General features: G+C 58.4%; 89 protein-coding genes, 1 tRNA gene and 10 pseudogenes (2 of these 100 only partly in view). 57 read left to right on the top strand and 43 right to left on the bottom strand.

Features of this window, described 5'->3' with window-relative positions; genetic code table 11:
- The 3 genes from ACA064_RS09705 to ACA064_RS09695 all read left to right on the top strand — a co-directional run.
- A protein-coding gene (locus tag ACA064_RS09705) for a dihydrodipicolinate synthase family protein (RefSeq protein ID WP_237881750.1) crosses the window boundary here: on the top strand, window positions 1-742 show its 3' portion. 176 nt of this gene lie to the left of the window's left edge; 742 of the gene's 918 nt are visible here — the last part of the coding sequence; its start codon lies off the left edge, out of view; its stop codon occupies window positions 740-742.
- A 72-nt stretch (window positions 743-814) separates the two neighbouring features.
- Complete coding sequence (locus ACA064_RS09700; protein ID WP_497673152.1) at window positions 815-2,236, top strand: MFS transporter; 1,422 nt, start codon at window positions 815-817, stop codon at window positions 2,234-2,236.
- 150 nt (window positions 2,237-2,386) lie between these two features.
- Window positions 2,387-3,967, top strand: a complete 1,581-nt coding sequence (locus ACA064_RS09695; RefSeq protein ID WP_497673151.1) for an aldehyde dehydrogenase (NADP(+)) — start codon at window positions 2,387-2,389, stop codon at window positions 3,965-3,967.
- Between the two features lie 205 nt (window positions 3,968-4,172).
- On the opposite strand, the gene ACA064_RS09690 is transcribed toward ACA064_RS09695, so the two are convergent.
- A complete protein-coding gene (locus ACA064_RS09690; RefSeq protein WP_497673150.1) occupies window positions 4,173-5,183 on the bottom strand; it encodes an Ldh family oxidoreductase in 1,011 nt (336 codons plus the stop codon).
- A 195-nt stretch (window positions 5,184-5,378) separates the two neighbouring features.
- Between ACA064_RS09690 and ACA064_RS09685 the strand changes: the two genes are divergently transcribed.
- From ACA064_RS09685 to ACA064_RS09675, 3 genes are all read left to right on the top strand, one after another.
- Complete coding sequence (locus ACA064_RS09685) at window positions 5,379-5,867, top strand: hypothetical protein (protein WP_497673149.1); 489 nt, start codon at window positions 5,379-5,381, stop codon at window positions 5,865-5,867.
- Window positions 5,868-6,279: 412 nt separating this feature from the next.
- Window positions 6,280-6,927, top strand: coding sequence for a hypothetical protein (locus tag ACA064_RS09680; protein WP_497673148.1), 648 nt, complete (start codon window positions 6,280-6,282; stop codon window positions 6,925-6,927).
- 414 nt (window positions 6,928-7,341) lie between these two features.
- Window positions 7,342-7,623, top strand: coding sequence for a hypothetical protein (locus ACA064_RS09675; protein WP_497673147.1), 282 nt, complete (start codon window positions 7,342-7,344; stop codon window positions 7,621-7,623).
- 403 nt (window positions 7,624-8,026) lie between these two features.
- On the opposite strand, the gene ACA064_RS09670 is transcribed toward ACA064_RS09675, so the two are convergent.
- Together ACA064_RS09670 and ACA064_RS09665 are read right to left on the bottom strand one after the other, a co-directional pair.
- Window positions 8,027-8,347, bottom strand: coding sequence for a helix-turn-helix domain-containing protein (locus ACA064_RS09670; protein WP_497673146.1), 321 nt, complete (start codon window positions 8,345-8,347; stop codon window positions 8,027-8,029).
- Window positions 8,348-8,460: 113 nt separating this feature from the next.
- Window positions 8,461-9,246, bottom strand: coding sequence for a FadR/GntR family transcriptional regulator (locus ACA064_RS09665; protein WP_497673145.1), 786 nt, complete (start codon window positions 9,244-9,246; stop codon window positions 8,461-8,463).
- 161 nt (window positions 9,247-9,407) lie between these two features.
- On the opposite strand from ACA064_RS09665, the gene ACA064_RS09660 reads away from it, so the two are divergent.
- The 9 genes and pseudogenes from ACA064_RS09660 (at window position 9,408) to ACA064_RS09620 (ending at window position 19,410) form a co-directional block, all read left to right on the top strand.
- A complete protein-coding gene (locus tag ACA064_RS09660) occupies window positions 9,408-10,718 on the top strand; it encodes an MFS transporter (RefSeq protein ID WP_497673144.1) in 1,311 nt (436 codons plus the stop codon).
- Between the two features lie 15 nt (window positions 10,719-10,733).
- Window positions 10,734-11,708 carry a D-erythronate dehydrogenase gene (gene denD, locus ACA064_RS09655; protein WP_497673143.1) on the top strand — a complete coding sequence of 325 codons (975 nt, stop codon included), beginning with the start codon at window positions 10,734-10,736 and terminating at the stop codon, window positions 11,706-11,708.
- 20 nt (window positions 11,709-11,728) lie between these two features.
- Entirely contained in the window at window positions 11,729-13,021 is a 1,293-nt protein-coding gene (otnK, locus tag ACA064_RS09650; RefSeq protein ID WP_497673142.1) for a 3-oxo-tetronate kinase, read from the top strand.
- Window positions 13,018-13,656: a 3-oxo-tetronate 4-phosphate decarboxylase gene (gene otnC, locus ACA064_RS09645; protein WP_497673141.1), complete on the top strand. Its 639-nt coding sequence runs from the start codon at window positions 13,018-13,020 to the stop codon at window positions 13,654-13,656. Before otnK ends, otnC begins: the two co-directional genes overlap by 4 nt.
- Before the next feature lie 54 nt (window positions 13,657-13,710).
- Entirely contained in the window at window positions 13,711-14,502 is a 792-nt protein-coding gene (gene otnI / locus ACA064_RS09640) for a 2-oxo-tetronate isomerase (RefSeq protein ID WP_497673140.1), read from the top strand.
- A gap of 163 nt (window positions 14,503-14,665) precedes the next feature.
- Window positions 14,666-15,199 (top strand): sigma-70 family RNA polymerase sigma factor, encoded by a 534-nt coding sequence (locus tag ACA064_RS09635; RefSeq protein WP_497673139.1) that lies wholly within the window; start codon window positions 14,666-14,668, stop codon window positions 15,197-15,199.
- Window positions 15,192-15,728, top strand: a complete 537-nt coding sequence (locus ACA064_RS09630) for a DUF4880 domain-containing protein (protein ID WP_497673138.1) — start codon at window positions 15,192-15,194, stop codon at window positions 15,726-15,728. The genes ACA064_RS09635 and ACA064_RS09630 overlap by 8 nt, the downstream gene beginning before the upstream one ends.
- Before the next feature lie 92 nt (window positions 15,729-15,820).
- Window positions 15,821-18,187, top strand: a pseudogene (locus ACA064_RS09625) (TonB-dependent receptor).
- A gap of 278 nt (window positions 18,188-18,465) precedes the next feature.
- Complete coding sequence (locus tag ACA064_RS09620; RefSeq protein WP_497673137.1) at window positions 18,466-19,410, top strand: alpha/beta hydrolase; 945 nt, start codon at window positions 18,466-18,468, stop codon at window positions 19,408-19,410.
- A gap of 10 nt (window positions 19,411-19,420) precedes the next feature.
- Here ACA064_RS09620 and ACA064_RS09615 read toward each other — a convergent pair whose 3' ends face one another.
- Complete coding sequence (locus ACA064_RS09615) at window positions 19,421-21,232, bottom strand: ABC transporter ATP-binding protein (protein WP_497673136.1); 1,812 nt, start codon at window positions 21,230-21,232, stop codon at window positions 19,421-19,423.
- A 247-nt stretch (window positions 21,233-21,479) separates the two neighbouring features.
- On the opposite strand from ACA064_RS09615, the gene ACA064_RS09610 reads away from it, so the two are divergent.
- The 3 genes from ACA064_RS09610 (at window position 21,480) to ACA064_RS09600 (ending at window position 23,290) form a co-directional block, all read left to right on the top strand.
- Complete coding sequence (locus tag ACA064_RS09610) at window positions 21,480-21,893, top strand: VOC family protein (protein ID WP_497673135.1); 414 nt, start codon at window positions 21,480-21,482, stop codon at window positions 21,891-21,893.
- Between the two features lie 200 nt (window positions 21,894-22,093).
- Window positions 22,094-22,486: a hypothetical protein gene (locus tag ACA064_RS09605; RefSeq protein ID WP_497673134.1), complete on the top strand. Its 393-nt coding sequence runs from the start codon at window positions 22,094-22,096 to the stop codon at window positions 22,484-22,486.
- Window positions 22,487-22,528: 42 nt separating this feature from the next.
- Entirely contained in the window at window positions 22,529-23,290 is a 762-nt protein-coding gene (locus tag ACA064_RS09600) for a bestrophin-like domain (protein ID WP_497673133.1), read from the top strand.
- Between the two features lie 136 nt (window positions 23,291-23,426).
- On the opposite strand, the gene ACA064_RS09595 is transcribed toward ACA064_RS09600, so the two are convergent.
- The 3 genes from ACA064_RS09595 to ACA064_RS09585 form a co-directional block, all read right to left on the bottom strand.
- Entirely contained in the window at window positions 23,427-23,621 is a 195-nt protein-coding gene (locus ACA064_RS09595) for a hypothetical protein (protein ID WP_497674207.1), read from the bottom strand.
- 672 nt (window positions 23,622-24,293) lie between these two features.
- Complete coding sequence (locus ACA064_RS09590) at window positions 24,294-24,503, bottom strand: hypothetical protein (protein WP_497673132.1); 210 nt, start codon at window positions 24,501-24,503, stop codon at window positions 24,294-24,296.
- Between the two features lie 120 nt (window positions 24,504-24,623).
- The gene (locus tag ACA064_RS09585; RefSeq protein ID WP_497673131.1) at window positions 24,624-24,809 is read right to left on the bottom strand and encodes a hypothetical protein; all 186 of its coding nucleotides are present in this window, start codon (window positions 24,807-24,809) and stop codon (window positions 24,624-24,626) included.
- 532 nt (window positions 24,810-25,341) lie between these two features.
- Between ACA064_RS09585 and ACA064_RS09580 the strand changes: the two are divergent.
- Window positions 25,342-25,496 (top strand): annotated as a pseudogene (locus ACA064_RS09580) (ATP-binding cassette domain-containing protein); the annotation flags it as partial.
- A gap of 42 nt (window positions 25,497-25,538) precedes the next feature.
- Here ACA064_RS09580 and ACA064_RS09575 read toward each other — a convergent pair.
- Entirely contained in the window at window positions 25,539-26,483 is a 945-nt protein-coding gene (locus tag ACA064_RS09575; RefSeq protein ID WP_497673130.1) for a LysR family transcriptional regulator, read from the bottom strand.
- Between the two features lie 116 nt (window positions 26,484-26,599).
- Between ACA064_RS09575 and ACA064_RS09570 the strand changes: the two are divergent.
- Both ACA064_RS09570 and ACA064_RS09565 read left to right on the top strand, forming a co-directional pair.
- Window positions 26,600-27,081: pseudogene (locus ACA064_RS09570) on the top strand (nuclear transport factor 2 family protein).
- Between the two features lie 48 nt (window positions 27,082-27,129).
- Complete coding sequence (locus ACA064_RS09565) at window positions 27,130-28,245, top strand: alkene reductase (protein ID WP_497673129.1); 1,116 nt, start codon at window positions 27,130-27,132, stop codon at window positions 28,243-28,245.
- An 83-nt stretch (window positions 28,246-28,328) separates the two neighbouring features.
- Here the strand turns inward: ACA064_RS09565 and ACA064_RS09560 are convergent.
- A pseudogene (locus ACA064_RS09560) lies at window positions 28,329-29,506 on the bottom strand (aldo/keto reductase).
- Between the two features lie 132 nt (window positions 29,507-29,638).
- On the opposite strand from ACA064_RS09560, the gene ACA064_RS09555 reads away from it, so the two are divergent.
- Window positions 29,639-30,532: a LysR family transcriptional regulator gene (locus ACA064_RS09555; RefSeq protein WP_497673128.1), complete on the top strand. Its 894-nt coding sequence runs from the start codon at window positions 29,639-29,641 to the stop codon at window positions 30,530-30,532.
- Window positions 30,533-31,138: 606 nt separating this feature from the next.
- Here the strand turns inward: ACA064_RS09555 and ACA064_RS09550 are convergent.
- Window positions 31,139-32,002 (bottom strand): annotated as a pseudogene (locus ACA064_RS09550) (cache domain-containing protein); the annotation flags it as partial.
- Window positions 32,003-32,258: 256 nt separating this feature from the next.
- Here ACA064_RS09550 and ACA064_RS09545 point away from each other — a divergent pair.
- The gene (locus ACA064_RS09545; protein WP_497673127.1) at window positions 32,259-32,432 is read left to right on the top strand and encodes a DUF1214 domain-containing protein; all 174 of its coding nucleotides are present in this window, start codon (window positions 32,259-32,261) and stop codon (window positions 32,430-32,432) included.
- On the opposite strand, the gene ACA064_RS09540 is transcribed toward ACA064_RS09545, so the two are convergent.
- The 6 genes and pseudogenes from ACA064_RS09540 to ACA064_RS09515 form a co-directional block, all read right to left on the bottom strand.
- The gene (locus ACA064_RS09540; protein ID WP_497673126.1) at window positions 32,429-33,379 is read right to left on the bottom strand and encodes a diguanylate cyclase; all 951 of its coding nucleotides are present in this window, start codon (window positions 33,377-33,379) and stop codon (window positions 32,429-32,431) included. The genes ACA064_RS09545 and ACA064_RS09540 overlap by 4 nt on opposite strands.
- Complete coding sequence (locus ACA064_RS09535; RefSeq protein WP_497673125.1) at window positions 33,379-37,929, bottom strand: PAS domain-containing hybrid sensor histidine kinase/response regulator; 4,551 nt, start codon at window positions 37,927-37,929, stop codon at window positions 33,379-33,381. The genes ACA064_RS09540 and ACA064_RS09535 overlap by 1 nt, the downstream gene beginning before the upstream one ends.
- Window positions 37,930-37,998: 69 nt before the next feature.
- The gene (locus ACA064_RS09530) at window positions 37,999-39,708 is read right to left on the bottom strand and encodes a two-component system response regulator (protein WP_497673124.1); all 1,710 of its coding nucleotides are present in this window, start codon (window positions 39,706-39,708) and stop codon (window positions 37,999-38,001) included.
- Window positions 39,709-39,803: 95 nt separating this feature from the next.
- Window positions 39,804-40,928 (bottom strand): HDOD domain-containing protein, encoded by a 1,125-nt coding sequence (locus ACA064_RS09525; RefSeq protein WP_497673123.1) that lies wholly within the window; start codon window positions 40,926-40,928, stop codon window positions 39,804-39,806.
- 489 nt (window positions 40,929-41,417) lie between these two features.
- Window positions 41,418-41,573 (bottom strand): annotated as a pseudogene (locus tag ACA064_RS09520) (LysR family transcriptional regulator); the annotation flags it as partial.
- Between the two features lie 162 nt (window positions 41,574-41,735).
- Complete coding sequence (locus tag ACA064_RS09515) at window positions 41,736-42,011, bottom strand: DUF2798 domain-containing protein (protein ID WP_497673122.1); 276 nt, start codon at window positions 42,009-42,011, stop codon at window positions 41,736-41,738.
- A gap of 131 nt (window positions 42,012-42,142) precedes the next feature.
- Here ACA064_RS09515 and ACA064_RS09510 point away from each other — a divergent pair, with 131 nt between their 5' ends.
- Together ACA064_RS09510 and ACA064_RS09505 are read left to right on the top strand one after the other, a co-directional pair.
- Window positions 42,143-43,108 carry a LysR family transcriptional regulator gene (locus tag ACA064_RS09510; RefSeq protein WP_497673121.1) on the top strand — a complete coding sequence of 322 codons (966 nt, stop codon included), beginning with the start codon at window positions 42,143-42,145 and terminating at the stop codon, window positions 43,106-43,108.
- A pseudogene (locus tag ACA064_RS09505) lies at window positions 43,080-43,348 on the top strand (transposase); the annotation flags it as partial. The gene ACA064_RS09510 and the pseudogene ACA064_RS09505, both read left to right, overlap by 29 nt.
- 335 nt (window positions 43,349-43,683) lie before the next feature.
- On the opposite strand, the gene ACA064_RS09500 reads toward ACA064_RS09505, so the two are convergent.
- From ACA064_RS09500 to ACA064_RS09480, 5 genes are all read right to left on the bottom strand, one after another.
- Complete coding sequence (locus tag ACA064_RS09500) at window positions 43,684-44,133, bottom strand: potassium channel family protein (protein WP_497673120.1); 450 nt, start codon at window positions 44,131-44,133, stop codon at window positions 43,684-43,686.
- A 281-nt stretch (window positions 44,134-44,414) separates the two neighbouring features.
- A complete protein-coding gene (locus tag ACA064_RS09495; RefSeq protein ID WP_497674206.1) occupies window positions 44,415-46,865 on the bottom strand; it encodes an efflux RND transporter permease subunit in 2,451 nt (816 codons plus the stop codon).
- 27 nt (window positions 46,866-46,892) lie between these two features.
- The gene (locus tag ACA064_RS09490; RefSeq protein ID WP_497673119.1) at window positions 46,893-47,969 is read right to left on the bottom strand and encodes a WD40/YVTN/BNR-like repeat-containing protein; all 1,077 of its coding nucleotides are present in this window, start codon (window positions 47,967-47,969) and stop codon (window positions 46,893-46,895) included.
- Between the two features lie 47 nt (window positions 47,970-48,016).
- Window positions 48,017-49,381 (bottom strand): DUF1329 domain-containing protein, encoded by a 1,365-nt coding sequence (locus ACA064_RS09485; RefSeq protein WP_497673118.1) that lies wholly within the window; start codon window positions 49,379-49,381, stop codon window positions 48,017-48,019.
- A 32-nt stretch (window positions 49,382-49,413) separates the two neighbouring features.
- On the bottom strand, window positions 49,414-51,243 hold the full coding sequence (locus ACA064_RS09480; protein WP_497673117.1) for a DUF1302 domain-containing protein: 1,830 nt from the start codon (window positions 51,241-51,243) through the stop codon (window positions 49,414-49,416).
- A gap of 315 nt (window positions 51,244-51,558) precedes the next feature.
- Between ACA064_RS09480 and ACA064_RS09475 the strand changes: the two genes are divergently transcribed.
- Complete coding sequence (locus ACA064_RS09475) at window positions 51,559-53,553, top strand: alkyl/aryl-sulfatase (protein WP_497673116.1); 1,995 nt, start codon at window positions 51,559-51,561, stop codon at window positions 53,551-53,553.
- A 42-nt stretch (window positions 53,554-53,595) separates the two neighbouring features.
- On the opposite strand, the gene ACA064_RS09470 is transcribed toward ACA064_RS09475, so the two are convergent.
- Window positions 53,596-54,648 carry an AraC family transcriptional regulator gene (locus ACA064_RS09470; protein WP_497673115.1) on the bottom strand — a complete coding sequence of 351 codons (1,053 nt, stop codon included), beginning with the start codon at window positions 54,646-54,648 and terminating at the stop codon, window positions 53,596-53,598.
- A gap of 210 nt (window positions 54,649-54,858) precedes the next feature.
- On the opposite strand from ACA064_RS09470, the gene ACA064_RS09465 reads away from it, so the two are divergent.
- From ACA064_RS09465 to ACA064_RS09455, 3 genes are read left to right on the top strand one after another with little or no spacing between them, the layout of a single operon-like run.
- Complete coding sequence (locus ACA064_RS09465) at window positions 54,859-56,520, top strand: GMC family oxidoreductase (RefSeq protein ID WP_497673114.1); 1,662 nt, start codon at window positions 54,859-54,861, stop codon at window positions 56,518-56,520.
- Window positions 56,489-56,848, top strand: coding sequence for a hypothetical protein (locus tag ACA064_RS09460; protein WP_497673113.1), 360 nt, complete (start codon window positions 56,489-56,491; stop codon window positions 56,846-56,848). The genes ACA064_RS09465 and ACA064_RS09460 overlap by 32 nt, the downstream gene beginning before the upstream one ends.
- Window positions 56,849-56,907: 59 nt before the next feature.
- Complete coding sequence (locus ACA064_RS09455; protein ID WP_497673112.1) at window positions 56,908-58,017, top strand: CaiB/BaiF CoA transferase family protein; 1,110 nt, start codon at window positions 56,908-56,910, stop codon at window positions 58,015-58,017.
- A 112-nt stretch (window positions 58,018-58,129) separates the two neighbouring features.
- Here the strand turns inward: ACA064_RS09455 and ACA064_RS09450 are convergent, their stop codons facing one another.
- From ACA064_RS09450 to ACA064_RS09440, 3 genes are all read right to left on the bottom strand, one after another.
- Window positions 58,130-58,681: a DUF2889 domain-containing protein gene (locus ACA064_RS09450; protein ID WP_497673111.1), complete on the bottom strand. Its 552-nt coding sequence runs from the start codon at window positions 58,679-58,681 to the stop codon at window positions 58,130-58,132.
- On the bottom strand, window positions 58,678-60,456 hold the full coding sequence (locus ACA064_RS09445; protein WP_497673110.1) for an arylsulfatase: 1,779 nt from the start codon (window positions 60,454-60,456) through the stop codon (window positions 58,678-58,680). The genes ACA064_RS09450 and ACA064_RS09445 overlap by 4 nt, the downstream gene beginning before the upstream one ends.
- A 129-nt stretch (window positions 60,457-60,585) precedes the next feature.
- Entirely contained in the window at window positions 60,586-62,028 is a 1,443-nt protein-coding gene (locus tag ACA064_RS09440; protein WP_497673109.1) for a coniferyl aldehyde dehydrogenase, read from the bottom strand.
- 240 nt (window positions 62,029-62,268) lie between these two features.
- Between ACA064_RS09440 and ACA064_RS09435 the strand changes: the two genes are divergently transcribed.
- From ACA064_RS09435 to ACA064_RS09395, 9 genes are all read left to right on the top strand, one after another.
- Window positions 62,269-63,054 carry an enoyl-CoA hydratase/isomerase family protein gene (locus tag ACA064_RS09435; protein ID WP_497673108.1) on the top strand — a complete coding sequence of 262 codons (786 nt, stop codon included), beginning with the start codon at window positions 62,269-62,271 and terminating at the stop codon, window positions 63,052-63,054.
- A 33-nt stretch (window positions 63,055-63,087) separates the two neighbouring features.
- Window positions 63,088-64,335, top strand: a complete 1,248-nt coding sequence (locus ACA064_RS09430; protein WP_497673107.1) for a thiolase family protein — start codon at window positions 63,088-63,090, stop codon at window positions 64,333-64,335.
- An 11-nt stretch (window positions 64,336-64,346) separates the two neighbouring features.
- Window positions 64,347-65,504 carry an acyl-CoA dehydrogenase family protein gene (locus ACA064_RS09425; RefSeq protein WP_497673106.1) on the top strand — a complete coding sequence of 386 codons (1,158 nt, stop codon included), beginning with the start codon at window positions 64,347-64,349 and terminating at the stop codon, window positions 65,502-65,504.
- 72 nt (window positions 65,505-65,576) lie between these two features.
- Window positions 65,577-66,353 carry an SDR family NAD(P)-dependent oxidoreductase gene (locus tag ACA064_RS09420; RefSeq protein WP_497673105.1) on the top strand — a complete coding sequence of 259 codons (777 nt, stop codon included), beginning with the start codon at window positions 65,577-65,579 and terminating at the stop codon, window positions 66,351-66,353.
- Between the two features lie 39 nt (window positions 66,354-66,392).
- On the top strand, window positions 66,393-67,979 hold the full coding sequence (locus ACA064_RS09415; protein WP_497673104.1) for a class I adenylate-forming enzyme family protein: 1,587 nt from the start codon (window positions 66,393-66,395) through the stop codon (window positions 67,977-67,979).
- Window positions 67,980-68,309: 330 nt separating this feature from the next.
- Complete coding sequence (locus tag ACA064_RS09410) at window positions 68,310-69,926, top strand: arylsulfatase (RefSeq protein ID WP_497673103.1); 1,617 nt, start codon at window positions 68,310-68,312, stop codon at window positions 69,924-69,926.
- Window positions 69,927-69,995: 69 nt separating this feature from the next.
- On the top strand, window positions 69,996-71,264 hold the full coding sequence (locus ACA064_RS09405; RefSeq protein WP_497673102.1) for an OmpP1/FadL family transporter: 1,269 nt from the start codon (window positions 69,996-69,998) through the stop codon (window positions 71,262-71,264).
- A 49-nt stretch (window positions 71,265-71,313) separates the two neighbouring features.
- A complete protein-coding gene (locus ACA064_RS09400; RefSeq protein WP_497673101.1) occupies window positions 71,314-71,988 on the top strand; it encodes a DUF3313 domain-containing protein in 675 nt (224 codons plus the stop codon).
- A gap of 227 nt (window positions 71,989-72,215) precedes the next feature.
- Window positions 72,216-72,506 carry a hypothetical protein gene (locus tag ACA064_RS09395; RefSeq protein ID WP_497673100.1) on the top strand — a complete coding sequence of 97 codons (291 nt, stop codon included), beginning with the start codon at window positions 72,216-72,218 and terminating at the stop codon, window positions 72,504-72,506.
- Window positions 72,507-72,636: 130 nt separating this feature from the next.
- On the opposite strand, the gene ACA064_RS09390 is transcribed toward ACA064_RS09395, so the two are convergent.
- Together ACA064_RS09390 and ACA064_RS09385 are read right to left on the bottom strand one after the other, a co-directional pair.
- Window positions 72,637-74,259: a DUF1254 domain-containing protein gene (locus tag ACA064_RS09390; RefSeq protein ID WP_497673099.1), complete on the bottom strand. Its 1,623-nt coding sequence runs from the start codon at window positions 74,257-74,259 to the stop codon at window positions 72,637-72,639.
- A gap of 110 nt (window positions 74,260-74,369) precedes the next feature.
- A complete protein-coding gene (locus tag ACA064_RS09385; protein WP_497673098.1) occupies window positions 74,370-76,856 on the bottom strand; it encodes an arylsulfatase in 2,487 nt (828 codons plus the stop codon).
- Window positions 76,857-77,041: 185 nt separating this feature from the next.
- Between ACA064_RS09385 and ACA064_RS09380 the strand changes: the two genes are divergently transcribed.
- Both ACA064_RS09380 and ACA064_RS09375 read left to right on the top strand, forming a co-directional pair.
- Window positions 77,042-78,157: a formylglycine-generating enzyme family protein gene (locus ACA064_RS09380; RefSeq protein ID WP_497673097.1), complete on the top strand. Its 1,116-nt coding sequence runs from the start codon at window positions 77,042-77,044 to the stop codon at window positions 78,155-78,157.
- A gap of 610 nt (window positions 78,158-78,767) precedes the next feature.
- Complete coding sequence (locus ACA064_RS09375) at window positions 78,768-79,523, top strand: bestrophin-like domain (protein WP_497673096.1); 756 nt, start codon at window positions 78,768-78,770, stop codon at window positions 79,521-79,523.
- A 362-nt stretch (window positions 79,524-79,885) separates the two neighbouring features.
- Here the strand turns inward: ACA064_RS09375 and ACA064_RS09370 are convergent.
- The 5 genes from ACA064_RS09370 to ACA064_RS09350 all read right to left on the bottom strand — a co-directional run bounded on the left by ACA064_RS09370 (window position 79,886) and on the right by ACA064_RS09350 (window position 82,699).
- Window positions 79,886-79,954 (bottom strand) — tRNA-Ser (locus tag ACA064_RS09370).
- A 780-nt stretch (window positions 79,955-80,734) separates the two neighbouring features.
- Window positions 80,735-80,953 (bottom strand): hypothetical protein, encoded by a 219-nt coding sequence (locus ACA064_RS09365; protein WP_497673095.1) that lies wholly within the window; start codon window positions 80,951-80,953, stop codon window positions 80,735-80,737.
- A 300-nt stretch (window positions 80,954-81,253) separates the two neighbouring features.
- Entirely contained in the window at window positions 81,254-81,844 is a 591-nt protein-coding gene (locus ACA064_RS09360) for a cyclodeaminase/cyclohydrolase family protein (protein WP_497668903.1), read from the bottom strand.
- Between the two features lie 252 nt (window positions 81,845-82,096).
- Complete coding sequence (locus ACA064_RS09355; RefSeq protein WP_253551918.1) at window positions 82,097-82,261, bottom strand: general stress protein; 165 nt, start codon at window positions 82,259-82,261, stop codon at window positions 82,097-82,099.
- Window positions 82,262-82,498: 237 nt separating this feature from the next.
- Window positions 82,499-82,699, bottom strand: a complete 201-nt coding sequence (locus ACA064_RS09350) for a hypothetical protein (RefSeq protein WP_497673094.1) — start codon at window positions 82,697-82,699, stop codon at window positions 82,499-82,501.
- Window positions 82,700-83,076: 377 nt separating this feature from the next.
- On the opposite strand from ACA064_RS09350, the gene ACA064_RS09345 reads away from it, so the two are divergent.
- Window positions 83,077-84,051 carry a ribonuclease Z gene (locus tag ACA064_RS09345; RefSeq protein ID WP_497673093.1) on the top strand — a complete coding sequence of 325 codons (975 nt, stop codon included), beginning with the start codon at window positions 83,077-83,079 and terminating at the stop codon, window positions 84,049-84,051.
- 285 nt (window positions 84,052-84,336) lie between these two features.
- On the opposite strand, the gene ACA064_RS09340 is transcribed toward ACA064_RS09345, so the two are convergent.
- On the bottom strand, window positions 84,337-85,314 hold the full coding sequence (locus tag ACA064_RS09340; protein WP_497669155.1) for an IS5 family transposase: 978 nt from the start codon (window positions 85,312-85,314) through the stop codon (window positions 84,337-84,339).
- 112 nt (window positions 85,315-85,426) lie between these two features.
- Complete coding sequence (locus tag ACA064_RS09335) at window positions 85,427-85,645, bottom strand: hypothetical protein (protein ID WP_497673092.1); 219 nt, start codon at window positions 85,643-85,645, stop codon at window positions 85,427-85,429.
- A 1,037-nt stretch (window positions 85,646-86,682) separates the two neighbouring features.
- On the opposite strand from ACA064_RS09335, the gene ACA064_RS09330 reads away from it, so the two are divergent.
- The 3 genes from ACA064_RS09330 to ACA064_RS09320 all read left to right on the top strand — a co-directional run bounded on the left by ACA064_RS09330 (window position 86,683) and on the right by ACA064_RS09320 (window position 87,816).
- The gene (locus tag ACA064_RS09330; RefSeq protein ID WP_497673091.1) at window positions 86,683-86,949 is read left to right on the top strand and encodes a hypothetical protein; all 267 of its coding nucleotides are present in this window, start codon (window positions 86,683-86,685) and stop codon (window positions 86,947-86,949) included.
- Window positions 86,950-87,295: 346 nt separating this feature from the next.
- Window positions 87,296-87,595: a hypothetical protein gene (locus tag ACA064_RS09325; protein WP_497673090.1), complete on the top strand. Its 300-nt coding sequence runs from the start codon at window positions 87,296-87,298 to the stop codon at window positions 87,593-87,595.
- Between the two features lie 29 nt (window positions 87,596-87,624).
- Entirely contained in the window at window positions 87,625-87,816 is a 192-nt protein-coding gene (locus ACA064_RS09320; RefSeq protein WP_497673089.1) for a hypothetical protein, read from the top strand.
- Window positions 87,817-87,905: 89 nt separating this feature from the next.
- Here ACA064_RS09320 and ACA064_RS09315 read toward each other — a convergent pair.
- Together ACA064_RS09315 and ACA064_RS09310 are read right to left on the bottom strand one after the other, a co-directional pair.
- Window positions 87,906-88,136: pseudogene (locus tag ACA064_RS09315) on the bottom strand (phosphate-starvation-inducible PsiE family protein); the annotation flags it as partial.
- Window positions 88,133-89,295 (bottom strand): IS3 family transposase gene (locus tag ACA064_RS09310; RefSeq protein WP_497669507.1). Its coding sequence is split into 2 segments (ribosomal slippage): window positions 88,133-89,040 and window positions 89,040-89,295, totalling 1,164 coding nucleotides; the frame shifts between segments, so codons are not numbered across the junction. The gene ACA064_RS09310 and the pseudogene ACA064_RS09315, both read right to left, overlap by 4 nt.
- Before the next feature lie 625 nt (window positions 89,296-89,920).
- Between ACA064_RS09310 and ACA064_RS09305 the strand changes: the two are divergent.
- Both ACA064_RS09305 and ACA064_RS09300 read left to right on the top strand, forming a co-directional pair.
- Window positions 89,921-91,393: pseudogene (locus ACA064_RS09305) on the top strand (tyrosine-type recombinase/integrase).
- 462 nt (window positions 91,394-91,855) lie between these two features.
- Complete coding sequence (locus tag ACA064_RS09300) at window positions 91,856-92,989, top strand: saccharopine dehydrogenase family protein (protein ID WP_497673088.1); 1,134 nt, start codon at window positions 91,856-91,858, stop codon at window positions 92,987-92,989.
- Between the two features lie 115 nt (window positions 92,990-93,104).
- Here ACA064_RS09300 and ACA064_RS09295 read toward each other — a convergent pair whose 3' ends face one another.
- Both ACA064_RS09295 and ACA064_RS09290 read right to left on the bottom strand, forming a co-directional pair.
- Complete coding sequence (locus ACA064_RS09295) at window positions 93,105-95,774, bottom strand: winged helix-turn-helix domain-containing protein (protein WP_497673087.1); 2,670 nt, start codon at window positions 95,772-95,774, stop codon at window positions 93,105-93,107.
- Between the two features lie 177 nt (window positions 95,775-95,951).
- The gene (locus ACA064_RS09290) at window positions 95,952-96,710 is read right to left on the bottom strand and encodes an SDR family NAD(P)-dependent oxidoreductase (RefSeq protein ID WP_497673086.1); all 759 of its coding nucleotides are present in this window, start codon (window positions 96,708-96,710) and stop codon (window positions 95,952-95,954) included.
- Window positions 96,711-96,939: 229 nt separating this feature from the next.
- Here ACA064_RS09290 and ACA064_RS09285 point away from each other — a divergent pair, with 229 nt between their 5' ends.
- From ACA064_RS09285 to ACA064_RS09275, 3 genes are all read left to right on the top strand, one after another.
- Entirely contained in the window at window positions 96,940-98,127 is a 1,188-nt protein-coding gene (locus ACA064_RS09285; RefSeq protein WP_497673085.1) for a thiolase C-terminal domain-containing protein, read from the top strand.
- A gap of 47 nt (window positions 98,128-98,174) precedes the next feature.
- Window positions 98,175-98,429, top strand: coding sequence for a hypothetical protein (locus ACA064_RS09280; RefSeq protein WP_497673084.1), 255 nt, complete (start codon window positions 98,175-98,177; stop codon window positions 98,427-98,429).
- 133 nt (window positions 98,430-98,562) lie between these two features.
- Window positions 98,563-99,369, top strand: a complete 807-nt coding sequence (locus ACA064_RS09275) for an MBL fold metallo-hydrolase (protein WP_497674205.1) — start codon at window positions 98,563-98,565, stop codon at window positions 99,367-99,369.
- 21 nt (window positions 99,370-99,390) lie between these two features.
- Here ACA064_RS09275 and ACA064_RS09270 read toward each other — a convergent pair whose 3' ends face one another.
- Window positions 99,391-100,455 carry an AraC family transcriptional regulator gene (locus ACA064_RS09270; protein ID WP_497673083.1) on the bottom strand — a complete coding sequence of 355 codons (1,065 nt, stop codon included), beginning with the start codon at window positions 100,453-100,455 and terminating at the stop codon, window positions 99,391-99,393.
- A 186-nt stretch (window positions 100,456-100,641) separates the two neighbouring features.
- Between ACA064_RS09270 and ACA064_RS09265 the strand changes: the two genes are divergently transcribed.
- From ACA064_RS09265 to ACA064_RS09230, 8 genes are all read left to right on the top strand, one after another.
- Window positions 100,642-101,658 carry an AraC family transcriptional regulator gene (locus tag ACA064_RS09265; RefSeq protein ID WP_497673082.1) on the top strand — a complete coding sequence of 339 codons (1,017 nt, stop codon included), beginning with the start codon at window positions 100,642-100,644 and terminating at the stop codon, window positions 101,656-101,658.
- A 198-nt stretch (window positions 101,659-101,856) separates the two neighbouring features.
- A complete protein-coding gene (locus ACA064_RS09260) occupies window positions 101,857-103,305 on the top strand; it encodes a DUF1254 domain-containing protein (protein ID WP_497673081.1) in 1,449 nt (482 codons plus the stop codon).
- Window positions 103,306-103,340: 35 nt separating this feature from the next.
- Complete coding sequence (locus tag ACA064_RS09255) at window positions 103,341-104,834, top strand: DUF1254 domain-containing protein (RefSeq protein ID WP_497673080.1); 1,494 nt, start codon at window positions 103,341-103,343, stop codon at window positions 104,832-104,834.
- A gap of 41 nt (window positions 104,835-104,875) precedes the next feature.
- Window positions 104,876-105,271: a hypothetical protein gene (locus tag ACA064_RS09250; RefSeq protein ID WP_497673079.1), complete on the top strand. Its 396-nt coding sequence runs from the start codon at window positions 104,876-104,878 to the stop codon at window positions 105,269-105,271.
- 175 nt (window positions 105,272-105,446) lie between these two features.
- Window positions 105,447-106,721: an acyl-CoA dehydrogenase family protein gene (locus ACA064_RS09245; protein WP_497673078.1), complete on the top strand. Its 1,275-nt coding sequence runs from the start codon at window positions 105,447-105,449 to the stop codon at window positions 106,719-106,721.
- Window positions 106,722-106,834: 113 nt separating this feature from the next.
- Window positions 106,835-108,403 (top strand): AMP-binding protein, encoded by a 1,569-nt coding sequence (locus ACA064_RS09240; protein WP_497673077.1) that lies wholly within the window; start codon window positions 106,835-106,837, stop codon window positions 108,401-108,403.
- Between the two features lie 57 nt (window positions 108,404-108,460).
- The gene (locus ACA064_RS09235; protein ID WP_497673076.1) at window positions 108,461-109,300 is read left to right on the top strand and encodes an SDR family NAD(P)-dependent oxidoreductase; all 840 of its coding nucleotides are present in this window, start codon (window positions 108,461-108,463) and stop codon (window positions 109,298-109,300) included.
- A 42-nt stretch (window positions 109,301-109,342) separates the two neighbouring features.
- Complete coding sequence (locus ACA064_RS09230; protein WP_497673075.1) at window positions 109,343-110,791, top strand: arylsulfatase; 1,449 nt, start codon at window positions 109,343-109,345, stop codon at window positions 110,789-110,791.
- Here the strand turns inward: ACA064_RS09230 and ACA064_RS09225 are convergent.
- From ACA064_RS09225 to ACA064_RS09210, 4 genes and pseudogenes are all read right to left on the bottom strand, one after another.
- On the bottom strand, window positions 110,766-112,442 hold the full coding sequence (locus ACA064_RS09225) for a 3-(methylthio)propionyl-CoA ligase (protein ID WP_497673074.1): 1,677 nt from the start codon (window positions 112,440-112,442) through the stop codon (window positions 110,766-110,768). The two genes, ACA064_RS09230 and ACA064_RS09225, sit on opposite strands and share 26 nt — an antisense overlap.
- Before the next feature lie 56 nt (window positions 112,443-112,498).
- The gene (locus ACA064_RS09220; RefSeq protein WP_497673073.1) at window positions 112,499-113,467 is read right to left on the bottom strand and encodes a WD40/YVTN/BNR-like repeat-containing protein; all 969 of its coding nucleotides are present in this window, start codon (window positions 113,465-113,467) and stop codon (window positions 112,499-112,501) included.
- 14 nt (window positions 113,468-113,481) lie between these two features.
- Window positions 113,482-115,329 (bottom strand): efflux RND transporter permease subunit, encoded by a 1,848-nt coding sequence (locus tag ACA064_RS09215; protein WP_497673072.1) that lies wholly within the window; start codon window positions 115,327-115,329, stop codon window positions 113,482-113,484.
- Between the two features lie 4 nt (window positions 115,330-115,333).
- Window positions 115,334-115,343: pseudogene (locus ACA064_RS09210) on the bottom strand (MFS transporter) (its annotated part continues 350 nt past the right edge of the window); the annotation flags it as partial.

Here is a 115,343-nt window from a genome sequence, read left to right as displayed (position 1 = left end):
AGAAAAAATCGCCGTGACCGAAGTCGCGGTAGACGCCTCCCGCGGCCGGGTGCCGGTGATCTGCGGTGTGGCCGAGTTCACCAGCGTGCAAGCGGCCAAGGTCGCCAACGCGGTGCGCAGGGTCGGCGTCGACGGAGTCATGCTGATGCCGGCGCTGGTCTACGGTTCCAAGCCGTTCGAGACCGCCGAGCACTACCGCTACGTGGCGAAGAACGCCGACGTACCGCTGATGGTTTACAACAACCCGCCGATCTACAAAAACGACGTCACCCCGGACATCCTGATTTCCCTGGCCGACTGCGACAACGTGGTGTGCTTCAAGGATTCCTCTGGCGACACCCGGCGCTTTATCGACGTACGCAATGAAGTCGGCGATCGTTTCGTGCTGTTCGCAGGTTTGGACGACGTGGTGCTGGAGAGCATCGCGGTGGGTGCCGAAGGCTGGGTCTCGGGCATGTCCAACGTGTTCCCGAAAGAAGGCGAAACCATCTTCCGCCTGGCCAAGGCCGGTCGCTTCGCCGAAGCCATGCCGATCTACGAATGGCTGATGCCAATCCTGCACCTCGACGCGCGCGCCGACCTGGTGCAGTGCATCAAGCTGTGTGAAGCCATCGCCGGTCGCGGCAGCGCCCTGACCCGTCCGCCACGCCTGGCCCTGCCGGAAGCCGATCGGGTCTTCGTCGAGCAGATCATGGCCAAGGCCCTGGCTAATCGTCCGGAGTTGCCGGACGTCGGTCTCTGAGTGATTGCCGGGCCGGCCCTTGCAGCCCCGGCCCGGCTTACCTGTCTTTGCGCCCCTACAGGAAACGCCAGCATGTCCACTCCTCAACACACCTCCAGCGCAACCACCCCTTCGGGACTGAAACGGGTCGTGGCCGCCGCCATGGCCGGCACCGTCGCCGAATGGTATGAATTCTTCCTCTACGGCACCGCCTCGGCACTGGTCTTCGGCCGACTGTTCTTTCGCCAGACCGACAGCCCGATCGACGGCATCATCGCCGCCTTCGCCCTGTATGCCGTCGGCTTTCTCGCTCGCCCGCTGGGTGGCCTGGTCTTCGGTCACTACGGTGACAAATTCGGCCGCAAGCGCCTGCTGCAACTGAGCCTGGTGGTGGTCGGCATTACCACCTTCCTGATGGGCTGCCTGCCCGGTTTCGACAGTATCGGCTACGCCGCGCCGGTGTTACTGGTGCTGCTGCGACTGATCCAGGGCTTTGCCTTCGGCGGCGAATGGGGCGGCGCGATTCTGCTGGTGTCCGAACACTGCCCGGACAATCGCCGGGGCTTCTGGGCCAGTTGGCCGCAAGCCGGTGTCCCGGCCGGCAACCTGGTGGCCACCGTCGCCCTGCTGCTGTTGTCGTCGAATCTGTCGGAGGAGCAATTCCTCGCCTGGGGCTGGCGCGTAGCGTTCTGGTTCTCGGCGGTGGTGGTGCTGATTGGCTACTGGATTCGCACCAGCGTCGATGACGCGCCAATCTTCAAGGAAGCCCAGGCTCGTCAGGCGCAGACCAAGCAACAACAGCTGGGGGTGGTCGAAGTACTGCGTCATCACTGGCGCGCAGTGCTGGTGGGTATCGGTGCGCGCTTTGCCGAAAACATCCTCTACTACACAGTAGTGACGTTCTCGATTACTTATCTGAAACTGGTGGTGCACAAGGACACCTCAGAGATTCTGTTTCTGATGTTCGGCGCGCATCTGCTGCACTTTTTCATGATCCCGCTGATGGGCTATCTGTCCGACCTGGTCGGGCGCAAACCGGTGTACCTGACCGGCGCGATACTTACCGCCTTCTGGGGCTTCATCGGCTTCCCGATGATGGACACCGGCAACAACTGGCTGATCATCGCGGCGATCACCCTGGGCCTGGCCATCGAGTCGATGACCTACGCACCCTATTCGGCGCTGATGGCCGAAATGTTCCCGACCCACGTGCGCTACACCGCACTGTCCCTGTGCTACCAGGTAGCGCCGATCTTCGCCGGCTCTCTCGCGCCACTGATCGCCATCACCCTGCTCAACAAGTACCACAGCTCGACACCGATCGCCTGGTACCTGGTCGGCGCCTCGCTGATCTCCATCGTCGCCGTCGGCCTGACCCGAGAAACCCGTGGCAAGTCGTTGCATCAGGTGGACGCCGAATCCGCCGCGCGCATCGCTGCCCTGGACAACGCCGAACCAGCCACCTGTGGTGAGGGGGCTTGTCGGAACGCCGCATCGCCCCGTTCGACCGCGTAGCGGTCGCAAACCCAACGAACGCGGAGTGCCTGACGCAACCCGATTGCTGGTTTTGGGGCCGCTTCGCGACCCAACGGGGGCAAGCCCCCTCGCCACAGGTTTTGTGTTCGGCACGCCTTTCTCTTTGCCCTTTTTCGACCGGAGTATTTCATGCCCCAAATCATCGGCCACCATTACATCGGCGGTGCGCGCAGCGCCGCCGGCAGCATCACCCTGCAAAGCCATGACGCCAGCAGCGGCGAAGCGCTGCCTTACTCGTTCATGCAAGCCACCGGTAAAGAAGTGGACGCCGCCGCCCAAGCCGCCGCTACCGCCTACCCGGCCTTTCGCAACCTGCCGGCAACCCGCCGCGCAGAATTTCTCGAGGCCATCGCCGCGCAACTGGATGCCCTGGACGATGAATTCATCGCCCTGGTAACCCGCGAAACCGCACTGCCGACCGGGCGTATCCAGGGCGAGCGCGGTCGTACCAGCGGTCAGATGCGCCTGTTCGCCCAGGTCCTGCGTCGCGGCGACTTTTACGGCGCGCGCATCGACCGGGCATTGCCCGAACGTCAGCCGCTGCCACGGGTCGATCTGCGCCAGTACCGGATCGGCGTCGGCCCGGTCGCGGTGTTTGGCGCGAGTAATTTCCCACTGGCGTTCTCCACCGCCGGTGGCGATACCGCTGCCGCCCTGGCCGCCGGTTGCCCAGTGGTATTCAAGGCCCACAGCGGGCATATGGCGACCGCCGAGCAGGTGGCCGACGCGATCATTCGCGCCGCCGAGCAAACCGGCATGCCCAAGGGTGTGTTCAACATGATCTACGGTGCCGGAGTCGGCGAAGCGCTGGTGAAGCATCCGGCGATCCAGGCGGTCGGCTTTACCGGCTCGCTAAAGGGCGGTCGCGCGCTCTGCGACATGGCCGCCGCACGGCCACAGCCGATTCCGGTGTTTGCCGAAATGAGCAGTATCAACCCGGTGCTGGTATTGCCCGAAGCCCTGCGGCTGCGTGGCGAGAAAATCGCCCGCGAATTCGCCGCCTCAGTGGTGCTCGGCTGTGGCCAGTTCTGCACCAACCCGGGACTGGTGATCGGCATTCGCTCCCCCGAGTTCAGCGCATTCATTGAACATCTCGGCGCGCTGATGGCCGAACAGCCGGGGCAAACCATGCTCAACGCCGGCACACTCGACAGCTACGGCAAGGGCGTGCAGGCGTTGCACGCGCATCCGCGAGTCAGCCACCTGGCCGGTCGCGAACAACAGGGCAAGCAGGCCCAGCCGCAGCTGTTCAAGGCCGACGTCAGCCTGCTGCTCAATGGCGACCCGCTGCTGCAGGAAGAAGTCTTCGGTCCGACCACGGTGCTGGTGGAAGTGGCCGACAAGGCCGAACTGCAACGGGCGCTGCAGAGCCTGCACGGTCAACTCACCGCCACGCTGATCGCCGAAGCCGCAGACCTGCAAACCCATGACGAACTGCTGCCGCTGCTGGAACAGAAGGTCGGTCGGGTGCTGTTCAACGGCTACCCGACCGGCGTCGAAGTCTGCGATGCCATGGTACATGGCGGCCCCTACCCGGCCACCTCCGATGCCCGTGGCACCTCGGTCGGCAGCCTGGCCATCGAGCGCTTCCTGCGCCCGGTGTGCTACCAGAACTGCCCGGACGCGTTGCTGCCCGACGCGTTGAAAGATGCCAACCCGCTGGGCATCAACCGCCTGGTCGATGGCAACAGCCACCGCGAACCGCTGTAAAAAAGAGCGCCACTGGCGCCCAATGCCAGTCAGTTAAAGCGCGAAACCTGTGGGAGCGGGCTTGCTCGCGAAAGCGGTGCGTCAGGCGACATCAATGTTTACTGTGCCGCCGTCTTCGCGAGCAAGCCCGCTCCCACACTTGATCTGTGTACATCCGCAAGAGATAGGCCGGCTGCCAAAGCCGCCTTCGCGAGCAAGCTCGCTCCTACAAGGCCAGCAGCGCCTTCAGGTCGTTGTACAAGGCCTCGGGAATCTGCACACCCTCCACCAGACTGCGCGCTCGTGCCTCATACCGTCGTTGCGACGGCAGTCGTGCGCCCTGTCCTTGAATGCTCTCGAACAAGACTTCGGCACGGGCCAGATGCTGCTCGCTGGCCTCGCCGAGAAAGCGCCGCGGATCAAGAGCGATGATCAACTCGCCATGGTACGGCGACGACTTGCTGCCCGCGTCGTAGGCCAGCGATTCGGCACTGGTCAAGTCACCGATCAACGGCCCGGCAATCAACTCCACCATCGCCGCCAGCGCCGAACCCTTGTGCCCACCGAACGTCAGCATCGCGCCGGAATCAAGCACCACGTTCGCATCAGTGCTCGGCTGCCCTTCAGCGTCCACTCCCCAGCCCTCGGGGATCGCTTTGCCGGCACGCCGGTGCAACTCGATATCGCCACGGGCAATCGCACTGGTGGCAAAGTCGAACACAAACGGATCCTTAGCCGAACGCGGCCAGCCAAAGGCGATGGGATTGGTCCCGAACACCGGCTGACTACCTCCCGCAGGCGCGACCCAGGCATGGCTGGGATTACAGGCCAGCGCCACCAGACCGGCAGCGGTCAGCTGCTCGATCTCCACCCACAGTGCGGAAAAATGCACACAGCGATTGATCGCCAAGGCAGCAATACCGTTGGCCCGGGTTTTCTCCACCAGCAACGGCAGACCCGCCTGGAACGCCAACTGGGAGAAACCACCGGCGGCATCGACTCGCGCGATCGACGGTGCCTGGTCGATCACCCGCGGCTCGGCATCGGCCGAAACCTTACCGGCCCTGAGAGAATTTACACAGCCCAGAATCCGGTATAAACCATGGGAGGCACAGCCATCGCGCTCGCCAGCGATCACCGTAGCGGCCACCGCCTGAGCATGAGCAGCATTAAAACCGTTGTGCAGCAGGATCGATTCGGCCAGCGCACGGGCTTCGATCAGGGTCAGTCGGATCATAATCAACTCCTTGGACAGACCGTCCAGACTGGCCCATTCCAGGACTCGCGGCTTGATCGCTTTAACCCGTGGTCATGACGATCTCGGCATAGCCTCAAGCCTTGCGCGAAGCTGACCCTGAATCCTGTTCAGCACACACCGGGATGGAGTACCTTGGAGGCTACGATCAAACTCACGTGACGATAGGAAATCGAAATGAGTAAGGCAGAAGAACTCGCCGCGAAGCTGAAACAACGGCAGGAAAGCAGTGCCGACTCAACGGTATCTGCCGACAACGCGATTGAGCATTGGCCTGGCCAGGTCTACGAAATGTATCACCAGCTCGAAGCGTGGCTAGAGCCACTGTCTGAAGCGGGATTGCACATCCGGCGAATAGCGACGCGAGTCTTCGAGAGCCATTCTTCAGGTTCGACCTACAACTATGCCATCGACCAGCTGCTGATCGAGGGCAACGATAAAAGCATTACCCTCGACCCGATAGCGCGCTTCACTGACGTTGGTCTGGGTCGTGTCGACATCCACTTGCAAGGCAAAGATCTGTATCTCCTGCGCACGGGCGTCGAGCAGGGTGATCCGCATTGGGAGATTCACACCGTTCCACAGTCTGGACATCCCAAGGTGGATCCGCTGGTGCTTGATGAGGACAGTCTGCTCTCGCTGATACAGGAAGGGCTGGAACTGTAGAGAAATAGCCTTCCCCACAGTACGGCAGACGCCGAGCCTGATGGGGATCGCCCCAAAACAGCGCACTGCAGCTCGGCAATTCCCGTGACTGGTGCGTTGATCGCCTTTTCTGCCTTCGCAGCCTGCGTAGTAAAAATCAGCGTGAGTCCGGAAGAAAAAAACATAAACCTGAGAATCATCTGGCCAGCCCCCCACTCATCATGGCGATCGAATGCAGTCGGCCTTTTCACTGCATGACGACACGCCTGCTTACCGCCGACGGCGAAGACTGGCAAACAACTTGCTTAAGCCTGATCAGGCTTGAGCCATCAACGATGATGGTTTCGCAAATATCACGGGCAACGGCGTCCGCTCCCCTTCGCATTGCGTCGGGTGGGCGTACGCCGTTTTTGCTCACCGTAGGGAGCCCCCCATGAACCCACAATTCGTCACAGCATTCGATGGCGGTCAACCCCGCCGAACCCCGTTGCCACGGGGTGACTCTAGCCTGCGACAGGCGCTCTTGCTGGGCCTCGACCTGCTGCAAGGCCTGCAGCAGCATCGCGGACTCGGCGGACAGACCACTCCTGAGGCTCGGCAGCGCTGCAAGGCGCTGGGTAACTCGCTCGATAAACACTGGAGGGACTGGCCGTGCTCCCTGCAACGCCAGGCCTGGCAGGCATTACGCCGCGATCCTGCGGATTTCGATGGTCATTGCCAGTCGATACAAGACTTGCTCGGCACCCTCCAACACCTCGAATTGCATCGCTGTGCGCTCAGTCTGCAGCCCCCGGTCATCGCCGAGCGTTGCCGGGAACTGGAAGACCTGGGGCGACTGCGCGGTCTGTCGGTGCGCGCCGCCGCCCATCGGAGTTGCCCAATGGACATGCGTATTCAATTGCAGTACCTGCACGAACGCTTGAGCGAGCATGCCCCCCGCTCGCTGCTCGATGCTCTGGAACGGCTGCAACAAGGGCTGATCGGCCCGCCGGTAGTATCGATTACCGCAGCGCAGTGCTACGCCCTTCTCACTCCGCTGCTCGATGAACGCCTCGACGCTATTCGTCGGGATCTGCGCTGAGGATTATCTCTACCCACTTCGCAACGGTGCGCAGGAGAGCTGTTTTAGTTCACCTCGCACCTCAGCCGCCGGCAAGGTGTGATGCCCGGGAACAAACAGGACCTGAACCTCACCCGTCATCATTCACGTCGATAATCACCATCTCCGCTAATTTCTTCCTCTTCATAAACGTGCGCGTAACAATCCAATGCAAGCCAACGCAAGCCAACGCACTTTACGACTCGAGGGGAAAAATCATGCTCATCCACATCCTGACTTGCTTAGCCCTGACAGCGGTAACCCTGTCGTTGTTCTCACGCTTCGTACTGCATATTGGCGACTTAATCAGCGAATCGCCGCGAGTCGAGACGGCACAAACAACCAGCGACTCTCTCGCGTGAGAGACGCCACCTGAAACGCAGCGGAGCTACCACCGTGAACTATCAAGTCAGCCTGGCCGTGAGCTTCCCGAGGTTTGGTAAAAACTACTACTCGCAGCACGTGGTCTCTCGCAAAGATGTGGCGCTCATCTTCGATAAGCATTTCGACTCGTTTTTGATGCCTGCGGCCACCCACCACTTCAATAACGAAATCATTGGTTTCAACGACCAATTTCGATTCCTGAGCGAGGTTCTGACCTCTCACCTCCTGGACATCGAAGCCACTCAGCCAGCCCAATATTCACACCAGGCCGCCCAGAGATACGGAGTCCGTTAACGGATTCTGATACACACACGAAAAAGCCCGCACAAGGCGGGCTCGGAATTTCGTGTAGGTGGCCGGTGCTGGTCTCCGGCTTACAAGGTTTATCAGGACTCTGACAGAAGAGTTTTGAGTTCTTCTGCTTCACACGGCGTAAGGGTTGGATCTCATCGAGGAGATCTTGCTAACCGTGTACCCTTCGGGACGTAACCCCACGTCTCCTTGCTATCCTCTTGCGCATCAGTCTGCGTCTTCGCCTACAACTTCAGAATAGCAAAAAGCACGGCGCGTGAGCGGGCATTTTTAGAACGATTTTATTTAGGGGGAAGAACAGAAGGACGGAAAAACTCTATCGCCAGCCGAACATTTCCGATGATCTTCGAGTGCCGCCTATAAGAGGATGGCACCTGGCTTTTGATCAGCATTCAGACAGAGAAGTCGCGAGCTGCGAGAGCGCGTTCTGATCCACTCCGTCCAGAGTGCGGTAGTGCCTGATGATGACTGTCTCCTCATCAGACAGCGTCTCGGCTGTCAGAGCGGTTCGCTCACCGGTGAGTACGTAAAGCACGTCTACGCCCTTGAGCCGAATGGCCATCAGATAATCCGATTTCGGTAACCGCTCACCATTCTCATAACGTCCTTGAGCATTCGCCGCGACTCCACCAAATGCACCGAAGTCGTGCTGAGAGAGCCCCAGTGCCTTGCGCGCCTCTTTCAGGCGCTCGCCGAACCGGTTCATGTGGAATACCTCAATGGGAGTGCTTAATACCACCATACGCCCATATCTAGCCCGGCGACGTATTCGTTTGCATGTACTGTCGAGTCTGTACACGCAAAATCTGGTGATCGACGCTACGACGTCCTCGCCCCCGGGTTCTGCCAAAACGAGGGATCGGCACTCTTGAGCCGCTCAACAGCATTATTGATGTGATTGAGCGCCGCATGACGCGCGCCCTCAGGGTCGCGTGCAGCGATGGCCGCGTAGACAGCGAAGTGCTCGACCCGCACCGTCTTGGCCAGATCCCTGCGGCGCTCCTCGTTGGAGCGCGTGATGCGGATCGCCTCTTTGATGAATTGGGCAATAAATTCGTGCAGTGACGGGTACAGCGGATTGCCCGTAGCTTTGGAAATGGAGTGATGAAACGCCAGATCTTCCTCAACGCCATCATGACCCGCCTGCTCCGCGGCATCGATCGCCTTCAGCGCTTGGTGGATGGCATCCAGCTGCTCGGGCGTACGCCGCTGCGCCGCCAGTGCAGCAGCCTCCCCTTCGATACCCCGGCGTAACTCGGTAACCCGCAATACCGCCTCGATCGACCCGCAGACATCCAGATCGATAGTGAACGCCTTGATATGCGCGCCTTCGCTGACCACGGTACCGCTGCCTTGGCGGACCTCCACCAGACCGGCTGACTTCAGGCGCGAGATCGCCTCGCGAATTACCGTTCTGCTGACCCCGAAACGCTCCGCGAGCACGGGTTCCGTGGGCAGGCGAGCTCCCGGCAGCGCTTCGCCGTTGGCGATATAGGCCTTGAGGGCTGCAGTCACCTGATCGGACAGCGTGCCCTTGGCGGAATCCTTCAGAACAGCCAGTGCATCGGCTGAACAGGAAGATTTATCAGGAGTGGGCATAGGCATCTCTGGGCTCAAATCGGTGAACGGTACTGCATTTTAGACCCGCCGTCCTCTTTGGCTTCCGGCCCTTGAATTCGTATGACGTATTATGATAAAAAACGGCACTTCATGTAATCCGATAAAAACGAAGTCACCCACTACAAAAATAAGGATGGGGGAAACACATGACTGAATCAGTGATTCAAACCGGTGCCATCGTGCCCGCTGATCGCTTCGAGGACTTGGCGTATCGCAAAGTCGCGTGGCGTATCCTGCCGCTGTTGTTGCTGTGCTACCTCGTCGCCTATCTGGATCGGGTGAACGTTGGTTTCGCCAAATTGCAGATGTCCGACGATCTGCAATTTTCCGAAGCCGTCTATGGTCTTGGCGCAGGGATTTTCTTCATTGCGTACTTCCTGGTGGAGATTCCCAGCAACCTGATCCTGCATCGCGTCGGAGCGCGGTTGTGGATCGCGCGTATCATGATCAGTTGGGGAATCATCTCCTCCGCCATGGCACTGGTTAACACGCCCATGTCCTTCTACATCATGCGCTTCCTGCTCGGGCTCGCCGAGGCCGGGTTCTACCCGGGTGTCATCCTTTATCTGTCTTACTGGTTCCCGACCCATCGCCGCGGCAAGATGTATGCCCTGTTCGCCACGGCAGTGCCGCTGTCCGGACTGATTGGCGCGCCCTTATCCGGCTGGATCATGAGCGCCTTTGACGGTGACCATGGGTTTGCCGGCTGGCAATGGCTGTTTTTTCTCGAAGGGCTGCCCTCGATCGCCGTCGGGATTCTGGTGATTTTCTGCCTCAGCGACCGGATCTCCAAGGCCGGCTGGCTCACCAGCGAAGAGAAAACCCTGCTGCAGACCCGCATCGACGCCGAAACCGCGGGCCATCAAAAACACAGCCTGAAAGAGGTGTTCCTTCAGCCGCGCATCTGGCTGCTGACAGCCATCTATTTCTGCATGATCGCCGGCTTCTACACCGTGGGCTTCTGGTTGCCGACGCTTATCCGCCAGGCCGGAGTCAGCGACGTATTGCAGGTCGGAATGCTCACCGCCATCCCTTATGCCGCAGCGGCGCTGACCATGATCCTGGTTTCGCGCAGCGCTGATCGGCTCCGCGAGCGTCGCTGGCACCTGGCGCTGACCGCAGTGCTCGGCGGTATCGGCCTGTTCATCTCTGCTACCTGGAGTGACAACTTCACTATTTCCATGATCGGCCTGACCCTTGGTTCCATGGGGGCCATGAGCACCCTGCCACTGTTCTGGAGCCTGCCGACCGCCTTCCTCGGAGGCACCGCAGCGGCAGCCGGTATTGCCCTGATCAACTCCTGGGGCAACCTGGCGGGCTTCGTCTCTCCGTACTTGATGGGCTTCCTCAAAGACGCGACCCACAGCACCACGATCGGCATGTATGTGATGGCAAGCGCGCTGTTCCTGGGCGCCCTGCTGGTCTTCAGAATTCCCGGAAAACTCGTCAATCACTGACGTTTGGAGTAACTCATGAAAATTCTCGTGACCGGCGCAGCCGGCTTCCTTGGCCGCCGCCTGATCGAAGCCCTGCTACTGCGTGGCTCGCTCACCGACCGCGCTGGCCAGACCCAACCCATTACTCAAATCGTCGCCTTCGATAGGGTAGCGCTCGAGGGGATCGATGATCCTCGGGTAAAGGTGGTGTGTGGCGATATCGCTGACCCTGAAGTGCTGGACAGCCTGATCGATGCAACCACTGACAGCATTTTCCATTTGGCTGCGGTGGTTTCCAGCCAGGCGGAAGGCGACTTCGAACTGGGCATGCGGATCAATTTCACCGCGACCCAGAATCTGCTCGAACGTATTCGCCTGCTCGGCACCTGCCCGAAATGGGTGATGACCAGCTCTGTCGCCGTGTTCGGCGGGCAATTGCCGGAACGCGTCAGGGATGATCACGTCTGGGCGCCGCAGAGTTCCTATGGCACGCAAAAAGCCATGAACGACCTGCTGCTCGCCGACTACAGCCGGCGAGCATTCGTCGATGGCCGCAGCCTGCGCATGCCGACCATTGTGGTGCGCCCGGGTAAACCAAACCTGGCCGCTTCCAGCTTTGCCAGCGGCATCATCCGCGAACCGCTCAACGGCCAGGACAGCGTGTGTCCGGTGCCCCTGGATACCCGGCTGTGGCTGATGTCGCCCGCGCTCGCCATTCAAAACCTGATCCATGGTCATGAGCTCTCAAGCGAGCAATTGACCCAGGGCCGCGTGATCAACATGCCTGGGCTGTCCATTACCGTCGAACGGATGATCGACGCACTGCGTCAGACCGCGGGCGAAGAGGTTGCCGGACGGATTCGCATGGAGCGCAATCCTGCGATCGAACGCATCGTCGGTTCGTGGCCAGGAGCCTTTTGCGCCACCTACTCCCGGGATCTGGGGTTCACAGCGGATGAGAATTTCAACGATGTGATCAAGCAGTTCATGAATGAGTATCTGCCCGGATAAACCAGATTAAGGAGCTCAACATGTCGACTGCCCCTACCCGCCCCTTGCTGGGCTGCATCGCTGACGATTTCACCGGTGCCACTGATCTTGCCAACATGCTGGTGCGCGGCGGCATGCGCACCGTACAAAGCATCGGCATACCCGGTGCCGATGTCGCCGATCAACTCGACGCCGACGCTATCGTCATCGCCCTGAAGTCTCGGACTGTGCCGGCCGCCGATGCCGTCAAGGAAGCGCTCGAAGCGTTGCGCTGGCTGCGTGAGCGTGGCTGCGAACAGATTTTCTTCAAATACTGCTCGACCTTCGACTCTACCGCTGCCGGCAATATCGGTCAGGTAAGCGAAGCCCTGCTTGGCGCGCTGGACAGTGATTTCACCCTCGCGTGTCCCGCCTTCCCGGAAAACGGTCGCACGGTCTTTCGCGGGCATTTGTTCGTACAGGACCAGTTACTCAGCGAGTCAGGCATGCAGCATCACCCGCTGACACCGATGACTGACGCCAATCTGGTTCGCGTGCTGCAATCGCAGACCCGGGGCAACGTCGGCCTGCTGCGCTATGACACTGTTTCCAAGGGCGTCGAGAGCATTCGAACCCGCATAGCGCAGCTTCGCGCCGACGGTATTCGCATGGCGGTCGCCGATGCCTTGTCCGATGCCGATCTTTATGTGTTGGGCGAAGCCTGCGCCGATCTTGCGCTGCTGACAGGTGGCTCGGGGCTGGCGCTGGGCTTGCCGGATAACTTTCGTCGTGCCGGTAAATTACGTGACCTGGACGCCGCTCAAGTGCCAACGGTCGAAGGCGGCGAAGTGGTTCTCGCCGGCAGCGCTTCGCAAGCCACCAATGGGCAAGTAGCGGCCTGGCTGCAGGCAGGTCGTCCGGCCTTTCGTGTCGACCCGCTGGCATTGGCTGCGGGAGAACCGGTCATCGAGGAAGCGCTGGCCTTCGCCCGTGACAGCGCAGAAACGGTGCTGATCTACGCCACCAGCACCCCGGATGAGGTCAAGGCCGTACAACGTGAGTTAGGTACCGAACGCGCGGGGAATATGGTCGAGCAGGCCATGGGCAGGATCGCCAGCGGGCTGCACAAGACAGGTGTTCGTCGCTTTGTGGTCGCTGGCGGGGAAACCTCGGGGGCCGTGGTTCAGGCACTGAATATCCAGCTATTGCAGATCGGTGCGCAAATTGACCCCGGCGTGCCCGCTTGCGTCAGTACGCCCGGGGAACCGCTGGCCCTGGCGCTGAAGTCCGGCAACTTCGGTGGCCCTGATTTCTTCGCCAAGGCGCTCAATCAACTGGCAGGAGTTCAAGCATGAGCAACGAAAACGCCTTGCGTGAAGAGATTTGTGAGGTCGGCGGTCTTTTGTATGACCGTGGTTACACGGTGGGCAGCGCCGGCAACATCAGCGCCCGGCTGGATGACGGTTGGCTGATCACACCCACGGACGCCTGCCTGGGCCGTCTCGACCCGGCCTCGATTTCCAGGGTTAATCTGGCAGGCGAATGGGTCAGCGGAGACAAGCCATCAAAAACCCTGGCCTTGCACCGTCAGGTCTATGATCGCAACCCCGCTGTCGGAGGCGTGGTGCACACCCACTCGACTCATCTCGTGGCGTTGACGTTGGCCGGGGTCTGGCACCAGGATGACATCCTGCCACCGCTGACCCCCTATCAAGTGATGAAAGTCGGGCACATCCCGTTAATCCCCTATGAACGTCCCGGTTCACCTAAGGTGGCCGAGCGTGTTGCGCAACTGGCCAACAGCGTGCGTGGTGTAATGCTGGAGCGGCTGGGTCCGGTGGTGTGGGAAAGCTCGGTATCCAGGGCGAGCTATGCCCTGGAAGAACTTGAAGAAACGGCTCGCCTCTGGCTGATGAGCAATCCCAAACCGACCCCGCTCGACCGAGCGGCACTGGATGAGTTGCACGAGGTTTTTGGTGTGCAGTGGTAGTTCTCCAAGTGCTGCCTTGGCCGTTCATTTGATGTTTTGATTTCAGGAGTCTCCATGCCTCGTTTCGCTGCCAACCTCAGCATGCTCTACCCGGAACACGACTTTCTTGACCGTTTCGCCGCGGCCGCCGCCGATGGTTTTCAGGCGGTGGAATACATGTTCCCCTATGACTACAGCGCGCAACAACTGAAACAGCGGCTCGACGACAATGGGCTGGTCCAGGCCCTGTTCAACGCTCCGCCCGGCAATATGACGGCAGGCGAAAAAGGCACCGTGTCCTTGCCTGGCCGTGAATCAGAGTTTCGTGCCGGTTTCGACCAGGCGCTGGAATACGCCGCAGTACTGGGCAATGACCGCATTCACGTCATGGCCGGACTGCTGGCGTGCGAAGCAGACCGTGCCAGACACCATGGGACCTACCTGGAAAACCTCAGCCACGCGGCGAAAGAAGCGGCCAAGCTTGGCATCACCGTTTTGCTGGAGCCGATCAATACCCGCGACATTCCGGGCTTTTTCCTCAACCACCAACATCAGGCCCAGGCCATCTGCAAAGAAATCGGCAAGGCCAATCTCAAGGTCCAGTTCGACATCTACCATTGTCAGATCGTAGAAGGTGACGTGGCGACAAAGCTGCGTCGGGATTTCGACGGTATCGGTCATATTCAGATCGCCGGTGTGCCGGATCGCAACGAACCGGACATGAGCAATGAGTTGAATTATCCCTACCTGTTCGAGCTGATCGATCAATTGGGTTACAGCGGCTGGGTGGGTTGCGAGTACCGACCGCGCGGCAACACCTCCGAGGGTTTGAAATGGTTGCGCGATTGGCAGGGCCGGTCGATCTAGGGCGAGTCATTGCAAAACTGGTTGCTGTTTGCGCTTACACCCACGAGGAGAACTGAGCAGAAACTTCAAGATCATCAGGTCTTGAACGTCGCGCTGCAACATGACAGCATTCGCAACTGCAACAGTTTCCCATTTGCGAATTATCTTCGTTCGAGGTTTTGTGGTGTCGGGCCAGTCCGCTTCTTTCCTCTCCGAGCTCTACCGTGGGCATCATGGCTGGCTGTTCGGCTGGCTGCGCAAGAAACTCGGTTGCCCTGAAAATGCCGCCGATCTGACCCATGACACCTTCGTCAAACTGCTGGGCCTGGACAGCGTGCCGACGCTGCAAGAGCCACGGGCCTATCTGCTGGTGGCGGCCAATCGGTTGTTGATCAACCAGTATCATCGCCGCCGGGTCGAGGAAGAAACCCTGCGCAGCATGGTCGTGCTGCTCGATCAACAGAACCAGCAAGGCCCGGAACAGATCATTGCCGTGCGTCAGTTGCTCGGCAAGGTCCTGCAGTTGTTGCTCGAAGAACTGGACGAGAAACCGCGCAAGGCTTTTCTGCTGGCGCGGGTCGATGGCTGTTCCTACGCCGAAATCGCCAGGCAACTTCAGGTATCCGAAAGCAGCGTCAAGCAGTACCTGGCCAAGTCGCTTGCGCACTGCCATGCGCGTTTGTTCGAAGTCTCGCCCGAGGGCTTGAACGATGACTGACGGCCACACTCAGGAGCAGATCCGCGAGCAGGCTGCGCTTTGGCTGGTGCGTCTGGACGAGGGGCCCTCGCCTGAAGAGCTGGCCGAATTTACCGCCTGGCACAATGCCGATGTACGCCATGCGCGAGTATTCGAACAACTCCAGCAGCTCTGGCAATCCCTGTCGCCGCAACCGAAAACCAGGTCCCGTCGCACCCGGATGATTGGCGCGGCCCTGGTGTTGCCGGCGGCGATCGCCCTCGGCCAGTTTCTACCGGTGCAGAACTGGCTGGCCGTCGCTCCTGAATCGGTCGCTTCGACGCGCGGTCAGCTGATCTTTCACGACCGGCCTCTGCCCGAAGTACTTGCCGAAATTGAACAGCATCGCCGGGGGCTGATCTGGGGCTCGGATGCGCGGTTGCAGGCCCTGCGCTTCACCGGCGTGCTGCCCCGGCAAGACAGCAACGCCGCCCTGGCCTTGTTGCAGGCTGCCTTGCCGATTCGCATCGAAACCTACAGCACGTATCTGGTGCGGGTGCGGCCGCGCTGAGGGTTGACGAAAAAAAATCTTCAACACGACTGCCCGATTTCGTTTCAGCCCGGTCATTGGAGTTAATACAGTCGATTCCATGGGCAACACCAATGACCAACCAGACCTTTTCACTACTGTTTCGCCTGAGCGCCCTGGCCCTCGCCTTGAGCTGCGCCGCACCGGCCTTTGCCGAAACCGCGGCGGACACTTATCACTTCGAACAGGCGAGCCAACCGCTGGCCACCGCACTGACCGCGCTGGCCACTCGGACCGGACTGTCCATCGGCGTCGACGCGACGCTGCTGCGGGACAAATCGGCACCGTCGCTCAAGGGTGACTACAGCGTGGAACAGGCGCTGCAAGCCTTGTTGCGCGACAGTGGGCTGCAATGGCACTTCAGCGGGAAGAACAGCGTCACTCTACAACCGGCTCCGGCCCCGCTAGAGCTGGGCAGCGGCTCACTGTCGCTGTCCGACACAGTGGTTACTGCCACTCGCAGCGAAGCCAGCATCGCCTCGATTCCCGGCACCGTACAGCTGATCCAGGCGCAGCAGATCGCCCAACAGTCCGCTGCCGGGCGCAAGGTCGCTGATATTCTCGGCACGCTGGTACCGGGGCTGGCGCCCTCCTCCGGGACCATGAGCAACTATGGCCAGACCATTCGCGGGCGTAACGTTCTGGTGCTGATCGACGGTGTTTCGCAGAACGCCAGCCGTGATGTATCACGCCAGCTCAACAGCATCGCCCCCTCGAGTATCGAACGCATCGAAGTGATCTCCGGCGCCAGCAGCCTGTACGGCGCGGGCGCTTCGGGAGGGATCATCAACGTCATCACCAAACGAAATGAGGGGCAGCCACTGGCGTTGAGCAGCCGCGCAGGCATCAGCACCGCCGACAATTTCAACCGCAAAGGCTTTGCCTACGAAGGGTTCCAGAGCGTGACCGGGCGCGAGAAAGACTTCGACTGGTACCTGTCCGCCGACCTGTTGCAACGCAACGACCAGTTCGATGGCAACGGCAAGCGCATTGCCCAGGAGGCCTTTCAGGGCAGCAACATGGACACCGAGAGCCATGACTTGCACGCCAGGTTTGGCTTCGATCTGGATGATCAGCGGCGCGTGAGCCTCTCCCTGCAGGAATACGAAGACAAGCAAGACACTGGTTACGTGGCCGGCTCGCGCAATGGCGAGTCGGTGGCGATCAAAGGCTTGCAGTTGAGCGACCAGCCTTTCACCCATAACCAGGCAGTGAACTTCAACTACAGCGATCGCGACTTGTTCGGCCAGCAACTGCGGGTGGAAAGTTACTGGCGCAAACAGGAAGCGCGTTTCTTCCCTTACAACTGGGGCGCCAATGCCGGGGTCGTCGCCTCCGAGAGCGAGGCCGAGGTCTATGGCCTGCGCACCGCCGTGGAAAGCGCCCTGCCAAGCATCGGCAGCGCCACCGGCAGCCTGGTCTGGGGCGCCGACTTCGAGAACGAACAAGTCAGCCAGCATGGCGACCGCTACAACGTCGACGGCCTGGTCTACACCCCGACCGGCCAGCGCTACGCGTTCGGCCCGGACATTGAAACCAACACCACCGCGCTCTTCGCCCAGTAGACTTGGGACATCGGCGACTGGACCCTGCGCGGTGGCGCACGGCACGAGTGGATTCACAGCGATGTCGCCGATTGCGTCGCCTTTGGTGGCATCTGGCAAGCGGGTGTGGCCGAGGAACTGCCAGGCGGCACCCTGAAGTACGAAGACACCCTCTACAACCTCGGCGCGGTCTACCACATCAGCAGCGCGCAGGATGTGTTCGTCAACTTCAGCCAGGGCTTCTCGCTACCCGATATCCAGCGCTTCCTGCGTGACGTGCGCGCCAGTTATGACATCCACGACCTCAACGCTCAGGCGATCAAGGTCGACAGTTACGAACTGGGCTGGCGTGGTGACTGGGACTCGCTGCAGGCCAACGTCACACTGTTCGAGAACCGTTCGGACGTGACTCAGTACTACGACTCAGTCACTCGAGCGCAACGCCTGATCGACCAGAAAGAACGCGTGCGCGGCGTCGAGACCAGCCTGACCTACCACCTGGATCAAGCCTGGTCGCTGGGCGGAACCTATGCCTGGACCAAAGGCGAAACCCGACAGAACGGCGAATGGCTCGACCTGCCCGCAACCCGCATCTCGCCGGCCAAGACCACCGCCTTCGTCACCTTCGACCAGGACGACTACAACCTGCGCCTGCAGGCCATGCGCCTGGAAAGTTACGACGCCGGGTTCCAGGATGGCAACGGCCGCAAAATCGAAGGCTACACCACAGTCGACCTGCTGGCCGGAGTGGCGCTGCCGGTTGGCAAGCTGGAGATGGGCGTCTACAACCTGAGCGATCGTAACTATGAAACGCTGTACATGCAGGCTAATGCGGCGGCGCCTTATCCCCATGCTGAAGGGCGACGGTTGGCGGTTAGTTATGCGGTGGATTGGTAAGGGGGTCTGCTGATTATTGAATCTACACATCTTTTAAGGGCTGCCGAATACACAAGTTCGGTGTGTACTGCGACGAGATGTGTATATACCTGTGGATTGTTGAGGGGAGGTACAGCAGCGTCTCCCCCCAATAGTTGCACGATCACCTGTGGCCGGTGCCCGCAGCCGGGGCAGCAATTTGTAACTCATTGCCCCTCTACGATGGTCGGAAAAAATCACTCTCGCCCGGGCACTTCTGTTAAAAACCGTTCTTCATGTCTGCGCCGATGGACCCGCCAATGCCCTCTTCCCTTCTCACTCGTCTCGGACGACGCTGGATGCCGCTGCTGTGCATGGCCGCGCTGATCGTCGGCCTGCCCCTGGGTTGCGGAGTGCTTGAGCATAAAGAACGGGAATTGCTGTTTCGCATTGAGCCAGGCAACGCCCGTTGGTACAGCGGCTTGCCCGACAGCGTTCAGGAATTCGAGCTGCAGCCCAAGAGTTTCAAGGCCGGGCAAAGCATTCATGGCTGGTGGTGGCCGGCGGAGCGCGCGAATGCGCCGGCGATTCTTTATCTGCACGGTGTGCGCTGGAACCTCACTGGACAGCTGTTTCGCATCGAAAAATTGCGCGCACTTGGCTATTCGGTGCTGGCCATCGACTACCGCGGCTTCGGTCAGAGCCAGGGCGATCTTCCGTCGGAAAGCAGTGTGTACGAAGATGCGCGAATTGCCTGGGAGCGTCTGAAAGTCCTGCAACCGGATGCGAGCAAACGGCTGATCTACGGCCACTCACTCGGTGGCGCGGTGGCGATCGATCTGGCGGCCGAACTGGGCCAGACCGCTGCAAAAGACCAGACCCCGGTGCCCGCCCGAGGGTTGATCATCGAGTCCACCTTCACTTCCCTGGCCGATATCGCCACCGCAATGGCCAACACCTCTCTGCCGGTACGTTGGCTGCTGTCGCAAAAATTCGACTCCATCGACAAAATCGCCGGGATTCACATGCCGTTGCTGGTGGTCCATGGCCTGGAGGACCGCTACGTGCCGCCGCGTTTCAGCGAGCAATTGTTCAACGCTGCCCATGAACCCAAGCGTCTGTTGCTGGTGCCCGGTGCGACGCACAACAATAGCATCAGCCTGGGTGGGCCAGCCTATCGCAAGGCGCTGGATGCCTTGATGCAATCGCAGCCGCCAGCACAGGTCGCCGGGCCGGCTGTGTCGTATAGTTCTCGAGACTCATAAGCCCCCTGGCCTAGCGGTAACCCCGGGCCTGCAAGCTGAACAACTGCGCATAACGCCCGCCCGCAGCGATCAGGCTGTCGTGATTGCCTCGCTCAAGGATCGACCCCTGATCCAGCACGATAATGTGGTCGGCATTGCGCACGCTGGAGAAACGGTGAGAAATCAGCAAGGTCATCCGGCCTTCAGTGTGCTGGCTGAAATGCTCGAACACCGCCGCTTCCGCTGCCGGGTCCAGTGCCGAGGTCGGCTCATCCAGAATCAGGATATCGGCGTTGCGCCGCATGTATGCGCGGGACAAGGCGATCTTCTGCCATTGCCCGCCGGACAACTCCTGCCCACCGGCAAACCAGCGCCCTAATTGCGTGGCATAACCTCGGTCCAGACCTTCGATGAAAGGTGCGGCCATGCCCTCGGCCGCAGCTTCCTGCCAGCGCTGTTCATCATTGAAAGCCAGGGTGTCACCCACGCCAATGTTCTCGCCCACGGAGAATTGATAGCGAATGTAGTCCTGAAAAATCACCCCGACACGCCGCCGCAAAGCATCCTCCTGCCACGCCTGCAAATCGCTGCCATCCAGCAGAATACGACCCTGATCGGGACGGTACAGCCGAGTCAGCAATTTGATCAGCGTGGTCTTGCCCGAACCATTCTCCCCCACCAGCGCCAAGCTGCGACCCGGCACAAGATGCAGGTCGATGCCCTCCAGAGCGGCTCGACTGGCACCCGGGTAGCGGAAACACACGTTCTCGAAGCGCAAACCATCGCCGGGCACCGCGCCCACCGTGAGATTTCCGTTATCGGCCACCACGGGTTCGGCCAGGTATTCATAGAGACTCGACAGGTAAAGACCATCTTCGTAGAGACCGCTGATGGCGCTCAGGCTGCTGCTCACCGCCGTCTGCCCCTGCTTGAACAACACCAGATACATGGTCATCTGCCCCAGGCTGATGCTGCCGTGAACGGCATCGACCACGACCCAGGCATAGGCCAGGTAAAACGCGCTAGTGCCCAGCAGACCGAGGACAAATCCCCAACCGTCCCGGCGTAGCGTCAGGCGCCGATCTTCGGCATAGAGACGGGCGAACGTTTCTCGATAACGCTTCAACAGCAACGGCGCAAAGCCGAACAGCTTGACCTCTTTGATGTAGCCCTCATGGGAGAGCAGCGTCTCGATGTAAGTCTGTTGACGACTCTCCGGCGCGCGGCGGGTGAAAAGTCGAAAGGCATCCCCGGAGAAATGCGCTTCGGCAAAAAACACAGGCAACGCACCGACCACCAGCAGCACCAGTGCCCAGGGCGAAAAATGCACCAGCAACACGCCGAAGCTGATCAACACGATCAGGTTCTGGATCAGCCCCAACGACTTCATCACCAGCGCCAACGGCCGGGTCGAAGCTTCGCGCCGCACCCGCACCAACTTGTCGTAGAACTCGGAATTCTCGAACTGCACCAGCGACAGCGTCTGGGCTTTCTCCAGAATCATCGTGTTGACCTTCTGCCCCAACTGCACCCGCAACAGCGACTGCTGGACCGACAGTGCGCGCTGGGTCCCGGACAGCAACGCGAGCACACCCGCCTCCAACAGCACGTAACGCAGCACCGGCCACAACGGCGCACTGCCCTGCTGCGCGTGCAACTGCATGGCGGCAACCACCGCATCGACGATCCGCTGCCCCAACCACGCCGCCAGCGCCGGAAGCACCCCGGCGATCAGCGTCGCCAGCACCAGCCCCAGGAACAACCCGCGAGATGTGCCCCAGACCAGCATCAAGGCGCGTCGCGCCTGGTCGAGCAGCGAGGCGAAACGGGAAAGGACAGGCATAGGACGATGGACTCGGCAGGCGATAAGCGCAGTGGGGTGGTGCGCCATCTCAACAATGGCTCATGGTACTTCAGCTCAACAAGCGCAGGAGGCGATAAGCCTCGCCACCTCGATAAAAAAAACATCTAAAAAAACACCACCGCCCACCGCGTTTTAGCGCTTTGCTACTTGGAGTCAACGCCCATCGGGATTTGCAGACGAGCTTCACCTAGAGCCGATGTGCCCTCTTCATTACCGGGAACTGAACATGAAAATCAATCCCTACCTGATCTTCAACGGCGACTGCAAAGACGCCTTCACCTTCTACGCAAAAAGTCTGCAAGGCACGATCGAAGTCATGATGACCTTCGGCGAAAGCCCGGCTCGCGAACACTTTCCGGAAGATCTTCACAACCTGATCATTCATACCCGCTTGCTGGTGGGTGATCAGGCGATCATGGGCTCGGATACCACACCTGATCGCCCCACCAAGGGCATGAGCGGGTGTTCAGTTTCGTTGAATGTCGACAGTGTTGCCGAGGCGGAGCGGGTGTTTGGGGCGCTGGCGGACGGTGGCAGCATTGAAATGCCGTTGGAGGCCACGTTCTGGGCGGCGCGCTTCGGGATGTTGGTTGATCGTTTTGGCGTGTCGTGGATGGTTAATTGTGAAAAGGATCAGTGAGCCTGGTCTCAACGTTCTTTCAAGGCATGAAAAAGCCCAACCTGAAAAGGTTGGGCTAACGGATTCACGCCCCGCCACCACTCTCTGGCAACTCCTGAACCGTCTGCTACCGTCAACAAGCCACCCCGTACAGCAGCGGATTTCTTCGGAGCAAACCAACTATGCCAGCCCATGACGTGTCTTGGTCCACTCGTTTCAGAATGTCACTGCTTGCTGGAGGGCTCACCGCCACCCTGCTGCTCGCGCTGAGCGGTTGCGCCACAGTCGATGCCCAGACCACCGCCTACGTGGGCGTGGAACATCCCGCGCCGACGATGGCCAGCGAGGTCGAAGTGTTGCGCACCGAGCCCACTCGCCCCCATGTCCGATTGGGTGAAGTGCTTATCGATGCGAGCGTCGACCCCGCCCCGCCCATTACCGAAGTCGAACAAAAACTCCGGGAAGAGTCCGCCAAGCTCGGAGGCGATGCCGTGGTGGTGGTCTACGACCATATCCAACCGGTTGCCGCCTATGTCAGCGGACCATTGTGGAGTCGCGACATACAAACCATCCAGGGCCGTAAACTCAAAGGCATCGTGATCAAGTACCAATAGCGGCCATCCAAACCCCGAAGACCTCGTCAACGGAGGTTGAACTTGAATCATCTGGTGATCGCACTGATCGTGTTCATCTGCCTGTTCGGCAGCGCATTACTGGGCTCCTATGTGCGGGAGCGATTACCCATCCATCACCTTAGCGACGAATCCGTCGCCGTCGTGAAGCTCGCCACCGGACTTATCGCGACAATGTCGGCGCTGGTACTCGGCCTTCTCGTCTCCTCGGCCAAAGGCACCTTCGATACCGCCAATGCCGAACTGGAGGGAGCGGCCGCGAAGGTGATTCAATTCGACCGAGCGTTAGCCCGCTATGGCACAAACACTCAAGAAATCCGCACCCAGCTCAAGCACAATTACACTGAAGTCGTGCAAGTGCTCGCCTCCCGTGATCCAACCCTATTGGCAAAGCTCGACAGCCCCGAGGCAATAAATCGCTCGGAAGCGCTGCAACGCCAGGTAGAAGCACTCTCCCCCGGCACTGATAACCAGCGCGCACTCAAGGCATCTGCCTTGCAGATGATGGATGTCGTGTTTGCCGCACGCTGGTTGACCCTGCTGCAGTCCAATCAGTCGATCCCGCCGGTCATGCTGGTGATTCTGGTCACTTGGCTGGCGATTATCTTCGGCTCGTTCGGTTTGTTCGCACCACGCAACGGCACCATTGTGGTGGTGTTGATGATGTGCGCGCTGTCGACGGCGGCGACGATTTTGCTTGTTGAAGAACTGAATCGGCCGTTGGATGGGTTTATCAGCGTGTCGTTGGAGCCGATGCGCCATACGTTGGGGGGGCTGGGGCAGTAGGTCTGACGATGTGCAATCGGACACCCCCAAGACGCTTGGGATATCGCGCATATCCAGAACCATCACGACCACACTTCTTCGTAGACGGTCATGGTGGCTCCAGATATGAAGAGCCTGGCGTATTGGAGGCTCCTGGTTATTTTCTGGTTTCCATCATCTTGTCAGCGAGCGCTTTGGCCCTTTCAATCAACAGATTCTGCCTGTCTTCGTGAGTGGCCCCTCCTACAACCGGTGCTGTCAGATTGCTTTCCGCGATCAGCGCAGCACAGAAGTATTGATCCCAGATAGCTCTATTCTCGGACGCCTGTTTGGTGACTTGGTCGGAGATCATATACGGCTCCTTTTGATGAAGTAGCACCGCTAGTTTACGCCCGAATCGCAAACAACCCATGCCGGTGATCGCGGCGTAGACCAGCTTGCCGAACACACCGTCCCTCACCTTCGCGCTCAATACGCAGCCGATCGCCCACAGTGCCATAAGGCCGCAGGCGATGGAGTTGATAAAAAAATCTCCCGCTCACTGGCGCGTTGATGGCTCCATGCTACCGTTCAAGTTTATCCAATAAAAACGGTGCGTGAAAAATGCTGAGATCACGATTGGTTGAGTCTGGACTTTACGAAGCAGAGAGCAAATCTGGAACGCGTTACACGATTGTGGCGGAAACTCGTCAACTCGGTTTCGACACAAATGAGTCAACTTCGACTTCGTGGCGCAATGGCCCGATTTATTACCGCACCCTGGATCATAAGCCCGTCTTTTGGGTGAGCAATCAAGAATTCACCATCGTACATACCGGCGAAATTGTTACGCGACTTTAAATCTGCCGCATTGCGAGGCGGTCTTCGTGACCGCCTCGCTTCGCTCCAGAGCCCAGCATTGAACGCCCCCTTCCAAAAACGAAAAAACCCGACGCAGTGGCCGGATATTCTCTGGGATAACGGTGCAAGTTGCCGAAGGAAAAATACTAACCCTGACGAAATAATGCCGTCAGCCGAGCGGAACTCAATCCTTGTAAATCAAAACAAAATCTTCAGCGGCAACAGGCTCGTCCCTGCCTAAGAAAACCACTGGAACGCCCTGGAAAGTCCCTCTGAAAAAATCAGCACTGGTCGTGATCGCTTCCGTAGCCCGCTGCGACCATATCTGTAGCTGAGTCACTTTCTTACCCTCAAGCGTTGACTGCGATAGAGCGCACAATATTTTTTCTTTCATGCTGCCTCCTTCATTAGATAGATCCACTGCAACAGGGCTTAGCGCCATCCGGTCGATATCCTCGCAGCTCTCAAAGCATAGCTGGATAAATCCCTCCCAGAAGCTGAGTTACAGGCTGGTTCAAGACTCATCGGCGAGCCGAAACTGAACCTCTACCGGCGCACCAGGCGCCTTTATTTCATCGACCTGCACATGTCGAGCGCCGCACTCGGTGCAATCGAAAGCCTGACGGCCGATGTCCTTGTCGTAATGCATGTCGACCTCGGTGTCTTTACCGCATTTCTGACAAACAAATTTCACAGTCATGGCTGTTACTCCCGTGTCGATGAATGCTCATCCTGAGCTACTGCACTTACCTGAGTCTTAACTATCACTCGACTTCTAACCATAAAACCGAACGATTCGGGGTGAATGAACTTCGCCAGATAGTTGGCGCCGGTCTCATGACTGTGCAGTAACGGAACTAACGACATAGCCACCTGAACGCAAGATCAATACCACGGCTTATGGCATCTCCAAACGTCGGCCATTCGCCAATTTCCTCGCCGAGTTTTGCGTAACCGTGTTCGTCCTCGACCCAAATGGTAATTCCGACAGGCGACATGCTATTAGGGTCGCCCCAAATAAAGTCTATCTTTGCTTTATCTCCGTTTGGATGGAGGTAATCCATGGGATAAGGTCTTTCTATATTCGAATGCATGGCAATACCCCCAAACTGATCTCGTGTCAAAATTCAGAAATAGCTCAGAGTTTTAGTTCTCGCCAATCGGTTGCGGTCGAGGGAAGAGGTGCTGCCATTGGGCCCAACGTGTGGGGGTTTCGACTTCAGCGCAAAGGGGTGTACGAGCGCTGTGAATTCGTATTGAGTTGTTCCGGCCTCGGGTTCCATGTCCGCGAGACTGAGTTGCTGCACGATATCCACCTGATATACATCGTGGCGAGACCCTGGGCCTCGTCGGGCCCAACGGTTCAGGAAAATCCACGCTGCATAAGCAGCACTGCCATGGTTTCGCCTTACAAAAGCCGACCGTGTGGCTAACCTTGGCGTACGCCGAACACCTCTGCTTGTTCTTCGGCCATGTCAAGTAACGCATCGACGACGACTCTCACTTTTGGCTGCATATAAAGGGTCCGCGGCCAGATGACGTGGATAGGCATCGTTGCGCCGGCATCGCTGTCCAGAACGGTGACCAATGCACCACTGCGCAGGTGATCCGCAACCAGCCATGTCGGTAACTGACAAAGACCGCAGCCATCCAGGGTCGCACGCAGCATCATTTCACCGTCGCCAAACTCATGGCGCACTCGCACTTCCTGCTCCTCCACCCCGCCTTTGGCATTTCTTAGAAGCCACGCCATGCGCAGTCCTTTGCGCCAGGCAATGATGCAGTCGCGCTCCAGCAAATCGGACTTGTGCAGAATCGGCGGGCATTTACTCAGGTAGGCCGGCGCAGCACAGATCACCAGATGCTGGTCGCCGAGTCGGCGCGCCACTAACTCCGGATCATCCTTGAGATCACCGATTCGTACGGCGAGATCTATACCGTCGTTGATCATGTCGACCGTGCGCTCGCCAAAGGTCAGGGTTAAATCGAGCTGCGAGTATTGCCGCGCCAACGCGATCAGCATTGGAGCGATATGCCGTCGACCGAACGCGGCAGGAAGATCAATTCGTAGACGTCCCTTCGGTTCAGCGACGCCATTCAAAAAGCTGCCTTCAACCCCCCGTAGTTCGTCCATGACCCGCAAGCAACTGGCCAGGTACGCCTCCCCTTCATTGGTCAAACTCAGCTTGCGCGTGGTGCGGTGCAGTAGCTTGATGCCAAGGCGCTTTTCCAGCCGGGTCACACTCTTGCCCACCGCGGAACTGGTCACGCCCAGTTGCAAAGCAGCCGCGGTAAAACTCCGGTACTGAGCAGCCATTGTGAACTCAGGGATGCCATCAAATTGAAGGGATTCCATAAACGGCTCCAGCCACATGAAAACTCGATTCTATCCTCACAGGATCAACTGATTGTAATTATCGCGGATTAATAGAATTCCAAGACTAGATTAAGGTGAGCCTCACTTTAGAGCGACTTCCTATAGAGGCCACCATGAACGCCGACTTGAACCGACTGCTCATACTTGAAGCGATCAGAAACCTGCGGCTGCGCTACTGCCATCACCTCGATGCCAACCGAATGGATGCGCTCGCACAGTTGTTTACCGAAGATGCCGTTTGCCAAGTCGATCGGGGTAGCTGGAAGGGCGTAACGCCATTCAGGAGGGCTTGTCCCAGGCCTTCTCGGCATTCGATACGCAACAACGAGGGACGTATCAGTTCATTCACGCCGTGTCGAATCACTGGATCGAGATTCTCGATGAGAACCGGGCCGAAGGCCGTTGCTACCTGATCGACTTCGCCACCCAAAGAGCTCCGGGAGAGAACCCATTGCTGCTCCTTGGGCTGTATGCCGACGAGTATCGCCGTGTGGAGGGTCAGTGGCTGATCAGCCGTACCCGCCTGGATGTCGTATGGCCTGAACCCGATGTCGGCGGCGGCGATCCAGGTAACGGTCTGGTACTGCCTTCCTGACCCATACCCTGCCTTTAGCCCCCTACCTATCCCCCTCAGAGGTTCCTGATGAATCCATTATTCAAACCCTACGATCTTGCCGGCACTGCATTGGCCAACCGCGTGGTCATGGCGCCCATGACGCGTGCAAGGGCCCTTAACGATATTCCGGATGAACACACTGTTCTCTATTACGCCCAGCGAGCATCTGCCGGGCTGATCATCAGTGAAGGCATCCCTATCTCCCGAGAGGGATGTGGCTACCTGTTTAACCCCGGTCTGTATAGCGACGAACAAACCCACGCCTGGCGTCGAGTCACTGATGCAGTGCACGCCAAAGGGGGACGGATCTTCGCGCAGCTGTGGCACGTCGGGCGCGTGTCCCATGTATCACTTCAGCCGGACAATGCCTCTCCGGTGTCTTCGGTCGCTACAGCTGCCGCAAACTCCAATGCCTACGCCTGGGTTGAAAAAGGCAAGCCCGGGCCCGTGCAGGCAAGCATCCCAAGAGCATTGAGCACGATTGAAGTTCAACGGATCACCGCCGACTTTGTAAGCGCTGCGCGTCGAGCGATAGAAGCTGGTTTTGACGGCGTCGAATTGCACGGCACCAACGGCTACTTCTTCGAGCAATTCCTGAACGGTGCATTGAACACTCGCACAGATGCCTATGGCGGCTCCATCGCCAATCGCCAACGCATCCTCCTCGAAACCCTTGATGCCTTGGCCGCAGAGATTGGCAGTGCTCGGGTTGGTGTGCGCCTTTCCCCGTTTGGCCGTCTTTTCGACATGCACCCCTACGCGGAAGAATCCGACACCTGGCTGAGCCTGGCTTCGGCGCTCAATGAGCGAGACCTGGCGTATGTGCATTTGAGCGATCAACTCACTATTGGCGCAGAAGCTATTCCGGAGGGCTTCGCCACGCAATTCCGGCAAGCGTACCAAGGCACCCTGATCGCTGCTGGAGGCTTCAATCGCGAGCTGGCCGAGGCGGTGCTGGGAGAAGGCGATCTGGATCTGATCGCGTTCGGCCGACCGTTCATTGCCAACCCCGACCTTGTCGAGCGGATGCAACACGGCTGGCCGATTGTTGAAGGCGATCGGACTACCTTTTACGGCATCAACGGTAGCCCAACCAAGGGCTATACCGACTATCCCGCCTACAACGAGACTGTGACGAATTGAGCGATACGTGAGCTTGGCGTCACCCACGTCGCGCTGAACCTTAAACCGTCTCAACGAAAGGCTGAGGACGATTCGTTGAGCGATCAGACGCTGCGGTCGATCTGCTGCATGTGCATTTCCGACATTCGCTCACCGTGCACCGTCAGCCTGGAGAACTCATCCTCGATCTCTCGCAAATCCTCGACCGTCAGCTGGACATTGATTGCGCCGGTATTCTCGTTCAAATGGGCAATGCTTCGAGTGCCGGGAATGGGGACGATCCATGGCTTGCGGGCCAACAGCCAGGCCAGCGCAATTTGCGCGGGCGTGGCGTTGTGCTTTTTCGCAACCCGTGTCAGCAACTCAACCACTGGCCGGTTGGCTGCCAGGTTTTCCGGGGAAAAGCGTGGGAAAGTCGAGCGAAAGTCCGTCTGGGGATCAAACCGGGTATTCCCATCCATTTTGCCGGTCAGGTACCCCTCCCCAACCGGTGCCCAAGGGACAAAACCGATACCCAGTTCTTCACAGGCCAGCAGCACGCCGTTTTTTTCGGCGTCGCGAGTCCAAAAGGAGTATTCGCTCTGCACGGCCGCCACCGGCTGAACCGCGTGTGCGCGACGGATGGTTCGGGCACTCGCCTCGGACAAACCGAAGTGCAACACCTTCCCTTCCTGGATCAGCTCTTTGATGGCGCCGGCCACCTCTTCAATCGGTACATTCGGGTCTACACGGTGCTGATAGTAGAGATCGATCCGGTCGGTTTTCAGCCGTTTGAGTGACGCTTCGATCACCTTTTTGATGTGCTCCGGCCGGCTATCGAGGCCGATCGTGCCATCGATGGCAAAGCCGAATTTACTGGCGATGACAACCTGGTCCCGGAACGGCGCAAGCGCTTCCCCGACCAGTTCTTCATTGGTGTACGGGCCGTAGACTTCGGCCGTATCGAAAAACCGCACGCCGTTTCGAAGGCCGCACGAAGGGTCTCGATGCCTTGTTTGATATCCGCGGCGGGACCGTAATTGGCACTGATGCTCATACACCCGGCACCGAGTTCCGAGACTTTCAATGCACCGAGTTGGCGGGATTTCATTTGGCTTTTTCCTATCGAGAGCGCTCTGTCGCCTTGCTGCGCGACATCAGCGGTTGGGGACTGTGAGGCCCACGAGGAGGCCCCTGCAGTCAAAGCGGCGCCGACCACTACGGTCTTGCCCAGAAAGTCACGACGCGTTAGAGACAGGCTCGGTTGCGGATTCGTTGCAGATGCTGACTTGCGGATATCCATGAATAGCCTCCTGAAGTGACCCGGCGCTCGATGAAGAGAAGCAGCACGCTTGAGTGTCGGGCTAACCTACCAAGGCGTAGGCAAGGCGATAAGACGGTATAATCGGAATGGACTCATACCAAGGACACATTAATGGCGCGGGACAACGTCAACGACCTGACTGCTTTCGTAGCGGTCGCACGCGAGCGCAGCTTCACCCGGGCCGCAGCCCAACTGGGAGTGTCGCAGCCGGCATTGAGCCGAACTATCCGGGCGCTTGAAGCGCGCTTGGGGGTGCGGCTGTTGACTCGCAACACCCGCAGCGTTGCACCGACCGAGGCCGGCGAAAGCCTGCTGCAGATGGCAGGTCCGCATCTGGAGGGGATCGAAGTCAGCCTGGCCACCCTGTCCAGTCTGCGGGACAAACCCGCCGGCAGCCTGCGCATCACCTCGGTCGAACATGCCTCGGACACGATCCTTGCGCCAGCGCTGGGCAAATTCCTGCTGGACTACCCGGACGTCAAGATCGAAGTCACCAACGACTATGGCCTGACCGATATCGTTGCCGAGCGCTACGACGCCGGGGTGCGGTTGGGGGAACAGGTGGCAAAGGGCATGATCAGCGTGCGCATCGGGCCGGATTTTCCCATGGCAGTGGTGGGCGCTCCGTCCTACTTCGCGCGCCGGCCGCCGCCCCAAACACCGCACGATTTGACCGCCCACCTGGGCATCAACCTGCGACTGCCGACCTCCGGCGGTCTCTGGTCGTGGCCATTCGCAAAAGACGGACGCGAGCTGAATGTACGAGCCGAGGGGCACCTGGTGTTCAACACCGTCTCTTTAATGCGCGATATGGCACTGGCCGGCGTCGGGCTGGCCTATCTGCCGGAAGATCTGGTGCAACAGCACATTGCCGAGGGACGACTGATTCGTGTGCTCTCGGACTGGTGTCCCCCTGTCACTGGCTACCACCTCTACTATCCCAGCCGTCGGCAGCCACTGCCCGCGTTCACTTTATTGGTCGATGTGTTGCGTTATAAAGCTTGAGAATCACTTGCGCATTGAGAGCCCGCGGTATGCGGGCGCGCAGCATTTTGATGAGGCTGTACACTCAAATTAATCAACCCTGAAAAAAAAGGAGGTTATATGAGAAATATTGGCGCCAGATTGAAGGAAGAACGAAAACGCCTCGGACTTTCGCAGCATGCATTAGGCGCTCTTGGGGCCATCGAGGCGAACGCCCAGGGTATGTATGAGCGCGGAGCGCGATTCCCGAATGCCACCTACCTGTCCTCCATCGCAAAGGCGGGAGTGGACATCTTGTACGTGGTGACAGGAGTCAAGAAGGTACGCGCAGCTGACGGCATCAGTGAAATTGACGCAAAGGTGCTGCATGAGCTGGATAGTCTGCCGAAAGACGTGCAGGAGGACATTAAACAGCTGATTACGACGCTCTTTGAAGGAGACGAGAAATAATAGGGTCCAGTCCCACCCTTTCCGTCTGACCCGCTTCGCCATATTTTCTTTGGGATACCGCACGTATCCCTTGCCCCAATACCAACTTTCCTTTTTGACTGGCCTGCCGGAAACGTGCGGGAAGGGATACGCATGTCTGAAATAAAAGAATGGTCGTTCCTGTTCAGCGCTCGGACAGCCGAGCAGCCCCAGGATCCCCAGTAGCAAAGAAATGATCGCCGCGCTCAGCAACGACTCCTGTCGCCAGCTCGCCAGAACCTCTTCCTTGTCGAGTGCGGCAAATATGATGAGCGGATACCCATCGACTCGCCGAAAACCCACCACGCGCTCCACACCGTCCACATAGGATTTAACGGTTGCGGAACCAGAATTTTCCTTGGGCAGGAGTTGCGTGAAGAGCGGACCATTGGCCAGGCTGGTTCCGATTTCAGCTTCCTTGAAGGGCCGGCAAATCACGATTCTGGCGTCGGCTGAGATCAGATCGATAACGCCGTTGGCGCCGATATCGATGCTGTTGTACAGCTGGAGAAAGTGATCGAGGTAAAGGGTCGCCAGCGCCACCCCGGCAAAGCTGCCGTCAGGGTGATTGATCCTGCGCGACACGGGCATGATCCATTCGCCTGTGGAACGGCTTTGTATCGAAGGCCCGATATGCGGGCCACGGTCCGGGTGATCGCGATGAAAGATAAAATATTCGCGGTCGGCGTTATTGGCGTTGGGCAGGATGATCGCGTTCGAATTCGCGATCCACGCGCCTTTATCGTCATAGATGAACAGGCCGTGCAACTGAGTCAGTTGGTTGCGCTGGGCACTAAGCAAACGTTGCAATCTAGGGAGCTGGTCGTGACCCATGCCATCGACTTCAAGACGGTCCACCAGGCTGAACAGAACGGTATCGGCTTGTTTGATCGAGGCTTGCGCTTGCGATGACAGTGTTTGCGCGAGGTTTGACATCGCGGTTTCTTTGTCATGCAAATGATACTGGCGCGAACTCCACACCTCCCAGATAGCCACTGCCACCAGCGACAGGCAGAACGCCATCAGAAAAAGAATCGCATATCGAACCTTGAGTTTCGCCTCAAGCTTTAAGTCCGTTAGAAGCTCGGGTTTGGCGGTATGGTTTTGAAAGATTGTTGCGGCATGACGTTCCCTGAAATCTGATGAAATGGCGACACATCCCATAAGCCATTTTTAACCACTACCTCGCCCATTGCGTCTGGGTGCGCGCAACCATGAATCATCAAAGATGAGAATGGGGGTCCCCTGTCGATGAACACTATGGGCAAACCTGCGAGCAGTGCTGCCTGGCTCTATCAACGCTCACTTTGGACCGGACTCACCAGGAGCCGGTAAGAATTGGATTAGAATCCTGCCTGACAATGGATTCTTCGTGATTCTGCGGCTATATGGAGCGACCAAGGCATTCTTCGACAAGGACTGGAAACCGAGCTATTTACAGAAGCAGGATTAAAGATATTCATCGCTAAAGGATGAACATACCCTGGCCCTGCCAGTTTTCTTCGCCTCGTAAAGTTGCTTGTCCGCAGCTTCTATCAACGCCTGGAATTCAAGCTCGTCAGTGGGCATCAATGTTGCGACGCCTAGAGAAATAGTCACCACACGATCTACATCAGAAGCAGAATGCTCGATACCCAGTGCCCGGATACGCTCTTGCATTCTTTCTGCAATTTCGACCGCCCCAGAAAGACTTGTATTGGGCAGAACGCAGGCAAACTCTTCGCCGCCATACCGAGCGACCAGGTCATAGGGGCGTCTAACCGTTTCAGATAACGCCTGGGCTACGGACTTCAGACAGCCATCGCCAGCCAGATGCCCGTATCGGTCGTTGTAGCGCTTGAAATAGTCGACATCCACTAAAATGAGCGACAGCGGCTTTTGCTCTCGAAAGCACTGGCGCCAATCCGCCAATATGTCCTCATCGAATTTGCGTCGATTGGCCACTCCAGTAAGGCCATCCATCAACGCCATGGAGCGCAGCAGATCGTTCTGTAGCTTCAGGGTCAGATGTGTTCGCACACGTGCTCTGACAATGGTGGGATTGATGGGTTTGCTGATGAAGTCCACCGCGCCTAGCTCCAGACCTAGCACCTCATCTGACTCCTGCTGCTGTGCGGTAATGAAGATGATGGGGATGCCCTGGGTCGCAGGGTCAGCCTTGAGTCGACGGCATACTTCATGCCCGTCCATGCCCTCCATGACCACGTCCAGCAGAATCAGATCGGGTAGCTGGGTCCGACATAGGGTGATCGCCCGCTCACCGCTGGTGGCCATAAACACATCACAGTCCTCACGAAATAGCTCATGGAGTACCCGGATATTAGTCGGTTGGTCGTCGACAATGAGGAGTTTTGGACGGTTATGGGGATGTGGTAACCAGGTTTCCATCGATTGTTCCATCAGGCAGATCTCAAAAGGTCGCGACCAATCGGCATCGCAGCGGAAAAGTCGAGCGACTGCACCAGGACAACCAGTTCGTCGAATTGTGGGCGCAGAGATGGCGGCGTTTTTGACGCCAATGCGTCTGCCAGCTCTATGGCTTGAAGGTTACCCGCCTCCAGCAATAGCAAAATCTCTTTAAGGGATTCTTTCCATTGCGTCGGCTCCATTGTTTCCTTGCCTGCACTGATCTTCGCTCGTGGGCTCTGACCAAAGTCGACATTCATCTGCTCAAGGCTTTGTTGCAGTAACCTGCTCAATTCGTCAAACCATGTTGCGTCAGCAAAGATGCTCGCTACAGACTCTGCATCTGCGGATTTCAGTTTGTGCTCCAGGTCGCCGGCCAGCAGCGACATCGCCTTGGCACCCATGGTCCCGCTGCTGCCTTTAATTGTATGAAGCACGATAGCTGCCCCCGATGCGTCTTGCCGCTGGATTTGATCGTGCAACCGGACAAGCTGTTTTTCTAGCTCGGGGCCAAAGTTACGCAGCACGTTGCGGATCAAATCGAGGTCACCACCAAAGCGGCTAATGATCGATGCACGAGGCTCGATGACGCCTTCTCCTGTATTGGCTTGGCCCAGGGCTGGAGATGCCTGGCGATCCTCACGGCCCGCTTGAAAAAGCAATGTTGCGACGAGTTGTTCCAGATCTATGGGCTTGCCGACATGCTCATTCATCCCCGCAGCAAAACAGGCCTCACGGTCGGTATTGGAGGCATTTGCGGTCATCGCCACTATGGGCAGCGCTGCAAAACGTGGATCCGATCGAATGCGACGGGTCGCCTCCAAGCCATCAATATCCGGCATCTGGATATCCATCAACACGGCGTCGAAGGACACATATTCAGTCATCACCCTGCTCACACCTTCCAGCCCACCTTCAGCCAGCGTCACCTGAGCGCCTTCCCCTGTCAGTAACTCATCGGCAACCTGCCGATTAAGCATGTTGTCTTCCACAACCAATAGCCGCAGCCCGGCCAGACGCCGCTGCCTTTCAACAGTTGACTTGGACGGGAGTGACTGCGGAAGGCCTTTGCCATTGAGTGCTCGCTGAACAGCGTCGGCTAACTGCTTGGGAGTGACAGGCTTGGTGAGAAACCCCACGAAGGGAGCGTCTCCCATCTCGTTTGCGTCGGCCAGCACTTCACGGCCGTAAGCGGTAATCATAATGACCATTGGAGGAGGTACGCCGTTGCCCTGCTGACGGATCAATTGCGCAGCGCTCAGCCCATCCATATCGGACATCCGCCAGTCCATCAGTACCACGTCGTAGGCTTCGCCTCTCGCCTGGGCGTTCTTCACCCATTCCACTGCTTGCGTGCCACCACTCACGTGGTCGGCCTTCCACCCCAATGCATGAGCCGTTCGCAACAGCAATTCACCCGCCATGGCGTTGTCGTCGACGACCAGTATCCGTATGGATACATCGACTCCAGGACTGTCAGGTCTCAGCAGCGAATTCGGCGCTACATCCAGGGTGATATCGAACCAGAAGCGACTTCCCACACCCTGCTGGCTCTCCACCTGAAGTTCACCGCCCATCAAGCTGACCAACCGCTTGCAGATCACCAAGCCCAGACCGGTGCCGCCAAAGCGGCGGGTGGTTGAAGCCTCGGCCTGAGTGAATCCTTCAAAAATGCGCTGAAGTTGCTCCGGGCTGATACCGATGCCGGTATCAGAAACGGTGATGCGCAAGCTCACAGTGTTATCCGTGCGCGTCAGTTGCTCGACGCTGACCACTATCTGGCCTTCCATGGTGAACTTGAGGGCATTACCCGCCAGGTTGATCAGCACCTGTTGCAGCCGCAGGCTATCGCCTATCAGATCGTTGGGTAGATTGGAGTCCAGGTCGAACATGACCTCGACCTCTTTCTGGCCCTGGTTGCCTGCCAGCACAACGGCGAGATCACGCATGAGCGGTTCGAGTTCGAAGGGGTGCACATCCAGTTGCAACTTGCCGGCCTCAATCTTGGAGTAATCAAGGATGTCATTGAGCAAACCCAGCAGTGATTTCGCAGCGGTCTGCGCTTTGGTCACATAGTCGAGTTGACGACCATTCAGGTCAGTGTTCTGCACCAACTGCAACATGCCCAGCACTGCGTTCATCGGCGTGCGTATTTCGTGGCTCATGTTGGCCAGGAACGACGATTTGGCCGCACTCGCGGTATCGGCCTGTTCCTTGGCGTACAGCAGATGTGATTCCAGCTCGCGCTGGGAGGTGATGTCCCGATTGATACCCGTCACACGCAAAGCCGCACCGCTCGGACTGCGTTCGACCTGCGCGCCTGCCTGTATGAAGCGGATCTGGCCGTCCGGGCGAACGACGCGGAAAATGGTGTCGTACACACCACTCCCCTCGACTGCGGCACTCAGCTTTTCAGCCGATGCCACCGCATCGTCGGGGTGAACACGCGAATACCAGTGCTGATAACTCAGACCATTATTGCGCAACGTCAGCGGCTGATCGTAAAACTCGAACATACGGTCATTCCACTGCAAGGCATTGTCAGCCAACGTCCAGGACCAGATGCCCAGTTCGGCTACTTCAGCAGCCATCAGCAACTGATCATGAATCGCCATCAGTTCACTACGTTGTTTCTGTGTCGTCTCCAGGCTCGCAGCCAGCTTCTTTTCTGCCGCTTTGCGTTCGGTAATGTCCACCGCGATGCCCAGGTAGCCGCTCAATTTCCCATCGTCATCGCGCATGGAGGTGACCACCAGCGTGACAGGAAACCGCGAGCCGTCCTTACGTATGTATGTCCACTCCCGGGTTTCTGCGCCTTCAAGCTCAGGTTTGTGGGTAAACACGCGGAAACCATCGATAGCCTGAGCGTACTCCTCGCTCAGTTCAACGCCACGAGCAGCGAGTTCCTCTGGCACATGTATCAATTCAGGTGTGTTTTGACCCAGCAACTCATCGGCGTGATAGCCCAACAAATGCTCGGCGCCTTTGTTGAACACACGGATAACGCCATCGAGATCCGTCGCAATGATCGAGACCTCAGTGGCTGAGCGCAGCACAGTGCCTAACAATAGATTGAGATGCCGCAACTCGGAAGTTCGCTGCGCAACCTGCTCCTCCAGGTTTGAATTGAGTTCGAGAATTCGGGCTTCTGCTGCTTTTTTCGCCGAGATATCCCTTAACGTCTTGGAGACTCCAACGACGCGACCACCCTCGCCATAAATGGGTGAGATGCTGGCGGAGATATCGATCAGCCGGCTATCTTTGCGGCGGCGCTGGGTATCAAAGCCAGTGATACGCTCGCCCGCCCTTATGCGCGCAAGGATATGGGCTTCTTCAGCTACAAACTCCTCAGGAACAACCAGACTGACCAGCGTCTGGCCCACAGCCTCCTCTGCGGTATAGCCAAAAAGGTGCTCGGCACCCTTGTTCCAGTTGGTGACTATGCCATCGAGGGTTTTTCCAATAATGCCATCAGCCGAGCTTTCGACGATGGCGGCCAGCCTTGCCTGCTCGGCGAATATCTGCCGCCGGCGTTGACGGCTGACACTCACGACACCCGCCAGCGTAGCCAGAAGCAGGGTGACCAAACCACCAATCAACAGGACGACTGTTGGTGAAACCTGATGCAGGCGCTGGATGAACAACGGATGCGCGCCGAGTTCGATTTGCCACCGCCTCCCGTATACCTCGCGCTCCAACTGATGGGTCATCAGCGTTTCACGGCTGGCCGAGTCGTTGGTGCTTTCATAAAACAGCTTCTCTTGCCCAGGGACAGTGATATCCCTCAATCGCAGATGCACCGTCTCGTTTTCTATGCGCAGGCCTCTGAGTACCTGCTCTGTCTGCAACACGACATAGATCCAGCCAAACGCTGCTGTCTCTCGTTCAGCAGCGGTCGCCGGAGTCTCTCCGCCGCGAAAGATGGGCATCAACACCAGGAAAGACTGCCGCGGTTTCGTTGTGTCCTGGATCAGAGTGATGGGTCCGGTTATCCGTGCCACACCGCTCTGTATCGAGGATTGGGCAGCCTCTCGCCGCGCTGTTTCCGAAGCTATGTCCAAGCCAATTGCAGCTTGGTTACCCTCAAACGGTTCGACATACTGGACAACGTAACGCTCGCCTGAATGGGGTGAGAGTTGACGAATGGAGAAATCAGCTTTGCCATCGGCCCGAGCGTATTTGAGAAACTCGCGTTCATCGCGCTCCGGTACTCTCCGGATAAAGCCCAAGGCACTTGCGCCGGGGAACTCGGAAGCGAGGTCGCGGGTTTTGTGATATTGGTCAAAAACTTCGCGGCTGATGCCATGCTCACCCGCTATCAGCACAGTTCCACGAGCGCCTCGCAATCCGTATTGGTAAAGATCAATACGAGTTAAAACCAACTCTGCGGCCTCCTCGGTAGCCGCTACGATCGCTTCTTGAGCATGCTGCTCGTTGATCCGTTCAAGGACCCACCACCCCAGAATGCTTGCCCCCAGCCCCACCGCCAGAGTGATAGCTACTTCCCGGCTCAATGCAAAAAACTTATGTTTTCTCACTCGCATTGTCCCATTGCAGAAGGCCTTCAAGCCTTCAATATTAAAGTTCGAACCCTGTTGGGGGGCATCTGTAACTTAGTTCGCATGCATCACATTAACCTTGAGCCCCGAGGATAAAAATGAGCATATTTGAGCGAAGGGAATAGGACGGCAATAAAGATAACCTTGCATGATCTGGCAGCCTCGCCCCAGAAGCGCATCGGCCTGTTCCTGGGTTTCTACGCCTTCGGCCACCAACTCAAGGCCTAGCGCCTGGCCTAACTTTATGATCGCCTCAATGATCGCCGAATCGCTTTTGTCGGTGAGCATATCTCGTACAAAGCTCTGATCTATTTTCAGAACATCAATTGGAAACCGCTTGAGATAAGCCAGGCTCGAATAACCTGTGCCGAAATCGTCGATAGAAATGCGAACCCCTAACGCCTTGAGATGAGAAAGGGTTTCGCAGGCGTTATCAATGTCTCTTGCCAGCACCCCTTCGGTAATCTCCAATTCCAGGAATTCTGCTTTTAATCCAGATTCGACCAGGATGCCTTTCACCATGTCCAGGAAGGACTCCTCGCGAAATTGCACGACGGAGATGTTCACGCTAATGGAAATGTCATGGCCCAGTTCACGAAGCGCTCTCGCGTCCTTGCAGGCCTGGAGCAGAACGTACTTGCCAATGGGAATGATCAGCCCTGTTTCTTCTGCCAGTGGAATGAAATCGACAGGCGAGACCAAAACACCGTCATGATTGCGCCATCGGATCAACGCCTCCATCCCAATGATCCGGTTATGTCGGGCATCGACCTTCGCCTGGTAAAAGACCTCAAAGACTCTATCTTCCAACGCATTGCGCATATGGCGCTCAAGCAGGTGCCTGGCACGCATGCTGCTCTCGATATGCGGAGAAAAAAAACAATAGCGATTGCGACCTGAAAGTTTCGCCTGGTACATAGCCGAGTCGGCATGCCGGTAAAGTGATTCCAGATCGTCGCTATCCTCAGGGAACACGCTGATGCCGATGCTTGCGCAAAGGTCGTATCGGTTTGCCTGGATTGAAAAAGGACCGGCGATTGTTGCGAGCAACCTTTCAGCGAAGTCGCCCACGGCGTCGAAACCTATTACCTCTGGCAGGAGCAGGATGAATTCGTCTCCTCCTTGCCTGCTGACGGTATCCACTACGCGCAACGATTGCGATAATCGCGATGCAACCTCTTGCAACACCAAGTCGCCGACAGAATGGCCCATAGAATCGTTGATCACTTTGAAGTTGTCCAGATCAAGCAGTAGCATCGCCACTCGACCATGATTGCGACGGGCCTTTTGTAAAGCCTGCTCGGTACGATCCTGCAACAGTATTCGATTGGGTAGTCCAGTCAATGCATCGTGATTGGCGAGCCTCTTGGCCTCATTGCGCAAGGCGATATGAGCTTTGATATGGGCTCTGGCTACTGGAATATTCAGCGGCTTTTGAATGAAGTCCACTCCGCCGCACTCAAGAGCGCGAAGCTCATTGTCTGTATGCGTATGAGAGCTTACAAAAATGACCGCTGCGTCCAGAAGCTCCGGATCGGATTTCAGCGTCCGGCAAACCTCGAAGCCGCTCATTCCTGGCATTTCTATGTCGAGCAAAACCACATCGGGCCTGCATTGACGAGCAATTTCAAGCGCCTCCTGACCACTTTTGGCGACATAGACTTCGGCTAAATCTCGCACTGCGGTGCTCAGAATTCTTAGGTCCGTGACTTGGTCATCAACTATCAGGAGGACTGGTTTGAGGCTAAACGTCTTGTCGCGCATTCCATTGCTCCTCGCAAATCCCTTGCATTTAATTACAAGCAATCCTAGACCAGCTTTTCTGCGGTGGGATGCCCAGTCTGCGTTCCCGAATGCGTTCAGGCCAGGCCCGCCAATCGTTGAAGTCTTTCGAGGTCCGCTTGAGGCTCACCATTTTTCATGGCGGCCCCAAGGCGCATGACCACTTGCTCGCGGCGTACCTGCATGGGCGGCAACGCATAGATCGCGCCTATCAACTCACGCAGTGCCTGAGGGAGTCCCCAGGAGGCTTTCAACTTGATGGCAAAGGGGGCGGCGAAATCACGCAGGGCATGGGTGAGCACTTCTTCATCCACCCTATGCCCCTGGCCCTCCCACTTCTGGATTTGGTAAAGCACACAAAGCTCGCCTATCCGGTGCAGCAACGCAGCACTCTGTAGTGGCGTCGGATCCAGCTTGCATTGTCGAGCCAGGAAAACAACCTGTTCAGCCAGGCCCTCGGCATCATCCAGATAAGACTGCATGCAGGTCATCAGCACCCCATTGGTTTGGGTATTGGCCTGTCGCAGGGCCTGGCTCAACGCCAGATTCACACTGGTAAGCCCTCCCAATCGTTTAATGGCATCGATCAAACTGGTGCAGGGTTGGCCCACCCCGTGATAAGCAGCGCTGTTGGCTGCCGCAATCAGATGAGCGCACAGCGCCGGATCATGCTGCCAATCCTGGACCAGTTCGCGAATATCCAGCTGCTCTCCCCCATATCCACGCTGGAGTTTTTCCTTTACCTGAGCGAGTAACGGCAGGTCCAGCTCATGGGTGGATAATCCACTGAGATAGTCGATCAGGTTTTCATCAATAACAGCGGGCACTTGCACAGACGTATCGGCAGGAAGGAGCGCTTTGAGGCATTCAACGACACGCGACACTTGAAACGGCTTGGTAAAAAAAGCGCTGATCCCCAGAGGCTTGACCGCCAAGACACTTTCTCGATCGGAACGCCCGGTGATCATAATCAGCGGTATTTTCAAATCCTGTGCACGAATCGTTTGCAACAGGCTTACACCGCTGGCATCCGGTAGATTCCAGTCGGCCATGACCATCTGGTAGGCACTCTGCTGCCAGGCATACAAGGCACTGGCAACATCGCCAAAGCAATCGACTTGCGCCAGCGGGCGGATGCTCAAAACCAGCTGTTTCAGAAGGTCTGCTATCCAGGGGTCATCATCCAGAATCATCACGCGCATTCGGTCACCGCACTGGATTGATGCACCATTTCGCAAGGCTTTGGGGCCCGGGTTTGTTTGACGACGAAGTAGAGGTCGCTGACGTCAGGAAGTGCGGTTGTGAGCGAGCAATCGGGATTGAGTCACGGCGATATCCATTTCAATTTTGGGTGTAAAAAGGTTCACAACCGAATCTATTCCTCACCGGCGAACTATACAAGCAAGCAAACAGCTCGCAGGCAAATAGGCAGGTGGGGGTAATGCATGAATGCTGCGATAGCGGAATTGCTCGGGTGGTTCCGTCCTGCTGCTCGCTGCTCCCTGCCCCAAAATTGCGCTAGATTCAAATGGTATTGGCTACCGGCCCGAGCGACACTCGACCCATTGTTACGAATGGTTTTAATTCAACGTCCGAGGGACTGATCTGACCTCTACTGAGGAGCCCGTGTCGAATGACCGCAAAATGTTGATTGTAGCCAGTCGTGACAGGCAGCAATCGGCCAATAGCGGTCAGTGGGTTTGGCTACCAGACGGCGTCAAACCAGCCGCAAGTACCTCCAGCAAAGCACTGACTTTGGGAAGCGCTTGACGGCTTTTGATCCAAACCAGATTGATCGCCAGACCATCAGTTGCCAAATGGGGAAGCACTTCAACCAATGTCCCTTCCTCAAGCTGACGGTTGATAACTGCGCAATACCGCATTCCGCCAGTAAAGGCGCGCCCAATGCGTCCATTGCATTCAACACGGGGCCTGAGACAACCGCCGAATCCGCTGCTCGCTGGTTAAAAGACGACTGATTGCATTCGGCAACGGCATCCCGGCCGCCCTCAATGATGTGGGTGCACAGTCAGAGTCACCAGTTTTAGCACTATAGGGCGAACGACGAGTATGCACAGGAATGCCACTGGCATCGCCAACTTATAGGCGTGCAGCGCATTACTTAGGTAACCCGTCTCAATACCGGAATTTGCCGCAGTGATCACGAGTGACATCAAGAACGCCATGATCGTCGCCATGTACAGCGCGAAAACATAGAGCGTTGCGCGGGCCGTGAGCTTGCGCTGATTGAAAAATAGAGATTTAGAGGGTGCTTTTTGATTCATATCAGGCCTTGTTGGTCTTCGATTGATAAGTGACAAGCACCTTAGCAAGATCAAAAACCAGCAACTAGACACTTATCGGTGAGTGCTTTATAAATAAAATCTTACGAATAACTCTTCTCGCTGGGCCAAAAATGAATCTGTTAGGGGCGATTGATAGTTTTATCAAGGTGGTTGAAGCGGGCTCTATCGTGGGCGCGGCCAAAACCTTGGGCGTCAGTGCCGCTGCCGTAAGCCAGACCGTCAATCGCCTGGAAACCCACCTGGGCACGCGCCTTCTCCAGCGCACCACACGCAGCATGGCGTTGACCGAGAACGGCGCGGTGTACTACGAAAAAGTGAAACGCATCGCGCGTGATCTCGAATCGGCGCAAAGTGCGATCACCAGCGCGCAGTCCCCACTCCAGGGGCGACTGTGCATCGCTTCTACCTCCGCGTTTGGGCGGCATGTGCTGGCATCAGTAATCGCTGGCTTCGCTGCACGTTACCCACACCTGATACTTGAACTCTCAACCACCGATCGCAAAATTAATCATATTCAAGAAGGCATTGATCTGAGCCTGCGGATCAAACCACAACTGGAAGAAGGGATCGTCGCTCGCAAGATCGTTTCGGTCCCTTTTATCATCTGCGCATCCCCCGCTTATCTGGAACAAGTCGGCTGGCCACGCACCCCTGAAGATCTGCAACAGCATGCCTGTCTAGCGTTTCGCTACCCGCTGGACGGACGCTTTCTACACTGGGGCTTTATCCGGGATGGGCAACGTTACGACGCTACGCTCAATGCGACCGCCATCAGCGACGATATTGACGCTCTGGCCCAAATGGCGATCTGCGGAGCGGGAATTACCCGCCTGGCAGAGTTCGTGGCGGCGCCCTACATCGAAAGTGGCCAACTCGTTCCTCTGTTTGAACATTGCCACGCTTCAACTTATGCCTACGCAGAACCGCTCGATATTTATGTATGCGTCCAGGAGCGCGCTGCCATCACACCCAAGGTCAAAGCGTTTATGAATTATTTGACTGAATATCTGGAAGTGCGCTGGCCGATGGAAGGTACGTTGATTGCCGGAGCGGCGAGTCCGGCGCTGGGAGCATGAAGCCGTGCCGGAGGAAATGCAGAACCGGCTGAGCAACGCGCCAGAGATGATGCGGATCCGCAAACGGACGGTTGAGCATCCCTTCGGGACGCTCAAACAATGGATGGGCGCGACGCACTTCCTGACCCGAAAACTTCCGGGGTAAGCGCAGAGATGAGCTTGAACGTACTCGCCTACAATCTGAAACGGGTCATGAAAATCATGGGGACTGGGAGTTTGATTAAGGCTCTGGCGACCTAAGATTTTGCCAACTTTGGATATGATTTAGAGGACGTTAGAGCCCGTTCAGGCTTTTCAAGTCATCGGCAACGCTAAGTTGGTGGGCCAAGGGCATCCTGGCCGTGAGTGGGCGCCGAAGCGTGAGAAGGGCCATGGATTTGAAGTTGAAAACTTCATCCAGCGTTTTTACACACTCTGGGCCAGAAGCAGTCACTCATTAAAGTATTAGTTATGACTGGGTTGAGGATTTGCTTTGACAGGCCTAGCGCTACAGCCTTTTGGAGACCTTTGCTTCAAACACTCCGGAAACCTTATCAAGGTTCAGATAGAGTCGCACCAGCCTTTTCCTACCCTGCCTATGGTCGTTCACGCTGCTGTAGCCTGTCCATGTTGTGCTTTATGACATCCATCACCGCAGCTGTCATCACCGAGGTAGAGACACCAAACATCAGGATGCCGTTGGCTGCCTCCAGTGGGCCGAGCAGACGCCATCGTGAGGACATTATGATATCGCCATAGCCCAGAGTGGCGAAGTTGACCCCTGAGTGATACAGCGCGGTGGCGAAGTCGTCGAATTCGTCGAGAAACATGAGCAGCGCGGCCCAGATGGCAATCTGCACGAAATTACTGAGCAACATCAACAGCATCACCATCGACAACAACAGGATATTCAGCAATTGCGATTCGCGGCCTGGTTGGGCATGCCTGAAATGGACGTAATGACGCAGGCATATGGTCACGAAAACGGCTTGCAGTAGCAGGCAGAGCAACATCACAGGAAGGCCGGCCAGTAAATTGAGCAGCATGGAAACCTCCTCAGAGGGCGGGCTACCGCACGGGTCGGCGTTGATCGAGCAAATGGACCATCAGGCTGGAATACAGGTGCAGCCCCCACTATCCCCACTGCATTGTAGTTTGAAACGAATTGGTCGCCCCAATGACAGGCAAACGCTCGTCAGCGGCGCCCAGTGCTCAAAACTCGTCGGCGAGCACCTGGCCGCGACACGACAGGGAGGAGTACGCGAGAGACCGCAATGGGTCGATTTCTGCCTGTCACGACAGGCAGAAATCGGCCAAAAGCAGACACTCAGCCTCGAAGGCATCGATTTATCTCACCATCTTTTAAAAGGAAATGAGACAGCGCCGGGATCAGCACCAACGCCCCGACCATGTTCCAGATGAACATGAACGTAAGCAGGATGCCCATGTCGGCCTGGAACTTGATCGGCGACCAGGCCCAGGTAATCACGCCAGCGGCCAGGGTTATACCGACCAATGCCACGACTTTGCCGGTAAACGCCACGGCGTTGCGATAGGCCTCGGTCAAAGACAACCCAGCACGTTGCTGCGCCAATTGCACGCTCAGCAGGTACAGCGCGTAATCCACACCAATCCCCACACCGAGGGCGATAACCGGCAGCGTGGCGACTTTCACCCCCATACCCAGCCAAACCATCAACGCTTCGCAAAGAATCGAGGTCAGCATCAACGGCACTACCGCCACGACCACTGCGCGCCAGCTGCGAAAGGTAATGAAGCACAACACTATCACGGCGCCGTATACGTACAACAACATGGTCCGATTGGCATCCCGCACGACGATGTTGGTCGCCGCTTCGATCCCGGCACTGCCGGCGGCGAGCATGAACTGGCGTTCGCCGTTGCTGTGTTCGCGGGCAAAGGCTTCGGCCACTTGCACCACGCGGTCGAGGGTTTCGGCCTTGTGATCGGACAGGTACGCCACGATCGGCATCATCGAACAATCGTTGTTGAACAGATCGGGACTGCTGACCGAAGCCTGCTGCGCACCGTAATTCAGCACGTTCTGGTTGCGCGCGATGGTCAGCCACTTCGGGTTGCCTTCGTAGGAACCGGCAGTGATCTGCCGCACCGCGTTGACCAGCGACACCGTAGTTTGCACGCCGGGTTGCTGCTGCAACAACCAGCCCAGGCGATCGGCTTCCATCAGGGTTTCGTATTTCAGGCAGCCTTCGCTGGGGGTCTTGAGCATGATCGCGAACTGGTCGCTGGACAGCGAATAGTTGGCGGTGATGTAGGCGTTATCGCGGTTATAACGCGAGTCGGAGCGCAGTTCCGGAGCACCGGGATCGAGGTCGCCGATCTTCAGATGATGGCTGACAACAATCCCGCCCACCGCCAACAGGCCAGCCACCGCAACAGCGAATGTCGCCCAGCGGCGCTCGGTGAACTTGTCGAGGAAACTCCACAGCGCGCCCATGCCTTTGCCGCGCAGCTCTTGATTCTCTGCACGCAGGCTACGCTCGGCCGCTTTGCGACTCACCCCCCAATAAGACAACAACACCGGCAGCAGCACCAGGTTGGTAAAAATCAGCACCGCGACGCCGATGCTGGCGGTGATCGCCAGGTCCTGGATCACCGGAATGTCGATCAGCATCAACACCGCAAAACCCACGGCATCCGCCAGCAGTGCGGTGAGGCCAGCGAGAAACAAGCGGCGGAAGGTATAACGCGCGGCGACCAGTTGATGAGTGCCGCGCCCAACGTCCTGCATGATCCCGTTCATCTTCTGCGCGCCGTGGGACACGCCGATGGCGAACACCAGGAATGGCACCAGAATCGAGAACGGGTCCAGCGCGAAGCCGAACACTGCGACCAACCCTAATTGCCAGACCACCGCAATGACCGAACAAAGGATCACCAGCGCCGTGCTGCGCACACAACGGGTGAAGTAAAAGATGATCGCCGTGGCAATCAGCGCAGCGGCGCCGAAGTACAACATCACCTGCATCAGGCCATCGATCAGGTCTCCGATCAGTTTGGCGAACCCAATGACACGAATCTTGATCGGGCCTTTTCCTTCCTCACCCGTGACGCGCACGCCACCTTCAAACTCATACTTGTCGCGCAGTTTCTCTTCAAGGGTTTTCGAGAACTGGTGATAGTCGATGCCCTGCCCCGTGACCGGGTCTTTCTCCAGCAGCGGCACGAAAATCATGCTCGACTTGAAGTTGTTGCCGATCAAACTGCCGACGATGCCCGAACGGGCGATGTTCTGCCGTAATTGCTGCACGCTCTGCGCCGAGCCGTCATAGGAATCGGGCATCACCGGGCCGCCCTGGAAGCCTTGCTCGGTCACTTCGGTCCAGCGCACCGCCGGGGTCCATAGCGATTTCATCCAGGCCCGGTCGACGCCCGGCGTCACGAACAGTTCGTCGTTGATCTCCTTCAAGGCATCCAGATAGTGCGGGTCGAAAATGTCCCCGTTGCTGCTCTCCACCACCACCCTCACCGCGTTGCCCAGACCGCGCAGGGCCTGACGGTTTTCCAGGTAATTTTTGATGAAGGGCTGGCTCTGGGGAATCATCTTTTCGAAGCTGGCATTGAGCGTCAGCCGAGTCGTGGCGAAAACGCTCAGCGCCACCGTCACCAGCAGGCAGGCCAGCACCACCATTAGGCGGTTGTTGAAAATCAGCCGTTCCAGGGCATTGCCGGAGCGGGCGTCGAAGCCCTTCAGCTCACGGATGACCGGCATTGTTTCGAGTTCGTAGTGACCCATCATGGTGTTCTCTATGTAATGCCGGGCTTATTCGAGAGGCAGCTGCCGCAGGCCACGGGTGCCCGCGAGCACCAACGAACCAGTGCTGGAAACCTGCGCTGCGGCGACCGGGGCCAGTGCGGTGTGCGGCTGGAGCTGAAAACTCGCACCGTCGTCGGTGCTAATCAGTACATGACCGGCCTGGCTGACCAGCACGATCCGGCCATCGGCGGTGACGCTGCTGGCCGTAATGCTCAGGGGCAGGCCGAGGTCGATCTTGTTCCAGCTCGTCCCGCCATCGGTGCTGCGAAAGACGTTGCCGCGCAGGCCGAACACCAACGCTGCACCGGGCTTGCCGGTAATGCCGAAAAAGCTGCCGTTATAGGGCGTGGGGGTCGCGTTGAAGCGACCGCTCGCGCGGTCCAGTTTCATGACCAGGCCTTGCTCGCCGACGACGAACAAATCATCCCCTACCGGCCGCAGTGCATAGAGATTCAGCGCACTGGGGTTGTCGGTGTGTTCGAGCAATGGCGTCCATTCGAGACCTCCGTTGTCCGTGCGTAAAATCAAGTTGAACGCGCCGACGATGTAGCCGACCTGATCGTTTTCGAACCAGACATCGAGGAAGGGTTTATCGGCGCCCTCTTCGACCATGCGTTGAGCGTCGCTGAACCGTGCTTGCAGGTCCACGTCATCCGGTTGTTTGGCGAGTTGCTGCTGGTAGTATTTGAGCATGATCGGGCCAACCTCGCGCCCGTCCAGTTGCCGCTTCCAGGTCTGCCCCGCGTCGCGGCTGTGCAGGACCACGCCATCGTGCCCTACCGCCCAGCCTTGTTGTGAGTTCGGAAAGTGCACGGCGACCAGGTCGGAACTGACCGGCACCTGCGCCTGCTGCCAATGTTGGCCGGCATCATCGGAATACAGAATGTGCCCGCGTTGGCCCACGGCAACCAGCCGTTCACCGGCCTGGGTCAGCCCGGTGAGCGTCGCCTGCGCAGCCAGATCACTGCGTATCGCCGGCGTGTCGAGTACATCGGCAAACTCACCGGCAATCACGGGGTGGGTAAACGGAACGGCCATCGCTGCCATCAGTGCGGTCAGCAGAAACCACTTGATCATCGTCATTATTATTATCTCGGGGTGCACACCACAGCTCCTACAGGGTCGGGGGTTTAGCGGATACCGGTACCGGCCAGCGACTCGGCGGACCACTGAGCCTTGGACAGTGGGTCGATGTACTTGAGGCCACCGTAAGGACCGTAGAAACCGTTCATGTTGTAAGCACCGGAAACCAGGTCGTAGAGCATGTGGTTGATGGTGTCCGGGGCCTGCACGTCGTAGCTGTAGGTCAAGTGCGAGAAGCCGCCACGGTAGAGCTGGCCACGGCCGTCATACTCGTCGGACGCCAGAGCGATCCAGCTGTCTTCGTCGAGGTAGAAGGTGCGCTTGCTGTAGATGTGGCGTTTGCCCGGTTTGAGAGTGGCCTCGACCACCCACACCCGATGCAGCTCCCAGCGCAGCAGGTCGGGGTTGACGTGGTTGGCCTTCATCACGTCGGCCGCGTCTTTGTGGTAACTCAGCTTGTAGGTGTTGTACGGCACGTACAGTTCTTTCTTGCCCACCAGTTTGAAGTCGTAACGGTCCATCGCACCGTTGAACAGGAACGCGTCGTCGTAAGTCGCGGCGCCGACGGTGCCCGGGTTCGGTGTGTCGTAAGCCAGGTCCGGCGCCAGTTTCACCCGACGTTGCCCCGGCAGGTATTGCCAGGCGCGACGAGGCTGCTTCAACGGGTTGACCGAATCCATGAGCAACAACGCTTCACCGGCGCGACGGGCCGGGCCGGAGTAAGCCAGTTTGATTTTGTAGAACACCTCATCGGCCGACACCGGGCCAACCGGGCGTGCCGGCGAGTACAGCGGGTATTCGATGAAGAAGTTACCGGTGGAACTCAAGGATGCAGCGCCGGAGGAGTCAACGTTCCAGGAATCGTACTTGTTGGTCATGGCCACGCCTTGATAACGCAGCAAGTGGTTCCACATCGCTTCGTTACCGTCAGCCGGGATCGGGAACGGCACGCCCGGCAGGACATTTTCCAGGCTCAGGCCACTGTCGGTGGTCTTGGCGGTGACGGCGTTTTTCGCGGTGTTGTCCAGTACCCCTTGAGGCAGTGCAACGCTGCGGTGAGTCGGATACACGTCGAGGCGATAGGACGGATAACGAGTGAGCAACGCCTGGGCTGTCGCGGTGAGTTTGTCTTTCTGCTCGGCAAGGTTTTTTGTGGTGATCACCAGGCGCGGCTTCTCAGCGTCGAAGGGGTCCGGGCGGAACGAGTCACCGGACTTGAACCCGGCCGGGATCGCAGTCAGGCCTCCGGTGTACGCCGGAATGCTGCCATCGGTGTTGGCGGCTTTGTCTGCGCCGACCAAGGTCAGGCTGGTGCCGAGTTTAGCGGCCTGGTCGGCGCTGACTGCCGCATGAGCGGAGCCTGCGACGGTCAGGGCCAGGGCGCTGGCCAATACTGATTTGACGAAATTCATAGGGTGTCTCCTGTTGACTCACAGCTCTTGGATCAGAGGGTGGTTTTGAAAGTGAAAGTGACCATGCCGCGATCCTTGAGCTGGGCCACGGTACCGGCAAACGCTGTGGTCTGACCGGGAACGCAGTTGTATTGACCATTGGCGCCGGGAGCGGCACCGTCGCCCCGAGTTCCGGCACTGCCGGCGGAGTCGCAGGTGTCGAAGTCGCCGAAGTTGTCGACATACTTGAGATCGAAGCGGTACTGACTGCGCACGTCCATGCCGACGCCGACCGAGTAGCTGCCGGTGCCTTTGTTGCCGCCCAATTGCACGGAGGATTGACCCGCGAGGCCGACGTTGTAGCTGACCGGCATGAACATATCGATGCCGGGGAATACCTGGTACCAGGTCGGGTTGAAGTTCATGCCGAGGATGTAATTGTCCCTGGAGACCTTGTCGACGCCGTCATACCAGTCCTCGCCCTTGAACAGTTGCTTGTTCTCGGTGACGTCCAGCCAACGGCTGTAGCCAAGTTCGACCAGCAACGTGGAGGAATCCCAGAGCGGGGTATCGCCGAACGTCGTCAGGCCGTTAAGCACCGCATGCACGGTGTTGCCGCGCGCCACGCCGTTGTCGCCATCGAAGCTGCTGATAAAGCCAGGTGCCTTCGCCGCCCCCAGGGTCGGGTTGACGGTGGCCGGAACGCTGGACAACGGCATGTTGTGGCGATAGTTGAGGTCGAAACCGACGCTCACGCCTGCAACGCTTTTGGACAGGCTGAAGCCATAGACATCGATGTCGTCGACGTAGAACTGGTTGTAGCTGCCGGCATTGCCCGAAATCAGCTGAGCCGGTCCGACAGCGGTCGGTTGCAGCACCAGATTGGGCAGGATGTCCGAGGTTTTGCGGTAGTAAACACCCAAGGTGCCGTCGAGCCACGCCGGGCTCCACTTGGCCATCAGGCCGAAGTCACCGTGGTTGTCAGGCGTGTACGTGTGGCCATTGGTGAGCCGCAGGAACTGATTGGCGCCCAGGGGACCGGGCGAACCGAAACGAGGATTCTGTGCGGCGATCAGCGACAGGTTATGGCCGCCGCTCTGGATGCCGTCGTTGAAGCCCAGGTACGTGCCGGACTCCGGCAGGCGAGCCGCGTCCCAGTCGAGGAAGTACTGCGCGGCCAGGGTCAGTTCCTGGTTGACGGTGAAGCTGGTGGACAGCTGGTTACGCGGGATGAACAGCTCCTTGGCTTCGGTGCCCGGTACGGCGAGTGCCTTGGACAAATCCAGACCCGATTGGCCGTAGCTGTTGCCATGGGCGAAGGCCAGGATGCTTTCGCCCCAGTACTGGGTGTGCTTGCCCGCCTTGCCACTCAGCAGCGATTCGTCGCCGATCTCGGTGCTGCCGAAGACAAAGGCGTCGAGGATCTCCGAGGACGGACCGTTGTAATAACGGTCGGCATAGCCGCTCTGGTGCCGCGAATCGGGCGTGCCATTATTGAGCTGGTTGGTCGATGGGTTATCACTGCCGACATCGTCATAGGCATGGTCATACCAACTGTTGGCGCTGACCCGAAAGCCCATCTGCTTTTTGTACACCACGTCCAGTTCCGACAGCACGTCGAGGCGCTGGGCGACGGGGCTGCCGGAGGAAAAATTGCGGTCGCCGTCGTTGTTGTTCCACGCGTTAGCCAGCTTGCTGTTCGGGGCTTCGACGCGCTGGGCGTAATTGAACTTGAATGTATTGTCGAAACGTACCGACAAGTCCTCGTTACCCGTATCGAACTCGAACGCCTGCACGGGCGTCATCCCCAGTCCGGCGAGAACCGCCGAGGCCAGAAGCCCGCGCCGCAGATTTGTTTGGCAGATCTTATTGTTGTTATTCATCTAGCGTGCTCGCCTTCTCTGTGGGTTCACGAAAAGTCATTCAAGAAAAAATGCCGCTTCCGGCTGTGCGCCCTGCTCTATGGAGCGCATGCCGGATCGGTCGAGGCTGTTGTATCGCGAGCGATGGGTGGGTCGCCGGTCAATTGCGCCAAATCATCGGTCAGCGCAACGTGATCGTGAAAAAGCGCTGATGCCGCTTTGGATGGACTGGCAATCGGGCGGTATTGACCGGCCTGTTTCGGTCATCGGCTGTAGAACAGTAGTCGAGCGGTCCGGCCTGCGCCGACCAACACCACTGACCTGAAAACAGAGCCCATGAAAAAGACCCTTCCTGTTCTGCTGTTACCGACGTTGCTGGCGAGTCTGATCAGCCAATCCGCCCTGGCCCTTGTCGAGCCGAAATCCGCCGAGCCCGCCACCGTGGCGGCCAATGCTGCGACCAGTCAGATGCTGCTCAACATGAATGGGCAAAGTGAGGCCGACATCAATCGCGGCTTCATCGCCAGCATCCCGGACGCCGAGACCCTGACTGCCGACGGCAAGGTGATCTACAGCCTCAAGGGCTATGAGTTCCTCAAGCCTGTTGCCGGTCCAGCCACTGTCAACCCAAGCCTGTGGCTGCAAGCGCGCAAGTCCATGGCCAACGGTTTGTACAAGGTCACCGAGGGTTTCTATCAGGTGCGTGGCATGGACCTGACCAACATGACCATCATCGAAGGCAAGACTGGGTTGATCATCATCGACCCGTTGATGACGGCCGAAACCGCCCGCACCGCACTGAATCTCTATTACGAACATAGGCCGAAAAAACCGGTGCTGGCGGTGATTTATAACCACAGCCACGTCGACCACTACGGTGGCGTCAAAGGCATCGTTGATGAGACGGACGTCAAGGCCGGCAAGGTGCAGATCATCGCGCCAGTGGGCTTCATGGACCATGCGATTGCCGAAAACGTCATGGCCGGCAACGCCATGAGCCGTCGCAGCGAATACCAGTTCGGCACCACCCTGCCCCGTGGCGATCGCGGCCAACTGGACCTCGGCGGGGCGAAGGCGCTGCCCAACGGCACCATCACCCTGATCCCGCCAACCCGTGAGATCAGCCAGCCGATCGAGAAGCTGGAAATCGACGGCGTCGAGATCATCAACATGCTCACACCGGGCACCGAAGCGCCGGCGGAGATGGTTCACTACTTCCCGCAGTACAAGGTGCTGGACACCGGCGAGCTGGCCTTGCAGACGCAGCACCAGCTGCTGACCCTGCGCGGCGCGGAAATCCGTGACAGCCAATCATGGGCCAAATACCTCAATGAAGCCTTGCAGCGTTTCGGTTCGGACACCGACATCCTGGTCGGCCAGCACACCTGGCCGGTGTTCGGTAAGCAGCAGGTGAACGGTTACCTGAGCAAACAGCGTGATCTGTACAAATGGCTGCACGACCAGTCTTTGCGTCTGGTGAACAAGGGCTACAAACCGGTGGAGATCGCTGAGTTCATGCGTCAGAACGTGCCGTCGAGCCTCGCCAATGAATGGTTCGCCCGTGGTTACTACGGTTCGGTGCAGCGCAACGCCAAGGCGGTTTATCAGCAATACATGGGCTGGTACGACGCCAACCCGGCCAATATGGACGCTTTGAGCAACGCTGATTACGGGCGCAAGTTTGTCGCTTATGCCGGTGGTGCCGATGCGCTGCTCGCTCGGGCTCAGTCTGACTACAAGGCCGGTGAATACCGTTGGGTGTCTCAGGCCATGAGTCATCTGGTCGACGCCGAGCCCACCAATCAATCGGCGCTGGAGCTGTTCGCCGATGCCCTGGAACAACTCGGTTACCAGGCCGAATCGGCAGTGGAACGCAACAGCTACCTGACCGGTGCCATGGAACTGCGCAGTGGCGGCAAGAAAGTCCCGTCCCCGCTGCGCACCGCCAGCCCCGACACTATTCGCGCACTGTCCATCGAGAACATCTTCGACCTGCTCGGCGTACGCCTCAACGGGCCAAAAGCCGAGGGCAAGCACATCGTGATGAACTGGAACTTCAGTGACAGCGGCAAGCACTACCTGCTCAACCTGGAAAACTCGGCGCTGACCTACTCCGCCGATCGCAGCGCACCGAACCCGGACGCCACACTCACCTTGAACCGCGACACCCTGAACGCGATCATGACCCAGCAGCTGACACCGCAGCAGGCGATCCAGAGCGGCCAATTGAAAATCGAAGGCAACCCCCAGGCCTTCGGCGGCCTGCTGGGATTGATGGACAGCTTCTCACCGAACTTCGAAGTCATCCTGCCCAACCCACCCGCCCAGTAAAGCTGTACATCGATCCCCTGTAGGAGCTGCCGAAGGCTGCTCCTACAGGGACTGTGCCCGAAAATCCGTCGGTGATAGCCCGGTCCAGCGTTTGAAGGCGCGGGTGAAGTTGCTAGTGTCGCTGAACCCCAGCAAAAAGGTGATTTCAGTCACCGGGCGCGACGCCTGGCTCAGGTAACTGCACGCCAGTTCCTTGCGAGTGTCATCCAGCAATTGCTGGAAATTCGTCCCTCGCTGGGACAGCTTGAGCTGCAGTTTGGTCGGACTCATGCACAGCGCGCTGGCGACCTTGTCCCGGGTGCAATCGCCGTCGGGAAGGAACTCGATAATCTTCTGAGTCACCCCGGTGATGACATCGCTTTTGTCCAGCCGCGCCAGGTAACTGATGATGATGTTGTCGTTGACCTGGGCCAATTCCGGGCAGGAACCGCTGAGCACTTGCGTAAGGTCAGCCTTGTTGAACACCAGCAGGCCGAATTCCTGGCTGAGCACCACCGGTGAGCGGAACAGTACCTCGTAAGGCTGCGCCCCCTCGTGAGGCATGGGGCGATGCATCTCCACTCGCAACGGGCTGAACTCCTGCTTGTAGATCAGGCGCATGGTGCGGATCAGAAAACCGAAAAACGCATCCTCTGTCTCGCTGCTGAGTTCCACCAGGTACTCGAATCGCAACAGCACCTGCTCATCAACCTGACTGACGCTGATCTTGGCGACCTGTGAAACCAGCCGGAAGTAACGCTCCAGGCGTCGGCAAAAATCCATCAGGGTGCCACTGGCCGCCAGGGAATAGCCCAAGGCATGCAAGTGGGTCAAATGAATATGCTTGGCCACGGTCAGGCCGAAATACGGGTTGTTGGTCACGTCGACGCAAGCCCGGAACAACCGGGTCATGGTGGCGGCCGGCAGGCGGGTCATCGGATCGGTCGACAGGTCCGGCGGGATGCCCATGGCGCTGAAAATCCGTTTGCTGTCCACACCACTGGCGTCCAGCGCCCGGGCGATGGCTACGGTGTAGCTGCCGATGGTGGTGGGCTGCAACGCTTCTTCACGCAACAGTGCTTCGGTGCCGGGCGTATCCATTTTCGAACCTGACATTGGCCTGCCTGATAGAGATGCAAAAACCGATACTCGCTCCCGGGATGCGCCCCGGTCAATCACCGGCTCCGGGCTTGTCCCGGATGTTCCGGTGCTTGGCGCGATAGTCACCTGTCCCAGTGACCGTCGAATTGACTCTATTGACCAGTAGCGCCCCGGCCTTCTGCCCACAATGCGTTGAAGTTGTGCATCGAACAAAGAGAAGAACGCATGAACGAGAACACGGAATTCGATTACATCGTAGTCGGCGCGGGCGCTGCCGGCTGCGTCGTTGCCAGTCGCTTGTCGGAAGATCCGACTATTTCAGTCTGCCTGCTGGAAGCGGGCGGCCCGGATACGAATCCATTGGTGCACATGCCGGCCGGCGTTGCGGCGATGGTGCCGACCTCGATCAATAACTGGCAGTACCAGACCGTGCCGCAGTCGGGTTTGAATGGCCGGATCGGCTATCAGCCACGGGGCAAGACCCTGGGCGGCAGTTCTTCGATCAATGCCATGGCCTACCACCGTGGCCACCCCGAAGACTTCGACCGCTGGGCGGCCCTCGGCAACCCTGGCTGGAGCTACCAAGAGGTGTTGCCGTTCTTCAAGCGTGCCGAGCACAACGAACATTTCAAAGACCCGCTGCACGGCCAGAACGGCCCACTCAACGTGCGCTTTCACGCCTCGCCCAATCCGTTTGGCGAAACCTTCGTCGAGGCTGGCATGCAGGCAGGCTACCCGACTTGTCCCGATCAGAACGGCGTTACCATGGAAGGTTTTGGCCGCGTGCAGGTGATGCAAAAGGATGGGCAGCGTTGCAGCGCGGCCAAAGCCTACCTCACGCCTAATCGTCAGCGGCAGAACCTGCGCATCGAAACCCATGCCCACGCCGCGCGAATTATTTTCGACGGCAAATGCGCGGTGGGCGTCGAGTTCATGCAGAACGGCGTAAAACGCACACTGCACGTGCGCCATGAACTGATTTTGAGTTCCGGCGCCTTCAACTCACCGCAACTGCTGTTGTTGTCCGGCGTTGGCCCTGTTAATGAACTGCTGAAGTTCGATATCCCGGTGGTACACGAACTGCCGGGCGTAGGCCAAAACCTGGTAGATCACATCGATTACGTGCACTCCTACCGCGTCAAATCCCGTCACTTGATCGGCCTGTCGCTGGCCGGTGTCTGGGACATTGCCAAAGCCGCGATTCGTTACTGGCGGCATCGCAGCGGGCCGTTGACCAGCAACTTTGCCGAGGCCTGCGCCTTCGTCAAAACCTCGCCGGAACTGCGTCAGGCAGACATCGAACTGGCGCTGACCATCGCCATGTTTGCCGACCATGGGCGCACGTTGTATCGCGGTCATGGCCTCAGCGTGCACGCCTGCCTGCTGCACCCGAAAAGTGTCGGGCAATTGACCTTGGCCAGTGCCGATCCGATGAAGCCACCACTGATCGATCCGGCCTTTTTGACCCATCCCGACGACATCAAGACGCTGATCAAAGGCTATCGCGTCATCCAGAAGGTTATGGCGACCCCGGCCTTCAAGGCGTTCAACCCAAAGAGCGCGATTGACGCACCGATGAACACTGACGCCGAAATCGAGCAGGTCCTGCGCGACCGGGCCGACACCCTCTATCACCCAGTGGGCACCTGCAAGATGGGCGCCGATCCGATGGCAGTGGTCGACGCTCGACTGAGGGTGCATGGCCTGGAAGGTCTGCGCGTGGTCGATGCTTCGATCATGCCAACTATCATTGGATGCAGCACCACGGCGGCGACGGTAATGATCGGTGAAAAAGCCGCCGAGTTTATCCGCCAGGACCGCGCAGCCAGCGCCTCTACCCCATCGAGTGACGATCATGAATCCAGCACGCTTCATCACCCCGCATAAGCTGCTTTTGGTGGCAGCCGTTGTCGAACTCGCTACCGGATTGGCGCTGTTGTTCACGCCTGGGCTGGTCAGCAGTGTGCTGCTGGGGATTGACGAGACCGAGGTGACCAACCTGTTTGCACGGTTTTTCGGACTTGCCCTGTTTGCACTGGGGATTGCCTGCTGGCCCCGGCCGGTCAGCACCGCGGCGGTTAGGGCGATGCAGGTCTACAACGGGGCGATTGCGGTGTACCTGGCGTATGTCGGCGTGTTTGTCAGCAGTGGTTTGTTGTTGTGGCCGGCGGTGGTTTTCCATGGGGTCATGACCGTGTTGTTGTTCCGTCGTTAACGTCAAAAGATCTTTTGATCTTTTTCCCCCACTTTCTGTTGATCCAAAGGAGCACTCGCATGGGAGTACTGGACGGTGTTCGTATCCTCGAAATAGCTGGCATCGGGCCGGGGCCGTTTTGCGGCATGTTACTGGCCGACATGGGCGCCGAGGTGATTTTGGTCGAGCGCGCCGGCACCAAGGGCGCCGACATGCTTGACCTGGGCAAGCATGCCATCGTCAATCGCGGCAAGCAGTCGATAGCGCTGGACCTCAAGGACCCCGAAGCAATCGAAGCGGTGTTGCGTCTGATCGAAGGCGCCGACGCGCTGATCGAAGGCATGCGCCCCGGCGTCATGGAACGCCTGGGGCTCGGCCCCGACGTGTGCCTGGCGCGCAATCCGCGGCTGGTCTACGGGCGCATGACCGGTTGGGGTCAGCAAGGCCCACTGGCCCAGGCGGCCGGCCACGATCTCAACTACATCGCCTTGTCCGGTGCCTTGTGGTTCAGCGGCGAAGCCGGTCAACCGCCGATGGCACCGCCCACCCTGGTCGGCGATCTGGGCGGCGGCGCGCTGTACCTGGCGATGGGCATTCTGGCCGGCATCATCAACGCCAGCACCAACGGCGTCGGCCAGGTGGTGGACGCGGCAATTGTCGATGGCAGCGCCAACCTGATGAACCTGTTGCTGTCGGCGCACTCCGCCGGTCAACAGCCGCTGGAACGCGGTTGCGGTCTGCTCGATGGCGCGCATTGGGGCCGCACTTACGCGTGTGCCGATGGGTTGTTCGTCAGCGTGCAAGCGCTTGAGCCGCAGTTCAACGCCCTGTTGTTCAACAAGCTCGGGCTGAGTGATGACCCGGACTTCAACAACCCTTACGACCCGCGCCTGTGGGGCACCTTGCGTGAGCGCCTGGCGACGGTGTTCGCCAGCCAGCCACGTCAGCACTGGATCGAATTGCTGGAAGGCAGCGATGCCTGTTTCGCTCCGGTGCTTACGCCCGCAGAAGCCATGAAGCATCCGCATATGGCTGAGCGTGGGGTGTATTCGCGCAAGGAAGGTGTATTGCAGGCTGCACCCGCGCCACGGTTTTCGGCAACGCCTTCTACGGCGGGGCAAGTGCCAACGCGTGGCGAACACACTGCGCAGATCCTGCAAAGGGCGGGTATCCAACGCCAAAGCATCTGACTCACGCATCCCCTGTGTAGGAGCTGCCGAAGGCTGCGATCTTTTGATTTTGATTTTTAAAGATCAAGATCAAAAGATCGCAGCCTTCGGCAGCTCCTACAGGGGGATGTGGTTATTTCTTCAGGAATATGGCGACGGGGCTGTCCTCGCGCAACGCATGACAGGTATTGATCAACCGGCCGGCGGCGTTGCTATACGCGTTGGCGTCTTCTGCCGTACGCGGTGCAACCATGGCCCGGGCCATGGGGATGGTTTGAAACGCAGTGGTCGCGATCGGCAGCAGCAACTCGGTCAAATGCACGCACCCACCGATGCCACCGAACAGCTCCTTGATTCGTCGCGAAAACCCCGGGCCGATCCGCTCCCCAACCAGTTTTTCATAGGCCGGCATCGCACCGCGACACTCGCTGGTGGGCACGTCGGGCATGGCCACATGCACTTCGCGCACGATGAAGTCATCGTCCAGGGTGAGGCGGATCAGCATCCCGTGATAGGTCTGCCCCGCAGCCACGATTCGCCCTTCGGCGAGGGTCACCGGATGGGTCTTGTTGTCACTCAATCGACCTTCAATGTCCCAAAGCCCATCGGCCCGCAAAAAGCCCTGACACTCGACCTTGCGCCGGTGAATCAACCGGCGGCCCCACTCATCCACTTCGTCAATCATGATTCAGCACCCTTTTTGCGACGACGGCGCCATACCAGCACGCCAACCAACAGCACCGACACCGCCATGGCCGGCGGCGCGGCGGCCTTGAGTTTTGGAATGAGCACATGCTGCAAGGCGTACAACTGGCCCTGACGCTTGTAGTCGTATCCTGCCGGCATCGGCAGCACGCCGTTGACGCGCGCGTACTCGGCGTAGTCGGCCTGCATGCCCTGGAAGCGCTCCGGCATCTGCTGCTGCAAGTCGATCACTTCGCCGGGGTCGGTGGCGATGTTGTAGAGGTGCCACTGTTCATCGCCGACCGGCTTGAGGCTTTTCACCAGTTTGTAGTCGCCCTTGAACAACGCGGCACTGCCGGACAGTTCATAACCGATCGCCTGATCCTCCGGGTGCACCCGCTCGGAGCGGCCTTGTAGCACCGGCAGCAGACTGCTGCCGATCAATGGCTCGACGGCTTTGCCCTGGTAATGACCGTCGTGAGGTTGTACGCCGGCCACTTCCAGCAGCGTCGGGACAATGTCGGTGACGTGGCTGAAGGCCCTGGAAATCTGATTGACTTGAATGCCCGGCACCCCGGAAACGATCAGCGGTGTGCGCAACCCGCCCTCCCCGGCGAAAAACTTGTAGCCGCTCAACGGTGCTGCCGCCGCGCTGGCCCAACTGGGGCCGATGCTGGAGAACCCACCCTTGTCGCCAAGCCGGTCGATGTCGCGGGAGTATTTCACCTCCAGCCACAGCTTGAGGGCGAGGATGTCGTAGGGGTTGGTCGGTTCGCTGCCGTTATCGGAGAGGAACACAAACACCGTGTTGTCGTATTCGCCGGTGACTTTCAGATGGTCGATCAGGCGGCCGATTTCCAGGTCCATGGTTTCGCCCATGCCGGCATAGACCTCCATGCGCCGCGCTTCGTAGCGTTTTTCCTGATCGGTCAGTGCATCCCAGTCAGCGGTGCTGGCCATCGTCTGCATCCCGGCCCCGGCCGGAATCAGCCCCAGTTCCACCGCGCGATCCCGACGGGCGTTGCGCAGCGCCGTCCAGCCTTCGTCATAGCGGCCACGGTAGTTGTCGATGATGGCCTTGGGCGCCTGCACCGGGATGTGATTGGCCTGAAATCCGAGGTAGGCAAAAAACGGTTTGCCGTCCTGCCGATCCGCCGCGATGTAATCCATGGCCTTGTCGACGATAAAGGTCGAGGAGTAATAGTCCTTGGGCAAGTGTGCCGGCTGGCCATTCTCGAACCAGGCCGCCTTGTCGTACAGCGGCGCATAAGGCCGCTCCTCCCAGTTGTCCGAGCCGCTGTCGGCCTGGATAAACGAACGCTCGAAGCCGCGCTTGTTCGGCAAGGTGTCGGTTGTCTTGCCCAGGTGCCACTTGCCGGTGATATAGGTGTGATAACCGCTGTCCTTGAGCAGGCTGGCCACGGTGATTGCGTTGTCGTTGAGCACGCCGCTGTAACCGGGTTTACCCAAGTGTTCGGCGGGCATGGTTTCCGGCATGTTGCCGACGCCGTTGCGGTGATTGTCGACGCCGGTCAGCAGCATCGAGCGGGTCGGCGAACAGGATGCGGTGACGTGGAAATCGGCAAAGCGCACGCCTTCGCGGGCCAGAGTGTCGATGTTCGGCGTGGCGATTTCGCTGCCGAACGAGCCGACATCGGTGTAGCCCCAATCGTCGGCAACCAGTACCACGATGTTCGGGCGTTTGGGGGTGGCGAAACATTGTGGGGCGATTGCTAGACAGCACAGGGTCAGGACAAACGGTTTCAACGGGACCATTGACGGGTTCCTTTGCGCAGTGGCGAAAATCAAGATCAAAAGATCGCAGCCTGCGGCAGCTCCTACAGGGGATTTGTGTTCGACCCGGTCAATGTAGGAGCTGCCGAAGGCTGCGATCTTTTGGCGGCCTCACGGTTTCAACAAAAACCCCATCACCCGCCGAAACAACTTGCCGTAGGGCGGCCGCAGCAAGCCCATGACATCCCAGCGCGGCGGTGTGAATACGGCGCGCTGCAAACTGAATGCCCTGAATCCTTCCCCGCCGCGATAACGACCGAAACCCGAGTTTCCACAGCCACCAAACGGCAGGTCACTCTGGAAAATATGCTGCATGACTTCGTTGATGCAGGCCCCCCCCGAAGAGGTTAGGTCGAGCACTTTTTTCGCCTCGGCGCGGTCATGGCCAAAGTAGTACAGCGCCAACGGACGCGGTCGTGCGTTGACGTAGGCGATGGCTTCGTCGATGGATCGATAGCCACGAATCGGCAGCAGTGGCCCGAACAATTCCTCCTGCATCACCAGTGCTTGCTCCGGCGGATCCACCAACAGCGTCGGCGCGATCTTGCGCACGCTGGCGAGTTCTTCCCGGGCCGGGTTGACCTCGATGCAACGCACGCTCCCTGCCTGGGCGTCGGCCAGGCAGGTTTGCAGTCGCTGATATTGGCCAGGGGTGGCCATGGCGGTGTAATCCGGGTTGTCGCGCAGGGTCGGGAACATCTTGCGCAGCTCGACCTGCATGCTGGTCAGCAACTGCTCGAGGTCGTCTTCATGCACCAACACGTAATCCGGAGCGATGCAGGCCTGGCCAGCGCTGATGCCCTTGCCGCCCCAGATGCGCCGCGCGGCATCATCGAGATCGGCCCCGCGACCAATGATCGTCGGCGACTTGCCGCCCAGCTCCAGTGTCAACGGCGTCAGATTTTGCGCAGCGGCAGCCATCACCAGACGTCCTACCCGTGGACTACCGGTGAAAATGATGTGGTCCAGCGGCAAAGCGGAGAACGCCGCGCCGACTTGCGCGCCACCGACAAACGCCGCGACCTCGGTGTCGTCGAAATAGCGGGCCACTAATTCGATCAGCAATGCAGCGGTGGCCGGGGTGAATTCCGACAACGTGATCATCGCCCGGTTACCCGCGGCAAACGCTTCGGCCAACGGTCCCAAAGCAATGGCCACCGGGAAATTCCACGGCGCCATGATGCCGATAGTGCCTAGGGGCTGAAAGCGAATTTCAGCCTTGGCGCCCAGCCATCCAGCGCCCATTTCCGGGGTACGCCGTTCAGGCTTCATCCACCGCTGCACTCGCTTGCGCGCGTATTTGAGCCCGGCCACCGGCAGCAGCACATCGCTCATCAGCGAATGGTCATGGGAACGCCACGAGAAATCCGTGGCCAGTGCCTCGCACAACGCTAGCTGATTCTCCAGCACCAGGGCAATGACCCGGTCGATGCGATCGATGCGTAAAGCGGCCGAGGGCGGTCCGTCGGCAACGAAGGCTGCCTGTTGGCGCGCAAGCACGTCCTGCATGCGAGCAATGGTCACGTGGGCATCGAGGTGTTGGCTGCTGGCCATGACGTTCCTTGGGTGTTGATGATTGTTATCACCCGATGGTGGGCAACGCCCGCCCGGCGCGCCGGTCATCTGGACCCTTTCTCCAGTCTTTGGCGCAACCGCGTGAACGATCTTCCGCTGCCCCCCCCATCCAACGGACAAGCGCTTTCGTTGCAATGACCTGCGCCGACCTGGGTGGCATTCCTACTATCGGCTCATCAACTACGCCAACAGCGCGACTAACAATAAAGGGGAGTTGTCATGAGTGAAGATATCTTGTTGTATGAAATCGTCGGCCCGGTGGCGCGCCTGACGCTCAACCGGCCCCGGGCCATGAACGCGCTGAACCTGGCGACACTCGCCGAGCTCGAACGCAGCCTCACTGACATTGCGCTCAATGACGAACTGCGCGTGGTGATCCTCACCGGCAACGGCCCGGCCTTCTGCGCCGGTGCCGATTTGAAGGAAGTCCTCGCAGGCGAAAATCTGGCGGCGGGCGAAGCCGACTTCCTCGACCGCGCCAACCAGGTCTTTGGCCAGCTGCGCAACTTCCCCAAACCAGTGATCGCCAGCCTCAACGGCGTGACCATGGCCGGTGGCCTTGAACTGGCCATGTGCGCGGACATCGTGGTCGCCGCACAAACCGCCACTCTCGCCGATGCCCACGCCAACTTCGGCGTCTACCCCGGCGCTGGTGGCGCGGCGGTCCTGCCACGGCTGATCCCGTTGAACATGGCGATGTACCTGCTGATGACTGGCAAATCCCTGTCGGCCACCGAAATGAAGGTCTACGGCCTGGTGTGTGAAGTCCACGCCGACGCTGAACTCGCCGACGCCGCGCTGGCCTTGGCCAATCAGATTGCCAAAAAGAGCCCGATTGCCCTGCGCCGCATGAAAGAGGTGGCCCGCGCCTCCGCCGACAAGTCCCGCGACGACGCCTTGCAGCACGAGCAAGTGATGTTGCGCCAGCACCTGCGCACCGCCGATTTCCAGGAAGGCCTGCAGGCCTTCGGCGAAAAACGCGCACCGAACTTCAAGGGCCGCTAGGCCGCAACGTCTCCGAATCAGCAGGAACAAACAATGAACGATATCTACGTAGTGGGCGTTGGCATGACGCCGTTTGGCCGGTTGCTGGAGCGCAGCGTCTACGACATGGTCGACGAGGCCGTCGGCCTGGCGTTGAAGGATGCCGGCGCCACCACCGCTGACGTCGGCTCGGTGTACTACAGCACCATGACCAACGGTCTGTTGCAGGGCCAGACCGGTATTCCCGGTCCGATCGCCATGCGTCGCATCGGCATCGAAGGCGTGCCGGTGTTCTCGGTGGAGAACGCCTGTGCGTCCGGCTCCTCGGCGTTCAACCTCGCCACCCTCGCGCTGCGTGCCGGTCAGTGCGACATCGCCCTGGCCGTCGGTGCCGAGAAAATGAATATCCCGGACAAGGCGAAGATGTTTGCCGTGTTCGATGGCGGTTGGGATGTCTCCACCGTTGAGCAGAACAAACAAACTCTGCTGGCCATGGGCGAAGGCATCACACCGCCGCCGGGCACCGTTTCCGAACGCCCTTATAGCGTGTTCATGGATGTGTATGCCGCGATCTGCCGCAACCACATGCTGCGTTACGGCACCACGCAACGACAGATCGCCGCCGTCGCGGCGAAGAACCATCAGCACTCGGTGCACAACCCGCTCGCGCAGTTCCAGCAGGCCTTCAGCATTGATGAAGTGTTGGCCTCGCCACCGATTTGCTACCCGCTGACCACCCTGATGTGCTCGCCGATCAGTGACGGCGCCGCCGCCGTGGTGCTGTGCAACGCCGACGGTTTGAAGCGCTTGAAAAACGCCGGTGACCGCGCCGTTCGCGTGCTGGCCAGTGTGGTGCAAACCGGCACCAACCGTGGCCTGGATGAACCGGAAAAAATCGTCGCGCACCTGGCGGCGAAAAAAGCCTACGCCCAGGCCGGTATCAATCCATCCGACGTCAACGTCGCGGAAGTCCACGACGCCTCGGCCATCGGCGAAATCCTCAATGCCGAATCGCTGATGCTGGTGCCATTCGGCGAAGGCGGCCCGGCGGCTGAGCGCGGTGATTTCACCGTTGGCGGCCGGATGCCGATCAACCCGTCCGGCGGCCTCGAATCCAAGGGCCACCCGATCGGTGCCACCGGGCTTGGACAAATCCACGAACTAGTCACGCAGCTGCGTGGTGAAGCCGGCAAACGTCAGGTCGAAAGTGCCCGCATTGCCATTCAGGAAAACGGCGGTGGCCTGTTCGGCATCGAAGAAGCCGTGGTCGCCGTCAACATTCTCGCCAACAAGAACATTTAAGGAGCCCCCCCATGGGACACGTCATGCGCACCCCGGAACAACTCGAAGCTGTCGAGAGTTTCCGTCGCTTCCTGGCCGACAAGATCGACCCGGTGTTCAACAAGGAGTACCGCGACAAGTTTATCCCGCGTGAAAAAATGGCCGAGATCATGCGGCAACTCACCGAGTTCGGCATGATCTCCGGCGCCGTCAGCGAAGCCCATGGCGGGCTGGGTCTGGACTGGCCGACGATGATCATGCTTTTCGAAGAAGTCGCCGCGTGCTCGGTGGACTTGTCGACACCGGTGGTCATCAATTCCTTCGGCGCGCAGATGCTGGAAAAACTCGCCCCGGATCACCTGCGCGAGCGCTACCTGCCGGGCCTGATCAGCGGCGATCTGTTCGTCAGCGTCGCCATCTCGGAACCGGACGTCGGCTCCAACGTGCTGGAAATCAAGACCCGCGCCCGTCGCGACGGTGATGACTTCATCATCAACGGCGAGAAGACCTGGATCAGCAACGGCTCTTACTCCGACTTCCTGATCTGCACCTGTCGCACCGGCGATGACCCGCGCAAAGGCCTGACGCACTTTCTGCTGGACCGCAAAGAGCATCCGTACGAAGTGCAGAACATCCACAAGATCGCCTGGAACAGCCAGTCCACTGCGCAGATTTTTCTCAACGACGTGCGCGTGCCGGCCAGCAACATCATTGGCAAGGAAGGCGAAGCCCTGAAAAACACCCTGTCGTTCTTCGAGCGTTCACGGGTGTTTGTGGCGGCGCAAGGCCTGGGTATCGGCCGCCGCGCACTGGAAGAAGCGGTGCGTTACGCCAAGGAGCGCAAGCAGCACGGCAAGTTGATCGCCGGCCACCAGTTGATCAGCGCGATGCTCGCGGAAATGGCCACCAACGTCGACGCCGCCCGCCTGCTGACCTACCGCGCCGCCGAAATGATCGGCGCGGGTATCCCGGCAGAAATGGAAGCGGCCATGGCCAAGTATTTCGCCTGCGAAGCAGCTGTGACTATCGCCCGTCAGGCGGTGCAGATTCACGGCGGCGCCGGGGTCACCACCGACTTCCTGGTGGAGAAACTCGCTCGCGAAGCCATCGTCGTACCGATCCCTGAAGGCACTTCGCAGATTCAGCAACTGATCATTGGCCGCGCCCTGACCGGGGTCAACGCGTTCTGATCAGCCGCCCGTTCGACACCTGAAAACAACAACCCGGCCCCTGTGGGCCGGGCAGCGAACAAGGACACTTCCATGCGTATTCAAGACAAAGTCGTTGTCATCACTGGCGGTGCATCGGGCCTGGGCCTGGCGACCGCGCATTACCTGGTTGAAGAAAAAGCCGCCCGCGTGGCGATTTTCGACCTGAACACCGAAGCCGGCGAAAACGCCGTGGCCGAGATTGGCGCGGATCGGGCGATGTTCGTGCTGACTGACGTCAGTGACGAAGCCTCGGTGCAGAACGCGGTCGATGCGGTCATGGCCAAATTCGGCGCGATCCACGTCTGCATCAACGGCGCCGCCGTGCCGACCGGTTTCAAAGTGCTGGGCAAGGAAGGCAAGGCTGCGCCGCTGGCGCGTTTCGCCCAGGCCACCGCGATCAACCTTAATGGCGTGTTCAACGTCATGTCCAAGTGCGCCGAGCACATGGCCAACAACGAAGCCGAAGCAGGCGAAGAGCGCGGCGTGGTGATCAACGTGTCGTCCGGTGCCGCGTATGAAGGCCAGGTTGGTCAGTGCGCCTACGCCGCCACCAAGGCGGGGGTCATTGGCCTGAACATGCCCGCCGCCCGTGAGCTGGGTGCAATCGGTGTGCGAGTCAATGCCATCGCACCAGGACTGTTCCTGACCACCATGGTGGCAGGTCTGGACGAGAAGGTTCTGAACTCCCTGAAGGAGCAGATGGAAGCCCCCAAGCGCCTGGGCGACATGCGCGAGTTCGCCCATTGCTGCGCCTTCCTGATCGAGAACGCCTACATCAACGGCGAAACCATCCGCCTCGATGCCGCGTCGCGCATGCGCGCCCGGTAATCCGCGTTGCGATCTTCTTGAGCCATTAGAGCATCCACCATGAAAATGAATTTTTGCCGGGTCATGCGCTTGCTCGCGCTGCGTCATCGCGACCAGGAGGCGATCGTCAACGTCGAGCGCAATCGGCGTTTCACCTACGAGCAATACCACCTGCTGACCAACCGTATCGCCGACGTCCTGCGTACCACGCTGCAAGTATGCACGGGCGAACGTTTCATGCTGATCCTGGAAAACGACAACCTCAGCCTGATGATGTTTCCCAGCACCTTCAAGCAGGAAGGCACGGTGGTCATGACCAACCTGCGCGACCCGCTCGACGAGCACGCACGGCAAATCGACCTGGTCAAACCCCGGCTGGTGTTTCTCGAAACCCGCCTGCTGGACAGTTACTACGGCATGCTGCGCAGTCGCGGTTGCGACATCGTGGTGATGGACCCGCCCACTGCCGAGCAAGCCGCCCTCCCCGGCGTGCACAGTTTCTGGCCGTTGGTGGAGGCCGCGTCCGATCTCGACAACGACGTGACCCTCGATACCGACCAACACATCTGCATGTTGCGCTTCACCGGTGGCACCACCGGCAAGGGCAAGTGCGCGATGTACTCCATCGACAACTGGATGGCCTGTCGCGATGCGGCGTTCATCAACACCGATCTGGGGCTGTCCAGCGCCACCCGACTGCTGCATGTATCGCCGTTGTCCCACGGCACGATTATGCTGTTCTTCCCCACGGTCTACGGCGGTGGCACCAACATCACCCTGAACCAGCTGGACATGGAAAGCTGGCGGCAGATCGTCGAAAGCGAGCGTGTCACCCATTCGTTCCTGGTGCCGACTGTGCTGTACCGCTTGCTGGAATTGCAGCGCGCTGACCCGAAGGATTTCTCGTCCCTGACCACGCTGATCTACGGCGCCGCGCCCATGAGCCCGGACAAGCTCGGCGAACTGGTCGCGTGTTTCGGGCAGATTTTCGTCCAGGGCTACGCCGCCACCGAAGCGCCGATGATCATCGCATCGCTGGACAAGGCTGCTCACCAACCCGGCGATGCCGCTGCGTTGCAGCATTTGTCATCGGCCGGCCGTCCTACCCCCGGTGTCGAAGTGTTCATCGCCGACCCCGACGGTAACCCGCTCGCCGTTGGCGAAACCGGTGAAATCCGAATTCGCTGCAAAGCGATCATCAAGGGTTACTACGAGAACCCGGAAGCGACGGCGGCGGAATTCGCCGACGGCGCGTGGAAGTCCGGCGATCTGGGGTACATCGACGGCGATGGCTACCTATACATCGTTGACCGGCTCAAGGACATGATCATCAGCGGCGGTTTCAATGTCTATGCAGTGGAAGTCGAGGCCGCGCTGGCGGCGCACCCGTCGGTGCTGATGGCAGCAGTGGTCGGCATTCCGCACCCGGAATGGGGCGAAGCGGTGCACGCCGAGGTGATCCTGCGTCAGGGTGAAACGGTGACTTCAGAAGAGTTGATTGCCCAGACGCGCACTCGACTGGGCGGCTACAAGGCGCCGAAATCGTTGGTCTTCGTCGATGAACTGCCGACTTCGGTCGTCGGCAAAGTATTGCGCCGGCAAGTGCGGGAAAAGTACTGGCAGGGTTCGTTGCGCAAAATCAGTTGAAGTGCACACGGTCGGGTAGGCGCTGGCGAAGCCTGCGATCTTTTGGCGGCTTTGGGATCGCTGATAAAGCAAGATCAAGAGATCGCAGGCTGCGCCAGCTCCTACAGGGGGTTCGGCGCAAGTGCAGGCGCTACCCTCCTCTTGATGAGATGTCACTGGACATCTGAATCACTGGCACACTGTAAACCCCATGAAACAGCGGCCTACGGCCGAAAAACCAATTACTGGATATTTCACAATTCGTACCTACGCTCATCGCGGGGGATCCAATTTTTAAGGACGGTCGGGGGCTCGTCTCAGGGTACTCACGCAAGTGCGCAGGAGCTCGACATGAACCGGACCACGTTATCCTCGGCGGTCGCTGTATCAGTACTGTTGTCTGCAATGGTACTCCCCGGCATGACCCAAGCGGCTGACAAACCGCCCCCGAACATTGTGGTGATCATGGGCGACGATATTGGCTGGTCCAATATCGGCGTCTACAACCAGGGCATGATGGCCGGTCGAACACCCAACCTCGACCAGCTCGCCGCCGAAGGCATGCGCTTTACCGACTATTACGCCGAGGCCAGTTGCACGGCCGGGCGCGCAAACTTCATTACCGGTGAACTGCCGATCCGTACCGGGATGACCACGGTCGGTCAGGCCGGTTCTCCTATCGGTATTCCGGCTGAAGCCGTCACCATCGCTACCGCACTCAAATCCATGGGTTACTCCACCGGGCAGTTCGGCAAAAACCACCTGGGCGACTTGAACGAATTCTTGCCCACCGTCCATGGTTTCGACGAGTTTTTCGGTTACCTCTATCACCTCGACGCCATGGAAGACCCGGCGCACCCCAACTATCCGCAGGAACTGCTGGCGACCGTGGGGCCGCGCAACATGGTGCACAGCTGGGCCACGACGACTGACGATACAACCGTCATGCCGCGCTGGGGCAAGGTCGGCAAACAGAAAATCGAAGACGCTGGCACACTCTATCCCGACCGCATGAAAACCGTCGACGACGAAATTCGCGACAAGGCGTTTGCCTTTGTGGACAAGGCCAAGCAGGACAACAAACCGTTCTTCCTCTGGCTCAACCCGACCCGCATGCACATTGTCACGCATCTGTCCGACAAGTACGAAGCCATGCGCAATGCACAAAATGGCTGGTCGGAACAGGAAGCCGGCATGGCGCAGCTCGATGACATCGTCGGCGAGGTGTTGGCCAAGCTGAAAAAAGACGGCATGGATGACAACACCATCGTGGTCTTCACCACCGACAACGGGGCGGAGAACTTTACCTGGCCGGATGGCGGCACCACCCCGTTTGCCATGGGCAAAGGCACAGTGATGGAAGGTGGCTTCCGGGCACCGGCGATCATTCGTTGGCCGGGTAACGTACCGGCAAACATGGTGGCCAACGGCATCATGTCCGGCATGGACTGGTTCCCGACCTTCGTCGCGGCGGCCGGTAACCCGAACATCACCGCCGAGCTCCTCAAGGGCAAGCAACTGGGCGACACCACTTACAAGGTGCACCTCGACGGCTATGACCAGACGCCAATGATCACCGGCAAAGGCCCGTCGAATCGCCATGAAATTTTCTACTTTGGCGAAAGCACCCTGGGGGCGGTCCGCATCGATGACTTCAAGTACCGCTTCATCGACCAGCCCGGTGGCTGGCTGGGGGCGAAAACCACGCTGGACATGCCGATCCTGACCAATCTGCGTCTCGACCCGTTCGAACGCGCCGGCTGGCCGGAAAACATGGCGGCCAATGGCTCGCTGGAGTATTTCGAGTGGTTCAAATTCCAGTTCTGGCGCTTCGTGTTCGTGCAGCAACAGGTGGTCAAACTGGCTGAAACAGCGGTTGAGTTCCCGCCGATGCAAAAAGGCGCGAGCTTTAACCTCGAAGCGGTCAAGGCCAAGATCGAAGCAGCCCGGGCGGCCATGGGCAAGTAAGCAGTCGAGTAGGCGGCTGGCTGACGCTGGCCATCCGCGTTCGTGATGGACATTTGCCGAGGTGACCCCATGCAGATAAAAACATCCGCCCTGTCCGCCTTGACCCTGCTTGCCCTGTGCTGCCAACAAGCCCACGCGGGGGGCATCATGCTCTACGAAATCGGCACGGATAACGCTGGCCTGGCCAACGCCGGTGCCGCCGCCCGGGCGCAGGGTCCCTCGACCATTGCCAGCAACCCGGCGGGCATGAGTTACCTGCCCGGCACGCAAATCACCGGTGGATTGCAGATTCTCTACGGCGACCTGACCTTCAACCGCGATTCCGACACCAACGGCACGGGCACTGGCAGTGGCAACGCCCTCGACCCGATTCCCGGCGGTAGCTTCTTCATCAGCCATGAACTGGATGAGCACTGGAGCGTCGGTTTCGGCAACTACGGCGACTTCGGGTTGGCGGCCAATTACGACAACGACTGGTCCGGGCGCTATTTCGCGCAGAACGTCAGTCTCGCCGGTTTGTCGTTTGTGCCCAGCGTGGCTTACCGCTTCAACGAGCAATGGTCGGTGGGCGTCGGCGTGAAAGCCATGTACGGCATGCTGCAAGCGCAAACCGCGATCGACCGCTTGCCTTTCGGCTTCACCGACCGCAGCGACGGCCAGTTCAAATACAAGGACAACGATTGGGGTTTTGGCGCGAATGTGGGGGTGATCTATGCCCCGCAACCCGGCACCCGTATCGGCTTGGCCTATACCAGCAAAGTTGATCTGGACTTCGAGGACGGGCTGGACGTCAAAGGCGACGGGCCCGCGCTGGAGCGCCTTGAGGGCCTGAACACCCAACTCGACATGACCGTGCCGCAAACTGCAACGCTGAGTCTGTTCCAGCAACTCGACCCGCAATGGGCCTTGCTGGCCTCGGTCAACTGGCAGGACTGGTCAGAGTTCGGTGAGATCGCGGTGCAGGTCGACACCACAGCGTTTGGCGCTCAAGCGACTACGGTCGACGCCCATTTCAAAGACACCTGGCAACTGGCGCTCGGCGCGCAGTATCAGGCCACACCGCAACTGCTGTGGAACGTCGGTGTGGCGTATGACAGCAGCGCCGTTTCGGACGGCAACCGAACTTTTACCGTGCCCATGGGCGAATCCTGGCGCATTGCGACGGGGGCCACCTATGCTCTGAACAAGGTCACCGACATCAACGTCAGCTGGGCCATGGTCTGGCTCGGCGACATGCCGGTGGACCAGACCAAATCCACGTCGGGCACTCGAACTTCCGGTCAGTTCGACAATGCCTGGATTCAAGCCGTGACCGGAAACATGACCTGGCACTTTTGACGCCCTGCTACCGAAAAAAAATCGACTTAATCCATGGAGCACACATCACATGAACCTGTCCCGAAAATTGCTCATTGGCGCTGTACTGGCCAGCCTGCTGCTAGGCGGTTGTACCTCGAAAGTCACCGAGAAGGCGCAGTATTCAGGCTTCCTGTCCAACTACAACAACCTGCAGCAAGTCACCACCACCAGCGGCGAGACAGCCATGCGCTGGGTGAGCCCATCCTGGAATCCCGACGCCTACAACACCGTGGCATTCAACCGGTTGGAACTCTACCCGGCGCCACAGCCCAACGAGCGGGTTAATCCGCAGACGCTGGAAGAAATACAGAACTACATGACCAGCAAAGCCAAAAACACTCTCGGGCAGAAATACCGGGTGGTATCGAGCGAAAAATCAGCGCCGAAGGGTTCGAAAACCCTGATCATGCGCGCCGCGATCACCGGGGTGAATGCCGAGAACGAAGGCATGAAGTGGTATGAGGTGATTCCGGTTGCCGCCGTCGTGGGTAGCGTTTCCGCTGCCAGTGGCCATCGCGATCAGGACACCACACTGTTCATCGAGGCCGAGTTCATCGACGCCAGCAACAACCAGACCGTGGCCAAAGTGGTGCGTAAAGTGTTCGGCAGCCAGGTTTCAAACGCCAGTCAGAAAATCACCGCCCAGGATTTCAAAGCGGCGATCGATAAACTGGGCACCGATTTGCAGGCGTTCATCCGGTAAGAATCAGAGCAAGTCAGCACCATTGGGATGAACTCAGCAGAGAAATTTTTCCGCCGCTATCGGCCCAGGCTGTGTAAAAACGCGGGAGCTGCCGGTGGTCGTTGCATTTCGCTTGTCACCGGCGTTTGACTAAGCTGAACAAATCGGTACGAACTGAAACCCAAGTGATAGCGGCCATCAGCGGATCTGGATGGGTATCAAGACGGTAACTCACTAAGGAGACGACTATGTATGCGGTCATAAGAACCTACTCGGGGCCTGGCGCAAAGCAGCTTTTCGATGTTTTAGAACAGCAAAAGGCCGACGTCGAAGCTGCCCTCCGGAAAGTCGCTGGCCTCGCAAGCTACACACTGCTACCTCTCGGTGATGGGGGTATGTCGGTGACTGTTTGCACGGACAAGGCCGGCACCGATGAGAGCACGAAAGTCGCTCGCGACTGGATTCAGAAAAACGCCTCGCACATCCACGCGAACCCGCCGGTCGTCACGGAAGGTCCGGTCATTGTGCAGATCAATTAGCGCTCCCTGGCGATCCCTCACGACCACCACGGTTCGCAAATCCGACTCGTGCGGCTTCAGTGGATGCTCCTGCCATCGCATTGAGGAAGGCATTGCGCTTCGCGCCATCCACTGAAACAGATTGTCAGTTTCACTTAACCAGTTCGACCTCGCTCGGCCGCCACTCTTTCGTAAAGAACGATTCAAGCGGGCTGTAGAGGCGCAGGAGCGTAAACCACCCTTTGTCGGGCGTGGTCTGGATCCAGTTGCCTGCCTTGGCGTCAGCGGGTTTGGAAGGGCCGAAGTAGATAGTCGTTGACCCGTCCGCGTTCGCTGTGGCGGCCGGTGTAGGGTAGGTCTGGCTTCCTGCGCGCGGGTAACGCTGCGGCGTCTGGAGCATTGACCGCGTCTGGTTGTCGTAGACGGTGAACGACCAGAACTTGGCTGCGGGGATCTTCGGCGGCAGGGTCACCTTGTAGGTCTTGCCGCCATCGAAGGGATTTTTTTCAGCATCAGTGAATCCCATGAGGTACTGCGAACCGACATTGGGCAATCGCATGATCATGCCCGGCGAATCCATGGTGTAGCCGTAGTAAAAGGCCGCGCGGGAATCGAGGGTCCGCGCGCCAGTCGGTGGCAGCGCTTTGAACAAGCCTTCCTTGGTGATCGTCGGCGGCGGCGTCTCGAAGTCGAAGCCACCTTGCCATAGCATGTTGGCCCACATCGAGTTCGGATAAAGGGACCAACCAGGATAGTCAGCGGAACGCCAATTCAGCGCTCGCCCAGCCGCGTTGCCCACAGCCGCAGCGTCGGTGAGGATCTTCTTCATCCGGGCGTCGGGGCTGAAGGGTTTGCCCTTCACAATGCCAATGGCTGCCAGTTGGCCAATGAGTTCCGGGTTGAACGAGGTGGCCGGTTCCAGCTGTACGAGCTTGTCGAGCATCTCGAAATAGGATAAGTCGTTTGGCGGGATTGTATTGAATGACTTGCCGCTTCCCTCAACGAACTTCGTCGGCGGTATCGGTGGATTGGGCGCAAGCCTGACGTTGCCTTCCAGTGCTGTGGCAATGCTGGTGCCGAATCCGCCCGGCGTGTAGGGATAGATCTTCAGCGATTGTTTGATCTCGGCCACAGCTGGTTTCGGATCGTTGTTCTCCATGAAGGCACGAACGGCGTAGAGAACATGATTGGTTTTCGATCGACCCACGAAGAAGCCGCTGTCTGGAAGAGGACCGTCGTAGTCCGGCGGCACGACAAGGTACTTGCCTCCTTCGCCCCGATCAGGGCCGGGCGCGCCGATGTCGATGATCCAGCCGAACCACATGTCATTGAGCGTACCGAGCGCCTTCGGTGGCACCTCAACCACCAACGGCCCCTTCGTCAAGTCGAGGACCGCGAGCGTATAGATCGTATCGGCGTTGGCGGTGAGGAAAAGTGATTTGGAGTCCATCAACTCAGAGAAGACGATCACCGAGTTGTCCTCAGCCCCAATGCTGTGGAAGCCCTCGCGAACCGCATAGGCCGATGCGCCCGAAAAACTGTTCATGAATGCATCTACACCACGGGTGAAGGCCAGGGTGTCATAGACGTCCTGAGCGGTTTTTGCGCTCGGCGCGCCGTCCTTGAATTCCAGCGTGCCGATACGGGTCTCGAGACGATCGGGCGTGGTGATCGCAGGGGGGATTTCGGTGGCGGTCTGCGTCTCGGCCATTACAGGAATGGCCAGCGCGACTAAGGTCGCCAGTACAGCCAGTGGTCTGAGACTGTGCGTCATAGTGCTCTCCTCGAGAGACATCTATTGCATTGACTACCCAAATGAACCTGGTGGTGGAAGTGTGCTTTCACGACGCGGGTTGTCTCGTGCGAGTTGGCCCACGTGCGTTTCTAGTCTTTGTTGCCGACCTTGTTCTGGGCTGCCTCCTTGCCCGCGACATTCAACTGCGGCGGTTCGAGCTTGACGGTGAGTTTGTGCAGCGAGCCGTTGAACGCGAACGGTACTTGGTAATCCTTGTCATCGACGGGAGTACCCGTATCAGAGCCGACGTCGAAACTTTCATCCACGCCGAAGACGAATGGAACGCTGTTGGGGATAGTACGGCTTGCCACTTGCTTGCCATCCACCGAGAGCACGCCGGTACCGCCTTTTCCGAATCCCGGCCCAGCGTATTTGAAATTGAAGCTGATGCCGTGCTTTCCGGGTGTAAGCGCATCGGTCCCTTCCCAACGGAATCGCGCCACGCCTTCAAGGTTGTAGTTGAAAACCGGCTTGCCATTGAGGAGGTAGAGGGCATAGCCACCAAAGCGGCCACCGTCTGTCACCAGCACGCCGTCACCGCCGCTTTGCGGAACGGTAACGTCAGCCGAAATGACGTAGGACTTGTTCAATATATTGGGCTCGTTGCCTGGAAGAATGCCGGTGACTGGCGACAAGTAATTGAACTCAGTGCGCCCGGCCACGATGCTCGGGCGCTGCGCAACGACGCGCGTGAAACCGGAGGCGTCGAGCGGTAACACCTGATATTTGTTCGCTTCCACCCAGAACAAATCCTGTAGTTCCTTGAGTTTGGCAGGGTTGGCTGCTGCGACATCGTCGTTCTGCGTCCAGTCTTTGGTGATGTCGTACAGCTCCCATTTGACGCCATTGACGATGTCCTTGGGCGGCTGCGCGGTGATGTCCCAAGGTGCGCGGTAAGGCGTCGTCGATGCCATCCAACCCTCGTGGTAGAGCGCTCGCAGGCCGAGCATTTCGAAATACTGCGTGGTGCGCGTGGACGGCTTGTCGGCATTCGGCTTGTCGAAGAGGTAAGCCATGCTCGTGCCTTCGATGGGTTTCTGCGCAATGCCGTCTACCTGGAGCGGCGCGTCAATGCCGGTGGCTTCGAGGATCGTCGGCTCGATGTCAATAACGTGGTGAAACTGGTTTCGGATGCCGCCGGCATCCTTGATCCGGTCCGGCCAGGAAATGGCCATGCCTTGGCGCGTGCCGCCAAAATGTGACGCCACTTGCTTGGTCCACTTGAAGGGTGTGTCCATGGCCCAGGTCCAGCCTACGGCCATATGCGGATAGGTCTGGTCCGAACCCCAGGCGTCGAGATATTTCATCTGGTCGGCCACAGGTACGTTGATGCCGTTGAAGTTGGTCATCTCGTTCGGTGTGCCATTGGGCGTGCCTTCTGCGCTACCGCCGTTGTCGCCGCTGATGTAGATAACCAGCGTGTTATCGAGCTTGCCCATGTCATCAATCGCCTGGATCACCCGGCCGATTTCATGGTCGGTGTACGCGAGATAGGCCGCATAGACTTCCATCTGGTGGGCATACAGTTTCTTCTCGTCCGCCGGCAACTCGTCCCATTTCTTCAGCTCGTCCGGCCAAGGCGTGAGCTTGGCATCCGGCGGGATGACGCCGAGGCGCTTCTGATTGGCGAAGATCTGGTCACGCGCGGCGTTCCACCCCATGTCGAACTTGCCCTTGAATTTGTCGATCCATTCGGGCGTCGGGTGATGCGGCGCATGGGTGCCGCCGGGCGCGTAATAAAGTAAGAACGGCTTCTTCGGATCGAGCGCGTTCAATTCATTGACGTAGCTGACGGCGTCATCCGCCATCGCAGTGATCAGGTTCCAACCCGGTTTGCCGACGTAAGGATGGATCGGCGTGGTGTTGCGCATCAGATTGCCCGGTTGCCACTGGTTGGTTTCGCCACCCATGAACCCGAAGAAGTAATCAAAGCCCATGCCGATGGGCCATTGGTCGAACGGGCCGGCCTGGCTGATCTGGAACGACGGCGTGTTGTGGTTCTTGCCAAACCACGACGTTGCGTAACCGTTGTCCTTGAGAATTTTGCCAATGGTCACCTTGTCCTTGGTAATGACGCTGTTGTAGCCGGGATAACCCGTTGAAACTTCCGTGATGACACCGAAACCGACGGAATGGTGATTGCGTCCGGTAATCAGGGCAGCACGCGTCGGCGAGCACAGCGCCGTCGAATTGAATTGCGTGAAGCGCAATCCGGCTGCCGCGACGCGATCCATGGTCGGCGTCGGGATGAGGCCGCCGAACGTACTGGGCGCACCGAAGCCGACGTCATCGGTGATGATCAACAAGATATTCGGCGCGTCTTTGGGCGGTACGACGGTCGGGGACCAGTAGGGCGTCGAGGTCGTGGCGTCGAGGTTGATAACGCCGCCGAATACTGCGGGAGGGTTGGGGAGATATCTGCCGTCGATGGTCGTGGTCGCGCTCGGTGAACCGGGCGTGCCGTAAACTTGCGGAGTCGCTGCGTCGGCGGACGAAAGCACAAGCATGGCAAATGCCAGCCCTGCACCGACTCGCGTGTGCAGCCTTGAAGGTCGATTCCAGTGTGCATTGGCCATGGCCAGCTCCTGTAACCCCCACACCCCAGCTCTGGAGTGTAGAACCATTTTTCTTTCTCGCCAGCCAATTCAGCGCCCGGATCGTAACCTGAGTGGTCATTGACAATAGAGTCGTGGCGCCTATAACTGATCCTGATGCCAGGAAGGCTCAGCAATGGTCGCAGCCTGAAACAAGGGGAGCGCAAATGCTTATCAGGAAACGGCGCTTGGGCATCGCGTTAATCGCAGTCGGGATAGTGTCTGCCTGCCTGGCTTTTGCTGTGTATCAGCACCTTCGCGGTCCAGAACCGTTGACACTGGGTGATGGAAAAAATGGCCCCCTGGATATGGTCTGGCTTCCTGCTGGCGAATTTTTGATGGGTAGCGATCATAAGCAGGCGCGGCCCAATGAGGGGCCGGCCCACAAGGTTCGACTCGATGGCTATTGGATCGACCGCTACGACGTCACCAATGCCGATTTCGCCCGTTTCATTTCTGAAACGCATTACGTCACCACCGCCGAACGCAAACCTAAATGGGACGATCTGAAAGTGCAGTTGCCGCCGGGTACTCCTGAGCCGGACGACAGTGTCATGGTGCCTGGAGCATTGGTTTTCGTGGGCACAGACAGACCCATCCCACTGAATGATTTCAGTCAGTGGTGGGCATTTGTCCCGGGAGCCGACTGGCGCCACCCGTTGGGCCCTGACAGTACAATCGAGGGCAATGACACCCATCCGGTTGTTCAGGTTTCACGCGAGGATGCACAGGCGTACGCAACGTGGGCTCATAAGCGCCTGCCAACCGAGGCCGAATGGGAATACGCCGCAAGAGGCGGACTGGAACAAGCAAACTACGCGTGGGGGAATGATTTTTCGCCTGGTGGAGAAAAGATGGCCAACACCTGGGATGAGGTGCAACCGTTTCCCGTGACCGGGTCCAGCAATAAATTCAAAATCGGCACCAAACCGGTAGGCAGTTACAGACCTAACGCCTACGGGCTATACGACATGTCCGGGAACGTTTGGCAGTGGGTCGCCGATTGGTATCGTGCTGATGCGTTTAGAGTTGGGCTCAAGCGTCAGTCGGCGGGTGAAGTAGTGTTTAACCCGGTGGGTCCATCCGACAGCTATGACCCGGATCTCGGGGTAACGGCCAATGCACCGCAGCGTGTGATTCGAGGGGGATCCTTTCTTTGTAGCGACAGCTACTGCACGAGCTTTCGAACCAGTGCCAGGCAGGGCGCGGACCCTATGAACTCCATGTCGCATCTCGGCTTTCGCCTGGCGATGAGCAATGATCAATGGGAAAAGAAGCGCTGAATGCAATATTCACGCGGGAGCCATGCTTTACCGTCAAGAAATAGCCTGCCACTGCATCGGATTTCGTTTCTGGAGCTTGTATCGCACGAAGATTTATCTGTTGGGCTCACCGACTGAGCAAGGTGCCACCGAGGTCGCCGGTTCCGACATTTACGATGAAAATGCGAATGGCTGATTTTGGCCGCTTCACGTTCATTAGGGGTTTTACTCGGACGCCAGCTTCTCGAAAGCGGCCCGCTGTGACCGGCGACTTTCGGCCCAGGCTGTGTGAAAACGCATGCACCGCTTTGAAGTCTGCGTTGCTACGTAAAATCTGTCGGCGTTTGGTTAGTCAGCAGGCCCAAAATTTACGTAAGAACACGATTTTCGTTCCGATTCCGACTGCCAAACTTGCTCTAAAACGTTCACACAACCTGGCCAGAAGCGGACATGGCAAGTTTTGCGCTGAAATCGCACTACACTCCACCAGAGCAGCAAACGATCCTGAGCGCGCCGCTCGCAACGCAATTCGAAAGGCTGCTTGCAACGGTGGGCGTGTTACTCGCATGCGGCGCAAGCCTTCCCGACGACGGCAAGAATGCCAAGGTGATGCGATGCGCAATTTTCTCTCATGAACCATTTCGCTATCGGACTGATCGCCTTCGTCGCTATCTTCGGCGGCGCTCTTATTGGCATCTTTGCTGCGCGGGCTCTGCCCGAGCATCACCTCAGCAATGAGTCGCGCAATGCGATCTCCGTTTCGGCAGCGATTGTCGGCACGCTTTCGGCCTTGGTAATTGGCCTGATGATCTCGACGGCGAACAGTTCGTTCTCGACACGGTCGAGTGAAGTATCCAGGATCGCCGTCGACATCGTCCGCATCAACCGCGTAATGCAACGTTACGGACCAGAGGCAGAGGATGCCCGCGTTAAGCTGCGCAACTACGCGAGTGCGAAAATGCAGGAGTTGTTCCCGGCGTCGGGAGAATCATCACAGTCAACCGAAGCGACTGTCCGGATGATGGAGGCGACTCAAGAATCGATTCTATTGCTTGTTCCGACTGATCCAAGACAGCGCTGGCTGCGCTCGCAGGCGCTCACACTTTCGGACGATGTATTACAGGCGCGCTGGCTGCTGGCGGAACAGCGTGCCAGCAACATTCCGATGCCGTTCCTGATCCTGCTGATCTTTTGGCTTAGCCTTGTTTTCGCCAGCTTCGGCTTGTTCGCACCCCGCCATGCCACGACGATCGCCGTTTTCTGCCTCTGTTCGGTTGCCGTTTCAGGAGGCATCACAATGATTCTGGAGTTGGACTCGCCCTTCTCCGGCCTCGTCCATGTCTCCGGTGAGCCGATGCGCCAAGCGCTGGCCGAGATCATCCGTTGATCGATTAGTCGAAAGTGGGTTCGGTTAGCACGTCAAATTCGCCTAGCCGAAGACCTCACTATGTCCGGAACTGAGACACGCGAATATCTCCTTTTAAAGGCGACTGTATGGCCGGAGCGGGTCGATTTCGGCGAGTCCTGACAGACAGCTTTCGGCCAATAGCACCAGTAACGTGCGACAGGTATAAACCTAAAAACCGTCGTCAACTCACTATCAAGCTGGGGCCAAAGCCCTGCTGAGGACAAATTCCGACCTTGGTATCAGCTGAGGATTCCACCCAGAGCCAGTCGTTTTGTAGGGGTAAAAACGACCGAAAATAAAAAGGGGTCGCGAGATAAAATCTCGCAACCCCTTGAATTATATGGTCGGGACGGAGTGATTCGAACACTCTACCCCTAGCACCCCATGCAAGCGGCCTGCTCTACAGCCCGCTAATTACAAGGCTTCGCGCTTGGCGCTCGCTGCAACGATGCCCAACTGTGCGGAACACGGAACTACAAAGTCACTCGGAAAGTCACTAGACCTTTTTCAGGTCCTCGCCGGCCAAGCCAGCTGTCGACGCTCGGCTGCTGCGTTGCGAACATTGCACGACTGGACGGTCAGCAGACCTGAAATTTGCGTAGGGACGCGATTTTCGTTCCGGTTCTGACCGTCAAACCTGCTCTAAAACGTTTTCACACAGCCTTGGTCGAGAGCTGCCCTCCAAAAAGTATGCGGGGTAAAAAATTCCCGAAAATGGGTGCGAATCGCTAGAAGCTTTTAATTTCGGTTAGCTCTTATTATTAGAAATATAGGAAAATCTATCAAAATTCGCTATATATCACTATACATTGGTAGATATGAGTATTTCTGACGCTCTGGATAGATTCTAACGTACGTCCTTTGCGCTAAGCGCTGAAAAATAGCAGAAAGAGCTCGTCAAAACGGTATTTCGTTGCGGATGGACTGCTTCCACTCACGGGTCCTCCATCACTAGCCCAATAAAAGCTAACACCGCGGACAACAGTTGCTGATTAATGGTGGCATTGAGCGGCCGCTCTTAGGCAACGAAGCAGAGGCCGTGACTGGCCGTTTAGGGTCGACTGCTGCCTTTTCCACTCCGGGGTGTCACTCAATGAAACTGAGGTGCAGGCCCGTCGAAGGCCCTGACGCTGATGCTCGTTAACAAGCCACACCCTCCCTATCACGCCCGTCTTGAATCCCGGCGCGCATCAGAACAACCCCGAGTGGATTTTCTGCTGCAGCAGCGCGGCCAGTTCCTGGCTGGGGTATTGGGCTTTCAGGCTCCGCGCTTTACAGCCGAGCGCATGATGAAAAGCGCGTGTATCCGTGACGTCCTGAACGCTTCGACAGAGTCGACAGCGCACCAGTTGGCCGTCGAGTTGCCAGTGTTTGTTCCAGGCTTTCAGCGGCAGGTAGGTCACGGACATTCAAAAGCAGGCCTTTGTTGAGGTGCGACAGGGGCTGAGTGCGCGTAAAACCACTCACTATGGCAATGGTAGGCCAGCCTCCGGGGCTGGTGTCCAGTAGGCGCAAAAAAGCCCACCGAAGTGGTTTGTTTGTGAGGGGACATATAACGAAACGCCGTTATGCGCTGCCGCTTAAGGGTGTTCCCGAACACTTAGCCGTGGCGTATCCCCTAGCAGTTCGTTGACCTCACCCCTGCTCTCGACGATCTCGCCAGCCGTCGAGGCTCTGTATCGATTTGATCATGCGTTTTGGCTGCGTGCTCACGTCAGGAGCGGTTTGTCCTGACGCCAGACGCGAGCTAGCGCTTCATCGGCTTTTCGCTGAAGGTCGGAGCGGCTATGTACCAGATCAGTTCTCCTAGCTGTCGGTACGAGCTGATCAACGACCGAATCGACATTCAGCAATAGCGCCGATAGGCTTGCGTGCATGGTTAAGACGGCGGCGACCACATCGCATTGCAAGAATGACTTCACACCTGGTAAGCCCCTCTCTGCAAGTTCGATGCCCTGAAGGCAGCATCTCGCAGCTGCGAGTGCACCTAAGGTAATTTCCAGTGTTCGCTGCTGACTGTGACCTTGAGAGTCAGCCAGTGGCTCTTCGATAAAAGCACTGAACGCCCGAACATCGTTGTCGGCGAGGGCCTTCATGACTGCCATCAGTTGCTCCACCTCATAGATGGTCTTTTTCCCCTCGTCTTCCAGGTTGCGGGTAGCGGATTTACGCAGCGCCATGAGGAGAAGCGCAAGCCCGAAGCTGGCACAGACGCATGACGTGGCACCACAGCTTGGTACCGAAGTATCAGCCGCAATTTTGTCTCGAAAAGACTCGAGGCTTGATGACCAAATGCTCATCCGCAGCATCTCCTTCAAGGCAGTGTATTACTGATTGGGTAGTTGCTCTTCATCTGCGGGGCCCGGCGTAACCCTAACTCCGTCACACGCCGATTCCTCTTCCCTGCTGACGCGCTCGTCGTCCGTCAGCCTCTCACCGACGTCATGCTCATTCAACTGATCTCGGTGATCCTGTTCTGGTTCGTCGTCTCGCCACTGCTTTATGAGGATACCGACCTGCTGACGCAGGCATGTCAGCAGGTCAGCTGTTTATCACCGTTCTCCGCGCGTCCCGCCATGGCTATGTTGCCCGCCGATTCGAGCTTTCTCCGCCTTGTCAGTTGCCACATTGGCATTTTGTTCGCTTTTACGCCCCGCCTCTTTAACTTTTTGTGGGTCGTCGGAAAAGCCGTGATGCGGTTCCTGTCGTTTGGTCATGGCTAATCTCCTTTAACAAAAAAATAGTCACCTTCATTGGATCTGCGCCCTGAGCCTTCGTCCCACTGGCACGACCAACGGAAATTACCCGCCGCTATAGTGAAAAAATCGAATTTCTGGACGCAATCACTACCGCTCAATCAACACTGTCATTGTTCTGTTCCGGTGTTTCGATACCGGTTTTTGGTTCAGCACCCCGTGGCCGCTTCAACGGTATTGAGTGCTCCTCATCATCTTCTATATCACGGGGTATCCGGGCAAGCCGTGGGCATCTTCTGGAGTTTGGACGTTGCCCGCAGAATCACTTTCGTGATCCCAGTCTGTTGTTGCATTTGGATCTTCGTCGCGACCGGCAGTGCCCAGAATGCAACCATCATCATTCGGATCACCCAGGTCATTCACGGGCAAATTTTCAATGCTGGTTGGGTGGGGTTTCATAGAAGTCTCCACTACAGAGTGATGAGTCTCCTTTTGAACAGCCGGATTCATCCAAGTGCTGCGCAAAGGACGAACGGCGCCGCGCCAATTCAGCAACCATCGGAACAACAGTCCGTCAGCACTGGTACTCATCCAAATTTCGTAATCGAGCGGTCTTTACTCTCACCAGCTTGTTTGGTGGTTAGGATCGGTCGCATCGACCGGTCAAATACACAACCAAAAACAGTCATGCACGATCAGGAACCAAGCGAAGCTCATTAGAGCCAAACTCACATCGAGGGTGTCAAAAGGCATGCGGGAGGAAAAAATCATGATTTTTTTCAGAGCTTCGCAAGCTGACTGCTTTTCAGATCAACTGCCTGAATGAAGGATCGGTCATGGATCTCATGTTTCTTGGTACTTCATCAGCCGTTCCGAGCCGAAATCGAAACGTGAGCGGCATCGCCCTGATCGAATCCTTAGGCAGGGGTTGGTATCTGGTGGATTGCGGTGAAGCCACCCAGCACCAACTTCTACGCACCCCGTTGTCTTTACAACAGCTTCGCGGGTGCTTCATAACGCATGTACACGGTGATCATTGCTTCGGCTTACCCGGCCTGCTGGCCACTGCCGGCATGTCAGGGCGCCTCGAACCGCTCGACATAGTGTTGCCGGTTGCGCTACATGACTGGGTGCGCCTCAGCCTGAACGTCAGCAAGTCCTGCCTACCCTTCGAGTTGCATTTGCATGCGACAGAAACCTTCAATGGCTGGCGAAACGGCAATGTTCAGGTCAACATCGTTACTCTCTCTCATCGCGTGCCTTGTTATGGTTTTGTATTTTCCGAATCAAATCCTAATCCGCGGCTGGATGTGCAACGTCTGGAAGCCGAGGGTATTCCTCGCGGCCCGCTTTGGGGTGAGTTGGCGCATGGACGTGAGGTTGAGCATGCCGGACGTCTATTTCGTGGGGAGCAATATTTACGTCCTGCGCGACCCGGTCAACGCATCATCATCTGTGGCGATAACGATACTCCCGAACTGCTAGCCGAGGTGGTTTCTGGTGCAGATGTGCTTGTGCACGAGGCAACCTTCACTCAGTCACTAATCGATCGTACTCGCGAGAGTTATGGACATAGCAGTGCCGCCACGGTGGCGCGTTTTGCCGAGTCGGCCCGCATTCCAAATCTGGTTCTTACCCACTTCAGTGCACGCTATCAATCTAATCCCGAGCGAAGCCCGTTCATTGGAGATATCCGCGAGGAAGCAGCGGCATATTTCACCGGCGAGTTAATCCTGGCGCGTGATCTAGAACGTTACCACCTTGACCGGGATGGGCGCCTGAAAATTGCCATTGGCCCTCAGTCGCAATAGTTCTTACTTTATCGGTTTCCAAATTCAGACTCAGTAAATATTGAACAAGCACGCCTATTCAACATTCACAATATTAAGCGCGTTTTGAAGACGTGCTGACCATGCATCGAATCCACCATTTCCTTTCAAACTTTCATCTAAGGAAGGTCTGAAGTACCCACCGATTTTTGATGCCCTCTCTGTGAGAGGTTCAAAAAACGCTGATTCGGTCGAAAATCGGACCTTTCCACTCTTTAATTCATGATTTTTCCTCTAATCGCGCTGTTTCAGGGCGATTAGCCCGCATTACAGGCGCACCTCTCCTGCATTCAACAATCGTTTTCGCACCATCCACAGGTTCGACAAGGCGAACAACGTCGTCTGCTGAGCGATGTTTTTCGCCAGACCACGAAAGCGCACTTTCGTATAGCCAAACTGGCGCTTGATCACTCGAAACGGATGCTCAACCTTGGCTCTGACTTGCGCTTTCGCATACTCAATCCCGCGTAGCACGCTACCGATCACCGTGTCTTTGCCATGCTCTTTGTACGAACTGGGCCGGGCAGAAATCGACCAAATCATCTTGCGATCCTGATGTTCTGGGCGTTTCTGCACCCCGGTGTAACCGGCATCGCCACAGACGTGAACTTCTTCTCCGTGAAGCAATTGATCCACTTGTGTCACGTCCGCCACGTTGGCGGGAGTACCGACAACGCTATGAACCAAGCCCGAATCCGCATCAACGCCAATGTGGGATTTCATTCCAAAATAGTACTGATTTCCTTTCTTGGTCTGATGCATCTCGGGGTCGCGTTTCTTGTCTTTATTCTTGGTTGAGCTGGGTGCATGAATGATCGTCGCATCCACGATCGTTCCGTGACGCAACATCAATCCACGGTCACCCAGATAACCGTTGATAACCTGCAAAATCCCACCCGCCAGCTCATGTTTCTCCAGCAAGCGGCGGAAGTTGAGAATCGTGGTTTCGTCAGGAATTCGATCCAGATGCAGCCCTGCAAACTGGCGCAGGATCGTCGTTTCATACAGCGATTCTTCCATCGCCGGATCGCTGTAGCCGAACCAGTTCTGCATCAGATGAACCCGCAACATGGCCAGCAACGGATACGCCGGACGACCACCTTCACCCTTCGGATAATGCGGTTCGATCAAGGCAATCAAACCCTTCCAGGGCACGACTTGATCCATCTCGATCAGGAAGCGCTCGCGGCGGGTCTGCTTACGTTTACCGGCATACTCGGCATCGGCGAAGGACATCTGTTTCATCGGGGCTCAACCGTTCGATTCGTGTGAGATGGGTATTTCACCAGAGATGGAAGTCTTTTTCAGAGTTTCCCTAACCCCGTCCTATCACGCCCGTCTTGAATCCCGGCGCGCATCAGAACAAACCCGATTGAATTTTCTGGTGCAGGATGGAAGCCAGTTCCCGACTGGGGTATTGGGCTTTCACGCTCCGCGCTTTACAGCCGAGCGCATGACTAAAAGCACCGTCGTCCGTGAGGCCCTGGGCACTGCCACACAACCGACAGCGCACCCGTGAGCCGTCGAGTTTCCAGTGTTTGTTCCAGGCTTCCAGCGGCAGGTAGGTCACGGACATTCAAAAGCAGTCCTTTGGCAATGAACGACAGGGGCAGAGTGCGCGTAAAACCACTCACTATGGCAATGGTAGGCCAGCCTCCGGGGGGCTGGTGTTCAGCAGGCTCAAAAAAGCCCACAGAAGGTTTTTTGTGAGGGGACATTTAACGAAACGCCGTTATGCGCTGCCGCTTAGGTGTGTTCCGGAACACACTTAGCCGTGGCGGATCACTTCCGCATCTGCTTAGGCAGTTGGCTCCCTTCCTCAGTGGGTGAAGGGCAGAAAACGGCCGATTGTGTTGAAAAAGTCGACCCGGCCAAGTGGGTAGTGCATTGAGTGGTGAAAGCGTGATTTTTGTACGCTGCTACGTAAAATCCGAGTCCTGATCCTTTCTGCGCGTAGTGCGGATTTCAATCTCAGACGCGTTCTTTTCTGAGCCGAGAACCGAAGCGACTTTTTCAACAGAATCGGCCAGAAGCCGTCATTCGATATGAGCAGCGCCGCCGAAGGGCGCTGTCATATGTTCTCTAGCCAATCTCCTTCCGCCCTGCTTTGCACCATCGACCCTAATTGAAAAAGACAGACCTCCTGTTCGAAGCGAAGCGTCAAAATCGGGAGGCATCGGAGGATCGAACAATTGGGCGTGTTGAGCAACGACAATGCGTACTTCATGAAGCCAACTAATGGCACAAGTTGTTACACATGCCACCGCGCTAGCCGGCATTCTGCAGCTACGCTCATAAGCTCTAAATTGGTGAGGCTTCGTCATGTCGAGTAGGATTTTTCATGTTGATTTTCGCGCAAGCAGCGGTGATTACGGCGACGGCTTGGTGGTTGTAAAAGACGGCGCGGTGAATGGGGGGCTTCTCACTATCTGGATCAAGGATGCAGCACAGGCCTAACTGAACTGTATGACTTCCTTTTTGGGAATGCTTAAGCTCCCATCAAGCGCAGATGATTATTTCTATTTGTCCGTGCTGACTCCCCTACTAATAGCCAGCCGACCGGAAAGCCCAACCGACGGCACATCATTTTTTGGGTACAAGGATAGAAACCCCATGAGCACCCCGCTCCGCATCAACGAAGCACTTTTGATTGCCGGCGACGCATTTGAACCTTTTCAATGCGTTGCCTGGGCTCCGCAAGACGGTAATGGCGAACTGAGCCTGACCGTCATCGACCGGAGCAACACTCGTATTGGCCGCAAACAGATTCCAAGCAGTGCCTATTCCGATCCGGCGCAGCTGGAAAGCCTCCTGCAAGAGGCGCGCGCCGAGTTGAGCCAGGAGGGCTACAAGCTGCAATCCTGGACAATGCCAGAGTAAGCATTCTCGCGGATCGCTACCGGTGAGAGCGCGTAATCAAGGGGCAGATGGATTCAAATTTCGTTTTTATCCTCCATCGAATCTAGCCTCGGAGGCGTTGTAAGCATTTGCGTACAATGGCTTAGGTAATTGCCCGCTGCCTAATTGTTGCCTGGCTAGTTAATATCATCCGTTGTGTTGATGGATCGACCAGGCTGACAAGGCTGAGAGCTCGGGACATCGCAGTAGAGCGATGCATCCGTAACGATGCCCAATGGATACGGAATCAGTAAAAAACGGTGGCTTTCATCCCGCCGTTTTTTTTCGTCTGTATAAACCCACTCAAAAACAAAAAAAGATTTAATTCATGTCGAATTCCAATGTTCTGGCTGACAGTAATATGTTGAGTTCTCTCGCCGCGTATGACGCAGTCATGGGGCTGAGCAGCGGGCAGACGGTACGGTGGGGGAACCTGCTGTTCAAGATCATCGAAGGCCGTCTCCTGCCCCTGGTAATGGAAGCCGCCGGTCGTGCCGAGGGCTATGCCTTGGGCTTACGCGATGCTGGGGTCATCACTGAAATTCAGCGCGGTCGGATGGCGTGTGTGGCCTTGGCCGTGACCGCTGACAAAATCCACAGCCTGGCACCCGATACGGTCGCGTCGTGATCCGCCCCACGTGCACCGCAGGAACCAAAATGAATTCAGCGGTATCGTTCAGACACAACGACAAGTTTTATGCCGAGGTGGACGCCGTCACCCTGCATGAAGCTGACGGCTACTTGATTTTGACGCATGCGAACGACGACAGCAGCAGCATTTCCGAGGGGGGTGAGGCGCTGTTCGAAGCGCTTTCAGGTCTTGGAATCCGGGCCAACAAGCGTCCATGAGCCGCTGCGTATAACGGCGTTTTCGTTAAATGTCTCCTCACAAAAGCCCGCTTCGGTGGAAAATTGTTGGCATTGCGAAGCCCTTGTAGCTATTCATCCTTATCACACTCTCGTAAGAGCCAGCAGACGATGCCGAGCACCAGGGTGGCAAATCCTAGTGCGGCAATGGTGAGCGCAGGAGTAGCGGCAGAATCGAGAATAACGAACTTCCGGCTGAGCGCTAGCAAGGCGATCAACAGCACTGTGCGAACCTGAACGATGCTGTTGCGTCGTAGGGCGGGGCGCACAATCGAATGCTTAAACTCCAGTGTAGTGGTCAACTAATCCCGGACACGACGTTAAGTTTTTCTTCGGCCCGAGCTGGCGCCAGCCCACCGTTGAATTGATGGGGTCGAATCCAGTTGTACCGATGCATCAAGAAATGGCTGATATCGCGCTGGGCCTCTTGAGCAGTTCTGTAACCCAGAGTCGGTATCCATTCGGTTTTCAAGCTGCGGAACACCCGCTCCATCGGCGCGTTGTCCCAGCAATTTCCCCGGCGACTCATGCTCTGGCGCATTCGATAACGCCACAGCCGCTGGCGAAATAAACGACTCGCATACTGCGACCCTTGATCCGAGTGAAACAGCAGGCCCTGAGGCCTTCCACGTTGCTCGTAGGCCATATCCAGTGCCTTGATAACCAACTCGGCGTCCGGCTTTTCCGACAATGCCCAGCCCACCACCCGGCGCGCGCAAAGATCCAGCACGACCGCCAGATAGTGCCATTTCCCCTGGGCCCAAATGTAGGTGATGTCGCCGCACCACACCTGGTTGGGTGCCGGGACATCGAACTCCCGATTCAAGATGTTCGGGATATCCAACCGTTCAACCATTGCTCGTTTATAGGCATGAGAACCTGGCTGTTTGCTGACGAGGTCAAGCTCACGCATCAAGCTGCGCACTTTGAACCGACCGAGTTGCTCACCATCGTCACGCATCAACGAGAGAAGGCTACGGCTGCCGGCAGCACTGCGACTTTGTGAAAACAACTCGCTCACCCGGCTGCGCAACCGAAGCCGTTCGACATCAGGCGTTCGGCGCTTGAGGCGGTAGGCGTAGTAGCTTGAGCGGTTGATTTCAAACACTTTGCACAGCCAATCAACCGGCTCATGGACGCTCAGCTGATTGATCAGCGCGTACGCTCGTGATCTTCCGACATCAAGAGCGCGGTAGCCTTTTTTAATATCGATTTTTCCCGTTCAAGGCGGGCGATCCGGGCTTCCAGCTCCTGGATTTTCTGCTGTTCCGGTGTCAGCGCTTTGCTCTGCGGGGTAACGCCTTTGCGCTCCTGCTGAACCTGACTGACCCAGCGGCGTAGTGCCGACTCGCCGACGCCGAGTGAACGGCTGGCTTCGATGTAGCTGTAGTCTTGCTTGAGCACGAGGTCGGCAGCCTCGCGTTTGAATTCAGCAGAAAAGGAACGGCGTTGTTTGGTCATCTGACACCTCGATCTGGCGAGCATTCTCGCCTAAATGGGTGTCCGGTTTCATTAGACCACTACAGCCTTGGCCCACAAACCATTCATTCAACTGTCCCGATCTTTTCACAGGTGGCTAGGATGAACCTGTGAGCTTGAGGCGTCCAACAGATTTAGGCGGGTGGCATTGGTTCTCACCCCGTACGGTGCGGGCGAGGATGTCTCGGTCATTGTCCGAAAAGGATGAGCAGAAAATTGCAGGACATGCGAACGAAGGCATGGCCAAAAACTACCAGCGGGACCACTAAGAAATCGTCTGGTCCGAGGCAATTCCGGACCTGAATATCAGTGAAATCACCGGGTAGTTTTGCGCAGGTTTGGCGCAAGCCTGAAACGAGAAAGGGGATCGAGCCACTAAGTGCTTGACCCCCTTACGAAATATGGTCGGGACGGAGTGATTCGAACACTCGACCCCTAGCACCCCATCTCCTTTTTCATACTTCTTGAAAGCTTCCAAAATTTTACTCTGGATTTTTCTAAGCGAGTATTTACTTGAGTTCCAGAGATGTTCTGCTCTACGAGAGTCCAGTAACGTCCATCAAGAGCCGACGTTTTTGTGGGGGGAAAAGTAGGGGGAACCTATTTTATGGCCAAAATCACCATCAAAGAACTCAAGTCGCTGACTGCCAACGATGCCGGCCGAATCCTCCGGGAGGATGGCAATCTAGCCGGTCGAATCTCAGTCCGTAAGGACGGTGTGTCGGTGAGTTTCTTCTATCGATATCGGTGGGGCGACCAGAACAAAGAGTACTCCTGCGGCTCCTGGCCGCGCAAATCCCTGACGGACATCCGCAAGGCACGCAACCAGGCCCGATCGCTCATCGATGAGCAGATCAATCCCAATGAACACAAGAAAACCGCCAAGGCACAGGCATACGCCGCTGCTAACGTAGAGGCCGAACAAGTAAAAACGACGAAGGTGCAAACACTGACGGTCCAAGATTTGGCCAAGGCCTGGTTGTTGGATGGCGTCGCGCGCAAAGACGGCAATGCCGAGTTGCAGCGGCGTTTTAACAAGGACCTTTTTCCAGCGCTTGGCAAGACAGCGGTGAGCAGTGTGTCCGAACACGATGTTCGAGCGCTGATCCGCGCCGTGCTCAACCGCGGCGCTCACCGGCAGGCCATCAGCTTTTTCGCTGACCTCACCCAGATGTTCGGCTGGGCCAGGAAGCGCCAGCCTTGGCGGGCCTTGGCGGGCCTTGGCGGGCCTTGTTGATCGAGGGTGATCCAACTGAGCTGGTCGACATATCCCCCCTGATACCTGTCGACTACGAGGCCGAAAGAAGCCGGATCCTTTCCCCGGCGGAGCTGTTGGAATTGCACAACCGCTTCCAGCAAATGACCGCTGATTACAACGCCCTCCCCGCCGGCCAAAAATACGAGGGCATTCGTCCATTAAAGAAGGAGACTCAACTCGCGCTCTGGATCAGCCTGGGCACCTTGTGCCGGATAGGCGAGTTGCTGCAGGCCGAATGGAAAAATGTCGATCTGGACCGGCAGACCTGGTTCTTACCCAGTGAAAACGTCAAGGGCACTCGCGGCAAGAAACAGGACCACCATGTCTTCCTCTCCCCTTTCGCGCTGCATTTCTTTCAGGAACTCAAGACCTGACCGGAGACTCTCAGTGGTGCTTTCCCAACAAGCAGGATGATCAGCATGTTGATGTGAAGGTGGTGAGCAACAGGTGGGTGACCGCCAGGCCCGGTTCAAAAACCGTAAAGCCCTCTCCAGACGGCGTCATGACGATACCCTGGTCCTTGCCGACGGCCAGAACGGTGACTGGACGCCGCATGACCTGCGCCGCACAGGCGCGACCATGATGCAGGCTTTGGGTGTCAATCTGGACGTTATCGATCGCTGTCAAAACCATGTTCTGGCTGGCTCTCGGGTGAGGCGCCACTACCTGCATCACGATTATGCCGAAGAGAAGAAACGCGCCTGGAACCTGTTGGGCGATCGACTCAGTGCGGTGTTGTCCTCAACCTACGAGCACCCACCGACCGAGTCGATGATGTCTTTTCCAGCGTACGCCGCCGCTGGAGCACTGCCGCCTCCATAGGTCAGATTCATAGTTTCGTAGGTATCGTCTAGCGCTTGCTTCGGGTTGATCCCGGACGGTCGTGACCGGAAGAAATCGGCCAAAAGTAGTCATTTCCTGCTCCCGTTGCTCAACCTCTCATTGCTGGGCGGTAACGTCCCGTCCTGTGGGGGTGTCCAGAATATTGAAATCTTTCAATGCCCCCCGGTATGGGGGGCGTCAAGGGTATCGAACTCACTATTTTTAAGCGGTGCAGGAAGCGGTGTTATTTATCGTTTTGCCTGTATTGACGACTTGAACATTCAAGGTGCAGCGCGGAGCGACGGCAGTTACAGCCCCCCGACAATATCGAGATGTACATACCCGAGACGCCCGGCAAAGCCGACGGTTTTTGCCAGGTAAATCTTGGATTTCGCGGCTTCTGCGAACTGTCGTGCATCGCTCCGCCTGTCTCGCATACCCAACAACATCAAGAGAATAAAAATGGCTAAGTATCCCGTCGTTGTCTATGGCGCCAGTGGTTACACCGGCATGCTGATTATGGATTGGCTGATCGATCAGAACATTGCGTTTACCGCTGTGGCGCGCGATGCCGGGCGTACCCGTGAAATGATGGCGCAGCGTGTGGTGCGACTGGAGTCTGCCACCTACGAAATCATCGAAGTCGACCATACGGTCGAATCGCTGACCCAGGCATTCCGGGGTGCCAAGGTCGTTTGCAATACCGTAGGACCGTTCGCCAAATTCGGTCTCACCACTGTCGAAGCCGCGCTTAATGCCGGTTGCCACTACCTGGACACCACCGGCGAGCAGTCGTACGTGCGTAGTGTTCGCGACCAGTTTGGCGAGCGCTACGCCCAGGCCGGCCTCCTCGTTTCGCCTTCACTGGCGTACATGAATACCTTCTCGGAAATAGCCGCCGAACTGGCGCTCGAACACCCCGGCATCGACTCGCTGGAAACCTCGGCGTTGTGCCGTGGCCAACGCGGTGTCGGTGCTGGTGTAACGGTCGGTTCCACCGCTTCTATCTTCGAGATGTACCGCGCCGAGCATTGCTACCTGTGGGACAAGAAACTGGTGGCACACCCGGTCGATGCTTCGTTCTTGATCCCTTCGCCCCACTTCATGCAACCAGTGTTCGCCTTGCCATGGGGCGGCACCTCGTTGCCGATCTATTTCGAGAATGATCCGCGCGTGCGTTCCTGTGTTTCCTGCGTCGGTTTCTACGACAACGACGCGATGAAGATGGTGCATTCGCTGCATAAGAAGTGGGAAGCCGAATACAAGCATCTTCCGGCTGATGCTCAGGATGAGGTACTCAAGGACATTGTCCAGGCGACAACCCCGGCGATGCCCCCACGCGAACGCACGACCCTGATGCGTACGGTCGACACCGCGATCGGCCGCGGGCAGCTCTCTGCCGTGCGCGCCGAAGTGCTCGGTACCACGGCTTACATTGCCACCGGTGCCTTGCAGGTGGCGGGTGTGATCAAGCTGCTCGACGGCGACACCGCCAAAGTGGGCTTCGCGTCCGGCTCCAAGGCATTTGGTCACCGCTATCTGCTGGGCTTCTGCGAAGAACGCGGTTTGGCTCGCGCCGTTGTCACCAAGCTCTGATCAGCAACACAGCGGCACGTCGCGCCAGCCCGCTGGCGCGATCCACGCAAGTGAAGGTTTCGGTGGAATCGGCAGTTATTCAGGTCTGAATCAGGTAAACCCGGACGCATCACACTCAACCAGACGACTCAAGAATACCCAACATGTAGGCGCGGTCCACCACATGCCTGCGGGTGCCGGCATGAAATTTTCCGTACAGGTTTTTCAGATGCCACTTCACGGTTTCATCACCGACATTCAGTGCCAGGGCTATCTGTTTGTTCGTCAGGTTGCGTGCCAGCAACTGCAGCACTTCCCTCTCTTTGGGCGTCAGCAGTCGGCTGGGCGAAACGCCTGTAGCCATGGGCTCCTGCCGTCGAACAGGAACTGACGGGGTGGTTTCCTGCGCAAGCAATCGTACATCTTTGTTGTGGACCTTCTGCGCCCACGTGACGAGATCGGGATGGGTGTCCTGCAGGATACGCTGCAGGCCGTAGGTGTCGGCCAGGCTGACAGCTTCGAGCAAACAGGGCAGCCCTTCCCCGCCTGAATCTTTGAGCGCCAATGCCTTGAGCAACTTGACCTGAACGATTTCGCGACCACGCTGTAGATGCTCGGCAAGCTCGTTTGCCACGGCGAGCACGTTCAGCATGGCCTGCCAGTCGCGCTGGACGAGACAGACGTAGGCGTTGCTCAGCCCGGCCAACAGGGCCAGTTCCTGCCCCAGCAGACCGCATTGTTGGCGAGCGACGTCTGGCACCAGCGCATCCAGCCGTCTCCAGAGTGCCTGGCAAGAATCGCCTCGGCCATGCAGCGCATGGAGGCGGATTTGCTCACCCAGGGCCACCATGCAGAAACGTGCGATGCCCCGCTCCTCGCCAAGCGCGAACAATGCCGTCAGCAAGTCATGGCCGCGATGTGGCTGCCCTTGCAATACAGCCAGACGTGCCGCCGTGAGAAAACCCATCGCAATCGCATCCGGCGACGCCAACCGCTCGACGACATCCAGTCGATTGGCGAGTACTGTCGTGGCCTCCTGGATCTCACCGCGTTCCAGAAGCACCGTGGCCAGTCCACAAGCAAGCATCACCGCCACCGAACTGCGCCGGCCGATATCCTGTTCGGCGCGCAGCAAGCTTTTGCGAAAAGCATCCTCGGCAGGCGGCATACGCCCTTCGTACAAGTAGGTCATGCCCACGACCCACTCACCATACCCACGGATGCCATCGAGCCCCGGGGTCCACGTATAGTGCGGCGCGCGCTGAAAGATGCGTCGGGCTTTTTCCGGTTGCCCCTGGAACAACGTAATGCGGGCGACCAGATTGGCGACGATGGCTTGCAGCTTGATCGAACCGGAAGACAATTTGTCCATCCACGGAGCGAGCAGCGCCATTGATTCGTCTGGCTGGTCGGCAAAATAGGCTGCAGCGGTCGCTATCGCCGCCGCTTCGCAGCGCGTTTCGTCGTCCGCGGCCGGGTCCTGTTCAATACAGGCGATCAACCTCGCCGCTTCGATATGTCGCTCGCTCATCGCCAGAGCCCAGCCCGCCGCCAGGCATAAACGCGGACGGGACTCCACTTCCTCGGCAGGCAACTCTTCTACCCATTCCAGCACCCGGCTGAACTGGCCGCGCAGCATGACCTCGTAAAGGCATTGTTCGATCATCAGATAGCCCTTGCTGGCCTGCCCGGCCAGCAAGTATTGCCGCGCCGCCTCCTCGAAAAAGGCATTCGCTTCCAGCCAGTTCGCGGCCCGCTCATGAAGGGCCTTTCGTTGCGCCTGCGGGTAGTCGCGAAAACGACTCTGCAAAAACTCTCGGGCCAAGGGATGGAAGCGAACCCAGTCGCTGTCGACCCCTTCGGCGAAGATTGGCGTCGAAGCGCATAACTCATGCAGCATCTCCCCTGCCCGCTCACTGCCGGTAAGTGCAGCGCAGAGTGAAGGATGAATGACTTCCAGCAGGGAGAGGCAGGTAATGAATTCGATTTGTTCTACAGACAGGCGGGTGACCAACCTATCGACGAAATAACCCTGGATATCACCGGAACAGGCCGAGAGATCCTCGACGGCGGTTTCCAGATGGGCACTCTTCTCAATCGCCGAAATCGCCAGTTGCAACCCCAGCGGCCAACCTTCAGTGATTTCATGCAGGCGCAGGCACAGATCAGCGTCGATGCGTGTTCCGAAACGTGTGCTTAGCAATGCGACGGTCTCTTCGGCACGGAAGCGCAAGACATCCACGGCGATCCGGACATACAGCCCTCGGGCCAGAAGATCAGTGGTGTTAAGGCTCAGGCGACGACGCGATGACATGATGATGCGCAGGTTGGCCGGGGCATTGTGCAGCAGGTAAGTCAGGCAATGGCGGATGGTAGGCTCGGGCAATGCGTCCGCTTCATCAAGGATCATGACTGCCTCGCCGCCGAGGTCGGCCACTTCAGCCAGCCAGTGGGTCAGCCCTTCCAACTCGTCGCGACCACGGCCGGTGGATCCATCACTGGTACTTGCAAAGGACTGCCGGCCGCTGCCCAGAGCCATCGCCGCCGCCAGCCCTTGGGCAAGACGGCTGCCATCGTCACGCGCATCCAGGGTGAGCCACGCAACCACTGCCCCGCGCGACAAAAACTCCCGTCGCCATTGCGCCAGCAGCATTGTCTTGCCGAAGCCGGCCGGCCCTTGCACGCTGATCGCCACCTTGTCCGCCAGTTCGGGAGCATCAATGCTCAATCGATCGCGCAACTGCGCTCCCCTCTGGCTGCGCGGAGGGGTGGTCTTGAGCACCAGTTCAGGCTCTATGCGATCCACGTTGGCGATGCCTCTCTGCAATCCCGTGCACGGTATGAAAGAGACCGGGTATCGATGGTTGGCGCCATCAATACCCTACTCATTGGTTTGTTCCAGCGTATCGGCCTTGCGTATAGACGATAGCCCTGGAACGGCTAACACGGCTTCATTTTATAAAGCGGGCTTACGCCCTGGAACTCAATCCGGCAGCGCAAAGCCTGCGGTCAGCCCGCCGTCCACGGTGTGGCACGAACCATTGATATACGCAGCCTTGTCCGAGGCCAGCCATGTCACCAGGTTGGCGACATCTTCCGGTGTGCCCGCACGGCCACCTTGCGGAACCATAGCCTCCAACATGGCCTGCTCGTTCTTGCTGAGGTTGTCCTCGGTCATGGCGGTGCGGATGTAACCGGGGGCGATGGCGACGCTGCGAATGTTCTGCCGTCCATGCTCCAGCGCACAGGCCTTGGTCAGCCCGATAACACCATGCTTCGCGGCCGTGTAGTGCGGCAGGGTCGCCATGCCCACCAGGCCATCCACCGACGCCGTGTTGATGATAACCCCACCGCCGTTGGCCAACATGGCCGGAATCGCCGCCCTGGCGCAGAAGAAGACGCCGTTCAGATTGATGTCGATGACTCGGCGCCATTCGGCCACGGAGACGTCGGCCGTCCGCCCGCGAACCCCGCAGATGCCGGCATTGCTGAACAGCACGTCGACCCGCCCGAACTTGCTGACCGCGCTGTCCACCATGGCCTGACAGGCGGCTTCATCCGCGACATTGGTAGGAACAACGATCGCGTTGTTGCCAATCACTTCGAGGGTCTCTCGCAACCCTTTTTCATCGACGTCCGCCAGCACCAGGTGCGCGCCCAGGCGGGCGAACTGGATGGCTGAAGCACGACCTATGCCGTTGGCGGCGCCCGTAACGATGACAACCTTTCCGGTAAATTCCACGGTAAATCTCCTCACTCATGCCCGATGGGCTTTCTTGTTCACCGTCAAACTATCCCTCCACCTGCCCCCGGGCTTGTCCTTGCAAGCACAAGTCTTGTCCCAAGCAAGACGGACGCTGGATAAGGTCGATTTGTCCCTGCGTGCCTGACTTGTTATCAGCTTGCTCCCCTTGCAATTACAAACGTCGATCATTGTGGATACTGGCCATCACGTCGATGAAGGAGTCGCTATGAGTACCGATATTGTTATCGCCGGAGTAGGCATGGTGCCCTTCCGCAAACCGGGTCAATCGCAGAGCTACGATGTCATGGGCGAACAAGCCACACGGGCAGCGCTCAAGGATGCCGGCATCGACTATGCATTGATCGAGCAAGCCTTTTGCGGCTATGTCTACGCGGATAGCTGCGCAGGACAGACCGCTCTCTATCGGGTGGCTATCAGCGGCATCCCGATTTTCAACGTCAACAACAACTGCGCCAGTGGCTCTTCGGCGTTTGCCCTGGCGGTCCAGGCCGTCCGTGGACAGCAGGTCGAATGCGCACTGGCGCTTGGCTTCGAACAGATGCCCGCAGGCGCGATCGAGATGGTCTTCCCTGACAAGGTCAGCCCACTGGCGCGACACTCGGAGGTTATCGCCAACCTCATGAACCTGAGTGACGAGGAGCGCGGCACGCCGCCGGCGGTCTGCATGTTCGGCGCCCAGGTCGACGCCATGCTGGAGACGGGCGTGACCGAACAGACCCTGGCCGAGGTGTGCGTCAGATCCCGCGAGCACGCTGCCAATAATGAAAACGCCATTTTTCGCACGCCGTTGACAGTCAAAGAGATCCTGGCGACGAAACCGATCTTTCGCGGGCTGCGCAAAAACTTCGCCTGCCCACCAAGCTGTGGCGCCGCCGCGGTGATTGTCTGCACGCCTGAGTTTGCCCGCGCCCATGGCATCCGCGCTGACGTACGTCTCGTCGGTCAGGGCTGGTGCAGTGACCAGCGTAGTTATTTCGAAGGCAGCGTCATGGATGCCATGTTCCAGGCACTGAGCCGTGATGCGGCCAACAAGGCCTATGACGACGCCGGCATCGGTCCGTCGGATGTCGACGTCATCGAGTTGCACGACTGTTTTGCCAGCAATGAGTTGGCCACTTACGTCGCGTTGGGTCTGTGCAAGCAGGAAGAGTTGAATGATTTTGTAGCGTCCAGGCGCGGTACCTATGGCGGCCAATGGGTGATCAATCCTTCAGGCGGTCTGCTGGCGAAGGGACACCCGTTGGGTGCGACGGGGCTGGCCCAACTGACAGAACTGACCTGGCAGCTGCGCGGTCAGGCTGGCGCACGACAAGTCCCCGGGGCCAGAGTCGCGTTGCAGCACAACGGCGGACTGGGCAGCGCGGGATTCGTGCACATTCTCAAAAAATATTGAAGCCCGGGTTGATACCGGTCGGATCCTGGTAATAAGGAGAACTCATTTTGATAGCACTGCTGAAACTCCTGTGCATCGGCGTCTATGTTCTCGGCGTCGCAAGTGCCGTGGGCTTGCTACCCGCTGGGTGGTCATTCTGGCAAACGATTGCAGCAGTACTGCTGCTTGCGCATCTGCTTGAGATCATCGTCATGTTCAAGTACGTCAAGCGCTACCGGGGCTCGCTGGGTGCAAGTCTGGTCCTGACGCTGCTCTTTGGTTTTCTGCACTGGAAACCTTTGATGGTGAAACAGCGTCCGTGAAAATCAGGCGTGTCCATCTTCCGATGAGATTGCGCTGCGTCAATGTCATCGGTATGCGTTCGAAGAGGTACGGATTGTGAATTGCACGATTTCCACGCTGGACGGCAAGCGCCGCAAGCTAGACGGAGGGGTAATGTTCGGCAGCACCCCGCGCGAGTCCTGGGCCAGTTGGGTCAAGCCCGACCATGACAACCGGGTCGAACTGGCTTCTCGCGGGTTATTGGTGCAACAGAACGGGCGCAATATCCTCGTGCTGGCCGGTGTCGATGGTCTGTTGGCTCCGGCGCCACGAACCTGTCGCTGCCAGCCGGGCAGTCCTGGCCTGCTGGATTGCCTGAACCGGCATGGCTTGAATGAACACGACATCCATGTGGTGTTGCTGACTCATCTGCATGCGCAATTACCGGCCGACCTGAGTGCGATGATCAAGGACGGCGAGACACCTCGCTTGCTGTTTCCCGCGGCGCGCTACATCACCAGCAAACGTCACTGGACACGGGCACGGCAGCCCCATCCGCGCGATCGGGCGCTGTTTGTGGCGCAGATAGTGCGGCAATTGGAAAGCAGCGGTCGGCTGGATCTGATCGAAGGCCCCGACTGTGATCAGCTCGGTTCCGGTTGGCGCTTGCATGTCAGCGATGGCTACACCCCCGGGCAACTATTGCCGGAGATCGACTTGCCCGGCGGCCCGGTGATATTTGCCGGTGACCTGGTGCCGGGGCGGCAATGGTTGCAACTGGATGTGACCAGCGCCTACGACCGCAACCCCGAATCCTTGATCGACGAGAAAGAACGATTACTGGACTACCTGGTGGCCAGCGGTGGCCGACTGATTCTGCCGCGTGACCCCGAGGTCGCGATGGTCAGCGTCATGCGTGACCGGCAATCGCGTTACGTGCCATTCGACCCGTATCAGGTGCTCAATGGCTTCGACACTTGATCGCGATTACGCCCTGCCCTGTCAGCGCTCCAACCCGAGGCTCTGGCGATATTGGCTCGGTGCCATGCCAGTCCAGCGCTTGAAGGCACGGGTGAAATTGCTGACTTCGGAAAAGCCCAGGGAAAAGGCAGCCTCCGTCACCGACACCGAGCTGCGCGACATGAAGGCGAGTGCATTGGTGCGTCGTGTATGGTCGAGGATTTCCTGAAAACTGGTATCCCTGGCAGCGAGCTTCAATTGCAAACCACGGGTACTGATGTGCAGCCGCTCAGCCACTCGATCCTTGTTCAGCGAACGCGAGGACAATTCGCTGCTGACAATGGCCCGGACACGATTGACGATATCGCCCCGTTCAATGCGTTGAAGGTACTCCATCACCGTGCGGTCATGGCTCAAGGCAAGTTCCTCGTTGGCACCTGGCAGTCTCTTGTCCACCAGGTCGAGATTCATTGTCATCACGATCTCGGGGCGGCCGAATTCGACCTCGCATTGGAAGTACTCGGAAAAGACCTGTGCCATGCCTTCAGAGTCAGGTCGGATCAACTCGAGTTTGCTCAAACGAAATCGATTGCCGGAAATGGTCCGCAAAAGCGTAAAGATCAAGGCGATGTAGGCGTCGTGTGTTTCATGGCACACCTGCGCCCCCGGTACGCTTGAAGTGATGAGCAGGAACGTGTTGTTTCGCTCCTCTACGCGGATGTTGGCATTCTGCGAAATGACACGGTAAAGCGAACTCAGCCGTTGCGCGAAGTCCCGTATTGAAATGCTGGCCAGCAGGGCAAAGCCCATCGCATGGAGGTTGGCGGGACGCAAGGTTTCGCCGGCCCGCAGGCCGAAACACGGATCGCCTGTGGCCTGCACGGCCGCGGCATAGAGCTTTGCGATCGTTTGATTATCGATGCGCAACATCGGATCGGTGGTCGCTGGCAACATCACCCCGCAGGATAGAAAGACCTGATCCGCGCAAGCACCATGATTTTCGAGCGCTTCAGCAATCGCAATGGCATAGGCACCAATGATCGATGAACCACGGTTTTGAGTGTCCGGCGCAACGCCGTCTTTCAGCGTCCGATGCGCTTCACCCACATCGCAGTACTCATTGCTTATCGTCAATGTAAAAACCTCTGATTGTCCAACTCGGCAACGAGCGGTATTGCCTCGACTGACAGACCCCATTTTAGGCACCGGCGCAGGCGCCAATTTTGTTAATGCATGCCAAACATTTGTGATTGAATGCCATTTATGGCAGCCACCAGATCAAGGAGCAGTGGTATGACCCCGTACATGCGCGGTTGGGTGCTGCAGGGCTTCGCGAACCTGATAGAGGAACTGGGTGGCGATGCGGCGGGTTACGAGAAACGCTTTCAACTGCCGCTACAAGGGCTTGATCAAAGTGAAGTACCGATTCCTGGCTCAGCGCTGATCCGCTTGATGGAAGCTTGCGCCGACGACCTGCAATGCCCGGATTTCGGCATTCGCCTCGGTACGATGCAGGGTCGCGCTCCGCTCGGTCCGGTGATGCTGGCATTGACCCAATGCGCCACTGTAGGCGAGGCGATCGGGGCGGCTGCGCGGTTCATCAGCTTGCTGAACCCGGCCGTGGAACTGCAATGCCAGAGCATCGCCGCAGGGCTGCGTCTGACCTATCAGATCAAAGTGCCCAGAGTTGGCATCGCGCGCCAGTTTGAACAATGGTGCCTCATGGCGGGCGTCAATGTTTTTCAAATACTGGCCGGTGCCAATGCCCGGCCGCGGGGAATTTTCTTCACCCATGCCCCCTTGCAACCGAAGGATTTCTATTCCCGTACTTTTGGTTGTCCGTCGAAATTCTCACAAGCTACTTTCGGGCTCGAATTTTTTGCAAGTGATACTGCGCGCCCGATGGACGGCAACGATCCAGAGATGAAGGCCCTCGTCACCGACTATCTGGAGCGAATTGCAGACGCGTCCGGGCTCGACCTCGAACACCAGATGGATGCGCTGATTCGTAAACTTCTGCCGACCGGCCGTTGCACGCTCGACACCATCGCCAGCCATTACTTCGTCAGCGTTCGCACCCTGCAGCGGCGCCTGGATGATCAAGGGCTGGCATTCGAGAAGCAGGTGGACGATATCCGTCGTGAACGTGCGGCCTTGTATCTCAGTGATCCGACATTGCGAATTTCCCAAGTGGCGCTATTGCTCGGTTATGCCGAACAAAGCTCGCTATCACACGCGTTCAAGCGCTGGTATGGAATGTCGCCGAGTGCCTGGCGCCGCATCCAACCGGCCTTGCCTCAGGCTGTGTGACATCCAATCACAAATGTTTGTCGTGCATTAACAAACCATTGATGCGGAGCAGTTCTCAGAATAAGCCAGCCAAAATCGGTTGGATGACTTCGTCCGCATCAATGGAGAACAAGAAGAATGACATTGCCCCCAACGAGCCTTGCAGGAAGAGCTGGACGCAGACTTGAATCGTCCCTCTTCATCGTGCTCGGTTTACTCGTGGCTTCTACGGCAGTTGCCCAGACCTACAAGACCGAAATCCCGCCTTCGATCGTGACCCCCGACACCCTCGAGACACGGCTCGGTACCCTGCGCTTCACCGACGGTTTTCCAGACGATGCGACGGTGCAGAAGGTCTACGACAACCTCGACTTCCAGCGCGGCGTGCAGGCGTTCATCTCGACGATTCCCGCTGCATCGCAGGTGGCAATGCGTAGAGGGATCAGGTCGCTCGGTCCAGACAACGGAACCCTGTTCATCACCGAGACCCTGATGGACTCCAGATCGCTATTCCTGACGGGCAACAGCGAAAGTGTCTATGTGTCGGGATGGATCGATCTGAAGAACGGGCCGGTCGTGATCGAAAGCCCACCCAATACCCTCGGCTTCGTCGATGACTTCTGGTACCGCTACGTCACTGACCTCGGTAATGCCGGTCCCGACAAGGGCCAGGGCGGCAAGTACCTGTTACTCCCTCCAGACTACGAGGGGGAAGTGCCGCAGGGTTACCACGTATTCAAATCTCGCACCTTCAACAACTGGTTCGCCAGCCGTGGTTTTGTGGTGAACGGTGACCCGAAACCTGCGGTCGAGAGCTTCAAGAAGCAGTTGCGCATCTATCCGCTGGCGCAGGCCGCCAATCCACCGGCGACCACCTTCGTCAACATCTCCGGCAAAACGATCAACACCATCCATTCGATGGACTTCTCGTTCTTCGAAGAGGTCAACGAGGTGGTGCAGGAGGAGCCGAACTCGGCGCTCGATCCTGAGACGCTCGGACTGCTCGCCGCCATCGGCATCGAAAAAGGCAAGCCATTCGCGCCTGACGCGCGGATGAAGAAAATTCTCACCGAAGCGGCGTCGGTCGGCGGCGCTACTGCGCGCGCAATCGCCACCAGGCCCCGTTCGCAGGATGCCTATCACTACCCGAACAGTGCCTGGCGCAAGCTGTTCGCCGGCGGTGACTATCAATTCCTGCAAGACGACGTCCGCCAGCTCGACGCCCGCTTGTTCTACTTCTTCTATGCCACCGTCAATACCCCCGCGCTGGTCAGGAAGATGATCGGTGTCGGCTCGCAATACGCGGCGGCATTTGTCGACGCAAAAGGCCAGCCACTCGACGGGGCCAAGAACTACCGGCTGCACCTGCCGCCGAACATCCCGGCGAAAAACTTCTGGTCAGTCGTGCTCTACGACAATCAGACACGCTCGATGCTGCAGACCGACCAGCAGTTCCCGAGCATCGGCAGTCAGCGCAAAGGCATCGTGATCAACCCCGATACCTCGGTAGACCTGTACTTCGGTCCCAAGCCGCCACCCGGCAAGGAAAGCAACTGGGTGCAAACCCTTCCCGGCAAAGGCTGGAACACCCTCTTCCGCCTCTACGGCCCGCTCGATGCCTGGTTCGACAAGACCTGGCAACCGGGTGAAATCGAAGAGATCAAGTGACCCTTTTGGCGCGGACAAATGTAAGGAATAAATTGATGAACATCAGACTTGCGATGCTGATGCTGCTCGGTGCCTCCACGGTGTCGTCGGCATTCGCCCAGAACTACAAAACGGACATCCCGCCTTCGATCGTGACACCCAATAACCTCGAGACGCGGCTCGGCCCCCTGAGGTTCACCGACGGTTTCCCGGACGAGGCGACGGTGCAGAAGGTCTACGACAACCTCGACTTCCAGCGCGGCGTGCAGGCATTCCTCACGGCCATGCCGGCGGCTTCGTTGTCGGCGATACGCAAGGGCATCACCGAGTTCGGACCGGCCAACCAGACCGTTGCGCTGTTTGAGAACCTGATGGATGCCAAGTCGCTGTTCCTGACGGGCAACAGCGAAAGCATCTACGGCTGGGCCTGGATCGACCTCAAGGACGGACCGATCGTCATCGAAAGCCCACCCAACACCCTCAGCATCATTGACGACTTCTGGTTCCGTTACGTCGGCGACCTCGGCAACGCCGGACCCGACAAGGGCAAGGGTGGCAAGTACTTGCTGCTGCCGCCGGGGTACGACGGCCCCGTGCCGGAAGGCTACTTCGTGTTCAGGTCACCGACCTTCGGCAATGTGTTCATCACCCGGGCGTTTCAGGTCAATGGCGACCCGAAACCTGGCGTCGAGAACATCCAGCAGCACCTGCGTATCTATCCGCTGGCGCAGGCCGCTAAGCCGCCGGCGACGACCTTCGTCAATGTCTCGGGCAAGGCGTTCAATACCATCCACGCCATGGACATCAACTTCTTCGACGAGGTCAACGAAGTGGTGCAGGAAGAGCCAAACGCGGCGATGGACCCGGAAACGCTCGGCCTGTTGGCCGCCATCGGTATCGAGAAGGGCAAACCGTTCGTGCCTGACACCCGAATGAAGAAGATTCTCACCGAGGCTGCAGCCGTCGGCAGCGCCACGGCACGCACTCTCACGTTCCGCGCGCGCATCAAGGATTCGTATTTCTATCCGAACAGCGCCTGGGGTACGCCCTTCATCGGTGGCAGCCATCGCTACGAGCGTGACGGCGTTCGCTTGCTCGACGCACGCACGTACTTCTACTTCTACGCCACCGGCAACACACCGGCGATGATCGCCAAAATGGTGGGCGTCGGGTCGCAATACGCGACCGCATTCGTAGACGCCAATCAGCAGCCTCTTGATGGAGCCAAGACCTACCGGCTGCACCTGCCGGCCAATATTCCGGCGAAGAACTTCTGGTCGATCGTGCTCTACGACAATCAGACGCGCTCGATGCTGCAGACCGATCAGCAGTTCCCGAGTATCGGCAGCCAGCGCAAAGGCATCGTGATCAACCCCGATACCTCGGTGGACCTGTACTTCGGCCCTAAGGCGCCGCCCGGCAAGGAAAGCAACTGGGTTCAAACCACGCCGGGCAAAGGCTGGAACACGGTGCTTCGTCTCTACGGGCCACTTGAGCCGTGGTTCAACAAGACCTGGCGGCCAGGCGAGATCGAGGAAGTGAAACCATGACTCCAGCGCTACTCAAACGACTGGGTTGAGGGAAACGCAACATGCCAAACAATTACACCAATGGTCTGTTCAAATCCGCCGCTTGCTTCAACGTACTCGCAGGTCTTCCATTGCTGGTGGCTATGCGTCCGGTCGCCGATCTAATGGGACTGGAAATCACGCCGACGTCTGCCCTGTTTATTCAGATCACCATGGCCCTGGTGGTCATGTTCGGTTGGGTGTACTGGATGATCAGCGTCGATCCAGTGCGCTATCGCCCGTACATCCTGCTCGGGGTGCTCCTGAAACCCCTGTTTGTGATCCTCATTTTTGGCCATTGGTTGGCAGGCAGTATCCCCTGGCCGTTACCGGCCTTGGCATCGGTGGACATTCTCTACGCAGCGTTATTTTGGCGCTACTTGAGCAACACCCGATTTGCGGTGGCTAATCGCATCTAGCAGATCCCCCTCCCGAGTTAATCAGATCATCAGCGGTGGCCTGCTTCACCGACTTATCGAGCCCCCTTAAATAAGGGTCACAGGGACAAGTGCTGTGCCCGATTCGATAAGTCGGCGTTTTCGTTACGGATTACTCTCGGTCAATCGGTTGGAACAATAACAAGAGGAATTATCGATGTTCGATCTGGAGAAAATTGTCGAGCCTGTGCTGGGCCTTTGCGGTCTGGAAAGTGACTTGACGGAAGAAGAACGGGCCATTCAGGAAGTGGCGCACAGCTTCGCCAAGAACGTCATGCGCCCGATCGGCGCTGAGCTGGACAAAATGACTGCCGAGGAAGTGGTTGCGCCGGGCTCTCCCCTGTTCGACTACATGCGTCAGGTGCACGAATCCGGACTGCTCGATCTCGGCGCGCTGGCGGCGATGGACAGCCAGCAGAAGTCGCGCATCATGCCGATCATCTTTGAAGAGCTCGGCTGGGGCGATTCGGGGCTGGCTATCGCCACGTTGGCCTCCTCTTTCCCGGCATATGCAGCGCACAACAGCGGCAACCCGGAAATCATCGAGCGATTCGGCGCACTCCCTGGCTGCTGGCTCGCGACCCAGCCCGACCGCGGCAGCGATATCGTCGACATCGATGCCGACCTGGTCCAGCGTGGCAACAAACAATCGCGCGGCAATCTTTATGCACGAGTCGTCGGCGATGAAGTGATCATTCAAGGCCAGTCCTCTGCTTGGGTGTCGTATGCGCCACTGGCCCAGACTGCGCTGGCCTACATCCCTTGCGACTACGGCAATGGCCTGGAGCATGAAAATGGCGCTGGGCTGAATCACATCGCCATCCTCATCCCGCTCGACCTGCCGGGTGTCTCGAAGGGCAAACCGCTGGAAAAACTTGGCCAGCGCGCCCTGCCCCAGGGTGAGATCTATTTCAATGAAGTCCGAGTGCCGAGGAAATATGCGCTCGCCGAGGGTGAAGCGGCCATCACCAGCTTCTTCGGCGCCTTGACGTTCGGCAACATGGAAATGGCGGCGACCTTCACTGGCGTGGCCCGCGCAGCCTTCGAGCATGCGCTGGCGTATGTTCACGAGCGCAAGCAAGGCGGCACACCGATCATCAACCATCAGAGCGTGCAGCTGCGGACCTTCGATTTGTGGCAGAAAGTCGAGCTCTCACGTGCGATTGCCCATCGCGTGTTCGCCTACAACTACAGCGAAAAAGGCCCTCACCTGCTGGCGTCGATTACCAGCAAGACCTACGTCACCGAGACCGCCTTCCAGGTCGCCAGTGAAGCGCTGCAATTGTTCGGTGGTAATGGCCTGACCAAGGAGTATCCAATCGAGAAACTTATGCGCGACGCACGGGCATCGATGATCGAGGATGGCGAAACCAACGTGCTCAAGCTCAAGGGGATGCGCTGGCTGAGCCGCGCCTACCAACGCGCCAACTGATTCCCTAACGCCCCAATCAACCACATTCCCGGGCTGCCAGATGCGGCCCGAGGATAACGCTGTGTCGGAAAAACCAGTCGTTGTGGAAACCTGTTTAATGGAGTGCATTTGCCATGCGGATCATCGATCACTTCGATAACGCCGTTCGTTTTTACCCGCACAATCTGGCCTTCGTCGACGTTGGCAACGATGCCAGCGCAGTGACCTATGCCCAGGCGGCTCCAGTGACGCAAGCCATTGCCGGCGCGATCGCCCATAACGGGTTCAGTGCCGGTGGCCATGTCGGCGTTTTGGCTCCCAATAGCACTGTCGCCTTCCTGGCGCTGCTGGGCGTGTTCCGCGCACGTTGCGTCTGGCTGCCGGTCAATCCGCGCAACACGGTGGCGGCCAATGTGGATTTGTTCAATGACTTCGAGGGCGAGCTGCTGCTGTTCCATAGCACCTACGCCAATGAGGCAGCGCAACTGAAGGAGCGTTGCCCCGGCCTTCGGCAGCTCGTTTGCATCGACGGCGATTGCGGCGTGGGGACTTCCCTCGCGACCTGGTCGCAAGGTGCACCGGCGAGCTACATCCCGGCCGTGGGAACGGGCAGCCTGGACGATACCTTTGCCTTGTACCCCACGGGTGGTACGACCGGAAAGTCAAAGGGAGTGATGATTACCCATCGCAACATCCATACCTTCTTCAGCAACTTCTACGCGCACTTCGATTATCACGACAGCACGTGCCATCTGGTGGTGGCGCCCATGACCCACACCGCCGGCCTCACCGGGTGTCTGCACTTCGCGCGTGGCGGGACCAACGCGATCATGGCCGCCGCCGTCCCTGAAGCGGTTGCCGACGCGATTGAACAATACAAGGTCACCCATCTATTCCTGCCGCCGACCGTGCTGTACATGCTGCTGGCGTTGCCTGATATCCGCCAGCGGGACTATAGCTCGCTGAAGCATTTCCTGGTCGGCGCTGCGCCGACGTCACTGGAGAAACTGAAGGAAGCCGTGCAGGTGTTCGGCCCGGTCATGTCCGAGGCATTTGGTCAGTCCGAAGCACCGGCGGCGATTACCGCCAAAGCGCCCTGGGACTACATCGGCGCGGACGGCACGATCAATGAAGCACGCCTGCAATCCATTGGCCGGCCCTGCGTACTCAATACCGTCGCCATCCTGAATGACGAAGGTGAGGAAGTCGCGCGCGGTGACGCAGGTGAAATTTGCATCCGCGGCGATCTGGTAACACCGGGCTATTACAAGAATCCCCAGGCAACTGCCGAAGTCCGTCAACAAGGCTGGCACCACACCGGTGACGTCGGGGTCATGGCCGAGGACGGCTATATCACCATTGTCGACCGCAAGAAGGACATGATCATCACCGGTGGATTCAACGTTTATCCGAACGAAATCGAACAGGTACTGACAACCCACGAAGCCGTTCAGGACTGCTCCGTGATCGGAATTCCTGATGACAAATGGGGTGAAGCGGTGAAGGCGATTGTCCAGCTCAAGCCTGGCAAGAGTTGCACGGATGACGACCTGATTGCGCTGGTCAAGGAACGGTTGGGGAGCGTCAAGACCCCGAAGAGCGTCGATTTCATCGAGCAATTGCCACGCAGCCCGGCGGGCAAAGTGCTGAAAACCGAACTGCGTAAAGCGTATTGGCAGGGTAAGACCAGGGCTGTGCACTGAGCATTCCCCCGCCTACGACCGCTTATTTCTGCAACGACAACGGCATTGCGAGCAATCATGAAACTTGAACAGAAATACCCGGCAAAACGCGCCTTCGTGACGGGTGCCGCCAGCGGTTTTGGCCTGGCCATCTGCATGCATCTGGCAAGCAGAGGCTGGAAACTGCTGATCGCCGACATCAACGCGAAAAGACTGGAGCAGGCCGAGGCGCAGTTGCGCCAACGCGGCGCCGAGACCTTCAGCATGGTGTTGGACGTCACCCGGCAAGAGGCCTTGCATGACGCAGCCAACACCGTCAAACAACTGTGGGGCGGCGTCGACCTGGTGTTCAACAACGCGGGCATTGCGTCGGCAGGCATGATCGATGACCTTCCCCTGGAAGAGTGGGAAAAAGTCATCAACGTCGACCTGTGGAGCGTGATTTATGGCTGCCGCGCCTTCGTGCCTTTGCTCAAGAATCAGGGCGGCGGCTGCATCATCAACACGGCATCCAGCGCCGGGACCTTGTCCGGGCCTGAAATGTCGCCCTACAACGTGGCCAAGGCTGGCGTCGTGTCCCTGTCGGAGACCCTCAAGTCCGAACTCAGCGGCTTTGATATCGGCGTCACCGTGGTGTGCCCGACCGTGTTCGCGACATCGCTGGGCGACTCGCTCACCAGCGAGCGGTCTATGGAAAAGCGCCTGCTGGCCCAACTGAAAAAGTCCCGATTCACCTCCGAACACATTGTCGACGATGTGTTTCGCGCGCTGGAAAAGGGCCGCCTCTACGTCATGACCCAGCCTGACGCCAAATGGGCCTGGCGACTCAAACGCTGGATGCCGGAAACCTATTTCCGCCTGATTGCCTATCTGTACCGCAACCGGAAGTGGTTGTACGCCGAGCAGCCGACCGATTGATTTGAACCTGGGCAGTCAGTGCGCAACCGTGGAGAGCAAACAATGCAACGTATCCGGCTACTGTCGTTCCTGATCGCATTCATGGGCTGCGCAAATGCCCAGGACAAACCCAATGTCGTCATCATGCTGGCCGACAACGTCGGTTATGGGGACCTTGGCGCCTATGGTGCGGGCGAGGTTCGGGGCATGCCCACCCCTAGCATCGACCAGTTGGCCAGCGAAGGCGTGCGCTTTACGCAATTTCTGGTAGAGCCAGGTTGCACGCCCTCGCGCGCGGCGCTGCAAACTGGACGCTATTCGCCACGTGCAGGCCTTGGCAGCATCATCGTCGCGGGTACGCCGAATACGCTCCAGGCCAATGAAGTGACACTGGGCGAGCTGTTCAAGAGCCAGGGCTACGCGACGAGCTACATTGGCAAATGGCATCTGGGGGCAAGCGAGCAAAGCTGGCCGACACGCCAGGGCTTTGACCAGTACCGGGTTGGCGTTATCGAAACCAGCGATAGCACCCTGTATCGCGACAGTATGCAGCGCACCGGACTACCCGAGGCGCAGATCTCGGCGTCCGAGGCTGCCATCTGGGAGTCCGAGGCAAACGGCGATCTCAAAAAAATCCGCCCTTATACGCTGGACTACCGCCGACAGGTGGAGGGCGATATTGCCAATTCGGCGGTGGAATATATCCAGCGCCAGGCCAAGGCTCCTGAGCCGTTCTTGCTCTTCGTCGGCTGGACGAATACCCATTACCCCTCCCTGGTCGCTCCCGAGTTTGACGGCAAGTCGCGGATTGGTCCTTATGGTGACGCGATCATGGAGCTCGATCATCGCACCGGCCAAGTGTTGGACGCCATCAAGACCGCCGGCATCGAAGACAACACCATCGTGATCTGGCTGTCCGACAATGGCGCTGCACCGACTGAGGGACCGCCCGAGTTCCGCGGAGGCTCGAACGGCCCGTTCCGTGGCGAGCTCGGCGATGCGCTGGAAGGGTCATTGCGTGTGCCGGCCATGATCAAGTGGCCAGGCAGGATCGCGCCACGGGCGAGCAACGCGATGCTGTCCATCCACGATGTCTTTCCGACGCTTGCGAAGATCATTGGCGCACCGATTCCCGCAGATCGGCCGATCGACGGCGTCGACCAGAGCGATCTCCTCATCGGTAAGCAGGCCGCTTCAAAGCGTGAAAGTCTGATCACCTTCATCGGTGACGAAATCGTTGCCGTGCGTTGGCGGCAGTTCCGCATCTATCCGAAGCAGTTCATCAGTTCGGCCGGCAATCCCTCCATGGCTGGCGTTGGCGGCTACCGCGCCGAACTGACCGGTTATCCATCGATCTTTAATATCGAGCAGGACCCCCGTGAGGAGGTCAATACCGTCGCGGTGAACGCTTGGGTCCTTGCTCCGTATATGAAGTTGATCGGCGAATACCTGAAGTCACTCGAACACTATCCCAATCCAAAAGCCGTCAATCTGACGAAATTTGGCGGGTGATGTCCTTGCACAAATTGTCCTCTTCCAGGCGATAGTCGCGGAACTGCTCGCGCAACTTCATTTTTTGCAGTTTGCCCGTTGCCGTATGCGGCAGTGCCTCGACGTAAGCGACGTCGTCCGGCAGCCACCACTTCGCGACCCGGGTTTCAAGGTATTCCAGCAGTTCTTCCTTGCTGGCTGCCTTGCCGGGTTTGATCACCACGACCAGCAACGGTCGCTCCTGCCACTTGGCATGGGGAATACCGATAACGGCTGCCTCGGCCACCGCTGGATGACCGACGGCGGCATTCTCCAGGTCGATCGAGGAAATCCACTCGCCACCAGACTTGATGACATCCTTGGCACGATCAGTGATTTGCATGTAGCCATCGCAATCGATGGTGGCGATATCACCGGTGTCGAACCAGCCGGCATCATCGAGAATGCTCCCGCCCTCGCCCCGGAAATATTGCTTGGCAATCCAGGGGCCCTTGACCAGCAGATGACCGGAGGCCTTGCCGTCACGGGGCAACTCGGTGCCCTCCTCGTCGACGATCTTCATGGACACCCCGAACAGCGCCCGCCCCTGTTTGGCCTGCAGATCGAGCCGTTCAGCCGCCGAAGCATCGCGGTGTTTGGGCAGAGGGTTGCAGACTGTGCCCAGCGGTGACATCTCGGTCATGCCCCAGGCATGCAGCACCCGGGCATCGAAACGGGTTTCGAATGTCTCGACCAGTGTCCTCGGTGCTGCCGCCCCGCCAATCACTACCCGGTTCAAACGCAGGTCCGCCGCCGGGTCCAGGCCACAGGACTCGACGTGTTGTTGCAACATCATCCAAACCGTCGGAACGCCCAGGGCCAGGGTCACCTCCTCGGTACGCATCAGCTCGTAAAGGCTTTCGCCGTCCAGCGCCGGCCCCGGTAGCACCAGCCTTGCGCCGCACATGGCCGCCGCGTAGGGCATGCCCCAAGCATTGACGTGGAACATCGGCACCACCAGCAGCGCCGAATCCGCCGACGACAGGCCAAAGCCCTCCGATGTGCACAGCGCCATGGAATGCAAAATCGAGGAACGGTGCGAAAACAGCACACCTTTCGGATTGCCAGTGGTGCCCGAGGTGTAGCACATCGAGGAAGCCGTCCTTTCATCGAGTACAGGCCAGTCGTACTCACTGCTCTGGCCGTCTATCAGGTCCTCGTAACACAGCAGATTGGGCACCTCGATGTCCGGCATCCGGCTGCGATCCGTCAGGGCGATGAAAGCTTTGACGGTCTTCATCCGGGGCGCGAGCTGCTCTACAAGCGAGGCGAACGACAGATCGAAAAACAGGTATTGGTCTTCAGCATGGTTGGCAATGAATTCGATCTGCTCAGGGAACAGCCGCGGGTTGATGGTATGCAAGACTGCCCCCATTCCCGACACAGCGAAATACAGCTCCATATGCCGGTAACCGTTCCAGGCCAGGGTGCCGATCCGCTCACCGGGCTGCACCTGCAGGGTGGTCAGGGCATTGGCCAGTTGTTTGGCACGCCTGCCTATATCGGCATAGGTGCAGTGGTGCAAGGGCCCTTCGACCGTGCGCGAGGCAATTTCGCTCCTCGGATGCGCCATGAGCGCGTGTTCGAGGACCGACGAAATGAGTAGCGGTTGATCTTGCATCAATCCCAGCATGGCGTTGTGCTCCATCCAGATTCTTGTTTGAGTGTGCCGGTCTGCACCGGCGCGGATTAATGGGTATCCGTCAGATCCTGCGTCAACACACCTTGTGGGCCGAACAGCGCAAGTTGTCCATCGCCCAGCGGCGCGAGTGCGGCGAGGTTCTGCCGATCGGCGCGGACCTGCGCCTTGAAGCGTTGCAAACCCTGATCGGCGACGGCCACCAGCCCGCCATTGCCCACCAGCGCTACGCGACCGTCGTTGAGCTGGACGACCGCAGTGATGGCTTCCTGGCTGCCGCTGTCCCTGGTTTGCCAGGTATCGCCCAGGTCGTCGCTGACCAGCACCCGTCCGCTCATGCCCACCAACAGAACGCGGCCGTCGCGCAGGCTCGCGCCTCCCCACAACGAGCCGTTGACGCCGGTGTCCAGGGTTTCCCAAGTCGTGCCATTGTCGGGAGACCGGTAGGCGTTACCACCCTCCCCGGCGATGAATAGGTGACCATTGCGTCCGGCAAAGATCTGGTTGAGGTGGTAATCGTCGCCATCGTTGCTCACGCTCAAGCGCTGCCAGCTGCGACCACCGTCGCGGGTTTCGCTGGCGAAGCCGTAGGCGCCGACGACAATGCCGTGTTGGGTGTTTTCGAACCACACCGACAGCAGCACTGGCTTGCCTTCCAGCGGCGGTTGTAACGTCCAGGTTTCACCGCCGTCCTTGGTGCGAAGCAACACCCCGCCATGCCCCACGGCCCAGCCGTTTTGCCCATCGGCGAAACTCAGCGCCGTCAGCAGCCCATCCACCGGCACGACTTTGGCCTGGTGCCACTGCTGGCCATCGACAGAGTGCACCACCACGCCGTGATCACCCACGGCAACAAGGCCGGCGCCCACCTGGGTGACCGCCACCAGTGGCGCCTGTTGTGCCTGGGCCAGGCGCATGGCCGATAGCTCGGCGCCGTGGCTATGGAGCACCTGCCCTGCCAGGCCGAACAACGCAGCGATGGCTAACAGGCGTGGCAGCGAAATCGTTTTGTTCGACATTTCACGTCCCTCGATCAATGCGCAATCAGAGGCGCACGGACAGGCCCCCGCCGCGGTATCAGCACGTCCAGCATCACTGCAATGGCCGGTAGCAAGGTGATCGCCATCAGCATGTTGACCATGAACATGAAGGTCAGCAGCAACCCCATGTCGGCCTGGAATTTCAAGGCCGAGAACGACCAGGTCGCCACGCCGATGGACAAGGTGATGGCGGTAAAAATAGTTGCCACTCCGACCTCGCGCAGGGCAAGTTTGAACGCCGTGACGATGTCCTGCCCTTCGGCCAGGTGCAGTTGCAGGCGGTTGTAGATGTAGAACGCGTAATCCACGCCGATACCCACGGCCAGCACCATCACCGGCAAGGTGGCGACGGTCAGGCCAATGTCCAGCGACTTCATGAACCAATAGCCGAGGAAGGTCGCCAGGGTCAGCGGAACACAGCAGGCAACCATCGCCCGCCAGTCGCGATAGACCAGAAGCACCAGCAGCACGATGGTCAGGTAAACATAGAGCATCATCGGCAACTCGGAGGTTTCGACGATTTCGTTAGTGGCCGCCTGCACCCCGGCATTGCCACTGGCAAGACGCACGGTGATGCCGTTCATGGGGTGTTCCGTCCGATACTGCTGCACCGCTGCGACCACGGTTTTCAGGGTGGTCGCCTTGTGGTCGGCCAGGTACAGGTTGATCGGCAGCACCGTGCAATCGGCGTTGTACAGGCGCAGCACCTCGGGCACCTGGCGCACGGCTTCACCGATGCTCAGTTCATCGACCGGCAGCGCTGCCCATTTCGGATTGCCCTCGTTGACACCCGAGGCTGAGAGCTTAGTCAGTGCCGGCAACGATTGCGCCGACAACACCCCCGGCACGTTGGCCAGGAACCAGGTCAGGCGGTCGGCGTAAGCCATGACTTCATGTTGGTAGCAACCGTTTTTCGGCGTTTCCACCACCACGGTGAACAGGTCCAACCCCAGGCCGAAATGACCGACCACGCTTTCCACGTCCTGGTTATACCGTGAATCGCTGTGCAACTCGGGCGCCCCCGGTAACACGTGGCCGACATGTCGGCCCTGGCTCTGCCAGACGGCAATACCGAGCAGCACCAGGCACAAAACCGAACCGATCGCCGCATTACGTGTTTCGGCCAGGTGCCCGAGTTTGCTCATCACACCATCGCGCCAGGTTTGCAGGCGTTTGACCCGGTTGACATAGGCCTGGTCGAAATGGAAGAAGCTGGCCAGCACCGGCAGCATGATCAGGTTGGTGATGATCTTGTAGGCAACCCCGACCGAGGCGGTAATCGCCAGTTCGCGAATCATCGGAATCGGTACCAGCACCAGAGTGGCAAAGCCGACGAAAGCAGTAATCAAGGCCAAGGTGCCCGGAATCAACAAACCGCCGAAACTGCGGCGAGCGGCGGTCATCGCATCGGCGCCGTTGCACACTTCCTTGGAGATGAAGTTGACCTGCTGCACGCCATGGGACACGCCAATGGCGAACACCAGGAACGGCACCAGAATCGCCAGCGGATCAAGCCCGAAGCCGAGCAAGGTGATGGTGCCGAACTGCCAGACCACCGACACCAGCGAACAGCACAGCGGCAGAAAGGTCAGTACCCAGGAGCGGGTGTACCAGTACACCGCGGCCAGGGTCAGCAGGAAGGCCAGCGCAAAAAAGCCCATCACGCTGGTCGCGCCGGCGCCGATGTCGCCCATTTGCTTGGCGAAACCGATGATCTGCACGTCATAGGCGCTGTCGGCATACTTGGCGCGGACATCGTCTTCCAGGCGTTTGCTGAATTCCAGGTAGTCCAGGCGTTTGCCGGTCTGCGGGTCCGGGTCGGCGAGTTCGGCCACCACCATGGCCCAGCAGCACC

The organism is Pseudomonas sp. LBUM1658 (assembly GCF_059716055.1).
This window is presented reverse-complemented; position numbering and strand designations above follow the sequence as displayed.

Coding starts and splice junctions, on each gene's coding strand:
- otnC (WP_497673141.1), top strand. CDS start 13,018: ATGAGCAACGAAAACGCCTTGCGTGAAGAGATTTGTGAGGTCGGCGGT.
- ACA064_RS09485 (WP_497673118.1), bottom strand. CDS start 49,381: ATGAATTTCGTCAAATCAGTATTGGCCAGCGCCCTGGCCCTGACCGTC.
- ACA064_RS09475 (WP_497673116.1), top strand. CDS start 51,559: ATGAAAAAGACCCTTCCTGTTCTGCTGTTACCGACGTTGCTGGCGAGT.
- ACA064_RS09235 (WP_497673076.1), top strand. CDS start 108,461: ATGAAACTTGAACAGAAATACCCGGCAAAACGCGCCTTCGTGACGGGT.
- ACA064_RS09360 (WP_497668903.1), bottom strand. CDS start 81,844: ATGAGCATTTGGTCATCAAGCCTCGAGTCTTTTCGAGACAAAATTGCG.
- ACA064_RS09610 (WP_497673135.1), top strand. CDS start 21,480: ATGAAAATCAATCCCTACCTGATCTTCAACGGCGACTGCAAAGACGCC.
- ACA064_RS09530 (WP_497673124.1), bottom strand. CDS start 39,708: ATGCGCGACAAGACGTTTAGCCTCAAACCAGTCCTCCTGATAGTTGAT.
- ACA064_RS09355 (WP_253551918.1), bottom strand. CDS start 82,261: ATGACCAAACGACAGGAACCGCATCACGGCTTTTCCGACGACCCACAA.
- ACA064_RS09250 (WP_497673079.1), top strand. CDS start 104,876: ATGCCAAACAATTACACCAATGGTCTGTTCAAATCCGCCGCTTGCTTC.
- ACA064_RS09455 (WP_497673112.1), top strand. CDS start 56,908: ATGGGAGTACTGGACGGTGTTCGTATCCTCGAAATAGCTGGCATCGGG.
- ACA064_RS09410 (WP_497673103.1), top strand. CDS start 68,310: ATGAACCGGACCACGTTATCCTCGGCGGTCGCTGTATCAGTACTGTTG.
- ACA064_RS09495 (WP_497674206.1), bottom strand. CDS start 46,865: ATGGGTCACTACGAACTCGAAACAATGCCGGTCATCCGTGAGCTGAAG.
- ACA064_RS09670 (WP_497673146.1), bottom strand. CDS start 8,347: ATGAACCGGTTCGGCGAGCGCCTGAAAGAGGCGCGCAAGGCACTGGGG.
- ACA064_RS09265 (WP_497673082.1), top strand. CDS start 100,642: ATGACCCCGTACATGCGCGGTTGGGTGCTGCAGGGCTTCGCGAACCTG.
- ACA064_RS09420 (WP_497673105.1), top strand. CDS start 65,577: ATGCGTATTCAAGACAAAGTCGTTGTCATCACTGGCGGTGCATCGGGC.
- ACA064_RS09395 (WP_497673100.1), top strand. CDS start 72,216: ATGTATGCGGTCATAAGAACCTACTCGGGGCCTGGCGCAAAGCAGCTT.
- ACA064_RS09380 (WP_497673097.1), top strand. CDS start 77,042: ATGCTTATCAGGAAACGGCGCTTGGGCATCGCGTTAATCGCAGTCGGG.
- ACA064_RS09500 (WP_497673120.1), bottom strand. CDS start 44,133: ATGCTGCTCAATTTACTGGCCGGCCTTCCTGTGATGTTGCTCTGCCTG.
- ACA064_RS09445 (WP_497673110.1), bottom strand. CDS start 60,456: ATGGTCCCGTTGAAACCGTTTGTCCTGACCCTGTGCTGTCTAGCAATC.
- ACA064_RS09535 (WP_497673125.1), bottom strand. CDS start 37,929: ATGCGAGTGAGAAAACATAAGTTTTTTGCATTGAGCCGGGAAGTAGCT.
- ACA064_RS09450 (WP_497673111.1), bottom strand. CDS start 58,681: ATGATTGACGAAGTGGATGAGTGGGGCCGCCGGTTGATTCACCGGCGC.
- ACA064_RS09575 (WP_497673130.1), bottom strand. CDS start 26,483: ATGTGGCTGGAGCCGTTTATGGAATCCCTTCAATTTGATGGCATCCCT.
- ACA064_RS09255 (WP_497673080.1), top strand. CDS start 103,341: ATGAACATCAGACTTGCGATGCTGATGCTGCTCGGTGCCTCCACGGTG.
- ACA064_RS09525 (WP_497673123.1), bottom strand. CDS start 40,928: ATGCGCGTGATGATTCTGGATGATGACCCCTGGATAGCAGACCTTCTG.
- ACA064_RS09440 (WP_497673109.1), bottom strand. CDS start 62,028: ATGGCCAGCAGCCAACACCTCGATGCCCACGTGACCATTGCTCGCATG.
- ACA064_RS09585 (WP_497673131.1), bottom strand. CDS start 24,809: ATGACTGTGAAATTTGTTTGTCAGAAATGCGGTAAAGACACCGAGGTC.
- ACA064_RS09660 (WP_497673144.1), top strand. CDS start 9,408: ATGACTGAATCAGTGATTCAAACCGGTGCCATCGTGCCCGCTGATCGC.
- ACA064_RS09615 (WP_497673136.1), bottom strand. CDS start 21,232: ATGCCTGTCCTTTCCCGTTTCGCCTCGCTGCTCGACCAGGCGCGACGC.
- ACA064_RS09460 (WP_497673113.1), top strand. CDS start 56,489: ATGAATCCAGCACGCTTCATCACCCCGCATAAGCTGCTTTTGGTGGCA.
- ACA064_RS09695 (WP_497673151.1), top strand. CDS start 2,387: ATGCCCCAAATCATCGGCCACCATTACATCGGCGGTGCGCGCAGCGCC.
- ACA064_RS09320 (WP_497673089.1), top strand. CDS start 87,625: ATGAATTCAGCGGTATCGTTCAGACACAACGACAAGTTTTATGCCGAG.
- ACA064_RS09555 (WP_497673128.1), top strand. CDS start 29,639: ATGGCGCGGGACAACGTCAACGACCTGACTGCTTTCGTAGCGGTCGCA.
- ACA064_RS09350 (WP_497673094.1), bottom strand. CDS start 82,699: ATGAAACCCCACCCAACCAGCATTGAAAATTTGCCCGTGAATGACCTG.
- ACA064_RS09375 (WP_497673096.1), top strand. CDS start 78,768: ATGAACCATTTCGCTATCGGACTGATCGCCTTCGTCGCTATCTTCGGC.
- ACA064_RS09240 (WP_497673077.1), top strand. CDS start 106,835: ATGCGGATCATCGATCACTTCGATAACGCCGTTCGTTTTTACCCGCAC.
- ACA064_RS09700 (WP_497673152.1), top strand. CDS start 815: ATGTCCACTCCTCAACACACCTCCAGCGCAACCACCCCTTCGGGACTG.
- ACA064_RS09490 (WP_497673119.1), bottom strand. CDS start 47,969: ATGACGATGATCAAGTGGTTTCTGCTGACCGCACTGATGGCAGCGATG.
- ACA064_RS09365 (WP_497673095.1), bottom strand. CDS start 80,953: ATGTCCGTGACCTACCTGCCGCTGAAAGCCTGGAACAAACACTGGCAA.
- ACA064_RS09605 (WP_497673134.1), top strand. CDS start 22,094: ATGTCACTGCTTGCTGGAGGGCTCACCGCCACCCTGCTGCTCGCGCTG.
- ACA064_RS09540 (WP_497673126.1), bottom strand. CDS start 33,379: ATGGAACAATCGATGGAAACCTGGTTACCACATCCCCATAACCGTCCA.
- ACA064_RS09435 (WP_497673108.1), top strand. CDS start 62,269: ATGAGTGAAGATATCTTGTTGTATGAAATCGTCGGCCCGGTGGCGCGC.
- ACA064_RS09345 (WP_497673093.1), top strand. CDS start 83,077: ATGGATCTCATGTTTCTTGGTACTTCATCAGCCGTTCCGAGCCGAAAT.
- ACA064_RS09415 (WP_497673104.1), top strand. CDS start 66,393: ATGAAAATGAATTTTTGCCGGGTCATGCGCTTGCTCGCGCTGCGTCAT.
- ACA064_RS09595 (WP_497674207.1), bottom strand. CDS start 23,621: ATGATCTCCGACCAAGTCACCAAACAGGCGTCCGAGAATAGAGCTATC.
- ACA064_RS09225 (WP_497673074.1), bottom strand. CDS start 112,442: ATGCTGGGATTGATGCAAGATCAACCGCTACTCATTTCGTCGGTCCTC.
- ACA064_RS09385 (WP_497673098.1), bottom strand. CDS start 76,856: ATGGCCAATGCACACTGGAATCGACCTTCAAGGCTGCACACGCGAGTC.
- denD (WP_497673143.1), top strand. CDS start 10,734: ATGAAAATTCTCGTGACCGGCGCAGCCGGCTTCCTTGGCCGCCGCCTG.
- ACA064_RS09335 (WP_497673092.1), bottom strand. CDS start 85,645: ATGTCCGTGACCTACCTGCCGCTGGAAGCCTGGAACAAACACTGGAAA.
- ACA064_RS09300 (WP_497673088.1), top strand. CDS start 91,856: ATGGCTAAGTATCCCGTCGTTGTCTATGGCGCCAGTGGTTACACCGGC.
- ACA064_RS09465 (WP_497673114.1), top strand. CDS start 54,859: ATGAACGAGAACACGGAATTCGATTACATCGTAGTCGGCGCGGGCGCT.
- ACA064_RS09685 (WP_497673149.1), top strand. CDS start 5,379: ATGAGTAAGGCAGAAGAACTCGCCGCGAAGCTGAAACAACGGCAGGAA.
- ACA064_RS09400 (WP_497673101.1), top strand. CDS start 71,314: ATGAACCTGTCCCGAAAATTGCTCATTGGCGCTGTACTGGCCAGCCTG.
- ACA064_RS09330 (WP_497673091.1), top strand. CDS start 86,683: ATGAGCACCCCGCTCCGCATCAACGAAGCACTTTTGATTGCCGGCGAC.
- otnI (WP_497673140.1), top strand. CDS start 13,711: ATGCCTCGTTTCGCTGCCAACCTCAGCATGCTCTACCCGGAACACGAC.
- ACA064_RS09340 (WP_497669155.1), bottom strand. CDS start 85,314: ATGAAACAGATGTCCTTCGCCGATGCCGAGTATGCCGGTAAACGTAAG.
- ACA064_RS09480 (WP_497673117.1), bottom strand. CDS start 51,243: ATGAATAACAACAATAAGATCTGCCAAACAAATCTGCGGCGCGGGCTT.
- ACA064_RS09430 (WP_497673107.1), top strand. CDS start 63,088: ATGAACGATATCTACGTAGTGGGCGTTGGCATGACGCCGTTTGGCCGG.
- ACA064_RS09590 (WP_497673132.1), bottom strand. CDS start 24,503: ATGAAAGAAAAAATATTGTGCGCTCTATCGCAGTCAACGCTTGAGGGT.
- ACA064_RS09470 (WP_497673115.1), bottom strand. CDS start 54,648: ATGTCAGGTTCGAAAATGGATACGCCCGGCACCGAAGCACTGTTGCGT.
- ACA064_RS09220 (WP_497673073.1), bottom strand. CDS start 113,467: ATGTCGAACAAAACGATTTCGCTGCCACGCCTGTTAGCCATCGCTGCG.
- ACA064_RS09425 (WP_497673106.1), top strand. CDS start 64,347: ATGGGACACGTCATGCGCACCCCGGAACAACTCGAAGCTGTCGAGAGT.
- ACA064_RS09325 (WP_497673090.1), top strand. CDS start 87,296: ATGTCGAATTCCAATGTTCTGGCTGACAGTAATATGTTGAGTTCTCTC.
- ACA064_RS09515 (WP_497673122.1), bottom strand. CDS start 42,011: ATGAATCAAAAAGCACCCTCTAAATCTCTATTTTTCAATCAGCGCAAG.
- ACA064_RS09665 (WP_497673145.1), bottom strand. CDS start 9,246: ATGCCTATGCCCACTCCTGATAAATCTTCCTGTTCAGCCGATGCACTG.
- ACA064_RS09275 (WP_497674205.1), top strand. CDS start 98,563: ATGTTCGGCAGCACCCCGCGCGAGTCCTGGGCCAGTTGGGTCAAGCCC.
- ACA064_RS09215 (WP_497673072.1), bottom strand. CDS start 115,329: ATGGTGGTGGCCGAACTCGCCGACCCGGACCCGCAGACCGGCAAACGC.
- ACA064_RS09565 (WP_497673129.1), top strand. CDS start 27,130: ATGAATCCATTATTCAAACCCTACGATCTTGCCGGCACTGCATTGGCC.
- ACA064_RS09690 (WP_497673150.1), bottom strand. CDS start 5,183: ATGATCCGACTGACCCTGATCGAAGCCCGTGCGCTGGCCGAATCGATC.
- ACA064_RS09285 (WP_497673085.1), top strand. CDS start 96,940: ATGAGTACCGATATTGTTATCGCCGGAGTAGGCATGGTGCCCTTCCGC.
- ACA064_RS09245 (WP_497673078.1), top strand. CDS start 105,447: ATGTTCGATCTGGAGAAAATTGTCGAGCCTGTGCTGGGCCTTTGCGGT.
- otnK (WP_497673142.1), top strand. CDS start 11,729: ATGTCGACTGCCCCTACCCGCCCCTTGCTGGGCTGCATCGCTGACGAT.
- ACA064_RS09630 (WP_497673138.1), top strand. CDS start 15,192: ATGACTGACGGCCACACTCAGGAGCAGATCCGCGAGCAGGCTGCGCTT.
- ACA064_RS09680 (WP_497673148.1), top strand. CDS start 6,280: ATGAACCCACAATTCGTCACAGCATTCGATGGCGGTCAACCCCGCCGA.
- ACA064_RS09390 (WP_497673099.1), bottom strand. CDS start 74,259: ATGACGCACAGTCTCAGACCACTGGCTGTACTGGCGACCTTAGTCGCG.
- ACA064_RS09405 (WP_497673102.1), top strand. CDS start 69,996: ATGCAGATAAAAACATCCGCCCTGTCCGCCTTGACCCTGCTTGCCCTG.
- ACA064_RS09620 (WP_497673137.1), top strand. CDS start 18,466: ATGCCCTCTTCCCTTCTCACTCGTCTCGGACGACGCTGGATGCCGCTG.
- ACA064_RS09510 (WP_497673121.1), top strand. CDS start 42,143: ATGAATCTGTTAGGGGCGATTGATAGTTTTATCAAGGTGGTTGAAGCG.
- ACA064_RS09230 (WP_497673075.1), top strand. CDS start 109,343: ATGCAACGTATCCGGCTACTGTCGTTCCTGATCGCATTCATGGGCTGC.